The 113,632-nt window shown below is 72.8% G+C and carries 99 protein-coding genes and 2 pseudogenes (1 of these 101 cut by a window edge); 49 read left to right on the top strand and 52 right to left on the bottom strand.

Annotated features, from left to right (window positions below; all coding sequences use genetic code 11):
* From rsgA to ACZ62B_RS12305, 3 genes are all read left to right on the top strand, one after another.
* On the top strand, positions 1–1,071 hold the 3' portion of the coding sequence (rsgA, locus tag ACZ62B_RS12315) for a ribosome small subunit-dependent GTPase A (RefSeq protein ID WP_469690137.1). Its footprint begins 33 nt before the window's first position; 1,071 of the gene's 1,104 nt are visible here — the last part of the coding sequence; its start codon lies beyond the left edge, outside the window; it ends in the stop codon at positions 1,069–1,071.
* Positions 1,072–1,132: 61 nt separating this feature from the next.
* Positions 1,133–2,518, top strand: coding sequence for a DNA-3-methyladenine glycosylase 2 family protein (locus ACZ62B_RS12310; protein ID WP_469690134.1), 1,386 nt, complete (start codon positions 1,133–1,135; stop codon positions 2,516–2,518).
* Positions 2,519–2,520: 2 nt separating this feature from the next.
* On the top strand, positions 2,521–3,024 hold the full coding sequence (locus ACZ62B_RS12305; RefSeq protein WP_344556343.1) for a methylated-DNA--[protein]-cysteine S-methyltransferase: 504 nt from the start codon (positions 2,521–2,523) through the stop codon (positions 3,022–3,024).
* Positions 3,025–3,041: 17 nt separating this feature from the next.
* Here ACZ62B_RS12305 and ACZ62B_RS12300 read toward each other — a convergent pair whose 3' ends face one another.
* The gene (locus ACZ62B_RS12300; protein WP_344556341.1) at positions 3,042–3,524 is read right to left on the bottom strand and encodes a DUF456 domain-containing protein; all 483 of its coding nucleotides are present in this window, start codon (positions 3,522–3,524) and stop codon (positions 3,042–3,044) included.
* Positions 3,525–3,673: 149 nt separating this feature from the next.
* On the opposite strand from ACZ62B_RS12300, the gene ACZ62B_RS12295 reads away from it, so the two are divergent.
* A complete protein-coding gene (locus ACZ62B_RS12295) occupies positions 3,674–5,266 on the top strand; it encodes a protein phosphatase 2C domain-containing protein (RefSeq protein ID WP_469690129.1) in 1,593 nt (530 codons plus the stop codon).
* Positions 5,267–5,332: 66 nt separating this feature from the next.
* Positions 5,333–7,075 carry a pyruvate dehydrogenase gene (locus tag ACZ62B_RS12290; RefSeq protein ID WP_469690127.1) on the top strand — a complete coding sequence of 581 codons (1,743 nt, stop codon included), beginning with the start codon at positions 5,333–5,335 and terminating at the stop codon, positions 7,073–7,075.
* 6 nt (positions 7,076–7,081) lie between these two features.
* Here the strand turns inward: ACZ62B_RS12290 and ACZ62B_RS12285 are convergent, their stop codons facing one another.
* Complete coding sequence (locus ACZ62B_RS12285) at positions 7,082–8,959, bottom strand: helix-turn-helix domain-containing protein (protein WP_469690125.1); 1,878 nt, start codon at positions 8,957–8,959, stop codon at positions 7,082–7,084.
* Between the two features lie 221 nt (positions 8,960–9,180).
* Here ACZ62B_RS12285 and ACZ62B_RS12280 point away from each other — a divergent pair, with 221 nt between their 5' ends.
* Complete coding sequence (locus ACZ62B_RS12280) at positions 9,181–9,801, top strand: hypothetical protein (RefSeq protein ID WP_468879022.1); 621 nt, start codon at positions 9,181–9,183, stop codon at positions 9,799–9,801.
* Between the two features lie 227 nt (positions 9,802–10,028).
* Positions 10,029–10,436, top strand: a complete 408-nt coding sequence (locus ACZ62B_RS12275) for an ATP-binding protein (RefSeq protein WP_344556331.1) — start codon at positions 10,029–10,031, stop codon at positions 10,434–10,436.
* 37 nt (positions 10,437–10,473) lie between these two features.
* Here the strand turns inward: ACZ62B_RS12275 and ACZ62B_RS12270 are convergent, their stop codons facing one another.
* Positions 10,474–11,517 (bottom strand): DUF2637 domain-containing protein, encoded by a 1,044-nt coding sequence (locus ACZ62B_RS12270; protein WP_344556329.1) that lies wholly within the window; start codon positions 11,515–11,517, stop codon positions 10,474–10,476.
* 307 nt (positions 11,518–11,824) lie between these two features.
* Complete coding sequence (locus ACZ62B_RS12265) at positions 11,825–12,685, bottom strand: (2Fe-2S)-binding protein (RefSeq protein WP_344556327.1); 861 nt, start codon at positions 12,683–12,685, stop codon at positions 11,825–11,827.
* Positions 12,686–12,852: 167 nt separating this feature from the next.
* Between ACZ62B_RS12265 and ACZ62B_RS12260 the strand changes: the two genes are divergently transcribed.
* On the top strand, positions 12,853–13,707 hold the full coding sequence (locus ACZ62B_RS12260) for a GntR family transcriptional regulator (protein ID WP_469690120.1): 855 nt from the start codon (positions 12,853–12,855) through the stop codon (positions 13,705–13,707).
* A 147-nt stretch (positions 13,708–13,854) separates the two neighbouring features.
* On the opposite strand, the gene ACZ62B_RS12255 is transcribed toward ACZ62B_RS12260, so the two are convergent.
* Complete coding sequence (locus ACZ62B_RS12255; protein WP_344556649.1) at positions 13,855–14,616, bottom strand: hypothetical protein; 762 nt, start codon at positions 14,614–14,616, stop codon at positions 13,855–13,857.
* Between the two features lie 160 nt (positions 14,617–14,776).
* Positions 14,777–16,465, bottom strand: a complete 1,689-nt coding sequence (locus ACZ62B_RS12250; RefSeq protein ID WP_344556323.1) for a PucR family transcriptional regulator — start codon at positions 16,463–16,465, stop codon at positions 14,777–14,779.
* A gap of 344 nt (positions 16,466–16,809) precedes the next feature.
* On the opposite strand from ACZ62B_RS12250, the gene ACZ62B_RS12245 reads away from it, so the two are divergent.
* The 5 genes from ACZ62B_RS12245 (at position 16,810) to ACZ62B_RS12225 (ending at position 23,724) form a co-directional block, all read left to right on the top strand.
* A complete protein-coding gene (locus ACZ62B_RS12245) occupies positions 16,810–17,700 on the top strand; it encodes an FAD binding domain-containing protein (protein WP_344556321.1) in 891 nt (296 codons plus the stop codon).
* Positions 17,700–18,272 (top strand): (2Fe-2S)-binding protein, encoded by a 573-nt coding sequence (locus ACZ62B_RS12240; RefSeq protein WP_344556319.1) that lies wholly within the window; start codon positions 17,700–17,702, stop codon positions 18,270–18,272. The genes ACZ62B_RS12245 and ACZ62B_RS12240 overlap by 1 nt, the downstream gene beginning before the upstream one ends.
* A 2-nt stretch (positions 18,273–18,274) precedes the next feature.
* Positions 18,275–20,659 carry a xanthine dehydrogenase family protein molybdopterin-binding subunit gene (locus ACZ62B_RS12235; RefSeq protein WP_469690118.1) on the top strand — a complete coding sequence of 795 codons (2,385 nt, stop codon included), beginning with the start codon at positions 18,275–18,277 and terminating at the stop codon, positions 20,657–20,659.
* Between the two features lie 405 nt (positions 20,660–21,064).
* On the top strand, positions 21,065–22,522 hold the full coding sequence (locus tag ACZ62B_RS12230; protein WP_469690116.1) for an NCS2 family permease: 1,458 nt from the start codon (positions 21,065–21,067) through the stop codon (positions 22,520–22,522).
* A gap of 50 nt (positions 22,523–22,572) precedes the next feature.
* Positions 22,573–23,724, top strand: coding sequence for an XdhC family protein (locus ACZ62B_RS12225; RefSeq protein WP_469690115.1), 1,152 nt, complete (start codon positions 22,573–22,575; stop codon positions 23,722–23,724).
* 14 nt (positions 23,725–23,738) lie between these two features.
* Here the strand turns inward: ACZ62B_RS12225 and ACZ62B_RS12220 are convergent, their stop codons facing one another.
* The gene (locus ACZ62B_RS12220; protein ID WP_344556311.1) at positions 23,739–24,179 is read right to left on the bottom strand and encodes an SRPBCC family protein; all 441 of its coding nucleotides are present in this window, start codon (positions 24,177–24,179) and stop codon (positions 23,739–23,741) included.
* 83 nt (positions 24,180–24,262) lie between these two features.
* On the bottom strand, positions 24,263–25,018 hold the full coding sequence (locus ACZ62B_RS12215; RefSeq protein WP_382053195.1) for a polysaccharide deacetylase family protein: 756 nt from the start codon (positions 25,016–25,018) through the stop codon (positions 24,263–24,265).
* A gap of 367 nt (positions 25,019–25,385) precedes the next feature.
* Here ACZ62B_RS12215 and ACZ62B_RS12210 point away from each other — a divergent pair.
* From ACZ62B_RS12210 to ACZ62B_RS12170, 9 genes and pseudogenes are all read left to right on the top strand, one after another.
* Positions 25,386–25,586 (top strand): annotated as a pseudogene (locus ACZ62B_RS12210) (carbamoyltransferase); the annotation flags it as partial.
* Positions 25,587–25,633: 47 nt separating this feature from the next.
* Positions 25,634–26,638 carry a glycosyltransferase family 2 protein gene (locus ACZ62B_RS12205; RefSeq protein WP_468720682.1) on the top strand — a complete coding sequence of 335 codons (1,005 nt, stop codon included), beginning with the start codon at positions 25,634–25,636 and terminating at the stop codon, positions 26,636–26,638.
* Positions 26,635–27,339 (top strand): D-glycero-alpha-D-manno-heptose-1,7-bisphosphate 7-phosphatase, encoded by a 705-nt coding sequence (locus ACZ62B_RS12200; protein ID WP_469690113.1) that lies wholly within the window; start codon positions 26,635–26,637, stop codon positions 27,337–27,339. The genes ACZ62B_RS12205 and ACZ62B_RS12200 overlap by 4 nt, the downstream gene beginning before the upstream one ends.
* Positions 27,336–28,331, top strand: coding sequence for a glycosyltransferase family 9 protein (locus ACZ62B_RS12195; RefSeq protein WP_382053098.1), 996 nt, complete (start codon positions 27,336–27,338; stop codon positions 28,329–28,331). The genes ACZ62B_RS12200 and ACZ62B_RS12195 overlap by 4 nt, the downstream gene beginning before the upstream one ends.
* Positions 28,328–29,278 (top strand): glycosyltransferase, encoded by a 951-nt coding sequence (locus ACZ62B_RS12190; RefSeq protein WP_469690111.1) that lies wholly within the window; start codon positions 28,328–28,330, stop codon positions 29,276–29,278. Before ACZ62B_RS12195 ends, ACZ62B_RS12190 begins: the two co-directional genes overlap by 4 nt.
* Positions 29,275–29,457 carry a hypothetical protein gene (locus tag ACZ62B_RS12185; RefSeq protein ID WP_469690110.1) on the top strand — a complete coding sequence of 61 codons (183 nt, stop codon included), beginning with the start codon at positions 29,275–29,277 and terminating at the stop codon, positions 29,455–29,457. The genes ACZ62B_RS12190 and ACZ62B_RS12185 overlap by 4 nt, the downstream gene beginning before the upstream one ends.
* Positions 29,454–30,452 (top strand): glycosyltransferase family 9 protein, encoded by a 999-nt coding sequence (locus tag ACZ62B_RS12180; protein ID WP_468879005.1) that lies wholly within the window; start codon positions 29,454–29,456, stop codon positions 30,450–30,452. Before ACZ62B_RS12185 ends, ACZ62B_RS12180 begins: the two co-directional genes overlap by 4 nt.
* Before the next feature lie 82 nt (positions 30,453–30,534).
* Complete coding sequence (locus ACZ62B_RS12175) at positions 30,535–31,410, top strand: glycosyltransferase family 2 protein (RefSeq protein WP_344556295.1); 876 nt, start codon at positions 30,535–30,537, stop codon at positions 31,408–31,410.
* Positions 31,407–32,303 (top strand): glycosyltransferase family 2 protein, encoded by an 897-nt coding sequence (locus ACZ62B_RS12170; RefSeq protein WP_344556293.1) that lies wholly within the window; start codon positions 31,407–31,409, stop codon positions 32,301–32,303. Before ACZ62B_RS12175 ends, ACZ62B_RS12170 begins: the two co-directional genes overlap by 4 nt.
* Positions 32,304–32,367: 64 nt before the next feature.
* Here the strand turns inward: ACZ62B_RS12170 and ACZ62B_RS12165 are convergent, their stop codons facing one another.
* Genes ACZ62B_RS12165 through ACZ62B_RS12155 form a run of 3 tightly spaced genes read right to left on the bottom strand, consistent with a single transcriptional unit; the run spans position 32,368 to position 33,930 of the window.
* Positions 32,368–32,568, bottom strand: coding sequence for a hypothetical protein (locus tag ACZ62B_RS12165; RefSeq protein ID WP_201262949.1), 201 nt, complete (start codon positions 32,566–32,568; stop codon positions 32,368–32,370).
* Between the two features lie 52 nt (positions 32,569–32,620).
* Positions 32,621–32,941, bottom strand: a complete 321-nt coding sequence (locus ACZ62B_RS12160; protein WP_344556289.1) for a DUF3040 domain-containing protein — start codon at positions 32,939–32,941, stop codon at positions 32,621–32,623.
* A 59-nt stretch (positions 32,942–33,000) separates the two neighbouring features.
* Positions 33,001–33,930: a polysaccharide pyruvyl transferase family protein gene (locus ACZ62B_RS12155; RefSeq protein ID WP_468720758.1), complete on the bottom strand. Its 930-nt coding sequence runs from the start codon at positions 33,928–33,930 to the stop codon at positions 33,001–33,003.
* A 111-nt stretch (positions 33,931–34,041) separates the two neighbouring features.
* Between ACZ62B_RS12155 and ACZ62B_RS12150 the strand changes: the two genes are divergently transcribed.
* Positions 34,042–35,136 carry a winged helix DNA-binding domain-containing protein gene (locus ACZ62B_RS12150; RefSeq protein ID WP_468720691.1) on the top strand — a complete coding sequence of 365 codons (1,095 nt, stop codon included), beginning with the start codon at positions 34,042–34,044 and terminating at the stop codon, positions 35,134–35,136.
* Positions 35,137–35,555: 419 nt separating this feature from the next.
* Here the strand turns inward: ACZ62B_RS12150 and ACZ62B_RS12145 are convergent, their stop codons facing one another.
* Positions 35,556–38,366 carry a helix-turn-helix transcriptional regulator gene (locus tag ACZ62B_RS12145; protein WP_344556285.1) on the bottom strand — a complete coding sequence of 937 codons (2,811 nt, stop codon included), beginning with the start codon at positions 38,364–38,366 and terminating at the stop codon, positions 35,556–35,558.
* Positions 38,367–38,522: 156 nt separating this feature from the next.
* On the bottom strand, positions 38,523–39,371 hold the full coding sequence (locus ACZ62B_RS12140) for a helix-turn-helix transcriptional regulator (RefSeq protein ID WP_344556645.1): 849 nt from the start codon (positions 39,369–39,371) through the stop codon (positions 38,523–38,525).
* 150 nt (positions 39,372–39,521) lie between these two features.
* Between ACZ62B_RS12140 and ACZ62B_RS12135 the strand changes: the two genes are divergently transcribed.
* From ACZ62B_RS12135 to ACZ62B_RS12125, 3 genes are all read left to right on the top strand, one after another.
* Complete coding sequence (locus tag ACZ62B_RS12135; RefSeq protein ID WP_469690108.1) at positions 39,522–41,195, top strand: AMP-binding protein; 1,674 nt, start codon at positions 39,522–39,524, stop codon at positions 41,193–41,195.
* Positions 41,192–42,802: an AMP-binding protein gene (locus tag ACZ62B_RS12130; RefSeq protein ID WP_344556282.1), complete on the top strand. Its 1,611-nt coding sequence runs from the start codon at positions 41,192–41,194 to the stop codon at positions 42,800–42,802. Before ACZ62B_RS12135 ends, ACZ62B_RS12130 begins: the two co-directional genes overlap by 4 nt.
* Positions 42,803–42,963: 161 nt before the next feature.
* Entirely contained in the window at positions 42,964–43,266 is a 303-nt protein-coding gene (locus tag ACZ62B_RS12125) for a hypothetical protein (RefSeq protein ID WP_344556280.1), read from the top strand.
* A gap of 68 nt (positions 43,267–43,334) precedes the next feature.
* Here ACZ62B_RS12125 and ACZ62B_RS12120 read toward each other — a convergent pair whose 3' ends face one another.
* The 6 genes and pseudogenes from ACZ62B_RS12120 to ACZ62B_RS12095 all read right to left on the bottom strand — a co-directional run bounded on the left by ACZ62B_RS12120 (position 43,335) and on the right by ACZ62B_RS12095 (position 49,687).
* Positions 43,335–44,033, bottom strand: a complete 699-nt coding sequence (locus ACZ62B_RS12120; protein ID WP_469690105.1) for a hypothetical protein — start codon at positions 44,031–44,033, stop codon at positions 43,335–43,337.
* Positions 44,033–46,996 (bottom strand): carbohydrate-binding protein, encoded by a 2,964-nt coding sequence (locus ACZ62B_RS12115; RefSeq protein WP_469690103.1) that lies wholly within the window; start codon positions 46,994–46,996, stop codon positions 44,033–44,035. The genes ACZ62B_RS12120 and ACZ62B_RS12115 overlap by 1 nt, the downstream gene beginning before the upstream one ends.
* Positions 46,997–47,043: 47 nt before the next feature.
* Positions 47,044–47,592, bottom strand: coding sequence for a DUF2690 domain-containing protein (locus ACZ62B_RS12110; RefSeq protein ID WP_468878993.1), 549 nt, complete (start codon positions 47,590–47,592; stop codon positions 47,044–47,046).
* 378 nt (positions 47,593–47,970) lie between these two features.
* A complete protein-coding gene (locus tag ACZ62B_RS12105) occupies positions 47,971–48,435 on the bottom strand; it encodes a GNAT family N-acetyltransferase (RefSeq protein ID WP_468720762.1) in 465 nt (154 codons plus the stop codon).
* A 120-nt stretch (positions 48,436–48,555) separates the two neighbouring features.
* Positions 48,556–48,888: pseudogene (locus tag ACZ62B_RS12100) on the bottom strand (GNAT family N-acetyltransferase); the annotation flags it as partial.
* A gap of 130 nt (positions 48,889–49,018) precedes the next feature.
* On the bottom strand, positions 49,019–49,687 hold the full coding sequence (locus ACZ62B_RS12095) for a hypothetical protein (RefSeq protein WP_469690100.1): 669 nt from the start codon (positions 49,685–49,687) through the stop codon (positions 49,019–49,021).
* 202 nt (positions 49,688–49,889) lie between these two features.
* On the opposite strand from ACZ62B_RS12095, the gene gcl reads away from it, so the two are divergent.
* Positions 49,890–51,674: a glyoxylate carboligase gene (gcl, locus tag ACZ62B_RS12090; RefSeq protein WP_469690098.1), complete on the top strand. Its 1,785-nt coding sequence runs from the start codon at positions 49,890–49,892 to the stop codon at positions 51,672–51,674.
* 56 nt (positions 51,675–51,730) lie between these two features.
* On the opposite strand, the gene ACZ62B_RS12085 is transcribed toward gcl, so the two are convergent.
* The 5 genes from ACZ62B_RS12085 to ACZ62B_RS12065 form a co-directional block, all read right to left on the bottom strand.
* Positions 51,731–52,348 carry an HAD-IA family hydrolase gene (locus ACZ62B_RS12085; protein WP_344556269.1) on the bottom strand — a complete coding sequence of 206 codons (618 nt, stop codon included), beginning with the start codon at positions 52,346–52,348 and terminating at the stop codon, positions 51,731–51,733.
* 63 nt (positions 52,349–52,411) lie between these two features.
* Positions 52,412–53,116 carry a TIGR04222 domain-containing membrane protein gene (locus ACZ62B_RS12080; protein WP_344556267.1) on the bottom strand — a complete coding sequence of 235 codons (705 nt, stop codon included), beginning with the start codon at positions 53,114–53,116 and terminating at the stop codon, positions 52,412–52,414.
* A 161-nt stretch (positions 53,117–53,277) separates the two neighbouring features.
* On the bottom strand, positions 53,278–53,517 hold the full coding sequence (locus tag ACZ62B_RS12075) for a hypothetical protein (RefSeq protein WP_344556265.1): 240 nt from the start codon (positions 53,515–53,517) through the stop codon (positions 53,278–53,280).
* Between the two features lie 420 nt (positions 53,518–53,937).
* On the bottom strand, positions 53,938–54,852 hold the full coding sequence (locus tag ACZ62B_RS12070; protein WP_344556263.1) for a 2-hydroxy-3-oxopropionate reductase: 915 nt from the start codon (positions 54,850–54,852) through the stop codon (positions 53,938–53,940).
* Positions 54,853–54,884: 32 nt separating this feature from the next.
* Positions 54,885–55,706 (bottom strand): TIM barrel protein, encoded by an 822-nt coding sequence (locus tag ACZ62B_RS12065; protein ID WP_468889044.1) that lies wholly within the window; start codon positions 55,704–55,706, stop codon positions 54,885–54,887.
* Positions 55,707–55,902: 196 nt separating this feature from the next.
* Between ACZ62B_RS12065 and ACZ62B_RS12060 the strand changes: the two genes are divergently transcribed.
* Genes ACZ62B_RS12060 through ACZ62B_RS12050 form a run of 3 tightly spaced genes read left to right on the top strand, consistent with a single transcriptional unit; the run spans position 55,903 to position 60,601 of the window.
* A complete protein-coding gene (locus ACZ62B_RS12060; protein ID WP_344556259.1) occupies positions 55,903–56,709 on the top strand; it encodes a hypothetical protein in 807 nt (268 codons plus the stop codon).
* A complete protein-coding gene (locus ACZ62B_RS12055) occupies positions 56,706–58,967 on the top strand; it encodes a hypothetical protein (protein ID WP_468720709.1) in 2,262 nt (753 codons plus the stop codon). The genes ACZ62B_RS12060 and ACZ62B_RS12055 overlap by 4 nt, the downstream gene beginning before the upstream one ends.
* Positions 58,964–60,601 carry a type 1 periplasmic-binding domain-containing protein gene (locus ACZ62B_RS12050; protein WP_344556256.1) on the top strand — a complete coding sequence of 546 codons (1,638 nt, stop codon included), beginning with the start codon at positions 58,964–58,966 and terminating at the stop codon, positions 60,599–60,601. The genes ACZ62B_RS12055 and ACZ62B_RS12050 overlap by 4 nt, the downstream gene beginning before the upstream one ends.
* Positions 60,602–60,614: 13 nt before the next feature.
* Here ACZ62B_RS12050 and ACZ62B_RS12045 read toward each other — a convergent pair whose 3' ends face one another.
* Complete coding sequence (locus ACZ62B_RS12045; protein WP_469690094.1) at positions 60,615–62,576, bottom strand: SpoIIE family protein phosphatase; 1,962 nt, start codon at positions 62,574–62,576, stop codon at positions 60,615–60,617.
* A 309-nt stretch (positions 62,577–62,885) separates the two neighbouring features.
* Between ACZ62B_RS12045 and ACZ62B_RS12040 the strand changes: the two genes are divergently transcribed.
* The 7 genes from ACZ62B_RS12040 (at position 62,886) to ACZ62B_RS12010 (ending at position 68,552) form a co-directional block, all read left to right on the top strand.
* The gene (locus ACZ62B_RS12040) at positions 62,886–63,137 is read left to right on the top strand and encodes a YkoF family thiamine-binding protein (protein ID WP_344556253.1); all 252 of its coding nucleotides are present in this window, start codon (positions 62,886–62,888) and stop codon (positions 63,135–63,137) included.
* Positions 63,134–63,502, top strand: coding sequence for a helix-turn-helix domain-containing protein (locus ACZ62B_RS12035; protein ID WP_344556251.1), 369 nt, complete (start codon positions 63,134–63,136; stop codon positions 63,500–63,502). Before ACZ62B_RS12040 ends, ACZ62B_RS12035 begins: the two co-directional genes overlap by 4 nt.
* A 132-nt stretch (positions 63,503–63,634) precedes the next feature.
* Positions 63,635–64,150, top strand: a complete 516-nt coding sequence (uraD, locus tag ACZ62B_RS12030) for a 2-oxo-4-hydroxy-4-carboxy-5-ureidoimidazoline decarboxylase (protein WP_468889052.1) — start codon at positions 63,635–63,637, stop codon at positions 64,148–64,150.
* A gap of 6 nt (positions 64,151–64,156) precedes the next feature.
* Complete coding sequence (gene uraH / locus ACZ62B_RS12025; RefSeq protein ID WP_344556247.1) at positions 64,157–64,561, top strand: hydroxyisourate hydrolase; 405 nt, start codon at positions 64,157–64,159, stop codon at positions 64,559–64,561.
* 7 nt (positions 64,562–64,568) lie between these two features.
* Positions 64,569–65,465 carry a factor-independent urate hydroxylase gene (pucL, locus tag ACZ62B_RS12020; RefSeq protein WP_344556245.1) on the top strand — a complete coding sequence of 299 codons (897 nt, stop codon included), beginning with the start codon at positions 64,569–64,571 and terminating at the stop codon, positions 65,463–65,465.
* Between the two features lie 111 nt (positions 65,466–65,576).
* A complete protein-coding gene (locus tag ACZ62B_RS12015) occupies positions 65,577–66,959 on the top strand; it encodes an 8-oxoguanine deaminase (RefSeq protein ID WP_344556243.1) in 1,383 nt (460 codons plus the stop codon).
* 207 nt (positions 66,960–67,166) lie between these two features.
* On the top strand, positions 67,167–68,552 hold the full coding sequence (locus ACZ62B_RS12010; RefSeq protein ID WP_344556241.1) for a nucleobase:cation symporter-2 family protein: 1,386 nt from the start codon (positions 67,167–67,169) through the stop codon (positions 68,550–68,552).
* Between the two features lie 661 nt (positions 68,553–69,213).
* On the opposite strand, the gene ACZ62B_RS12005 is transcribed toward ACZ62B_RS12010, so the two are convergent.
* From ACZ62B_RS12005 to ACZ62B_RS11980, 6 genes are all read right to left on the bottom strand, one after another.
* Positions 69,214–69,873: a peptidoglycan recognition protein family protein gene (locus ACZ62B_RS12005; protein ID WP_468878972.1), complete on the bottom strand. Its 660-nt coding sequence runs from the start codon at positions 69,871–69,873 to the stop codon at positions 69,214–69,216.
* Between the two features lie 88 nt (positions 69,874–69,961).
* Complete coding sequence (locus ACZ62B_RS12000; RefSeq protein ID WP_344556238.1) at positions 69,962–70,846, bottom strand: lysozyme; 885 nt, start codon at positions 70,844–70,846, stop codon at positions 69,962–69,964.
* A gap of 228 nt (positions 70,847–71,074) precedes the next feature.
* Complete coding sequence (locus ACZ62B_RS11995) at positions 71,075–71,497, bottom strand: acyl-CoA thioesterase (protein WP_344556237.1); 423 nt, start codon at positions 71,495–71,497, stop codon at positions 71,075–71,077.
* Between the two features lie 67 nt (positions 71,498–71,564).
* Entirely contained in the window at positions 71,565–72,200 is a 636-nt protein-coding gene (locus tag ACZ62B_RS11990) for a hypothetical protein (protein WP_344556235.1), read from the bottom strand.
* Positions 72,197–72,403: a DUF397 domain-containing protein gene (locus tag ACZ62B_RS11985; RefSeq protein ID WP_469690383.1), complete on the bottom strand. Its 207-nt coding sequence runs from the start codon at positions 72,401–72,403 to the stop codon at positions 72,197–72,199. Before ACZ62B_RS11985 ends, ACZ62B_RS11990 begins: the two co-directional genes overlap by 4 nt.
* Entirely contained in the window at positions 72,403–73,230 is an 828-nt protein-coding gene (locus tag ACZ62B_RS11980; protein ID WP_469690088.1) for a helix-turn-helix domain-containing protein, read from the bottom strand. Before ACZ62B_RS11980 ends, ACZ62B_RS11985 begins: the two co-directional genes overlap by 1 nt.
* A gap of 157 nt (positions 73,231–73,387) precedes the next feature.
* Between ACZ62B_RS11980 and ACZ62B_RS11975 the strand changes: the two genes are divergently transcribed.
* Positions 73,388–73,843: an ATP-binding protein gene (locus ACZ62B_RS11975; protein ID WP_468889061.1), complete on the top strand. Its 456-nt coding sequence runs from the start codon at positions 73,388–73,390 to the stop codon at positions 73,841–73,843.
* Positions 73,844–73,852: 9 nt separating this feature from the next.
* On the opposite strand, the gene ACZ62B_RS11970 is transcribed toward ACZ62B_RS11975, so the two are convergent.
* Positions 73,853–74,179: a hypothetical protein gene (locus ACZ62B_RS11970; RefSeq protein ID WP_344556227.1), complete on the bottom strand. Its 327-nt coding sequence runs from the start codon at positions 74,177–74,179 to the stop codon at positions 73,853–73,855.
* Between the two features lie 43 nt (positions 74,180–74,222).
* Positions 74,223–75,431: a pyridoxal phosphate-dependent aminotransferase gene (locus ACZ62B_RS11965; protein WP_344556225.1), complete on the bottom strand. Its 1,209-nt coding sequence runs from the start codon at positions 75,429–75,431 to the stop codon at positions 74,223–74,225.
* Between the two features lie 83 nt (positions 75,432–75,514).
* Between ACZ62B_RS11965 and ACZ62B_RS11960 the strand changes: the two genes are divergently transcribed.
* Entirely contained in the window at positions 75,515–76,141 is a 627-nt protein-coding gene (locus ACZ62B_RS11960; RefSeq protein ID WP_468889063.1) for a winged helix-turn-helix transcriptional regulator, read from the top strand.
* Between the two features lie 59 nt (positions 76,142–76,200).
* Here ACZ62B_RS11960 and ACZ62B_RS11955 read toward each other — a convergent pair whose 3' ends face one another.
* The 3 genes from ACZ62B_RS11955 to ACZ62B_RS11945 form a co-directional block, all read right to left on the bottom strand.
* Positions 76,201–77,001: a hypothetical protein gene (locus ACZ62B_RS11955; RefSeq protein WP_468878960.1), complete on the bottom strand. Its 801-nt coding sequence runs from the start codon at positions 76,999–77,001 to the stop codon at positions 76,201–76,203.
* A complete protein-coding gene (locus ACZ62B_RS11950; RefSeq protein WP_344556219.1) occupies positions 77,001–78,275 on the bottom strand; it encodes a VWA domain-containing protein in 1,275 nt (424 codons plus the stop codon). Before ACZ62B_RS11950 ends, ACZ62B_RS11955 begins: the two co-directional genes overlap by 1 nt.
* Positions 78,276–78,366: 91 nt before the next feature.
* Positions 78,367–79,905, bottom strand: a complete 1,539-nt coding sequence (locus ACZ62B_RS11945; protein WP_344556217.1) for an IucA/IucC family protein — start codon at positions 79,903–79,905, stop codon at positions 78,367–78,369.
* A 111-nt stretch (positions 79,906–80,016) separates the two neighbouring features.
* On the opposite strand from ACZ62B_RS11945, the gene ACZ62B_RS11940 reads away from it, so the two are divergent.
* Positions 80,017–81,504, top strand: a complete 1,488-nt coding sequence (locus ACZ62B_RS11940; protein WP_469690381.1) for an IucA/IucC family protein — start codon at positions 80,017–80,019, stop codon at positions 81,502–81,504.
* Between the two features lie 85 nt (positions 81,505–81,589).
* Here the strand turns inward: ACZ62B_RS11940 and ACZ62B_RS11935 are convergent, their stop codons facing one another.
* The 15 genes from ACZ62B_RS11935 to ACZ62B_RS11865 all read right to left on the bottom strand — a co-directional run bounded on the left by ACZ62B_RS11935 (position 81,590) and on the right by ACZ62B_RS11865 (position 100,258).
* A complete protein-coding gene (locus ACZ62B_RS11935; RefSeq protein ID WP_468720733.1) occupies positions 81,590–81,901 on the bottom strand; it encodes an FAD-dependent oxidoreductase in 312 nt (103 codons plus the stop codon).
* A 79-nt stretch (positions 81,902–81,980) separates the two neighbouring features.
* A complete protein-coding gene (locus ACZ62B_RS11930) occupies positions 81,981–82,904 on the bottom strand; it encodes an SDR family oxidoreductase (protein ID WP_344556213.1) in 924 nt (307 codons plus the stop codon).
* Positions 82,901–84,037 carry an ROK family protein gene (locus ACZ62B_RS11925; protein ID WP_468889071.1) on the bottom strand — a complete coding sequence of 379 codons (1,137 nt, stop codon included), beginning with the start codon at positions 84,035–84,037 and terminating at the stop codon, positions 82,901–82,903. The genes ACZ62B_RS11930 and ACZ62B_RS11925 overlap by 4 nt, the downstream gene beginning before the upstream one ends.
* Positions 84,018–84,392 (bottom strand): cupin domain-containing protein, encoded by a 375-nt coding sequence (locus tag ACZ62B_RS11920; RefSeq protein ID WP_344556209.1) that lies wholly within the window; start codon positions 84,390–84,392, stop codon positions 84,018–84,020. Before ACZ62B_RS11920 ends, ACZ62B_RS11925 begins: the two co-directional genes overlap by 20 nt.
* Positions 84,389–85,555, bottom strand: coding sequence for a sedoheptulose 7-phosphate cyclase (locus ACZ62B_RS11915; protein WP_468878951.1), 1,167 nt, complete (start codon positions 85,553–85,555; stop codon positions 84,389–84,391). Before ACZ62B_RS11915 ends, ACZ62B_RS11920 begins: the two co-directional genes overlap by 4 nt.
* Positions 85,527–87,629, bottom strand: coding sequence for a 4-alpha-glucanotransferase (gene malQ / locus ACZ62B_RS11910; RefSeq protein WP_468720737.1), 2,103 nt, complete (start codon positions 87,627–87,629; stop codon positions 85,527–85,529). Before malQ ends, ACZ62B_RS11915 begins: the two co-directional genes overlap by 29 nt.
* A complete protein-coding gene (locus ACZ62B_RS11905) occupies positions 87,626–90,712 on the bottom strand; it encodes an HAD-IIB family hydrolase (RefSeq protein WP_344556203.1) in 3,087 nt (1,028 codons plus the stop codon). The genes malQ and ACZ62B_RS11905 overlap by 4 nt, the downstream gene beginning before the upstream one ends.
* A 12-nt stretch (positions 90,713–90,724) precedes the next feature.
* Positions 90,725–91,645: a carbohydrate kinase family protein gene (locus ACZ62B_RS11900; protein WP_468878945.1), complete on the bottom strand. Its 921-nt coding sequence runs from the start codon at positions 91,643–91,645 to the stop codon at positions 90,725–90,727.
* Positions 91,642–92,775, bottom strand: a complete 1,134-nt coding sequence (locus ACZ62B_RS11895; RefSeq protein WP_344556199.1) for a sugar phosphate nucleotidyltransferase — start codon at positions 92,773–92,775, stop codon at positions 91,642–91,644. The genes ACZ62B_RS11900 and ACZ62B_RS11895 overlap by 4 nt, the downstream gene beginning before the upstream one ends.
* Positions 92,768–94,861, bottom strand: a complete 2,094-nt coding sequence (locus ACZ62B_RS11890) for a glycosyltransferase (RefSeq protein ID WP_469690080.1) — start codon at positions 94,859–94,861, stop codon at positions 92,768–92,770. The genes ACZ62B_RS11895 and ACZ62B_RS11890 overlap by 8 nt, the downstream gene beginning before the upstream one ends.
* 2 nt (positions 94,862–94,863) lie before the next feature.
* The gene (locus ACZ62B_RS11885; RefSeq protein ID WP_344556195.1) at positions 94,864–96,333 is read right to left on the bottom strand and encodes a hypothetical protein; all 1,470 of its coding nucleotides are present in this window, start codon (positions 96,331–96,333) and stop codon (positions 94,864–94,866) included.
* Between the two features lie 7 nt (positions 96,334–96,340).
* A complete protein-coding gene (locus ACZ62B_RS11880; protein ID WP_344556193.1) occupies positions 96,341–97,141 on the bottom strand; it encodes an ABC transporter permease in 801 nt (266 codons plus the stop codon).
* A complete protein-coding gene (locus ACZ62B_RS11875; RefSeq protein WP_344556191.1) occupies positions 97,138–97,947 on the bottom strand; it encodes an ABC transporter permease in 810 nt (269 codons plus the stop codon). Before ACZ62B_RS11875 ends, ACZ62B_RS11880 begins: the two co-directional genes overlap by 4 nt.
* On the bottom strand, positions 97,944–98,963 hold the full coding sequence (locus ACZ62B_RS11870; protein ID WP_344556189.1) for an ABC transporter ATP-binding protein: 1,020 nt from the start codon (positions 98,961–98,963) through the stop codon (positions 97,944–97,946). The genes ACZ62B_RS11875 and ACZ62B_RS11870 overlap by 4 nt, the downstream gene beginning before the upstream one ends.
* Before the next feature lie 2 nt (positions 98,964–98,965).
* Positions 98,966–100,258, bottom strand: a complete 1,293-nt coding sequence (locus ACZ62B_RS11865; protein ID WP_344556187.1) for an aspartate aminotransferase family protein — start codon at positions 100,256–100,258, stop codon at positions 98,966–98,968.
* A gap of 260 nt (positions 100,259–100,518) precedes the next feature.
* Between ACZ62B_RS11865 and ACZ62B_RS11860 the strand changes: the two genes are divergently transcribed.
* The gene (locus ACZ62B_RS11860) at positions 100,519–101,586 is read left to right on the top strand and encodes a glucose-1-phosphate thymidylyltransferase (RefSeq protein WP_344556185.1); all 1,068 of its coding nucleotides are present in this window, start codon (positions 100,519–100,521) and stop codon (positions 101,584–101,586) included.
* Positions 101,583–102,560 (top strand): dTDP-glucose 4,6-dehydratase, encoded by a 978-nt coding sequence (gene rfbB, locus ACZ62B_RS11855; RefSeq protein ID WP_344556183.1) that lies wholly within the window; start codon positions 101,583–101,585, stop codon positions 102,558–102,560. The genes ACZ62B_RS11860 and rfbB overlap by 4 nt, the downstream gene beginning before the upstream one ends.
* 26 nt (positions 102,561–102,586) lie before the next feature.
* Here the strand turns inward: rfbB and ACZ62B_RS11850 are convergent, their stop codons facing one another.
* Positions 102,587–103,624 (bottom strand): LacI family DNA-binding transcriptional regulator, encoded by a 1,038-nt coding sequence (locus tag ACZ62B_RS11850; protein WP_344556181.1) that lies wholly within the window; start codon positions 103,622–103,624, stop codon positions 102,587–102,589.
* Between the two features lie 221 nt (positions 103,625–103,845).
* On the opposite strand from ACZ62B_RS11850, the gene ACZ62B_RS11845 reads away from it, so the two are divergent.
* The 7 genes from ACZ62B_RS11845 to ACZ62B_RS11815 form a co-directional block, all read left to right on the top strand.
* Complete coding sequence (locus tag ACZ62B_RS11845) at positions 103,846–105,120, top strand: extracellular solute-binding protein (protein WP_344556180.1); 1,275 nt, start codon at positions 103,846–103,848, stop codon at positions 105,118–105,120.
* Positions 105,121–105,143: 23 nt separating this feature from the next.
* Positions 105,144–106,166, top strand: coding sequence for a carbohydrate ABC transporter permease (locus ACZ62B_RS11840; RefSeq protein WP_382053065.1), 1,023 nt, complete (start codon positions 105,144–105,146; stop codon positions 106,164–106,166).
* Positions 106,167–106,219: 53 nt separating this feature from the next.
* Entirely contained in the window at positions 106,220–107,053 is an 834-nt protein-coding gene (locus tag ACZ62B_RS11835) for a sugar ABC transporter permease (protein WP_344556639.1), read from the top strand.
* A gap of 28 nt (positions 107,054–107,081) precedes the next feature.
* A complete protein-coding gene (locus ACZ62B_RS11830; protein WP_468878923.1) occupies positions 107,082–108,767 on the top strand; it encodes a glycoside hydrolase family 13 protein in 1,686 nt (561 codons plus the stop codon).
* On the top strand, positions 108,755–109,813 hold the full coding sequence (locus ACZ62B_RS11825; protein WP_344556175.1) for a LacI family DNA-binding transcriptional regulator: 1,059 nt from the start codon (positions 108,755–108,757) through the stop codon (positions 109,811–109,813). Before ACZ62B_RS11830 ends, ACZ62B_RS11825 begins: the two co-directional genes overlap by 13 nt.
* Positions 109,814–110,224: 411 nt before the next feature.
* Positions 110,225–111,922 (top strand): carbohydrate-binding module family 20 domain-containing protein, encoded by a 1,698-nt coding sequence (locus ACZ62B_RS11820; RefSeq protein WP_344556173.1) that lies wholly within the window; start codon positions 110,225–110,227, stop codon positions 111,920–111,922.
* Positions 111,923–112,082: 160 nt separating this feature from the next.
* Positions 112,083–113,632 (top strand): alpha-amylase family glycosyl hydrolase (locus tag ACZ62B_RS11815; RefSeq protein ID WP_469690078.1); only part of this gene is annotated, 1,550 nt, incomplete at its 3' end.

Here is a 113,632-nt window from a genome sequence, read left to right as displayed (position 1 = left end):
CATCCTCTCGCTCCCCTCGGCTGGGACGACGCCTGGGCGGACGAGTTCGCCCCCTACGACGCGGAAGGGCTGCTGCCCGGCCGTGTGATCCGGGTCGACCGCGGCCAGTGCGACGTCGTCACCGCCGGCGGCACCCTGCGCGCCGACACCGCCTTCGTCACCCCGCACGACCCGCTGCGGGTCGTCTGCACGGGCGACTGGGTCGCCGTCGAACCCGGCGGGAACCCCCGCTACGTACGCGCGTACCTGCCGCGCCGTACCGCCTTCGTGCGCTCCACCTCCTCCAAGCGGTCCGAGGGGCAGATCCTCGCCGCCAACGTCGACCACGCCGTCGTCGCCGTCTCCCTCGCCGCCGAACTCGACCTGGCCCGGATCGAACGCTTCCTCGCGCTCGCCTGGGAGTCCGGGGCGCAGCCGGTGGTCGTCCTCACCAAGGCCGACCTGGTGCCGGACGCGGTGACCCGGGGGCACCTCGTCCAGGACGTGGAGACCAGCGCACCGGGCGTGCCGGTGTTCACCGTCAGCGCCAGGGACGGTGACGGGCTCGACGTCCTCACCGCGATCGTCGCCGGCGGTACGTCGGTGCTGCTCGGGCAGTCCGGCGCCGGCAAGTCCACCCTGGCCAACGCGCTCCTCGGCGAGGACGTGATGGACGTCCAGGCCATCCGGGACGTCGACGGCAAGGGCCGCCACACCACGACCACCCGCAACCTGCTGGCGCTGCCCGGCGGGGGAGTCCTCATCGACACACCGGGACTGCGGGGCGTCGGCCTGTGGGACGCCGGAGCCGGCGTCGGCCAGGTGTTCGCCGAGATCGAGGAGCTCGCCGAGCGCTGCCGGTTCCAGGACTGCGCCCACGAGAGCGAACCCGGCTGCGCCGTCCTCGACGCCATCGAGACCGGTGACCTGCCGCAGCGCCGCCTGGAGAGCTACCGCAAGCTGCTCCGGGAGAACCAGTACATCGTCGCCAAGACCGACGCCAGGCTCCGCGCGGAGATCCGCAAGGACTGGAAGCGCAAGGGCGCCATCGGCAAGGCGGCGATGGAGGCCAAGCGGGGCCGCCTGCGGTAGCGACACCTCCATGTCCGATTTCCGCCAGCCGGGACTCCCCGGCCGGCGGAGACTGGACGGTATGAAGGACGAGGACAGCAGGTACGAGGCGGTGCGCAGCCGGGACGCCCGGTTCGACGGGGCGTTCTTCTTCGCCGTGGAGACGACCGGCATCTACTGCCGGCCCAGCTGCCCCGCCGTCACCCCGAAGCGGCACAACGTGCGGTTCTTCGCGACCGCCGCCGCCGCGCAGGGCTCCGGGTTCCGCGCCTGCCGGCGCTGCCGCCCGGACGCCGTGCCCGGCTCCGCCGAGTGGAACGTACGGGCCGACGTCGTCGGCCGGGCCATGCGGATGATCGCCGACGGCGTCGTCGACCGCGAGGGCGTCGCCGGACTCGCCGCACGGCTCGGCTACAGCGCCCGCCAGGTGCAGCGCCAGCTCACCGGCGAGCTCGGCGCCGGACCCGTCGCGCTCGCCCGCGCCCAGCGGGCGCACGCCGCGCGCGTCCTCCTGCAGACCACCGGGCTGCCGGTCACCGAGATCGCCTTCGCCTCCGGATTCGCCAGCGTGCGGCAGTTCAACGACACCGTACGGGCCGTGTACGCCACCACCCCCAGCGAACTGCGCGCCTCCGCGCCCCACCGGGGCCGGGCGCGCACCGCCACCCCGTCCGCCGGAATCCCCCTGCGGCTCGCCCACCGCGGCCCCTACCGGGCGGAACCCGTCTTCGACCTGCTGGAACGCGAGGCCGTCCCCGGCGTCGAGGACGTGAGCGGCACCCCGGGCACCCGCACCTACCGGCGGACGCTCCGCCTGCCCTACGGCACCGGCATCGCCGCAGTCGACGAACGCCCGCACACCGGTCCCGGCGCCCACCCCGGCGGCTGGCTCGACGCCCGCGTCCACCTCACCGACCCCCGCGATCTGACCACCGCCGTACAACGCCTGCGACGGCTGTTCGACCTGGACGCCGACCCGTACGCCGTCGACGAACGGCTCGGCGCCGACGCCCGGCTCGCCCCGCTGGTCGCCGCCCGGCCCGGACTGCGCTCACCGGGGGCCGCCGACCCGGACGAACTGGCGGTACGGGCGCTGGTGGGCCGCGACGAGGCCGCGGAGCTGGTCCGGCGGTACGGCAAGCGGCTCGACGCCCCCTGCGGCACCCTCACCCACCTGTTCCCCGAAGCCGCCGTCCTCGCCGGGGCCGAACCCGACGGCACCCTGGGCGCGCTCACCGTCGCCCTCGCCGACGGCACCGTACGCCTCGGACCCGGCGCGGACCGGGACGAAGCCGAGGTCGCCCTGGCCGCCGTCCCCGGCCTCGACGCCCGTACGATCGCCGAGATCCGCACCCGCGCGCTCGGCGACCCGGACGTGGCCCCGCCCGGACCCGGCCTTCCCGAAAGCTGGCGCCCCTGGCGCTCGTACGCACTGAACCACCTGCGCGCCGCAGGGGAGTTGGAGTAACCATGACGACCACGACCACGACCACGTACTGGACGCGTGTGGACAGCCCCGTCGGACCGCTGCTGCTCACCGCCGCCCCGACCGGCGAGCTGACCTCGCTGTCCGTGCCCGGACAGAAGGGCGGGCGCACGCCGGCGGACGACTGGCGGCGGGACCCCGGACCGTTCCGCGAGGCCGAGCGGCAGCTCACCGCGTACTTCGCCGGCGACCTCAAGGAGTTCCGGCTGGCCATGAGCGCCACCGGCACGCCGTTCCGGGAGAAGGTGTGGGCCGCGCTCGACGACGTCCCCTACGGGAAGACGGTCTCCTACGGCGAGATCGCGGCCCGGATCGGCGCGCCGAGGGCCGCCGTACGGGCCGTCGGCGGCGCGATCGGCGCGAACCCGCTGCTCATCGTCCGCCCCTGCCACCGGGTGATCGGCGCCGACGGCTCGCTGACCGGATACGCCGGCGGGCTGGAGCGCAAGGTGCGGCTGCTCACCCACGAGGGCGTGCCGCTGCCGTGAGCCGAGGGGGCGGGGGCTCAGCCCCAGAACACCGCGCCCAGCCACGCCGCCGTGATCAACTGGCAGGTGAACAGCTCCGTCAGCACGCTCCACCCGCCCGAGCGCAGCGCCGTGCGCAGCGCCGCGACCGCCTCACCGTGGCGGCCGAGGCGCAGCCGCTCGAAGACGTAGATCCCGGCGAGGAAACCCGGAACCGCGCCGATCACGGGCAGCAGCACGAAACCCAGGAACGAGCCGCAGCCCGCGTACGCCAGCATCCGGCCGTCGTCGCCGCCCGCCCGCAGCCGGCGCGGCGGCAGCGTCCAGCGCACCACCTGGGACAGGAGCAGCACGACGGTCGCCCCCACGCACACCCACCACGCGACGGGCCGCGGGTCCTTCAGCGCCCACCACAGGACCCCGGCCCACACCAGCCACGACCCGGGCACCCCTGGCAGCAGCACTCCGCACAGTCCGAGCAGGAGCACCAGTCCGGCGAGCAGGAGGTCCCACGCTCCCATCCTTCCAGGGTGCGGGAGTCCGGGGAGCGGCGCAGGACGGAAACGGGCCGCGGCGCCCCTGTCGCACAGCCGTCCCGGGTGTGGCGCGGGACGGGGGATTTTCCGGATGCCCCGTTTCCATCCGGCCCGCGCGGTGGACAATCGGTGACATGAGCCAGCAGGGGGGAAGGCCCACCGGTCCGGAGGACGACTGGTGGGGGCAGCTGTACGACGACGTCACCGACGACACGGGCCCCGCACCGGCGCCCGATTCCCTGGACGACCGCTTCGCCTCGGCGTCCGGCACGCTGAACGCGGACGGTCCCGCTCCGGCGGGCGGTCCTGTTCCGGCGGGTGGTTCTGCTCCGGTGGGCGGTCCCGTCTCGGCGTCCGGTCCGCTGAACGCGGGTGGTTCTGCTCCGGCGGGCGGCTCTGCTCCGGCGTCCGGTCCCGCCCCGGCGGACAGCCCCGACCCGGACGGCTTACGTTCCACGCCGACGGTCCCGGACCCCCGCCCGGCCCCCGACGCGCCGGCGGGCTTCCCGCCGCGGCCCGCCGGCGCCCCGCCCCGCGCCCCCTGGGAACCCCCGTCCGCCGCGTCCGCGGGCCCGGTGACCTTCCCTCCGCCCGAGCCGCACCCGTCGCCGCCCCCGGCCTCCCCCACCTCCGGCACGGCCTACGGCCCCTGGACCCCCGCCACCGCGCCCCCGCCGCCCCCCACGGCCCCACCGGCCCCGGAGCCCGCGGACGGCTCCGCCCCCCGCCCCTCCCGCCTCGAACCACTCCCGGACCCGCTCCCGTCCCGCGCCCACGTGGGATCCCGGCCGCCCACCTACGACCCCGAGCCCACCGCCCTCCCGCCGGCCGACCCCGACGAACTGGACGGCCTGGTCCCGGACACCGTGCTGGACGGGGCCCGCTACGGGGCCTGCACCCTGCGCGCCGCCTCCGTGCGCGGGGACTCCGCGCGCTACCGGGGCGAACCCCGCCGCGACGCGCTGCTGACCGCCCGGTTCGGCACGGGGGAGCGGGCCCTCGTCCTCGTGGCGCTGGCGACCGGCGCCCGGAGCGCGCCCGGCGCCCACCGGGCCGCCGCCGAGGCCTGCCGGTGGATCGGCGAGGCGGTGGGCCGCAGCCACGCCCGCCTCGTCGACGACATCAGGGCCGCCCGGCGCGGCGACCTCAAGTCCGGCCTGCACCGCCTCACCGACCGCAGCCTCGGCAGGCTCCGCGCCGCCGCGGCCGAGCAGGGCCTCGAACCCGACGCCTACGCGGCCACCCTGCGCTGCCTCCTCCTGCCCGCCGACCCCGAGTGCCGCACCCGGGTCTTCTTCGGCGTCGGCCCCGGCGGACTGTTCCGGCTGCGGGACGGCGCCTGGCAGGACATCGAACCCGAGACCACCGAGGCCAAGGGCGAACCCGTGGTCGGTTTCGGCTCGCCGCCCGCCGAGACCCCCGACGGCGACCGCCTCACCATGGACCTGGGCATCCCCACACCCCCGAGCCCGTACGAGCCCGACCCCGGGCCACCCCGCGAACCCTTCCGCTTCCGCACCTCCATAGCCCGCCCGGGTGACACCCTGCTGATGTGCGGCACCGGCCTCGCCGACCCCCTGCGCGGCGAGCGGGAACTCCGCGCCCACCTCGCCGACCGGTGGTCCCGCCCCGGACCGCCCGGCCTCGCCGCGTTCCTCGCCGACACCCAGGTACGGGTCAAGGGGTACGCGGACGATCGTACGGCCGTCGCCGTTTGGGAGGCGTGAGCGCGCCCGGTGTGAATTCATGGAACCCGTCAGGCATCTTCGACCCCCGAGGGGCAGACGGAATCCATGGCCAAACAGAACGTCGCGGAACAGTTCGTCGACATCCTCACCCGCGCGGGGGTCAAACGCCTCTACGGCGTCGTCGGCGACAGCCTCAACCCCGTCGTCGACGCCGTGCGCCGCAACTCCGCCATCGACTGGATCCACGTACGGCACGAGGAGACCGCCGCCTTCGCCGCCGGCGCCGAGGCCCAGATCACCGGCAGACTGGCCGCCTGCGCCGGCTCCTGCGGGCCCGGCAACCTCCACCTCATCAACGGCCTCTACGACGCCCACCGTTCCATGGCCCCGGTCCTCGCCCTCGCCTCCCACATCCCGTCCGGCGAGATCGGCCTCGGCTACTTCCAGGAGACCCACCCCGACCAGCTCTTCCGCGAGTGCAGCCACTACAGCGAGATGATCTCCAGCCCGCAGCAGATGCCCCGGCTGCTGCAGACCGCCATCCAGCACGCCGTCGGCCGCTCCGGCGTCAGCGTCGTCACCCTCCCGGGCGACATCGCCGACCACGCCGCCCCCGAGAAGCCCGCCGAGACCGCCCTGGTCACCTCCCGGCCCACGGTCCGCCCCGGCGACGCAGAGATCGACCGCCTCGTCGACATGATCGACGAGGCCGGGAAGGTCACCCTGTTCTGCGGCGCCGGCACCAAGGGCGCGCACGCCGAGGTCATGGAGTTCGCGGGCAAGATCAAGTCCCCGGTCGGGCACGCCCTGCGCGGCAAGGAGTGGATCCAGTACGACAACCCGTACGACGTCGGCATGAGCGGACTGCTCGGCTACGGCGCCGCCTACGAGGCCACCCACGAGTGCGACCTGCTGATCCTGCTCGGCACCGACTTCCCGTACAACGCCTTCCTGCCCGACGACGTGAGGATCGTCCAGGTCGACGTGCGGCCCGAGATCCTCGGCCGGCGCTCGAAACTGGACCTCGCGGTGTGGGGCGACGTGAAGGAGACGCTGCGGTGTCTGACGCCGCGGGTCCGCGCCAAGGACGACCGGAAGTTCCTCGACCGGATGCTCAAGAAGCACGCGGACGCGCTGGAGGGGGTGGTGAAGGCGTACACGCGGAAGGTGGACAAGCACGTGCCGATCCACCCCGAGTACGTGGCGTCCGTACTGGACGAGATGGCCGACGACGACGCCGTGTTCACCGTCGACACCGGCATGTGCAACGTCTGGGCGGCCCGCTACCTCTCGCCCAACGGCCGCCGCAGGGTGATCGGTTCCTTCTCCCACGGCTCGATGGCGAACGCGCTGCCGATGGCGATCGGGGCGCAGTTCACCGACCGGGGCCGGCAGGTCGTGTCGATGTCCGGCGACGGCGGATTCACCATGCTGATGGGGGACTTCCTCACCCTGGTGCAGTACGACCTGCCGGTGAAGGTGGTGCTGTTCAACAACTCCTCGCTGAGCATGGTCGAGTTGGAGATGCTGGTCGCCGGACTGCCCTCGCACGGCACCGCCATGAAGAACCCCGACTTCGCCGCCGTCGCCCGCGCGTGCGGCGCCCACGGGGTGCGGGTGGAGAAGCCGAAGGAGCTCGCCGGGGCGCTGAAGTCCGCGTTCAAGCACAAGGGCCCGGCCCTCGTCGACATCGTCACCGACCCCAACGCGCTGTCCATCCCGCCGAGGATCAGCAAGGAGATGGTGACCGGTTTCGCCCTGTCCGCCTCCAAGATCGTGCTGGACGGAGGGGTCGGCCGGATGGTGCAGATGGCCCGCTCCAACCTGCGCAACGTGCCGCGCCCGTAAGGGGGTTCACTGGGGGCGGGGCTTCCAGCCGCGTGCCGAGGTGTCGTACTCGTAGCGGGGCAGGCCCCCGATGCCGCTGGTGCGGAACGGGCGGCCGTGGTCGTCGACGCGGACCGTGCCGGTGCGGCCCTGCGAGGACCAGTCCAGCTCCAGGTACCAGCGGCAGTCGCAGTCCGTGGTGCGGGCGGTGACCCGCAGCACCTCCGGGTCGGTCGCGGAGACCCGGTAGGGCATGCGCACGGCCGGGATCGGCGTACCGGCGTCGTTCCCGGCGACCGCGCGGGCGATGGGCCGGTCCTTGTCCAGGTCCACGTCGAAGGAGCGCGGGGTGAGCGCGCCGCCGCAGCCCTGGTCCATGGCGTACGCGTTCCCCGGCGCGGGATCGGAGCGGCCGGCCACACGGACCCGCAGCGCGGTGAGGACGACGGCCGTGTCGGAGGTCCCCTGCACCGACAGCTCCACCAGCGTCTCGCCCCCGTGCACGGCCGACTGCGCCGCCGCCCAGGTCCCGGCGTCCTGCGGGGCCGGTGGCGGCGGGACCCGCTCCGGCGGTTCGGCGACGACGTAGTCGTGGCCGCAGCCGTACGCCCAGACGTGGGAGTCGGCGGACCAGGTGAGGGGCGGGGCCCCGACGGGGGCGTCCGGCCCGGCCGGGGCGGAGGGGGCACCGGGCGCGCGCCGCGCCTCGGGGGAGGACGGGCCGCCCCTCGCGGTCGCGGAAGGGGACGAGGAGGGGGACGCGGAGGGGGAAGGCGATGAGGTGCGGCCCCGAGGGGGCTCGGCGGAACCGCGCGGCGCGGAGGTGACGGGCGGCGCGTCGACGGGCTTGCTGCCGGACGCCCGCCGGTCGTCCGGCAGCGCGGACAGGCTTCCCACGGTGGCCAGCAACGCACAGGCGGCGGCCAGCGCGACGGCGACCCGCTCGCGCCGCCGGTACCACGGCCGCCGGACGCGCGCCTCGCCGGCCGAGGGCCCGCTCACCACGTCACTTCCGGCCACCGGGCCGCTCGCGTGCCCGGACTCCCCGGCACCCGCGCCGGCGCCCGGCCCGCTCCGGTCGACGGGGGCCGATCCGGTGCCGGGCCCGCTCGGGCCGTCCTGCACTCCGCCGACGGTGTCCCGTCCGGTGATCGTCCGGCGGTCCGCGCCGGGTCGCCCGGACGGCTCGCTCAGGGGGGTGAGGGCTGTTCCGCGTGCGGTGCCCGGCCCGGCGGTCGGTGGGCTCGCGTCGCCCGGGGACGGCTCGCCGCCGAGGCGTGGTCCGGGGGACGCCCGGTGCTCGGTCGCGGGTCCGGAGCCCGGCACGTCGGCGGCCTCGGGGCCGGTTCCGCGGGCGGGGGCGTCAGGCGTTCGCGGGCTGTCGGTGGCCCTGTGCCCCGGGGGCCGTTCGCCGGGCCCGTCGGCGTGGGCCGTCCGGCGGCTGTCCCGAGGGCCGTCCGGCGCGGCGTCCCCGGCAGCCGTCCGCCCGGCGGTGCCGTGTCCCTCGACCGGGGCGTCGGGGGTCACGCCGTCCACCCGTCCCCGCGCCACGGTGTGCCGGCCGCCGACGCCCGGGGCGGAGCCGGAAGCCGGACCGGTGTCGGGGGCCGGGGGCGTCCCCGGTGCGGCCGGGGCGCCCGGTCCGCGTGGGTGCCGGCGTGTCTCCGCCGCGCGGAGCCAGCGGTGGTGGAGGTCCAGGCGCTCCGCCCTCGACGCGCCGCACAGGGCGGCGAACCGCTCCACCGGCGCGAAGTCGACGGGGACCGCGTCGCCCGCGCAGTAGCGGTGCAGCGTCGAGGTGTTCATGTTCAGCCGGCGGGCGAGCGAGCCGTAACTGCGGTCCGTGCGTTCCTTCAGCTCGCGCAGCAGCGCCGCGAACTCCGCCACATCGTCCTGTGCCGACACCGTCACCCCGTATTCGTCAGGACCCGACCGGGCCCCGGGACGGCATCCCAGGCACCCCATGTACCTGCACGTCGGACGGGCTGGGATGGTTCCATGCCGGCGGATCCGGCGACGACGCTTGCGCCCGCCTCCCGGGGCGGCCGATGCTCTTGGCACCGCGAACCGCCCGACACGGCGTACCGCTCCGCCCTTCCAGCACGCACACCTCACGGGGGACACCCATGCCCATGCGCACCCGCGCCACCACCCTCGCGGCGCTCACCGTCGCCACCCTCGCCGCCGGTACGGCACTCACCGCGCCGGCCGGCGCCGCGCCGGGGACCGCCGCGGAGCCCAGGTTCCTCGCGGCCTCCGAACTGCCCCCGCACCCGTCGTCCGCCTGGACCGCGGGCCCGGTCACCGACGGCTTCCCGGTGGAGCTCGCCCACTGTCTCGGCGAGGGCGTACCGGCGTACGACTACCGGCACCGCGTCTTCCGCACCGATCTGGACACCGGCGCGGTACAGACCACCGTCGTCACCGGCTCCGCCGCCAAGGGCAAGGCGCTGGCGGCCCTGCTGAACAAGGAGATCCGTTCCTGCGCCGACCGGATCGAGCAGTCCTACCCGGACGTCGAGGCCGAGGGCCGGTACTACGGTTCGCTGCCGGTCGAGGAGGGCGCGCGGGTGCACGGGCTGCACACCGAGACCTCCTGGGGTGCCACGGACATCCACCTGCTCTCCGTGGGACGTGACGGGAAGACGGTGACCGTCGTCGGCTGGGGGCAGCTGGGCGACTTCGACGACGCCCCGGTGGGCGCGTTCAGGAAGACGACGAAGAGGGCCGTCGACAAGCTGTACTGAGGCCGCGCGGCCGCCACGACCACCACGGGAAGCCGGGGTCGTCCTCTCGCCACGGGGGTCGGGAGGACGGCCCCGCGCGTTCGTGTGTCCATCTGCGTGGCCATCGCACTTCGGCCAACTACCGTTCGTGACCGTCCGGCATGACTGGCGCGTGGTTGACCGGGCAAGGATTCCCGTGAAGGTGTTCGAGTACAGGGGGAATCGACATCGGCACGCGGGCGGGGGCCATGAAGAGTCAGGCTTCGGCGGATCGGCTGAGGCGCACACTGGGGCGTGCGGATCTGCGGGCGGTGCCCGAGTCCCGCAGGGCACTGCGGGAACTGCTCAGGCACTGGGGGACACCGGAGCGCTCCGAGGTCGCGGAGCTGCTCACCAGCGAGCTCGTCACCAACGCGCTCGTCCACACCGGCTGTGAGGCGGTCCTCACGGTCACCGTCCGGCCCCGTGGATTACGGGTGGAGGTACGGGACTTCGTGGACCGCGCGCCCCGGCCCCGGGCACCGAGCGTCGACGACGGCACGCACGGAAGGGGCCTGGTGCTGGTCGAGTCCCTCGCCGACGGATGGGGCGTCAGGAAGCACCGGGTGGGCAAGTCCGTCTGGTTCGAACTCGACGCGGACGCGAACGCGGCCTGAAGGGTGCGGTCCGCACCCTTCAGGCCGCGTCGGGGCGTCAGCCGAACTGCTGCTCCAGGTCCTTGAGCTTGCGCTCCAGGGAGTCCAGGCGCGGCAGGGCCTGGGTGTCGTCCTCGGCGGTGAGGTCGACGGTCTTCGGGTCAGCGCCGGTGCGCACCGGCTGCAGGGAGGGACGCGCGCGGACGGGCAGGGCCTCCGGCGCCGGTATGGCAGGCTCCGCGGAGACCACGTCGGAGTCGCGCTCCACCGTGGGCGCCTCCAGTTCGCGTCCGCCGCCCCGGCCCACGAAACCGCGGTGGCCGCGGCTGATCGCCTTCAGCCGGGCCCGCTCCATACGCTGCTGGTCCCGCCTGCGCTGCTTCGCCGCCTCCTTGCGGGCCTTGTCCTCGCGCACTTCCTCGACGGCCTCGTCGAGGCTGCGCACGTTCTCCAGCAGCATCAGCGACCAGGCCCCGTACGTCTCCCGGGGGGCGCGCAGCCAGCGGACGATCCGGATCTGCGGCAACGGGCGCGGCACCAGGCCCTGTTCGCGCAGGGCGGCCCGGCGGGTCTGCTTCAGCGCGCGGTCGAACAGGACCGCCGCGGACAGGGACATGCCCGCGAAGAAGTGCGGGGCGCCCGCGTGTCCGAGGCCCCGGGGAGCGTGCACCCAGTTGAACCAGGCCGCGGCGAAGGCGAACGTCCACACCAGTATCCGCGAGCCGAGGGCCGCGTCACCGTGGCTGGCCTCGCGCACGGCGAGCACCGAGCAGAACATCGCCGCGCCGTCCAGGCCGAAGGGGACGAGGTACTGCCAGCCGCCGGACAGGCCGAGGTTCTGTTCGCCGAAGCCGACCAGGCCGTGGAAGGAGAGCGCGGCGGCCACCGCCGCACAGCAGAACAGCAGGACGTAGGAGACGGTGCCGTAGAGGGCCTCCTTGCGCCTGCGGCGTTCCTCACTGCGCTCCCACGAGTCGTCCGCGCTCGTGCTCTTGACCGAGGAGCGCTTCCCGCGCGCCAGCACCGCCACCGCCGTCAGCATGCCCAGGAGCAGCACGGCGCCCGGAAGCAGCCAGTTCAGCGATATGTCGGTCAGTCTCATCTAAGGGGTCCCTTGCATTGGGATAGGGCGTGCAACGCCCGCCATAGTGGCCCAACTCCATTGGCCCTCAGGGGGTTTCGGGGCAAGAGGCCGCCAAGGAGGTGCGAGGGGGGTGCCCAGGGCGGCGTTCTGCTCGAACTGCCGCGCGAAGGGCGGGAGTTGAGTTCGAGTGAAGACTACCCGTACGGGTGGTTCCACGGATAGTTCCCGTGGCGGGTGAGGGAATTGTGAATCCCCTGTGACCTCTGCGACCCGCCGACCGGACGATCTTACGTGCCGGGTGGGGGCTCCGGTGCCCGGCGCGGTGTCAACTCGCCTGCGCGACCAGCTCGGTGGCCCGCTTCCCGGCCCCTCCGGCGGCGCAGGTGCGCGGGCAGGTGGCGCAGATGTCCGCGGGGCGCAGGGTGTAGAACATGCAGCAGCTCACCCGGTCCCGGGTGACGGGCGCCGGCTCCCCGTCGGGCCCGGTCGGCCGGCGGAAGGCCGCCGCGCCGACGTACGGCTTGGTCGCGCCCGGCAGCAGCAGCTCCAGCTCCCGCAGTCCCCGCTCCTCCTCGCCGAGCAGCTGGGAGACGTACCGCAGGCTCTCGACGATCTCGTCGGTCGCCATGCCCCACAGGGCCCGGCCGCGACGCCGCATCCGGGGGCCGAAACCGGCCAGCACGGGTTCGAGGTGCTGGGCGACCGCCTCGCGCACCTCCGCCCGCAGCGCCTCCTCGTCGGGCACCACGCGGGCGCCGGGCAGCGCGGCGGCGGGGTCGCCGGGCAGGCAGGCGAAGCCGTCGGGCCGTACGGCCATGCGGCCGATGGCGAGGCCGGCGGCGGTACGGTCGAACGAGACGTGCGTCACGGGGTAGTACGGCACGCGGCGGTGCAGGAACCACGGCACGGTGATCAGCAGGCAGGCGGGCCAGGCGTAGCGGTGCAGACCGAAGCTGGCGATCACGTCCGGGCGGCCCCGCTGCCCGTAGTCCCGCAGCACCTGGGTGTCGTCCCAGGCGAGGAAACGCTCCTGCTCGGACCCGCCCTCGGCGAGACCGGACGCGGCGACCCAGCCGCCGCCCGTGGGTGCCGCCTCGCCGGTGCCGAGTTCGGTGACGGCCAGGGCGGGGAGGACCTCCGCCAGGCGGGCGTAGGCGTCCGCGACGGCCGAACCGGGCACGGGCATGGGACCACCCCTTCACGTCTCGAGGAGCAGGGCAATAAAGGTAAGGCTCACCTTACCGAACATTGTCGCGATGTGAACCGGCGCCCCTGTGCGCTTAAGGTGCTTGACGGACAGGTGACAACCCGCCGTAATGACCTCAAGTACCGAAACGTCCGCAGGAGGACCTTGTGAAGCAGGGCACGCAGGGGTCCGCCGTGACGGAGGACGCGGTGACCGGGCCGGCCGCCGTGGGGCGGTTCCGGATTCCCGTCCAGCCGGCGGCGCAGGGTGCGGAGCCCGAGTGCGACCGGGGCGACCGGCGTGACCGGCCGGGCTGCGGCGAGGGGGGTGCCGAGGGGGGTGCCGCGCGTGGTGAGCACACGCACGGCGAGACCGCCCTTCCGCGGCCCAGGGCCGCCGTCCAGCGGTCCTCCGTGCGCGGGCAGGTCCTGGACGCCCTGCGCACCGCGCTGGTGACGGGTGACCTGCGGCCCGGTGAGGTGTACTCGGCCCCGGTGCTGGCGGAGCGGTTCGGGGTCTCCGCGACGCCGGTGCGGGAGGCGATGCAGCAGCTCACGCTGGAGGGCGCGGTCGAGGTCGTCCCCAACCGGGGGTTCCGGGTCGTCGAGCGGGGGGCGCGGGAGCTGGCCGAGCTCGCCGAGATCCGGGCGTTGATCGAGGTGCCGGTGATGATGCGGCTGGCGCGGACGGTGTCCGCCGAGCGGTGGGCCGAGCTGCGGCCGCTCGCGGAGGGGACGGTGCGGGCGGCGTCGTCCGGGTGCCGGGCCACGTACGCGGAGGCCGATCGGGCCTTTCACCGGGCGGTGCTCGGGCTCGCGGGCAACGAGCAGTTGGTCCGTATCGCCGAGGATCTGCACCGGCGTGCGCAGTGGCCCCTGGTGGGGGGTGCTCCCGGTGGCCGCGGGCGGGCGGAGCTGGTGGCCGACGCCCATGAGCACACGGCGCTGCTGGACGCGTTGATCGCGGGGGATTTCGATGTGGTGCGCTCGTTGGTGGGGGAGCATTTCAACGGGGCGGGGTGAGGGGGCCGGGTTTTCCGCCCCCGCCGCCCTTTCCCGTCCCATCCCGGGGGCTCCGCCCCCGGACCCCCGCTCCTCAAACGCCGGAGGGGCTGATTCAGCCCGTCCGGGGGCGCAGCCCCCGGGGAAGGGGCGGCGGGGGCGGCATCCCTACGCCGTCGCCGCCCCCGGCGGTGCCAGCTGGTGGGCGAGCCACGTGGGGACGCCTCCCAGGAGACGGAAGAGGCGGCGGGCCTCCTCGCGGAGCCGGCTGGCCTCCGGTTCGGTCTCCGTGTCGGCGAGGGAGACCAGGGCCGGGGCCGTACCGACGAGGTAACCCAACTCCTCGCGGATGCGCAGGGATTCGGCGAAGCCGTGCCGTGCCTCCGCCAACTCGCCCTCACGCAGGGCCAGTCCGGCCAGATGGCGCCAAGTCGCCGACAGCAGCAGCGGATCGGCGTGCGCGGTGGCGCCCGCGTGGGCGCGGCGGTACGCGGCCCGTGCCGCCTGCGGCGACCGGGTGAGGTTCTCGGCGATCAGCCCGCGCCGGAAGTCCAGCAGCGCCCGCCCCACCGCCCCCGGAGCGATCAGCGCCGCCGCCCGGCCGAGCGCGGCCCGCGCCTCGTCCGCCCGGTCGCGCACGGCGAACAGGGTGGCGGCGTAGGCCAAGTACCCGCGTTCACAAGCGGCCGCCCCCCGCTCGTCGTCCGTGTGCGCCAGCGCCTCGGCCGTACGCAGCGCGTCCTCGGCCTCCCCCCACCCCGCCTCGGTGTACAGACACCGCTCCACCAGCAGCGACGCCCGCTGCAGCGCGGTGTCGGGGCCGGCGGGTTCGAGCAGGGCGGCGGCGTCGGCCCAGCAGGCACGGGAGCGCAATCGCCACACCGCCGTCTGGAGGGGATCGTCATCGGCGGTCGTTCCGTCACCGGACATGGCGGTATGCGCCACGTTGCCCTCCCCGAGCACGCCATCGAGCTGTTGAGTGGTGGCCGCATCTCAGCACGAACCACCGGGCCCGGCCAAGAGGGTGGGTGAAGGATTTCACAAAGTCCCGGATCACGGGCCCGAATCGCGGGCCCGGGTCCGGACGGGTTCAGCTCATCCGCAGCGCGAGGAAGAAGTCCAGCTTGTCCTCCAGCCGGGACAGGTCACGGCCCGTCAGCTGTTCGATGCGGCCGACGCGGTAGCGCAGCGTGTTGACGTGCAGATGGAGACGGGAGGCGCAGCGGGTCCAGGAACCGTCGCAGTCGAGGAACGCCTCCAGGGTGGGGATCAGCTCGGCGCGGTGCCGGCGGTCGTAGTCCCGCAGCGGATCGAGGAGACGGGCGGTGAAGGCACGCCGTACGTCGTCGGGGACGAAGGGCAGCAGCAGGACGTGCGAGGCCAGCTCCTGGTGGCCGGCCGCGCAGACCCGGCCCTGGCGGGCCGCGGCCACGCGCCGGGCGTGCCGTGCCTCCTCCAGCGCCCCGCGCAGCCCCTCCGCCGAGTGCACGGCGGCGGAGACGCCGAGGGTGAGCCGGCCGTCGCCGTCGAGCCCGGCCGTGAGCGGGTCGCGCACGGCCGCGAGGAGCGCGTCGGCGAGGACGCCGGTACCGGGGCCGTCGTGCTCGCCGGTCACCGAGGGCAGCGGTACGAGGGCGATCGCCTCGTCGCCGGTGTGGGCCACCGCGATGCGGTCGGAGTGCTCGGGTCCCGTCGCCGCCGGGTCGACCAGGATCTCCTCCAGCAGCGCCTGGGTCACCGGCCCGCCGTCGGCCTCCCCGCCGTCCCAGTCGACGCGGGCCACCACGACCTGCCAGTGCGGCGCGGTCCCCAGACCGGGCAGCAGCACCGGCGCGGCCACCCGCAGCCGTGCCGCGATCTCGGCGGGCGCGGCGCCCGTCTGCACCAGCTCCAGCACCTCCTGCGCGAGCCGCCGCCGCACCGTGCGCGCCGCGTCCCTGCGATCCCGCTCGACGGCGATCAGCTGGGTGACGCCGTGCAGCAGGTCCAGCCGCTCCCCGGCCCAGTCCCCGGCGTCCGCCTCGACCGCCAGCACCCAGTCCGACAGCACCGTCTCGCGCACGTCGCGCGGCGTCGGCGCGGAGCGCCCGCTGCCGCGCACCGGGAAGAGGCTGTACGTCGTCTGGCCCAGCGTGACCCGGTGCGGGCCGGGCCGGCCGGTGCGGGCGGCCGCCAGCTGCTCCGCGGCGAGCCGTGCGCACACGTCGGCGGGCAGCGCCGGTTCCGCCTCCCGCGACCCGGCGGCCTTGGAGCCCGCGATCAGCCGGCCGGTGGGCGACAGCAGCCAGGCCCGCAGGTCCAGGTCGGAACCGAGCAGGTCCAGTACGACATCGGGGCCGCCGCCCGCCGGACCGGAGGTCATCATCCGCCGGTGCCGGTCCACCACGGCCGCCAGGTCCCCGGCGCGCTCGCCGGACACCTGCCGCACGACGTGCTCGGTGATGGTCGCGAACGCCACCGACTCGTGCACCTCGAACAAGGGAAGCCGGTGCCGCGCACAGGCCACGACCAGGTCGTCCGGGACGTAGCCGAACTCCGCCGTACCGGCCGCGACGGCGGCCACCCCGGCCTGCGCCAGGCTCCGTACGAACGGCTCGGAGTCCGCCGCGTCCCGGCGCCAGGCCAGGCCCGTGAGCACCAGTTCCCCGCCGGAGAGATAGCGGCTGGGGTCCCTCAGGTCGGTGGTCATCACCCCGCGCACACCGCGTTCCAGCTCGTCCTCGCCGCCGAGCAGCTTCAGGCCCAGCGCGTCGGTGTCCAGCAGTGCGCGCAGCCGCATTCTCGTCTCCGTCGTTTCTTGTCTCGATAGCTGTGGTGGACCATGGAGGGGTCTTCCGGAGAGGGCCCGTCGGGTGGCCGATCAGCGGTGTCGGCCGTGTCCTGGACCGTGTCCCCTGTTTCCGGAGGAAGGTGGGGAGGCTACAGAGGACCTCCGTTCATACGAATCTACAAGATGCCCTCGCTGGCCAGCCAACTCCTTCATGGTTTCCGTGACTGACCCCCGCGGAGGACCCGGCGGTGTACTGGCCGCACTCCGAGTGAACCGCACGAAGACGAGCCGGGCCCGCCGCACACGGATTGGCTCAATCTGTACGCCCCACGAGACGAAGAAGAGAGCCGGTCATGGACTTCCTTCGCCCCGCCAGCTGGGAGGAGGCGCTCGCCGCGAAGGCCGAGCACCCCGCCGCTGTGCCGATTGCGGGTGGCACCGACGTGATGGTCGAGATCAACTTCGACCACCGCCGGCCCGAGTACCTGATGGACCTGAACCGCGTCGGCGACCTGTACGAGTGGGAGGTCGGCGAGGACAGCGTACGGCTCGGCGCCTCCGTCCCGTACTCGAAGATCATGGAGCACCTGCGCACCGAGCTGCCGGGCCTCGCCCTCGCCTCCCACACGGTCGCCTCCCCGCAGATCCGCAACCGCGGCGGCGTCGGCGGCAACCTCGGCACCGCCTCCCCGGCCGGCGACGCCCACCCGGCGCTGCTCGCCGCCGGCGCCGAGGTCGAGGTGGAGTCGGTGCGCGGGTCGCGCCGCATCCCCATCGACGCGTTCTACACCGGCGTGAAGCGCAACGCGCTGGCGCCCGACGAGCTGATCCGCGCCGTCCACGTCAAGAAGGCCGAAGGACCCCAGCAGTACTCCAAGGTCGGCACCCGCAACGCCATGGTCATCGCCGTGTGCGCCTTCGGCCTCGCCCTGCACCCCGGGACGCGGACGGTGCGTACGGGAATCGGTTCGGCCGCTCCCACCCCCGTCCGGGCGCGGGCCGCCGAGGAGTTCCTGAACGCGGCGCTGGAGGAGGGCGGCTTCTGGGACAACGGGAAGATCATCACCCCCTCCGTCGCCAAGCGGTTCGCCGACCTGTGCGCCGGCGCCTGCAACCCGATCGACGACGTGCGCGGCACCGCGGGCTACCGCCGTCACGCGGTCGGTGTCATGGCCCGCCGCACCCTGACCTGGACCTGGGAGTCGTACCGCGGCGCCCGCCGCATCACGGAGGGAGCCGCGTAATGCGCATCGACTTCACCGTCAACGGACGCCCCCAGGAGGCCGACGACGTCTGGGAGGGCGAGTCCCTGCTGTACGTGCTGCGCGAGCGGCTCGGCCTGCCCGGTTCCAAGAACGCCTGCGAGCAGGGCGAGTGCGGATCGTGCACCGTCCGGCTCGACGGCGTGCCCGTGTGCTCCTGCCTCGTCGCCGCCGGTCAGGTCCAGGGCCGCGAGGTCGTCACCGTGGAGGGCCTGGCGGACTTCGCCGAGCAGCGCTCCTGCGGCACCGGCACCCGCGGCACCTCGCTGGACGAGGCCAAGGGGTGGCAGGCCGAGGGCACCGACTCGCGGACCGGCGAGGGCGGCGGACTCTCCCCGATCCAGCAGGCGTTCATCGACGCCGGCGCCGTCCAGTGCGGCTTCTGCACACCGGGTCTGCTGGTCGCCGCCGACGAGATGCTGGAGCGCAACCCCGACCCGACCGACGCGGACATCCGCGAGGCCCTGTCGGGCAACCTGTGCCGCTGCACCGGCTACGAGAAGATCATGGACGCGGTCCGCCTGGCCGCCGCCCGCCAGTCCGAGGGGGTCTGAGCATGCCGACGAACGGGATTCCCACCAAGATCACGCAGGGCTCGGGCACCAAGGGCGGCATCGGCGAGTCCACCCTCCGCCCGGACGGCACCCTCAAGGTCACCGGCGAGTTCGCGTACTCCTCCGACATGTGGCACGAGGACATGTTGTGGGGCCACATCCTGCGCTCCACCGTCGCCCACGCCGAGATCGTGTCGATCGACACCGGTGAGGCCCTCGCCACCCCCGGTGTTCATGCCGTGATGACGTACGACGACCTGCCGACCGATGTGAGGAACTACGGTCTGGAGATCCAGGACACCCCCGTCCTCGCGCACGGAAAGGTCCGCCACCACGGCGAACCGGTCGCGATCGTCGCCGCCGACCACCCGGAGACCGCCCGCCGCGCCGCCGCCAAGATCAAGGTCGACTACCGCGACCTCCCCGTCATCACCGACGAGGCCTCCGCCACCGCGTCCGACGCGGTCCTCGTCCACGAGAACCGCCACGACCACCACAGCGGCCACGTCCCGCACCCCAACATCGTCCACCGCCAGCCCATCGTGCGCGGCGACGTGGACGCGGCCCGGCGCCGCGCGGACGTGATCGTCGAGGGCGAGTACACCTTCGGCATGCAGGACCAGGCCTTCCTCGGCCCCGAGTCCGGCCTCGCCGTGCCCGAGGAGGACGGCGGCGTCCACCTCTACATCGCCACCCAGTGGCTCCACTCCGACCTGCGCCAGATCGCGCCCGTGCTCGGCCTGCCCGAGGACAAGGTGCGGATGACCCTGGCCGGCGTCGGCGGCGCGTTCGGCGGACGCGAGGACCTGTCCATGCAGATCCACGCCTGCCTGCTCGCCCTGCGCACCGGCAAGCCCGTCAAGATCGTCTACAACCGCTTCGAGTCCTTCTTCGGCCATGTCCACCGCCACCCGGCCAAGCTGTTCTACGAGCACGGCGCCACGGCGGACGGCAGGCTGACCCACGTCAAGTGCCGCATCGTCCTCGACGGCGGCGCGTACGCCTCCGCCTCCCCGGCCGTGGTCGGCAACGCCTCCTCGCTCGGCGTCGGCCCGTACGTCGTCGACGACGTCGACATCGAGGCCATCGCCCTCTACACCAACAACCCGCCCTGCGGCGCCATGCGCGGCTTCGGCGCGGTGCAGGCGTGCTTCGCGTACGAGGCGCAGATGGACAAGCTGGCGGCACGGCTCGGCATCGACCCGGTGGAGCTGCGGCAGCGCAACGCCATGGAGCAGGGCACGCTCATGCCCACCGGGCAGCCCGTCGACTCCCCGGCGCCGGTCGCCGAACTCCTGCGCCGCGTCAAGGCGATGCCCATGCCGCCGGAGCGCCAGTGGGAGTCCAGCGAGGGCGCCGACGTGCGCCAGCTCCCGGGCGGCCTGTCCAACACCACCCACGGCGAAGGCGTCGTACGCGGTGTCGGCTACGCGGTCGGCATCAAGAACGTCGGCTTCTCCGAGGGCTTCGACGACTACTCCACCGCGCGGGTGCGGATGGAGGTGGTCGGCGGGGAGCCGGTCGCCACCGTGCACACCGCGATGGCGGAGGTCGGCCAGGGCGGTGTCACCGTCCACGCGCAGATCGCCCGCACCGAGCTGGGCGTCGGCCAGGTGACCATCCACCCGGCGAACACGCAGGTGGGCTCGGCGGGTTCGACCTCCGCCTCCCGGCAGACGTACGTCACCGGCGGCGCGGTCAAGAACGCCTGCGAGCTGGTCCGCGAGAAGGTGCTGGAACTCGGCCGGCGCAGGTTCGGCTCGTACCACCCGGCCTGGGCCACCGCCGAACTCCTGCTGGAGGGCGGCAAGGTCGTCACCGACGGCGGCGAAGTCCTCGCCGACCTGGTGGACGTCCTCGGCGACGAGGCCGTCGAGGTCGAGGAGGAGTGGCGGCACCGGCCGACCGAGCCCTTCGATCTGCGCACCGGCCAGGGCAACGGCCACGTCCAGTACTCCTTCGCCGCGCACCGCGCCGTCGTCGAGGTCGACACCGAACTCGGCCTGGTGAAGGTCGTCGAACTGGCCTGCGCGCAGGACGTCGGCAAGGCCCTCAACCCGCTGTCCGCCATCGGCCAGATCCAGGGCGGCACCACCCAGGGCCTGGGCGTGGCGGTCATGGAGGAGATCGTCGTCGACCCGAAGACCGCGAAGGTACGCAACCCGTCCTTCACGGACTACCTCATCCCCACCATCCTCGACACCCCGACCATCCCCGTCGACGTCCTGGAACTCGCCGACGACCACGCCCCCTACGGCCTGCGCGGCATCGGCGAGGCCCCCACCCTGTCCTCGACCCCCGCGGTCCTGGCGGCCGTCCGCGACGCCACGGGCCTGGAACTCGACAGGACCCCGGTACGCCCGGAACACCTCACCGGGACCGCGTAGAGGCCGAGGCCCGCCGCAACAGGCGGGCACGTGCCGACACCGCGCGCCGCTGCGGGCAGTGTGCGGCACATCGCAACACCCCCCGCCGCTGCGGGCGGTCGTGCCTCCCCCAGTGCCTTAAGGGCCTGGGGGGGGACCCCCAGCGGCACGGGTGGGCGATGGGGGTCCCCCCGCTCGAGCGAAGCCGAGAGTGGGGGAGGCACCCCACGCCGGGCAGGCGACCCACCCCACGGTCACCCCACCCCGATCACCCTCAGCGCCGGGCAGGCGACCCCACCCCACGGTCACCCCCGGCGCCGTACACCTTGTTCGTCTCGGGCCGTCCCCCGGGTCGTGCACCTCCCCAAATCCCGCGCACTTCGCCGAAGGCACGGGTGCCCCTATGAACCTTGGGAGCAGGCCCACATGACCCAGCAATCAATCGAGCCGGCGACGACCGCCGACGACGCGGGCACGGGAACCCGCGTCCCGGCCGGCCGTTCCTGGCTCGACCGGTACTTCCACATCACCCACAGAGGATCCACCGTCGCCCGTGAAGTACGCGGCGGCGTCACCACCTTCATGGCGATGGCGTACATCCTCCTCCTCAACCCCCTGATCCTCTCCGGCCAGGACGCCGCCGGGAACACCCTCGGCCGCACCGCCCTGATCACGGCGACCGCCTTCGCCGCCGCCCTCACCACGCTCCTGATGGGCTTCTTCGGCAAGGTGCCGCTCGCCCTCGCCGCCGGCCTCTCCGTCTCCGGCGTGCTCGCCTCGCAGGTCGCGCCCGTGATGACCTGGCCGCAGGCCATGGGCATGTGCGTGATGTACGGCGTGGTCATCATGCTGCTGGTGGTCACCGGCCTACGTGAGATGATCATGAACGCGATACCGCTCGCGCTCAAGCACGCGATCACCATGGGCATCGGCCTGTTCGTCGCCCTGATCGGCTTCTACAAGGCCGGCTTCGTGCACCAGGGCGAGGCGACCCCGGTCGTCCTCGGTCCGGCGGGCGAACTGGCCGGCTGGCCGGTGCTCCTGTTCGCCGTCACCCTCCTCGCCGTCTTCATGCTCCAGGCGCGCGGCGTCCCCGGCGCCATCCTGATCGGCATCGTCGGCGGCACCGTACTCGCCGTCGTGCTCAACGCGTTCGGGGTCATCGACCCGGAGCAGTGGGCGAGCGGCGCCCCCGAACTGCACGGCAGCGCGGTCTCGACGCCCGACTTCTCGGTCTTCGGGGACGTCGAGTTCGGCGGCTGGGGCGAGGTCGGCGCGATGACGGTCGGCATGATCGTGTTCACGCTCGTCCTCGCCGGCTTCTTCGACGCGATGGCGACGATCATCGGCGTCGGCACCGAGGCGAAGCTCGCCGACGACAAGGGCCGGATGCCGGGCCTGTCCAAGGCGCTGTTCATCGACGGCGCCGGCGGCGCGATCGGCGGTGTCTCCGGGGCCTCCGGGCAGACGGTGTTCGTCGAGTCGGCGACCGGCGTCGGCGAGGGGGCCCGTACCGGTCTGTCCTCCGTCGTCACCGGGCTCTTCTTCGCCGCCTGCCTGTTCTTCACCCCGCTGACGGCGATCGTGCCGGGCGAGGTCGCCGCCGCCGCGCTGGTGGTGATCGGCGCGATGATGATGATGAACGCCCGCCATGTCGACTGGGCCGACCGCGCCACCGCGATCCCGGTGTTCCTGACGGTGGTGATCATGCCGTTCACCTACTCCATCACGGCGGGTGTCGCGGCCGGGGTCATCTCGTACGTCGCGATCAAGACCGCCCAGGGGAAGGCGCGGGAGACCGGGGCCTTCATGTGGGGCCTGACGCTGATCTTCGTCGTCTACTTCGCCCTCGCCCCGATCGAGAGCTGGCTGGGCGTGCGCTAGCCGCCGTTCGCGGGAACCCGTCACACAACCGCAGTCGAGGAGAGCGAGAGATGCTGGACGTCGCCGAGGAACTGAACCGGTGGGTCGGGCAGGGCCGTGACTTCGTGGTGGCCACCGTGGTGGCGGTCGGCGGCAGCGCGCCCCGCCGGCCCGGAGCCGCGCTCGCGGTGGACGCCGACGGCACGGCGATCGGCTCGGTCTCGGGCGGTTGCGTGGAGGGCGCGGTGTACGAGCTGTGCGAGCGGGCGCTGAGGGACGGCGACACCGTCCTGGAGCGCTTCGGCTACAGCGACGAGGACGCCTTCGCCGTGGGTCTGACCTGCGGCGGGGTCATCGACATCATGGTCACACCGGTGCGGGCGGCGGACCCCGCCCGCCCGGTGCTCGCGTCCGCGCTGGCCGCCGCCGCGCGCGGGGAGGCGGTGGCGGTGGCGCGGATCGTGAGCGGCCCGGCGGAGCTGCTGGGCCGCGCGCTGACGGTCCGCCCGGACGGCTCGTACGAGGGCGGCTTCGGCGACCGTCCGGAACTGGACCGCACGGTGGCCGCCGAGGCGGGCGCCCTCCTGGACGCCGGCCGCACCGGCACCCTGGAGGTGGGAGAGCAGGGCTCGCGTTGCGGAGCACCGCTCACACTTCTGGTCGAGTCCTCCGTCCCCCCGCCCCGGATGATCGTCTTCGGCGCGATCGACTTCGCCGCGGCGCTGGTCCGGGTGGGCAAGTTCCTCGGCCACCACGTCACGGTGTGCGACGCACGCCCCGTCTTCGCCACGAAGGCCCGCTTCCCCGAGGCCGACGAGATCGTCGTCGAGTGGCCGCACACGTACCTGGAGCGCACGCCCGTCGACGCCCGCACGGTGCTGTGCGTCCTGACGCACGACGCGAAGTTCGACGTACCGCTGCTGAAGCTGGCGCTGCGGCTGCCGGTGGCGTACGTCGGCGCCATGGGCTCCCGCCGCACCCACCTGGACCGCAACGCGCGCCTGCGCGAGGTCGGCGTGACCGACCTCGAACTGGCCCGCCTCCGGTCACCGATCGGCCTGGACCTGGGCGCCCGCACCCCGGAGGAGACGGCCCTGTCCATCGCGGCGGAGATCGTCGCCGACCGGCGCGGCGGCAGCGGAGTGTCCCTCACCGGGGCGCACACCCCGATCCACCACGACGGCGCGTCCGGACCGGCGGGCCGGATCGGGTCGGTGGCCTGAGCGTCCCGGAGCCGTCAGGCCTGCCGCAGCAGCCGGTTCACCGCCCGCCCGAACACCCGGCGGCCCGCCCGTGCCAGGACCGCCTCGAAGGCGGAGGGCAGGAAGCGGACGCCGATGTCCTCCCGCCACACCACCCGCGCCCGGCCGCCCGGACCGGGCCGTACCTCGATCTCCGCCCAGCCGGTGACGACCCGGCCGCGCTTCTCCAGGCGGCAGAACCCCGGGGAGCCGTCCCGCGGGGGCCGCCACACCGTCACGTCCATCGGGTCGTCGAAGGAGAGCGGGCCGAGGCCCGTGCGGGCGACGATCCTCGTGCCCTCGCCGGTGGGCGGGGGAGTGGTCACCGTCGTCCGGGTCAGCGGGACCGCCTCCCCGTGGCGGGGCCACGTCGTGAGTCGGCGCCAGGCCTCGTCGGGGGACAGGGGCGCCGTGCGCTGGAGCTGGAAGGTGGCCACGGGGGGATCCTAGGGAATCCGGCCCGCCCGTCGGCGCGTCCGGGTGCGGGTCACCCGCCCGGCCCAGTCCCGGCGCTCCGGTACTACCGGTACACCTCGCCCGGCTCCGCCTTCCCCGGGGCGAGGAGCTGGGGGACCGTGACGAACACATAGCCCCGCTTCTTCAGTTCGGCGATGATGCCGGGGACGGCCGGGACCGTGCCGTCGTAAAGGTCGTGGAGCAGGATGATGCCGTCGCGTGAGGCCTTGGCGAGGACGCGGCGGGTGATGAGGTCGGAGTCGGTCGTCGTGTAGTCCTTCGCGGTGACGCTCCACAGCACCTCCGCCAGGCCCAGCTCGCGGCTGATCTCGTGCACCGTGTCGTCGGTGCGGCCCTGCGGCGGGCGCATGAGGGTGGGACGGCGGCCCGTGAGGCGTTCTATCTCCTGGTCGGTGCGCTCGAGTTCCTCGCGTATCTCGTCCGGTTCCAGCTCCGTCAGACGGCGGTGGGTCCAGGTGTGGTTGGCCACCTCGTGCCCCTCGTCGGCCATCCGCCGGACCAGCTCCGGGTACCGCTCGACGTGCCGCCTGCCCAGCAGGAAGAAGGTCGCCGGGACCTGCTCCTCCTTCAGGATGTCCAGCAGCCGCGCGGAGTGCTCGCTCGGCCCGGCGTCGAAGGTCAGCGCGATGCACTTGACCTCGCGGCAGTCGACGGTGCCGAAACGGGCCTGGACGTCGGTGGCGCGGACGGCGCTGGGGGCGGTCGTCTCCAGTCGCGTACAGCCGGTCAGCGCCGACGCCAGGGCCGTGGCCGCGATCACGGCCGCGGTCGCCCGGAACGCGGTCCCCGGTCTTTTCATCTTCCTGGTCAGAGAAGGCATGGCCGGACTGTACACATCGTCTATACACGGTATGTATAGTCCGTTTCGCGTGCCCTCACGCAGGGACGCGGGGGAGTGTGAGAGTCGTCACCGGGCCACCCGCGCCGACACGGACGACGAGGGCGAGGGCCCCGGACTCGCCGTCGGCCGGTTCTCGCGGCCCGTGGCCGCCTGAGCCGCCTCACCCGTCCCGGCCCGCGCGGTTGCCCGCCACCCGGCGCCGGTGCATACAGGTGTGTACCCGTGCGGAACGGTTCGAGTTGTCTCCATGTGTTTGAGACAACTGCGAGTGCGGCACCCGCACCCCCGCAGTACTCGCTCTTCGCAGGGACGGAGCACCCTCCACATGCGCATCCCCGGTATCGACGCCCTGTTCCACGACCCCGCCGCCGCGCTGCTCGCCGACGGCCGGACGGTGGCGGCGGCCGAGGAGGAGCGCCTCAGCCGGCGCGGGCCCGGCGAACGCCCGCTGCCCTTCTCCGCCTGGGAACCGCCCGGGCGGTCCGCGCGCCGGTGCCCGGAACGGGTGGGGCCGAGCCCCGTCGACCCGCTCGCGACCGGGCCCCACGCGGTGCGCGGGAGGAGGGCGTCCGGATGACGTCGTACGCCGTCGTGGTCCCCACCCTGCTGCGGGACACCCTCGCCGACTGCCTCGCCGCGCTGGCCGCGGCGCGCGGGCCGCGGCCCGACGAGATCGTCCTCGTCGACGACCGGCCCGACCCCGACCCCGCGCCCGACGCGCTCGCCCACGCGCTGACCGTCCTCGGCGACCTGCGCGAACGCACCACCACCGTCGCCACCGGCGGCCGGGGGCCCGCCGCCGCGCGCAACACCGGGCTGCGCGCCGTCACCACGCCCTGGGTCGCCTTCCTCGACGACGACGTCCAGGTGGGGCCGCACTGGTGCGCGCAGCTCGTCCAGGACATCGAGGAGGCGACCCCCGACACCGCCGGCGTCCAGGGCGTCATCACCGTCCCGCTGCCCGGCGAACGCCGCCCCACCGACTGGGAACGCGGCACCGCCGGACTCACCCGGGCCCGCTGGATCACCGCCGACATGGCCTACCGCACCGAGGCCCTCGTGGAGGTCGGCGGCTTCGACGAACGCTTCCCCCGCGCCTTCCGCGAGGACGCCGACCTCGCGCTGCGCCTCCTCGACGCCGGCTGGCGCATCCGCAAGGGCCGCCGCACCACGCTGCACCCGGTGCGCTCCGCCTCCCGCTGGGCGTCGGTGGGGCAGCAGCGCGGCAACGCCGACGACGCCCTGATGCGGCACCTGCACGGCCCCGACTGGTGGGACAAGGCGGTCGCGCCGCGCGGCCGGATCCGCCGGCACGCCGCGATCACCGCCGCCGGTGCCGCCGCCTGCGCCCTCGCCGCCACCGGACACCGCCGGGCGGCCACCGTCTGCGCGCTCGGCTGGGCCGCCGGAACCGCCGAGTTCGCCCGCGCCCGCATCGTGCCGGGGCCGCGCACCCGCGACGAGGTGACGACCATGCTGGCCACCAGCGTCGTCATCCCGCCCGCCGCGACCTGGCACCGGCTGGCCGGGGCCTGGCGCCACCGCAACGCCCCGGCCTGGCAGGAGGTGGCCCGATGAGCCCGGTGAAGGCGGTGCTGTTCGACCGCGACGGCACGCTGGTCCACGACGTCCCCTACAACGCCGACCCCGGCCTGGTACGGCCCGTCGACGGCGCCCGCGCCGCGCTCGACGCGCTGCGCGCACGCGGCATCCGCACCGGCGTCGTCACCAACCAGTCCGGCATCGCGCGCGGACTGCTCACCGAGGCCGACGCCCGCCGCGTCAACCGGCGCGTCGAGGAACTCCTCGGCCCCTTCGACGTCTGGGCCATGTGCCCGCACGGCCCCGACGACGGCTGCCACTGCCGCAAACCCCGGCCGGGCATGATCCTCTGGGCCGCCGGCCGCATCTGCACGGACCCGGCCGACTGCGTCGTCATCGGCGACATCGGCGCCGACGTGGAGGCCGCGCACCGCGCCGGCGCCCACGCCATCCTCGTCCCCACCCCGCGAACCCGCCCCGAGGAAACCTCCGCGGCCCCCCACGTGGCCCCGGACCTCCCGACAGCGGTACACCTGCTCCTGAACACCCCGCCGTGGGACGAACCCGCGGTCTTCCCACCACCCACCCGCCCGGCCGAGCAACCGCCGCCGGGGAGCACGGGCCCGGACGAGGCCGGCACCACAGCCCGCACCCCCGCCGCCGGGGCGGACGCCGAAGGCCGCCCGGCCGGCCCCGCTTCCGGCGCGGAGCGCCCTCTGCGGGGGAGGTCCGTGTGAAAGCCCTCGTCACCCGGCTCGACAGCTTCGGCGACGTGCTGCTCGCCGGGCCCGCCGTGCGGGCCGTCGCCGCCCGGGCCGACACCGTGACCCTGCTGTGCGGGCCGCACGGGGCGCCCGCCGCGCGGCTGCTGCCCGGTGTGGACGAGGTGCTCGTCTGGGACTCGCCGTGGACCGGGTTCCAGCCGCCCGAGGTCAGCCGGGAGGAGATCGACGGCATCGTCGACGCCGTCGACGCCGACAGCGCGCTGATCCTCACCTCCTTCCACCAGTCCCCGCTGCCCACCGCCCTGCTGCTGCGGCTGGCCGGCGTCCGCTTCATCGCCGCCGACAGCGAGGACCACCCCGGCTCCCTCCTCGACGTACGCCACCACCGCGCCCCCCACGCCCACGAGGCCGAGGCCGCGCTCGAACTCGCCGAGGCCGCCGGTTTCCCCCGGGTCGACGACGGACGGCTGCGGGTGCTCCCGCCGCCCCCGGCCGGCGCGCTGACCGGCTTCGGGGAAGGGGAGTACGTCGTCGTCCACCCGGGCGCCAGCGTGCCCGCCCGCGCCTGGAGCCCCGGCCGCTGCGCGCAGGCGGTGCGCGAACTCGCCGCCGCCGGACGCCGGGTGGTCGTCACCGGCGGCGCGGGGGAACGGGACCTGACCGCGTACGTCGCCGGCGGCCGGGCCGTCGACCTCGGCGGCCGTACCGGAGCCGCCGAACTCGCCGGCGTGCTCGCCGGGGCCGCCTGCGTGGTCACCGGCAACACCGGCCCCGCCCATCTCGCCGCCGCCGTCGACACCCCGGTGGTGTCCCTGTTCGCGCCGGTCGTCCCCGCCGAGCGCTGGCGGCCGTACGGGGTGCCGTACGTGCTGCTCGGCGACCAGGACGCGCCCTGCGCCGGGACCCGCGCCCGGCGCTGCCCCGTACCCGGCCATCCCTGCCTGGACACCGTGACCGCGCTCGACGTCGTCGCGGCGGTCGACAAGCTCGTGGAGGTGACATGAGGATCCTGCTGTGGCATGTGCACGGGTCGTGGACCACGGCCTTCGTGCGGGGCCCGCACACCTACGTCGTCCCCGTCACCCCGGACCGCGGGCCCGACGGACTCGGCCGCGCCCGCACCTTCGACTGGCCCGACTCGGTCGTCGAGGTGCCCCCGGAGCGCCTGCGCGAGGAGGACGTCGACGTCGTCGTCCTGCAACGGCCCCACGAACTCGCCCTGGTGGACCAGTGGCTGGGCCGCCGGCCGCCGCTGGTCTACCTCGAACACAACGCCCCGCACGGCGACGTGCCCGACACCCGCCACCCCGCCGCGGACATCCCCGGCGTCACCCTCGTCCACGTCACCCACTTCAACCGCCTGATGTGGGACGCGGGGGACACCCCCGCCACCGTCGTCGAACACGGGATCGTCGACCCCGGACCGCTGTGGACCGGTGAACTCCCGCACGCCGCGGTCGTCGTCAACGAACCGGTGCGGCGCGGCCGTACCACCGGCACCGACCTGCTGCCGGCCTTCGCCGACGCCGCCCCCCTCGACGTCTTCGGCATGCGGACCGAGGGCCTCGCCGGCCACCTCGGCCTGCCCCCCGACCGCTGCCGCTCGTACGAACTGACGCAGGCGGAACTGCACGAGGCGCTGGCCCGCCGCCGGGTCTACGTCCACCCCGTGCGCTGGACCTCCCTCGGCCTGTCCCTGCTGGAGGCGATGCACCTCGGCATGCCCGTCGTCGCCCTCGCCACCACCGAGGTCACCGAGGCCGTACCGCCCGGCGCCGGTGTGGTGTCCAACCGCGTCGACGTACTGACCGACGCCGTACGGGACTTCGTCGCCGACCCGGCGCACGCCCGCCGCACCGGTGAGCGCGCCCGCGCGGCGGCGCTCGCCCGCTACGGGCTGCCCCGCTTCCTGGACGACTGGGAGCGGCTGCTGAAGGAGGCGACCCGATGAGGATCGCCGTGGTGTCCGAACACGCGAGCCCGCTCGCCGCACCCGGCGGCGCCGTCGCCGTCCTCGACGAGGACACCCCCGAACGCCTCCCGTCCGGCCCGCGCCCCGACCTCCGGGGCAAGGGCGGCGACCACGCCGCCACCGGCCTGCCGACCCGCGCCGCGAAGGCCCCGCGATGAAGGGGACGCGCGCGCAGACGCGCGCACAGCGGCCACGGGTCCTGGTCCTGCGGGCCCTCGGGCTCGGCGACCTGCTCGCCGGGGTTCCCGCGCTGCGGGCGCTGCGGCGGGGGTTCCCCGGGCACGAACTCGTGCTGGCCGCGCCCGCCGCACTCGCCCCGGTCGCCGAGGCCACGGGAGCGGTGGACCGGCTGCTGCCCGCCGCCGCGCCCGGACGGGCCGTACCCCGCACCCTCGACTGGACCGGCCCGCCCCCGGACGTCGCCGTGGACCTGCACGGCAACGGACCGCCCAGCCACCGCCTGCTGCAGAACCTGCGCCCCCTGCGGCTGCTGGCGTTCGCGCACCCGCAGACCCCGGAGATCGAGGGCCCACCCTGGTACGCGGACGAACACGAACGGGACCGCTGGTGCCGGCTGCTCCGCTCGTACGGCATCGACGCCGACCCCGCCGACCTGCTGCTGCCCCGCCCGCACGCCGCGTCCCCCGCCCCCGGCGCCGTCGTCCTGCACCCCGGCGCGGGAGCGCCCGCGCGGTGCTGGCCCGTGGAGCGGTACGCGACCGTTGCCGGGGCCCTGCGCGAGCGCGGGCTGCGGGTGGTGGTCACCGGGGGAGCGGACGAGGACGACCTGGTGGCGCGGCTCGCCAAGGAGGCCGGGCTGCCCGACACCGACGTCTTCGCCGGCGGCCCGCCCTTCGACCGGCTCTCCGCGCTCGTCGCCGGCGCCCGCGCCGTCGTCAGCGGCGACACCGGCATCGCCCACCTGGCGGTCGCCCACGCCACCCCGACGGTCACCCTCTTCGGCCCCGTCCCGCCCACCCGGTGGGGCCCACCCGAACACCCCCGCCACCTCCCCCTGTGGCACGGCCCGGAGGGCGACCCCCACGGCCGGCACCCCGACCCGGCCCTCCTCCGCATCACCCCCGCCGAGGTCCTGCACGCCCTCGGCCGACTGCCCGCCGACCGGCCCCCGGCACGGGGGGCCACACCATGACCGTCCCGCCCGCGGACCGCGGACGGGTGCCGCCGGGGACCGTCCCCGGTGCGGGGCCGGCCGGCGGAAGGGAGTACGCACCATGACCGATCACCCGCGGCTCGGCGTCGTCATCGCCACCCGTGACCGCTGCGAGCGGCTCGCCGTCACCCTCCGGCAGCTGCGCTCCCTGCCCGAGCGGCCCGAGATCCTCGTCGCCGACAACGCCTCCACCGACGGCACCCGCGCCATGATCGCCCGGGACTTCCCCGAGGTGCGGGTGCTGGCGCTGCCCGTCAACCACGGCGCTCTCGCCCGCAACCACGGGGCCCGCGCCCTCGACACCCCGTACGTGGCGTTCAGCGACGACGACTCCTGGTGGGCGCCCGGCGCCCTCGGCCGGGCGGCCGAGCTGTTCGACGCCCACCCACGGCTCGGCCTGATCGCCGCCCGCACCCTCGTCGGCCCGGCCGCCGCCCCCGACCCGCTCAACGACGTCCTCGCCGGCTCCCCCCTCGGCCCGGCCTCCGATCTCCCCGGCACCCAGGTGCTCGGCTTCCTCGCCTGCGGTGCCGTCGTCCGCCGGCACGCCTACCTCGACGCGGGCGGCTTCCACCGGCTGCTGTTCTTCGGCGGCGAGGAGACCCTGCTCGCCTACGACCTGGCCGCACGCGGCTGGGGCGTCACCCACTGCCCCGACGTCGTCGCCCACCACCACCCGGCCCCCGCCGCCCGCCCCCGCCGCCCGGCGCTCCAGCGCCGCAACGCGGTCCTGACCGCCTGGCTGCGCCGCCCCGTCCCGTACGCCCTCGCCCGCACCGGGGCCCTCGCGGCCGAGGCGCGCGGCGACGACCAGGCCCGGCGCGCCCTGCGGGAGACCCTCACCCGCCTGCCGGCGGCCCTGCGCGAGCGCAGGCCGCTGCCCCCGCACGTGGAACGGGCCGCCCGCCTGCTGGAGCCGGAGAGGACGACCGTATGACCGACCCCCGTACGACCGTCGTCGTCATCACCCACAACCGGCGCCCCGAACTGCTGCGCACCCTCGCCGAACTCGCCGCCCTCCCCGAGGAACCGCCGGTGACCGTCACCGACAACGGCTCCACCGACGGCACCGCGGAGGCCGTCGCCCGCCGTCACCCGGACGTCCGCCTGCTGCGCCCCGGCCGCAACCTCGGCGCCGTCGGCCGCAATCTCGCCGTACGGGACGTCCGTACGCCGTACGTCGCCTTCTGCGACGACGACTCCTGGTGGTCGCCCGGCTCCCTCGCCGGTGCCGCCGACCTGCTCGACCGGCATCCCGCGCTCGGCTCGGTCACGGCGCGGATCATCGTCGAACCGGACGGCACCGACGACCCGATCGTCCGTGAACTGCGCGAATCGCCCGTCCCCGGCCCGCCCTGGCTGCCCGGCCCGGCCCTCGGCTCCTTCCTGGCCGCCGCGACCGTCCTGCGCACCGACGCCTTCCGCACCGCGGGCGGCTTCAACCCGCGCCTCTGGCTCGGCGGCGAGGAGGAGCTGCTGGCCGCCGACCTGGCGGCCGACGGCTGGTGGCTCACCTACGCCGATCACCTGACGATCCACCACCAGGCGTCGGCCGTGCGGGACGCCACCCTGCGCCGGATGCACGGCATCCGCAACACCCTGTGGTTCACCTGGCTGCGCCGCCCGGCCCGCCCCGCCCTGCGCCGCACCCTGAACCTGGCCCGCACCGTCCCCCGCGACACCGCCTCCCTGCGCGCCTTCGCCGAGGCCGCCGCCGCCCTGCCCTGGGTCCTGCGCGAACGCAGGGTCCTGCCGTACGAGGTCGAGTCCCGCCTACGCCTCCTGGAACCCGCCCAACGCACCTCCACGGCCCGCCGCTACACCGGCTGAGCCGCACCGCACGCACCGGGGCCCGCCCACCACCGAAGGCGGGCGGGCCCCGATGCGCGTGGGCTCAGTCCGTGCTCCCCGGGCGTTCGCCCTTGGGGCCGCGGCCGCGGTCCGTGCGGGGGCCGCGGCTGCGCAGGCCCTCGCCCTCCTGCAGTTCCTCGTTGGCGGCCGTGTTGGCGTCCTGGTCGGAGACTCCGGAGTCCTCGGCGTCCTTGCGGAGCCGGGCCCGGCGGGTGTCGTACTTCTTGCTTCCGGGTTCGGGCACGACCATCACCTCCTGCCGCGCCGGGTCCCCGCCGCCCTCGGAGGGCAAACGCTCAGCCGCCGGACCACCGGCACAGCAGCCGGAACACCGCGAAGAGCGTGGGCGGCCACACCGCCGCGAACGCCCAGATCGCCCACGGCGCCGAGGTGACGACGCCGGTCACCAGCAGCGCGACGGACACCGCGAGCAGGAACGCCACGGTCCGGCCGCGTGGACGGCAGGACGTGATCCGCGCGAGCAGGCGCGTCACGTCGGGTCCCCGGCGGACCCGGAGCGTGCGCAGCCGCCGGGCCAGGCGACGGTCGCGGCTGAGCGCCCGCTCGATCTCGTCGAGGATGTGCTGTTCGTGATCAGGGAGCCGACCGATGGACACCGTCTCTCCTCCGACGACCGCGAGGACAAGGACGTCCGGGTGCCCGGGAGCCGCCCGGCCTAACCGGCGCCGGCGCGCGACGCCAGCACCTCCACCAGCCGGTCCGCCCCGTCCGGCACCCGCCCCTCGCGGAACGCGTCGCGCACCTGCCGGGCGGCCACCCGGCCCGAGGTCAGACACCAGTCCCACCACCGCTCCAGCCGACGCGCGTCCACCTGCTCGGCGGCGAGCAGCGCGGGCCAGCCGCAGGCCCTGGCCTGCGCGGTCACCTTGGCGCCGCCGGCCACCGGGTCCACCGCCAGCACCGGAGTGCCGACCCGCAGCGCCAGCACCAGTCCGTGCAGCCGGTCGGTGACGACCAGGTCGAGCCGGGCCAGCACCGACTGCACCTGCGCCGGCGTCGCGCTCAGATGCCAGTCACGGGTGTCCAGCCGGGTCTCCAGCTCCAGCCGGGCACAGTCCTTCCCGGCCAGCCAGCGCGTCACCTGCTCCGCGACCTGCCCGTGCCGCCGCTGCTCCCCGTACTCCTGCTGCCCGTGGGTGAGGACCACCCCGACCACGGGCCGCGCGGGCACCGCCGGGGCGCGGGCCGCCAGGTCCTCGGACGGCGCGCTGCCGGGGGCGTCCCGCGCCAGCACGCGGTGGAAGCCGGTCACGGCCGCGTCGCCCGGGTCGATCACCGACGTCCCCACGGCGATCCGCACACAGTGCGCGAAGCGCCGGTGCAGCTCCTCCACCTGCGGCCCGTGCAGCGGCCCGCACACGAACACCAGGTGCGAGTAGTCGCCGGGCCGTACGTCGTCGAAGTGCAGCGCCGCCGGCCGGAACCCGGGGCTCCATACGACGTCGTACGCCATCCCGGCGCCCCGCAGCACCTCCTCCACGCGGCGCAGCGCCAGCACGTCCCCGGCGGTCGCCTCCCCGTCGCGGAAGCTGAACCACCCGGTCAGCAGGACCCTTCGCGGTCCTGATCGCTCTCGTCCGTACACAGTGCGCACCGAGTGCCCCGCTCCGGCGGAAGGCAATCAGCACCGCACGCCGGCGGCCATCGCGGACAGAAGCGGACAGGATCTGACCGCGATGACCGCTAGCGTGCGGGTATGACGACGACGAAGCAGGTCCTCGGCACACGGGCGCTGAACCGGGCCACCCTCGCACGGCAACTGCTGCTGCACCGCTCACCGATGTCCGCCGAGGACGCGGTCGGGCATCTCGTCGGTCTCCAGGCGCAGAACGTCAAGCCGCCCTACTACGCGCTCGCCGCCCGCCTCGACGGCTTCACGCCCGAGGCGCTGTCCGGGCCGATGGCCGACCGCGCGGTCGCCCGCATCGTCACCATGCGCTCGACCATCCACACCCACACCGCCCGCGACTGCCTCACCCTGCGGCCCCTGGTGCAGCCCGCCCGCGACCGCGAGCTGAACCAGTTCCGCAAGGGGCTCACGGGCGTCGACCTGGACCGGCTCGCCGTCCTCGCCCGGGAACTCGTCGAGGCCGAACCGCGCACCATGAAGCAGTTGCGCGAGGCCCTGCTGAAGGAGTGGCCCGACGCCGACCCGCAGTCCCTCTCCGTCGCCGCCCGCTGCAAGCTCCCCCTGGTGCAGATCACCCCGCGCGGACTGTGGGGCCGCAGCGGCCAGGTCACGCTCACCACCGCCGAGCACTGGCTGGGCAGGCCCGCCGAGCCGGCGCCGGCGCCGGACGCCACCGTGCTGCGCTACCTCGCCGCCTTCGGACCGGCCTCCGTGAAGGACATGCAGACCTGGGCCGGACTGACCAGGCTGCGCGAGGCCTTCGAACGCCTCCGCCCGGACCTCGTCACCTTCCGCGACGAAGCCGGCGTCGAGCTCTTCGACCTCCCGGACGCGCCCCGCCCCGGTCCGGACACCCCCGCCCCGCCCCGCTTCCTGCCCGAGTTCGACAACCTGCTCCTCTCCCACGCCGACCGCACCCGCGTCGTACCGCCCGAGTACCGGGGCCGCCACTGGCAGGGCAACATCGCCTACCGCACCCTCCTCGTCGACGGGTTCCTGGCGGGGCTGTGGCGACTGGACGAACACGCCCTCGTCGTCGAACCGTTCGGCCGGCTCGACGGGCGGCGGCGGGAGGAGGTCGTCGCGGAGGGGGAGCGGATGCTCCGCGTGATGCACCCGGGGACGGCGTACGACATCCGCTTCGGGACCGTACGGGAGTGAACGCGGGTGTGGAGAGGGGGCGTTGCGGGCTGCTCGTGGAAGCTCGCAACGCCCCCTGGTCTGCCGCCCGAGGGGTACTCAGGAATTCATGGGGTGTCCCGGGCGTCCCTCACCCGTCGGCCCGTGCCGTGGCCGTCCCGGTGGACGGGCGGGAGGACGGGAGGACAGCGGCGCCGACGGCGGCGGCCTTCTTGGCGCGGGTGGGCCCGGACATGGGTCTCCTCACGGGACGGCCGGTGGGGGTCGCACGGGGTGGGGGGTCGAGCACGGGGGCCTCGGGACAGGTCCCCGTGTGCCCGGCGAGCGGCACGCCGTTACGCTACGGCCCGGAGCGCGATCGTTCCAATGAGGGAACCCCCTAGGAGAGTTGGGGCAGGGAAAACCCTCGATCGCCCCAGTGGCGGCCCAGCGGCCCGGCGCTACTTCGTGCGACGGCCCGCCGCCAGCCGGACGATGTCGACCCGTGAGCGGATCCCCAGCTTGCGGTAGACCCGGGTGAGGGTCGCCTCGACGGTCTTGACGCTGATGAACAGGCGCCCGGCGATCTCCCGGTTGGTGGCGCCCTCCATCACCAGCGCGGCGACCTGCCGTTCCATCGCGGCCAGCCCGTCCAGGGCGCCCGGCGTGGCGGCGGGCGCGGTCTCCGCCTCCGCGGGACCGGCGGCCACGGCCCGCTCCACCTGGCGCAGCCACGGCAGCGCACGGCAGCGCCGGAACAGCCGAGCGGTCTCGTCGTACACCGCGGGCGCCGGGCCCCGACCGCGCAGCCGGGCCAGCGCGAAGGCGGCCCGCGCCTCCTCCAGACCGTACCCCAGTCCGGCGAGCCGCTTCTGCGCCGACGCCAACTGCGCCTGCGCCGCCTGGTGTTCACCGCGTGCCGCGCGCACCAGCGCCTCGGCGCGGTCGAGTACCGCGAGGACGCTCGCACGGTTCAGGCGCAGCGCGTGCACCCGGGTGACGTCGATGAGTTCCTGAGCCTCGCCGGGCTCGCCGATCCGCACCAGTGCCTCGGCGAGGTCGCCCTGCCAGCGGCCCCGTGCCGGGTCGCTGACGCCCATGCCGTGCTCCAGCTCCCGCACCCGGCGCAGCGAACGGACCGCGGCCTGCGCGTCCCCCGCCACCAACTGGGCGTACCCGAGGGCGGCCAGGGCGAGGGAGAGGTACAACTGGTCGCCGTCCACCTCGGCGTGGTCCGCCGCCTCGCGGGCCAGTGTCAGCGCCCGCTCCACGTCCCCGCCCGACGCCTCCGCGAGCGAGGCGAGCGTGGCCGAGGCGCTCTCGCCGATCCCGGAGTCCCGGGCCAGCCGCAGGCTCTCGCGGGCCAGGTCCAGGGCCCGGCCGCAGTGCCCGAAACGCAGTTCGGTGTCGGCGAGCAGCCGCGAGAAGTGCACCTCGCTCTCCACCATGCCGCGCCGCCGCGCCTCCCGCAGCAGCGCCGTGACGGCCGTACGGGCCTCCGGAAGCTGGTCGCTCATCAGCAGCCAGCGGAACCTCGCCATCGCGGCGCCGTTGTGGTGGCAGGCCACATCGGGATCCTGGGGCTCCTGGAGCGCCCGCTGGATGGTCGTGGGGGCGTCGGGGTGGCCCATCAGGGTCTCGGTGGACGACTGGAAGGCCAGCGCCATCAGCTCGGTGCGCCGGTCGCCGCCCCGCGCGGCCAGCTCCGCGGCGTGCGCGGCCTCCTGGCGGGACTTGGCGAAGTCGCCGTCCACCAGCACTTCCCGCCAGGCGAGCTGGTAGTGGACCAGGGCCAGCAGCCGGGGGTCGTCACCGGCGTCGGCCAGCATCTGCGGGAACACGGCGTCGACCTCGCCGAGCGCCTGCCCGGCCGCCTCGATGACCACCATCCACGCCCGCACCCGCTCGGCCGGCGCCGTCGCCCGGGTCAGCACCTCGCGCGCTATGTCCCGGGCCAGGTCGGCCTCGCCGGCGGTGATCGCGTCCTCGGCGGCCTGGAGCCGCCGCTCGTCGGGGCCGGGACCGCCGTCGGCCGGGGTGTGCCGGGCGGCGAGCAGCCCGAGCGAGGCCGCGACCGAGGGCGCCCCCCGGTCCCGGGCCAGCGCGGCGGCCTCGGCGAGCCGGGCCGCCACCTCCGGGTCGGGGCCGGTGGCGGCCAGCGCCAGGTGCCGGGCCCGTTCGATGGGGTCGGAGGCCGCCGTGGACAGCGCCGTGTGCACGGCCCGCCGCTCCCGTGCCGGGGCCTCCGCGTACAGGGCGGCCGAGATCAGCGGATGCGCGAACCGCAGCGCCGGCTCCTCGTGGTCCGTCGCCAGCAGGCCCAGCGTGGCGGCCTGCGCCGTCTCCGCCTCGGCGTTCTCCCGGCCGGCCGCGTGCAGCAGCGCCAGGGTGGGGCGGGCGCCCGCGCTGGCCACCAGCAGGGTGCGGCGCGCCTCGTCCGACAGCATCTCCAGGCGGCTCAGCACCAGGGCCCGCAGCGAGGTCGGCACCGGCAGCGGTTCGCCCGGTCTGGGCCGGGTGGGGCTCTCGGCGAGGGCGCGGCCCAGTTCGAGGGCGAACAGCGGGTTGCCGCCGCTGGTGCGGTGGATGTCCCGGGCCGTGGAGCGGGACAGGGCGGTGTAGCCGCGGTGGTCGAGGAGGGCGGACACCTGGGTCCGGGAGAACGGGCCCAGCCGCACCGCGAGCGTGTCCGGCGGGCAGGCGCGCAGATGACGGTCGTACTCCTCGCCGTCCGTGCGCACCGCGCACAGCATCCGCACCGGGCTGTCGCCGAGCCGCCGGGCGGCGAAGCCGAGGAGTTCGGCACTGGCGGAATCCAGCCACTGGAGGTCGTCGGCGACGAGGAGGACCGGCCCCTCGGCGGCCAGCGCCCGCAGCATGGACAGCACCGCGAGACGCAGTGCGAGGCCGTCCCGCTGGAGGGTGGACTCGCCGCGCCCGGTGAGTGCCGACTCCAGGGCGGTGCGCTGGGCGGCGGGCAGCCGGGCGGACACCTTGTCGAGGACCAGACCGAACAGATCGGCCAGCGCCAGGAACGGAAGATGGGATTCGGACTCCGTGGCGGAGCAGCGCAACACCGTCCCCGTCGTACCGGCGTTTTCCGCCGCGAGTGCCCGCAGCACGGTCGATTTTCCTATTCCCGCCGGGCCGTGCAGCAGCACGCTGCCCCCGCGGGCGAGCTGCCCCCGTGCCTCGGAGTACAGCTCCTCCCGGCCTATGACCAGGTCGGGGCGGCTCCTGGCAGGCTCCTTGAAGTCCCGTCGCACGGTCACCGCTCCCCTCCGTGTGGCGTGTCCTGGCCAATATTAGGCAACAGGCTCCTTAATTCCGGACGGACCGTGTAGTGAGGCAAATTACAGCGGACCGTGCGACGGTGAAATCCAAAGCCGTACCACTGGTAATACCCACCTCGGGAAAACACCGCAAACCTACGGCAACCACCCCGCCCGGCGGGCCGCGACCACGGCCTGCCCCCGGGTCCGCACCCCCAGCTTCCGCATCGCCGACCGCAGGTACGCCTTGACGGTCTCGGCCGTCACCCCCAGCCGCTCCGCCGCCGCCCCGTTGGTCGCCCCCGCCGCCACACAGGCGAGCACGTCCACCTCCCGGGGTGCGAGCCGCACCGCCGGGGACGGGGCGGTGCCCGCGGTGAGCAGGGCGCACGCGTCGAGCAGCTCGGCCCGCAGCACGGGATCCGTGATCCGCGGCGCCAGCGCCCGCAGCGCCGCGTGCGCCTCCCGCACCTGCTCCCGGGCCGCCCCGGCCGCCGGATCGGGCCGCCCCGCCCCCGGACCGGCCGTCCCCGGACCGGCCGCCGCCACCAGCGCCGCCGCCTCCTCCCGTACCACCAGCGCCTGCTCCACGTCCCGCGCCGCCTGGACCGCCGCGCCGAGCGTGCGGTCACCGAGCGGGTGCGCCGCGCGCAGGGCGCCGTAGAGCACCGCCCGCACCCGACGCCGTACGACCACGGGCACGGCGACGACGGCGCGCAGGCCCTCGGCGGCGACCGGGAGGTCGTACTCGTGGCTGATCTGCCGCGAGACGGAGTAGTCCGTCACCGCGCACGGCCGGGCCAGCGCCACCGCCTTGCCGCCCAGACCGTTGCCCGAGGTCACCGCGAGCGCGCTCAGCGCGGGCGTCGCGGTGCCGCTCAGCTCGCTGATGCGCACCTGCCGCCGGCCGGGCTCCACCAGTCCGCCGAAGGCGACCGGCAGCCCGGTCGCGCGCCGCAGCCGGGCCAGCGCCCCGCGGATCTCCACCGCGTCGCCCGCCCTCATCGGGTCAGCCGTCACCTGTTCACCCCTTCACCACGCTCTCCGCGCGGCGCACACCCCCGTTCGGGGGTAGTGAGACACGCATCACGGATTACACGATGGGGAAGAGCCGCCCGGCAATGGTCCGGCACGGTCCGGCACGAGGAGGAGCAGATGACGACGGCGACGGAGGCCTTCCGCAGGGCCCGGGACTTCCTGCTGGAACACCGCGAGGACTACGCCACCGCCCACCGGGACTTCGCCTGGCCCCGGCCCGACCGGTTCAACTGGGCGCTCGACTGGTTCGACGTGATCGCGGACGGCAACGACCGCACCGCCCTGCACCTCGTCGAGGAGGACGGGGACGAGACCCGGCTGTCCTTCGCCGACCTGGCCCGCCGCTCCGACCAGGTCGCCAACTGGCTGCGACAGCGGGGCGTGGCCGCCGAGGACCGGGTGCTGGTGATGCTCGGCAACCAGGCCGAGCTGTGGGAGACCGCCCTGGCCGCGATGAAGCTGCGCGCCGTGGTCATCCCGGCCACCCCGCTGCTCGGCCCCGCCGACCTGCGCGACCGCGTCGAGAGGGGCCGCGTCCGCCATGTGATCGCGCGCGCCGCCGACACCGCGAAGTTCGACGAGGTGCCCGGCGGCTACACCCGGATCGCGGTGGGGGAGGGGGCCCGCGAGAACTGGCTGCCGTACGCGGACGCCTACGGCGCCGCCGAGCACTTCGCGCCCGACGGGCCCACCCTCTCCGACGACCCGCTGATGCTGTACTTCACCTCCGGCACCACCGCCCGCCCCAAACTGGTCGAGCACACCCACACCTCGTACCCCGTCGGCCACCTGGCGACCATGTACTGGATCGGCCTGCGCCCCGGCGACGTGCACCTCAACATCTCCTCGCCCGGCTGGGCCAAGCACGCCTGGTCCAACCTGTTCGCCCCGTGGAACGCCGAGGCGACCGTCTTCCTGCACAACTACACCCGTTTCGACGCGCCCCGCCTGATGGCCGAGATGGACAAGGCCGGCGTCACCACGTTCTGCGCCCCGCCGACCGTGTGGCGCATGCTCATCCAGTCCGACCTGGGCCGGCTGCGCACCCCGCCCCGCGAGGTCGTCGCCGCCGGCGAACCGCTCAACCCCGAGGTCATCGAGCAGGTCCGGCGCGCCTGGAACGTCACCATCCGGGACGGCTTCGGCCAGACCGAGACCGCCGTCCAGGTCTCCAACAGTCCCGGCCAGGTCCTCAAGACCGGCTCCATGGGCCGCCCCAGCCCCGGCTACCGCGTCGAACTCCTCGACCCGGTCTCCGGCGCGCCCGGCGCCGCCGAGGGCGAGATCGCGCTGGACCTCTCCGACCGCCCGGTGGGCCTGATGACCGGCTACCACGGCGACCCGGACCGTACGGCCGAGGCGATGGCCGGCGGCTACTACCGGACGGGCGACATCGGCTCCCGCGACGAGGACGGATACATCACCTACGTCGGTCGCGCGGACGACGTCTTCAAGGCGAGCGACTACAAGATCAGCCCCTTCGAACTGGAGAGCGCCCTGCTGGAGCACGAGGCGGTCGCCGAGGCGGCCGTCGTGCCCGCCCCGGACGCGCTGCGGCTGGCCGTGCCCAAGGCGTACATCGTGCTCGCGGAGGGCTGGGAGCCCGGCCCGGACACCGCGAAGGTGCTCTTCGAGCACTCCCGCGAGGCGCTCGCCCCGTACAAGCGCATCCGCCGCCTGGAGTTCGGCGAGCTGCCCAAGACGGTCTCCGGCAAGATCCGCCGCATCGAGCTGCGCGAGGCCACGGCCGCCGGCTCCACCGACGAGTACCGCGAGGAGGACTTCCGGTGACCGCACCCCTGTCGTACAGCCACGGCACCAGTACGACCCCACTGCTCGGCGACACCATCGGCGCCAACCTCGGCCGGGCCGTCACCGCGTGGCCCGACCGCGAGGCCCTCGTCGACGTGCCGTCCGGACGGCGCTGGACCTACGCCGAGTTCGGCGCCGCCGTCGACGAGGTGGCGCGCGGACTGCTGGCGAAGGGCGTCGGGACGGGCGACCGGGTCGGCATCTGGGCCGTCAACTGTCCCGAGTGGGTCCTGGTGCAGTACGCCACCGCCCGCATCGGCGTCATCATGGTGAACATCAACCCGGCCTACCGGGCTCACGAGTTGGAGTACGTGCTCAAGCAGTCCGGGATCTCACTGCTGGTCTCCTCGCTCGCCCACAAGGGCAGCGACTACCGGGCGCTGGTGGACCAAGTGCGCGGAGCCTGCCCCGATCTGCGGGAGACCGTCTACATCGGCGACCCGTCCTGGGACGCGCTGACCGAGGGCGCGTCCGCCGTGCCACCGGAGCGACTCGACGAGATCGCCGCCGGGCTGAGCTGCGACGACCCGGTCAACATCCAGTACACCTCGGGCACGACGGGCTTCCCGAAGGGCGCCACGCTCTCCCACCACAACATCCTCAACAACGGCTACTGGGTGGGCCGCACCGTCGGCTACACCGAACAGGACCGGGTCTGCCTGCCGGTGCCGTTCTACCACTGCTTCGGCATGGTCATGGGCAACCTGGGCGCCACCTCCCACGGCGCCTGCGTCGTCATCCCGGCCCCCTCCTTCGAGCCGAAGGCCACCCTGGAGGCCGTCCAGCGGGAGCGCTGCACCTCGCTCTACGGCGTGCCCACCATGTTCATCGCCGAGCTGAACCTGCCCGGCTTCGCGTCGTACGACCTCACCTCGCTGCGCACCGGCATCATGGCGGGCTCGCCGTGCCCGGTGGAGGTGATGAAGCGGGTGGTCGCCGAGATGCACATGGAGGAGGTCTCCATCTGCTACGGCATGACCGAGACGTCTCCCGTGTCGCTCCAGACCCGCATGGACGACGACCTGGAACACCGCACCGGCACCGTCGGCCGGGTGCTGCCGCACATCGAGGTCAAGGTCGTCGACCCGGCCACCGGGGTGACCCGACCGCGCGGCACCGCGGGGGAGTTGTGCACCCGTGGCTACAGCGTGATGCTCGGCTACTGGAACGAGCCGGAGAAGACCGCCGGGGCCGTCGACGCGGGCCGCTGGATGCACACCGGGGACCTCGCGGTGATGCGCGAGGACGGCTACGTGGAGATCGTCGGCCGCATCAAGGACATGATCATCAGGGGCGGGGAGAACATCTACCCGCGCGAGGTCGAGGAGTTCCTCCACGCCCACCCGAAGATCGCGGACGTCCAGGTCGTCGGGGTCGCGCACGAGCGGTACGGCGAGGAGGTGCTCGCCTGCGTCATCCCGCGCGATCCGGCCGACCCGCTCACCCTGGAGGAACTGCGCGCCTTCTGCGCGGACCGCCTCGCCCACTACAAGATCCCGAGCCGGCTCCAGCTCCTCGACGCCTTCCCGATGACGGTGTCCGGGAAGGTGCGCAAGGTGGAGCTGCGGGAGCGGTACGGCACGTGAGGCCAAGACGGACTCGTATTTCCGAATTACGGGGGTGTTTTCACTTACGAGGCGCCTTGCCGGTCGGTGGATCCAGATGGATACAATGCGCTTCCGGTGATCTGGCAGAAGAGGGCGTTGTGAAGAAAGCGCGTATATGTATCGTGGTGGCGGCCACTCTCATGGCCACTCTCACGGCCGCCTCGTGCAGCGGAAGTGATACGTCCGTCGACACGTCCCGCCTGTCGGACCGGGAAAAGGAATGGGTCGAGTTCTCCTATGCGCACGAGAAGAACGACGAGATCAAACAGGCGTGGGGAGATCTGACCGCCGAAGGCGTCAAATCCTACCTCGATCAGCAGCGTCCCCGTCTGTGCGGCGACACGGCGTCACTGATGCAGAGCCTGAAGGAAGCGGGTTACGAGGCGGGCGAAATGCAGGAGTACAAGCAGAAGACCGAAGAACTCATCTGCTCGCCCCTGTAGAGCGGATTGTTCGACAGGAGCGAAGGTCCCCGCCGGGGACGGCGGGGACCTTCGCGTCCGAAAGCCGGTCACTCGCTCCGCGCCACCGCGCCCCCGAGGACCCTCAGCGAGTACTTGTCATACGCCCGGTGCAGAACCATCGTCACCGGCCCCGAGGTGAACACCCCGCTGACGACGTACTCCTTCTTGTTCCCCGTCTCGGCGACCCTTTTCGCATACAGCGAGTCGGTTTCCTTCTTCGCCTGCTCGAGCCACGAGGACGCCTTGCTGTGGTCGACTCCCGCCACATCGAGTCCCGTACAGGCGGCGAGGAAGCCGAAACCGTCGGACCGGTCCGCGCCGACTCTGCACAGGAGGGACGACAAGTTCTCGTGATCGGCGTATCCGGCCGAAACCGTCATCCCCTTCCCGTCGCGTCCGTGGACGTAGGTTCTTTCCTTCCCGTCGGGCATCTCCTGTTCGACGGGTGCGTCCAGCTTCAGCTTCCAGTCCTTCGAGAGCCCGGTGAGGAAGTCCTTCCCGGTGTATCCGGTGGCCATCGTGTCCGCCGCGCCGAAGCTGGGCTGCTTGTCGCTGGTCACCGCGTGCTTCGGCAGATCGGCGGCACGTGGTGCGGTCCGCGTCCCGGATGCCTCGGGACGGGGCGCCGCGGCCTTCGAGCGGTCGGACGCTGTCGTCGTGGAGTCGCCCCGGCCGCAGGAGACGGCTCCCGCCGCGCCGATGACGACGGTCATCAGCACGGCGGGAACACGGAGGGCGGCGCGCATCACAGGCCACCGTCGACAAGGGCGCACGGGCCGGGATCCGCGTAGTTGAACGGAACGAAGGCGATCGCGTCGAACACCACGTTGTCGTCTCCGGTGCCGCCCTTGTGGATGTTGTCCATCTCGATCCGGCCACCCTTCCAGAAGGTGAAGGTGCCCATCTCGAACCAGGTGTCCTTCCCCGCGCTGCGCGTTCCCTGGTTGACGTTGCAGTAGTCGGGTTTGGCGCCCGCCGTGTTGTCACCCGGGATGAAGTCGTACCGGACGACCGCTTCCGCTCCGTGGGCGGGCAGGTGGACAAAGACCTTGTAGCGCTGGCCGGGCTGGTCTCCGGAGGGGAGCTTGGCCTGGTTGACCTGCCACCGGCCGGTGACCCTGTGGAAGGGCTCGGTGTATTCGTAGCTGTGCGTGAAGTAGACGTGGTGGTCGTACCCGGCGCCGAGCTGGTGGAGGTCGATGCCGGCGATGTAGGGGGTCGCGCGGAACGATCCGTCTTCCCTCTGCATGGTGAAGTTGTCGCCGACCTGGAGGGTGAACTTGCCGTCGTCGGCCGCCTCGAAGTCCCCGCACCCGTAGGTGTCCTCGTGCTCTCCGAGGTTGTCGACGATGATGGCACCGGTGTAGACGCTCGGGTGGTCGATGCACGGGCCGTGACCGTACTTGCTCTGGAGCGCGGGCTCTCCCGAGCCGAGCGAGTAGCTGAGCTTCTCGGTGCTGGAGTTACCGCTGCTCTGCGAGCCGCCCATCCAGTTCACCGAGGCGTCCCAGCGGCACTGCTCGTCCCAGCTCGGGCACGGGTCGGCCGCGCCCGGGTCGCACGCGTTGACGCCGGGGTCGCAGAACAGGTCGTGGGGGGCGTCCGTGATGCGGCCGAGCGGCATGTTCGGCTCGGCGTACGACTCTTCTCCGTTCCAGGTCAGCTGTGGGGTCTCGGCCCAGCCGAGGACCTTCTCCTGGTAGCTCCATTCGCTGGGGGTGGAGGCGTCCTCGTAGCTGTCGCGCAGGAACAGGTGCCGGTCGGCGGGGTAGCTCGGGTTGATCGGGTTGTTGAAGAAGCCCAGACCGACGGAGCCGGAGGTGTAGACGCCGGAGTTGTAGCCCCACAGCGCCGTGTACCAGTTCTCGATGTAGGCCGGGTTGCCGTTGTTGGTGTTCATGCCCAGCGCCTTGAGCTGGTTCCACTTCTCGGCCAGGATCTCCAGACCGGCGGCGATGTTCGCCGCGTAGTCGGTGGTGATGGCGCCGGCGCGCAGGGCGTCGTACTGCGTGGAGTGCTCCCAGGACATGCCGGTCGTCACCTGGGCGATGCCGTAGCCGCAGTCGGCCTTGGACCGGTCGGGGTAGTAGTGGATGCCGTTCTCGTTGCCGAACCAGTCCGACCTGGTGACGTTGCCCGAGTCACCGTTCATGGAGTGCCAGGAGGCCTGCTTGAAGTTGGACTCCTGGGCGAGGATGCCCAGCATGACCTGTGCGGGGATATCGCCTCCGCCGGTCAGTCCCGGCTTGGGGAACAGGCCCTGCGGGGTGTAGGCGGCAAGCCCGGTGTCGTGCCAGTTCTGCGGGCGGGTGATCGTCAGGGTGCCGTGAACGGCCTGGTCGACCGCCCACTCGACCTGGTTCGCGCTGGCCTGGAGAGCCTGGCGCTTGGGGTCGTTGCGCTTGACGATGCAGGGGGTTTCCATCTGCCCGATCAAGCCGTAGTGGTCCGCACCGGACCCGGACAGGCACTGTGATTCCGGCCCGCCCTCGCCGCAGGTGGGAGGATCGTCGTCATCGGCCGTGACGAACGCGGCCGGGTCCATCGGCAGCGAGGTGTCCGGCTTCGGCCGCCTGCGGTCGGCGTCCACGAGCGTGGTGGCCTTCGCACCGGTCTTGAGCGCGGTCGCCTTGACGGTCAGCGTTCCGGCGCCCTGCTTCGAGGCGGAGCCGATGCGGGTGGTGAGGCCCTTCATCTGCTCGGAGAACACCGAGTGGGTCACCAGGTGACGGTGGCGGGAGATCCCGGTCACGCGTCCGTCCACGGCGTGCTTGAAGAGCCCCGGGGCGTCGCTGGTGACGATCTCCTTCACCTGCCCGACGACCGCGGCGCCGTCGGCCACCGGGAGGAGTTTGACCTTCCCCTTGGGGGCTCGGCCCAGTTCGGTGAAGTCCTCGCCGTCGAAGCGGGAGATGACGCTGCTCTTGCCGTCGACCGTGCCGATGTCCACGGTCCCGTTCTTCGAGGCGGTCAGCGCGAACATCGGGCCGGGCACCGCGGCGAGCTTGCGGGCGGACAGCTTCTTGCCGTTGCCCTTGAGGTCGACGAGGTTGCCGTCGAGCACGCCGAACGTGCCCTTCCGCGTGGGCGTGACATGGGTCAGGAAACCCTTGACCGTGCGGCGGGAGGACACCGCTCCGGTGGCCGCGTCGACCGATATGACCGTCGTCGAGCCGGCGGACTTGTCGGTGGCCGAACTGGAGGTGAACGCCACTTCGTCGCCCGCTCCGCAGCCCGGCGCGAAGTACGCCAGCTGCACCCGGCCGGGAACCTCGGTGACCTTGCCGTCGGAGAGACGGATCACCGCGGCGAACGCGCCCCTCGCGTACGCGCCGGGCTCGTTGGACCACATCGACGGGGCGTACACCGCCGCCGCGTAGTCCCCTGACCCCGTGGTGCAGACGTAGCCCGTCCACGGGCCGACGTCCGACAGTTCCTTGCGGTTGAGGCGGGCGATCTCATAGAAGGAGAACGCGTCGCTCTCCCTCGCCGCGAGGATGTGCAGCCCCTCGGCGTCGCCGGTGGCCTGCACGATGGCGTCCGACGAAGAGGCGTAACCGGATCCCAGCTCCTTGCCGGGTGTGGAGAACAGACCGGGCGCCGTGTCGTCCGCGGCGGCAGGGGCCGTCTGCACCGTGGTGTCCGAGGAAACCAGCGGGACCACGACCGCGGACGCCGCCACCAGGCTCAGAGCCATCAGCGGGTTCATGGAGAAATATCTCCTGAGACCTCTTCCACTTCTGCGCATCGTCTTCCTCACAGCCAATCCGTACAGCTGCCGTGGGTGGTCGGGAGGCTCGCGTCGACCGGTTTGTCCGATGTGGCGGTGGGGTTGTTGATGATGTACTTCAGTGGCTCGGGGTCGTATCGCGTGTGGACGTCGTTCCAGCACGCCTTCGCCGTCGTGGTCTTCCAGTTCTCCATCACGGTGTAGTCGCCCGCCACGCCGTCGGGCAGCGGGCCCGACGCGGTGGACCGCTGAATGCCGCCGTCGGGATCACGTGTCGACCACAGCGTCAGGTACACGTAGTCGGGCGACGTGTCGAGATCGCGTGAGACCTTCGCCCATACGCCCTGACACTGCGGTGACCACATCAGCCGCACCACGACCGACGCGTCCGGCTCGGCCACCTGCTGCAGGATCTCGGCGTCGTCGTCACACCCCATCTGAACGGGGTCCTTGCCCGAACAGGTGGCCCGCCAGCAGTCGGCGGCGGCTGCCGGGGACGCCTGGATTCCCTGGAAGGCTCCGGCCAGCAGCGTCAGGGCCGCCGCGGGCGGCCCCCATCTGCGTATGCCTTGCACGCATATCACCTCGGATTTTCCTTTTCCGTGCCGCGTCGAGCGCGGCACGTCCTGCCGTTTGTGCATGGATGTGACGCCGAGTCGGTCGATGCATGGTGCACTCGACCGCACGCCGCCCACAGGTTGCCCATCAAGATCCCGTAAGAAAACCCAAGCCGGTAAAGGGTTGATCAAGTTGTTCGCGGCCGGCGAGAGGTTGTCGCATTTCCCGACGTGATGGCTCTGTTTCCCGTGAGCGGGGTGATTTCAGTGGTCCTGCGGCAGGGGTGGCGCGTTGAGCCTTTTGCCCTTTCGCGCCGAATCGGGGCGAAGGGCGAGGGCCGACGGCCTCTCCGGTATTTCCCGTATTTCCCGGAGAGGGCGTCTCGTGACGTCGTGTCAGGCGACGGTCCGCCGGAAGACCTGCCGGGAGCCGCCCTCCGGACCCGGAGCGGCGGCCTCGGCGGGGGTGAAGCCGAGCCGCTCGTAGAAGACGCGGGCGCCGCTGACGACGGCACCGGGGTGGTCGGCCCCGAAGGTGACCACCTCGATGTCACCCGGCCCGCGCACCCACCGGCGCGTCGCCTCCGCCATCAGCGCGCCGCCGACGCCCTTCCCCCGCGCCCGGTGCGAGACGACGAGCCAGTGCACGTGATACGTCGGCGCCTCGCCCCCGAACAGCAGTCCGCCGAGGAGGTCCGGCCCCGAGGACTCGGCGACGAGCGCCAGGGAGCCGGCGATGTGCTCCCGCACCGCGTCGTGGAAGCCCGGCTCCTCGACCATCGGGCCGAACCACTGCTCGACCTGGGCGGCCAGGCCGAGGAAACCGGGGAGGTCCCGCTCACGCGCCGGCCTGATCGTCATCCGGGCGGTCCGGCTCTCCTGCCGCGGGTGCGGGGGAAGGTCCCGGCGCATGCACACGCGCGGCCACCGGTCGAGTCCGTGCCCGGCCTCCTCGGCGCGGATCCGCCGCAGGCCCGGCGTGAGTTCGGGCTCGCTCAGCGCGCGGAAGCCGAGGCGCGCGTAGTACGGGGCGTTCCACGGGACATCGGCGAACGTGGTCAGCGTCAGCGCGGTCAGGCCCTGTTCGCGGGCGTGGGCGGCGGCGTGGTCGAGCAGCGCCCGGCCCACGCCCCGGCGGGCGGCGTCCGGGTGGACGGAGACCTGCTCCACGTGGAGGGCGTCGTCCACGGGTTCGGCGGTCAAGTACGCCACGGGCCGGTCTCGTTCGTCGGCCGCCACCCAGCAGCGGCCCGCCCGGCGGTAACGCTCCAGCACGTCCGGTGCGGGCGGGTCGTCGTCGGCGATCTCCGGCATGCCGAGGTCGCGGAACGGGGTGCCGGCGGCCCGTTCGATGTCCTGGAGGGCGGGCAGTTCACCGGGTTCGGTGGGACGGATGCGCATCCGCCGAGTATCGGATGCCGGTGGCGGGTTCGTCGCCGGGATTTCAGGACCCGTCGGTGTCCAGCGCCTCGGCGGGTCCGTTCACCGGCCGCGGGGTGCCGGTGGGGCCGAGCAGGAACAGGGGGACGTCCAGCGCGTCGGCGCGGGCGCGCGCCTCCTCGGTGTAACCGGCGACGGTGAGGTACAGGCAGACGGCGGACTCGGTCATCGCCGTCAGCCACAGGCACTCCACGTCCCGCGGGGTCGCCGGGCGTGCCGACGGGCCGACCTGGGCGAGGACGCCGCGGCCCGCCAGTTCGACACCGGACGGGGAGCGCCGGCCGGTGCGGCGGACGTCCTCGTGGCCGAGCCGGCGCAGATGCAGCACGGCGGCCGTGACCGCGTCCCGGTCCGCGTCCCGCGCGGGACGGGCGGCGGAGGCCTCGGGGCGCACCGCCGGGGCGGGCGCCCGGGGCCCGGCCACCGGGATCAGCAGCACCGTCCCGCACGGGCACCCCAGTTCCGGCCGCGGCCACTCGCCACGGCGCCCGCAGCGCCCGCACCGCACGGCGACCCACTCCTCGTCCCAGGAGCGGTGCCCGGCCGGGCCGGCCACCCCGTCCAGGTCCAGCGGCGGTGTGACGGGCGCGCCGCACGCGCAGGGGTACGACGGTGCCGTGTAGCGGTGCGAGCGCCGACAGGCGGGGCAGCGCACCGGCACGCTCTCGGGCATGGTCCCACTCCCGTGTTCTCGAGGCGGTGCCCATCGTCCTCCACCGGTCCGCCGTGTGTCCGGCACTTGCCCCTCTCTTGACGGCTTCGGCCACCCACCCTACATTCATTCCAGATAGTAGAAATTATTTTCCACCATGCGGAAGTGCTCACCGCGGGGCGCGACGGGAGTACGCATCCGACAGCCGAAGCAGGAGTACTCGATGGCTCGAATGACCGCTGCCCGCGCGGCAGTTGAGATTCTCAGGCGTGAGGGCGTCACCGACGCGTTCGGTGTCCCGGGCGCGGCGATCAACCCCTTCTACGCGGCGCTCAAAGCCTCCGGCGGCATCACCCACACCCTCGCCCGCCACGTCGAGGGCGCCTCGCACATGGCCGAGGGCTACACCCGCACCCACCCCGGCAACATCGGCGTGTGCATCGGCACCTCCGGACCGGCCGGCACCGACATGATCACCGGCCTGTACTCCGCGACCGGCGACTCCGTCCCGATCCTGTGCATCACCGGCCAGGCCCCGACCGCCGTGATCCACAAGGAGGACTTCCAGGCCGTCGACATCGCCTCCATAGCCAAGCCGGTCACCAAGATGGCGGTGACCGTCCTGGAGGCCGCGCAGGTCCCCGGCGTCTTCCAGCAGGCCTTCCACCTGATGCGCTCCGGGCGGCCCGGCCCCGTCCTGATCGACCTGCCGATCGACGTGCAGCTGACGGAGATCGAGTTCGACCCGGACACCTACGAGCCGCTCCCGGTCTACAAGCCCGCCGCGTCCCGCGCCCAGATCGAGAAGGCGATCGGCATGCTGAACGCCGCCGAACGCCCGCTGATCGTCGCGGGCGGCGGTGTCATCAACGCCGACGCGGCCGAACTGCTCGTCCAGTTCGCCGAGTTGACCGGCACCCCGGTGGTGCCGACCCTGATGGGCTGGGGCGTCATCCCCGACGACCACGAGCTCAACGCCGGCATGGTCGGCCTGCAGACCTCGCACCGCTACGGCAACGCGACCTTCCTGGAGTCCGACTTCGTCCTCGGCATCGGCAACCGCTGGGCCAACCGCCACACCGGGAGACTCGACGTCTACACGGCCGGCCGCACCTTCGTGCACGTCGACGTCGAACCCACCCAGATCGGCCGGATCTTCGCCCCCGACTACGGCATCGCCTCCGACGCGCGCGCCGCGCTGGAGCTGTTCGTCGAGGTGGCGAAGGAGCTGAGGGCCGAGGGCCGGCTGCCCGACCGCTCCGCCTGGGCGGCCGCCGCGCAGGAGAAGCGCACCACCCTCCAGCGCCGTACGCACTTCGACGACGTCCCGATCAAACCGCAGCGCGTCTACGAGGAGATGAACAAGGCCTTCGGCCCCGAGACGCGGTACGTCTCCACCATCGGCCTCTCGCAGATCGCCGGCGCGCAGATGCTGCACGTCTACCGGCCCCGGCACTGGATCAACTGCGGCCAGGCGGGCCCGCTCGGCTGGACCGTCCCGGCCGCGCTCGGCGTGGCGAAGGCCGACCCCGAGGCGCAGGTCGTCGCCCTGTCCGGCGACTACGACTTCCAGTTCATGATCGAGGAACTGGCGGTCGGGGCGCAGCACAGGATCCCGTACGTCCACGTCCTGGTGAACAACGCCTACCTGGGCCTGATCCGCCAGGCGCAGCGGGCGTTCGACATCGACTTCCAGGTCAAGCTGGAGTTCGAGAACGTCAACGCCCCGGAGCTGGGCGTCTACGGCGTCGACCACGTCAAGGTCGCCGAGGGCCTGGGCTGCAAGGCGATCCGGGTGACCGACCCGAACGAACTGGGCGCGGCCCTGGAGCAGGCCAAGAAGCTCGCGGCGGAGTTCCGGGTCCCGGTCGTCGTCGAGGCGATCCTGGAACGCGTCACCAACATCTCCATGTCGACGACCAACGACATAGGAGACGTCACCGAGTTCGAGGAACTCGCGACCGAACCGGCCCACGCCCCGACGTCGATCAGGCCCCTGAAGAGCTGACCACCCGCACCCGCCCGGGGGCGGCCCGTCCCGGTGGCGGGCCGCCCCTCCCGCCGTCAGGCGTCGGGCAGGAAGCTCAGCGCCCTCCGGAGGTCGGCGGGCGTGCGGTAGTGCACACCGGTCATCCCGAGGGCGACGGCGGCCTCGACGTTCTCCAGCCGGTCGTCCACGAACAGGCACCGGTGGGCGGCCGCCCCTGCCCGCTCGGCCGCGATCTCGTAGATCGCCCGGTCGGGCTTGGCCACTCCCACCCGAGCGCTGCTGACCACGTGGTCCGCGAGATCCGCCAGCCCCATCGACGCGAGGTCGCGCTCCAGTTCCGAGGTCGCGTTCGTCACCAGGACCAAGGGCATGTGTCCCCGCACCCGACGCAGCAGGTCCACCACCACGTCATCGGCGCGGAACGGGGCGTCGGCGAGCGCCTTCCCCAGCTCGCGGGCGCGCGCCGGCGGCACCCGGCCGGAGAGCGCCGACGCGATGGAGTCCACCCACTCCTCCGTGGTGATCCTGCCGAGGAGGAGCGGCAGGTCCACTTCAGGGGCGTAGGCCGCTTCCGCCGTGGTGCCCTCGGCCAGTCCCGAGGCACGCTCCAGCTCGGCCACCGGAGCGGTGTCGTAGAAGCGGATCACGTTGTCGAGGTCGCACAGCACCGCGTCGAAGGGTCTGCTGGACATGCCGGTGATCGTCACCGCCCTTGAATAGCACAGCGCCGGACCGCCGTCGGAGGGAAGGCGGGCTCAGTTCGAGCCGCCTCCGCAGCCGCCCCCGCCTCCGCAGCCACCTCCCCCGCCGCAGTAGGTGTGGCCGCCGCCGCCCCCGTAGGTGCCGCCGCCCGGGGAGTGGCGGAGGCCCTTCTCCCTGAGGTCGATCCGCTCGGTCAGGCCCGCCCGGAGGGCGAAGCGCGGAACGAGGACGGTCAGGGCGTCCTTGCCGTGCAGGGCTATGGCGAGCAGTTTCTCGTGGTCCGGCCGGCCGTGCCGGCTCGTCGGCAGCGGATACGCCTTCCGCAGGACCTTCAGCCGCCGGCGGGCGGCCCTGGTCGGTCCGAGCAGCAGCGGGTACCGCAGCATCCCCGCCTCGGCCAGCCCCACCCGCAATTCGGCCACCGCCCAGCGGACATCCGGGTGCCGGACCAGCTCCCGTGGCTCGGAGGGCTCGGCCAGACAGTGGTGGACCGCGCTCTCCAGGTACGACGCCCGCATCTCGCCCGTGACGGCCTCCGTCCGCCCCTGGACGTCCTCCAGCGGGACCCCGGGCGGCGGCAGCGGGGGCAGGGCCCGCCCCGCCTCCCCGTCGACCGCCCGTACCGTACCCGGCGCGCCCGCCTCGACCGCGCCCCGCAGATGCAGGGCGACGACGGCCACCGTGACCGCGGCGAGCGGGCCGCCGGCCAGCAGGGCGAGCTCGTGCGGCGTCCCCCGGACGCCTCCGGTGCCGGTCATGGCATGACACCCCCTCGGCAGGGGCCCGCCGCCCCCGTGCCGGCGGGCCCCGTGTGCCAGGAGTGTGCCCGCCCGCGGTGGCGGTCCAAGCGTTTCGGGCCGTCTTCAGAGGTTCATTTGAGGGTGGCGTACCCGGCGTACAGCCGATGCCGTAGCGGCGCTCAGGTCGTCTCGTGGTGCTCCGACAGTCCCGGCCAGTCGTCGGGGCCGCCGCCCTGCCACTCGATCAGGTCCGTCCCCTCGACGTCGGTGACGTACAGATCGGCCAGCCGCAGGATCTCGCCCACGTCGTCGACGTGCGTGGCGATGCCCAGCGTGTCGTCGCCGGAGGTGACCCGCCGGGAGCCGTCCAGGGCCGGGGAGTGCACCACGATGTGCGGATGCTCCGTTGGATGTGCCATGCCCCCAGGCTGCTGCGCACCGGACGGATCCGCACCCCGGACGCCGGGAAGCGCCCGGACGCGGGACCGTCCGCATCCGGGCGCTGCAAGGGGGACGGGCCAGGGACCGCGGCGGCCGCGACGGCTTCGGGACCCCTCCCCTCAGGTCGAAGAAGGAGTCCCGCGGCCTTCACCACCGCACTGGCTCGCACGCCGCCGCGGTGCCCTCGCCCCGCCCGCGGTGTCCCGTACGGTCACCCCTCATCCGGGCCGTACGAGCTCTCCGCGGGCCGCGCGTACGGCCCCGACCTCCCGTCAGGGGCCGTACGCGAGTCGCTGTGCCTCATCGTGCTGGGTTCCGGGCGGCGCCGACGCCTTGGGTGCGACAGGACAGGTGTCGGCGCCGGCGCCGCCCGGAGGTCTGTGAGTGGCGCGGACCGGTCAGACCCGCGCGCCGGACAGCCGCTCGACCGCCCGCAGCAGCGCGGAGTGGTCCAGTCCGCCGTCGCCCTGCGCGCGCAGGCTCGCCACCAGCTGGGCGACCACGGCACCGACGGGCAGTGCCGCGCCGACGGCGCGGGCGGCGTCGGTGACGATGCCCATGTCCTTGTGGTGCAGGTCGATACGGAAGCCCGGCGCGAAGTCCCGGTTCAGGAAGTTGTCCTTCTTGCGGGTCAGCACGGTCGAGCCGGCCAGTCCGCCGTTCAGGACGTCGAGCGCCGCCGTCAGGTCCACGCCCGACTTCTCCAGGAAGACCACGGCCTCGGCGCACGCCTGGATGTTGACGGCGACGATGAGCTGGTTGGCGGCCTTCACGGTCTGCCCGGACCCGTGCGGACCGCACAGCACGATGGTCTTTCCGAGCGCCTCGAAGATCGGCTTCGCCTCCTCGAAGTCGGCCCGGTCGCCGCCGACCATGATGGACAGCACCGCCTCGACGGCGCCCGCCTCACCGCCCGACACGGGTGCGTCCAGCACCCGGATGCCTTTGTCCTTCGCGGCGGCGGCCAGGTCGACGGAGGTCCCCGGGGTGATCGAGGACATGTCGATCAGCAGGGCGCCGGGCCGGGCGTTCTCCAGGATGCCGTCGGGGCCGTACGCGATGGCCTCGACCTGCGGGGACGCGGGAACCATCGTGATGATCACGTCGGCGTCCCGCACCGCCTCGGCGACGGAGGAGGCGGCGGTGCCGCCGGCGGCGGCCAGCCGGTCCAGCTTCGCCTGCTCCAGCGTGTGGCCGGTGACGTCGTAGCCCGCCTTGATCAGGTTCTCGGACATGGGGGAGCCCATGATGCCGAGGCCGATCCAGGTGACCGCCGGGCGGGTCGGGCGGGAGGAAGGGGGAAGACCGTTCATGTGAGGGTGCCTCTCGGTGCAAGGGGATGTGGTCAGCGGGACAGCCAGCCGAAGGCCTCCGCGCTGGGACGCTCGCCGGGCTTGTACTCCAGGCCGACCCAGCCGTCGTAACCGGCCTCGCGCAGCCGGTCCAGCAGGTCCTCCAGCGGGAGCGAGCCGGTGCCGGGGGCGCCGCGGCCGGGGTTGTCGGCGATCTGCACATGACCGGTCCTCCCGGCGTACCGGTCGATCACCGCCGGCAGGTCCTCGCCGTTCATCGCCAGGTGGTACAGGTCCATCAGGAAGCGGGCGTTGCCCAGTCCCGTGGCCGCGTCGACCTTGTCGACGACCTCCACGGCGGCCGGCGCCGACACCAGCGGGTACAGCGGCGACTCGGGCTTGTTCAGCGCCTCGATCAGCAGGACCGCGCCGATCCGGTCGGCGGCCCGGGCCGCCAGGACGAGGTTCTCCAGGGCGAGCGCGTCCTGCTCGGCCGGGTCCACGCCGGCGACCCGGTTGCCGTACAGCGCGTTCAGGGCCGTACAGCCCAGGGACCCGGCGAAATCGGCGGCCACGTCGACGTTGGCGCGGAACCGCTCCGACTCCTCGCCGGGGACGGACAGCGCGCCCCGGTCGGGTCCGGGCAGTCGCCCGGCGTAGAAGTTCAGGCCCGTGAGCCGTACGCCCGCGTCCTGGACCGCCTTCCGCAGCGCGTCCAGCTCGGACCGCTCGGGGACGGGGGAGTCGACCCAGGGCCACCACAGCTCGACCGCGGTGAAGCCGGCCGCGGCGGCGGCCGCCGGGCGCTCCAGGAGCGGGAGTTCCGTGAAGAGGATCGACAGGTTGACGTTGAAGCGCTGCTCTGCGAATCCCATCGGGGTCGCGCTCCTTCCTGATGGACTTCCCAAGAATTTCGTATCGCGGAAGTTCATTTCTGCGTACTGGAAGATTGCCTGTGGCGGGGAAGGGCTGTCAAGGGGACGGCGGCCCGACGTCACATCCGACGTGTTTGACGTCACCGTTCTGGGAAGGCGAACGCCCATGGCTGGTCACGGGAGTTGGGGGACGGCGATGATCAGATCCAGGGCGGTGCCCACGAACGGGCTGTCACCGGTCTACGACGAGACGGGCGCCGCGTCCGCGAGGTTCCTGCTGTGGCTCCGCGAGGAGACGCGGGGAGCCGAGGGGCGCCGCGTGGCCGGCTCCGGCTACGCCCACCACGAGCGCTGCACCCTGGAACTGGTCGAGGACGTCGTGGAACGCCTGGCCGCGCTCGGCTGGATCACCGTCCACAACGACTCCGGCGCCGTGCCGCCCCTGGTCAGCCCGACCCCCGCGGGACTCGCCGAGGCACGCGTCTGGGACGAGGCGTACGCCGACCGCGAGACCCGGCGCCGCTACGCCAAGGCGGCCCTGTTCGCCTGGTGGGACCGGGCCGGGCAGTACCACGACGGGGGGTCCGGCGCGGAGGACTTCCTCTGGGCGCGGGAGGCCTTCTACTGCGGCCGGCAGCTCGCGCTCGAGGACCTGGAGCACGCCAGGGACCACCTCGGCCTGCCCGCCCCCGTGCACGTCGGCGTCATGGAACAGGGCGCCGGGGTGTTCCTCTCCTTCGAACAACTGGCCGCGCTGGTACGGGCGTCCCGCCCCGACCTGAGTGAGAGCGACAGCGAGGTACGGCAGGTGCGCGAACTCGCCGCCGCGCTGACGGACGCCTCGCGCGCCGGCACCGCACCCGACGCGGGCACCGTGGAACGTTTCCTGCGCACCAGCCGGGACCTCGTACAGGCCGGCTCCAGGTCCGTGGGCTCCATGAGCCGTGACATGGCCTCCGGCATCGTGACGGACATCATCGGCTCCATGCTGAGGCTCGGATGACCGGGCCCTTCGGTCCCGCCCCGACGGCGGACAACCAGATCCCGGAGGTGTACGCGCGCCAGCCCGTGCTGCGCCGGCTGGTGCCGCGACTGGTCGGCCTCGACCGCGACCACCACCGCAGACTGCCGCACCACGAGTTCGCCGACGACCTGCCGGTGGTGCTGCTCGGCGGACGGCACGGCACCGGCAAGAGCGCCATGCTCGACGACCTCCAGCAGGCCTACGCGCCCGGGACCGGCCCCTGGCCGGGGCCGCGCGTGCCGTTCGCGCGGATCAACTGCGCCGAACTGCAGGAGCGGGCCAGCGTCGGACCGGAGCTGTCCAACAACTCGTACGCGGTGGAGACGCTGGTCGAACTCGTCGCCCAGCTGTCCCGTCCGGTCGCCGGGTTCGGACGGCTGCGCTTCCCCCGTACCACAGCCGGCCTGCTCGCCGTGGTCTCCGCCCGGCGGCCGGGCAACGACGGCGAACTGCGGGTGGCCGACCGGCACGCGGCCACCCTGCTGGGCGTCCCCGCCGACGAGCGCCCCCGCCCCACCTGGGACACGCTCTTCCGCCCGGCGCTGCCCGCGCCTCCCGACGGCGCCTCCCCCGACCCCGCCGGATTCCCCGAGGCGGCCGTGCGGACCTTCCTCGGCGGTCAGCGCCGCCCCCTCACCGCCCGCCGGCTGGTGGCCTGGTACGAGACCCACCGCAGCGAGGCCGACAACCGGCTGCGCGGTCTGCCGCCGGGGGCGTCCGGACAGCCCCGCCCGGTGCCGGCCGCCGAGCGCGCCCCGTTCGTGGCCCGGCTGTGCCAGGAGTTCCACCAGGGCCGCGGCTTCCGGCGCGGTGTCGAGCGCATGCTGGTGGCCGCCTTCCTCGAAGACGCGCGCTACGGGCCCTTCCGCCGCGCCAACCGTGCCCCGCGCCCGCTGGTGCTCCTCGACAACGCGCACACCGACGCCGGCCGCGACTTCCTCGAACTGCTCCTGGAACAGCGGGCACGGTCCGGCCGGGGCGCCCGCGACCGGATCGTCGTCATCGCCACCGAACTGCACGGCGACGACAGCCCGGCCGGCCACGGCGACGCCCCCGACGGCGGGGACGTCCCCTACCCGGAGGCGGCGCGCCGCTCACTGCACGACATCGGTACCGACGCGATATGGACCCGCCAGAGCACCGCCCCCTCGGCCGGAGTGCTCCTCCTGCCGCTGCCGCCGCTGGAGTGCGAGCACCTGGAGCGGATGCTGCGCCGGGACGACCACGCCTCCTTCGACCCGTACATCGCCAACGCCCTGCACGATTTGACCCGGGGACACCCCATGGGCGCGCGCCGGCTGTGCGAGGCGGTGGTGGACCGGGCCCGCACCGAGGAGTGGGTGGCGGCCGGGGAACTGCTCGACCTGGTCCACCCCGGAGGGGCCGGCGAGTCCGTCGTCTGGCGGCTGCTCGACACCCTCGTCGGCAGCGAGAACCACGACGAGCTGTGCCTGTTCTCCCTGGCCTGGGACCGGGAGGCCGCCGAGCGACTGGCCGAGCGGTGGGTGCCGCGCCGGATCGACGGACTGCCCGCGGCCGACGGTGCCGCCGACCGGCTGGAACGGGAACGCTGGTCACGCGGACCGGGCAGCCGGCCCTTCATCACGGACCGTTTCCTGCGCGCCCTGCTGGTGCACCAGATGCGCAGCGGCCGGGGCGGCCGGGGCGTGGACTGGTCCGGCGCGCACGGGCTGCTCGCCGAGCACCACCGGCGGCGCGCCGAGGGCCGCTCGGGCCGCGCGGCGCGCGACGAGTGGTCCCGCTTCCTGTGGCACCGGCTGGCCGCCGGAGAGACACGGGAGGTCGTCGACCGGCTGCACGCCGAGTTCCTGCGGCAGGACGGCGACGCGCTCGACTGGCTGCACACCCTGCGCACCGTCGCCCACGCGCCACGCCCCCCGGGAGACGACTGGTTCGAGCGGTGCCAGGAGGTCGCCCGGGGACACCGGGACCTGCTCCAGCTCCGGGCCGACCCCGGCGCGGGCCTGGAGAAGCAGGCCGTCAACCGGCTGCTGCACGCCCTGTGGTACGCGGCGGACGAACTGGCCGAGGCGGACCGGCCCCTGGCCGACCGGATCGGCCAGGACCTGTCCTTCCTGTCCGCCCAGCACCTGACCGGCCGCGCGGTCCTCGCCCAGGCCGCCATCCACTGGCCCCGCTCGGTCAGGGACGGCGGGGACTGGCCCCTGGACGGCCGCCGGCAGGACGACCGGACGAGCGGGAGAGGGGCGCGATGAGGCTTTGGGACCGGCGGACCTGGAGCTGGCTGCCGGGGCGGCTCCGCTTCCGGGTGCTCGGCCTGGTCGACGCGGTGGCCCTGTGGACGCTGGTCGCCGCCCTGACCACGGCCGGGGCCTGGTGGGGACTGGACAGCTACCGGCAGCACCGCGACTACTGCGCCGGCGACCGGGAGCTGCGCAGGACCGGCCCCGACCGGGAGTGCGTCGGCGTCACGGCGGAGGCGTACCCCTTCGCCCCGGACCTCGCGGACGTACTCGGCCGGATCGAGGCGGAGAACGAGGCCGCGCGCGGATCGGGCAAGCCGGTGGTGAGCGTCGCCGTCGTCATGCCGTACACCTCGCGCGACCCCGGCGCGGCCATGTCGAAGGAGCTGATCCGGCACTCCCTCCAGGGCGCCCACGTCGCCCAGCGCGCCCACAACCACGGCCCCACCACCGGTGACACCGCCGTACAGCTGCTCTTCGCCAACGTCGGCGAGGACCTGAGCCACTGGCGTCCGGTGACCGACGCACTGGCCGCACGGCGCGGCGGCGAGGCCCCGGTCGTCGCCGCCATCGGCTTCCCCAACAGCGACGACGCCACGCTCGCCGCCGTCCGCGAGGGCCTCGGACCCGCGCGGATCCCGGCGGTCAGCGCCGTGCTCAGCTCCCGCGACATGGAGCACCCGTATCTGTTCAAGGTCTCCCCCTCCACCGACCAGTTCGTCGACGCGCTCCAGCGCTATGTGAGCGCGAACGAGGTGGACCGGAAGAACACCTTCATGATCGCCGACGACCGGAACGACAACTACGTCGCCAACCTGCGCCGCGTCTTCCGCCGGGAGTTCGGCGCACGGTACGGCATCACCCCCGACGAGGTGGAGCGGCGGACCGAGACCTACCAGGGCATCAAGGGGCCGGCGCGGGGCACCCCGCAGATCTTCCGGCGGGCGGTGTCCGCGATGTGCGCGGTCGACGCCCGCACCGTGTTCCTGGCCGGCCGCGACGCGGATCTGCCGCCCTTCCTGGAGACCATCGACCGCACCAGTTCCTGCGACCGCGGCCCGGACGACGAACCGCTGCGCATCCTGCGCGTCAGCACCGGCCGCGACCCCGTCACCGAGACCGCGGAGATGCGCCGGATCGCCGAACGGAACGACATCGAGATCGTCACCGCCGCCGCCGTGGACGCGCCACTCTGGCGGACCGGCGCCGACGGGCGGGCCCCCAGGGCCTTCGCGCGCTTCGTCGCGTCCTACGACCGGTACTTCCCCCAAGAGGGCCCGGACGCCCTCAACGACGGCTACGCCGTGATGTACCACGACGCGCTCACCGCCGTGGGCACCGCCGTGGCGGCGGCCCGGGACAGCGGCATCGACGCCGTGACCCACAACGACGTCTACGACGAACTGCGCCGCGGCAGCCCTCTGGAGCACTGCGCCGCCGGCTGCGTACCGGGCGCGAGCGGCGTCTTCACGTTCGCCGACGAGAGCTTCGGCGCGGACGAGGGCGGCGCGGCGGAGCGCGCGGCGGGCCTGTGGCCGGTCTGCAAGCCGGTCCCCGTGGTGACCTTCCCGAAGGAACGCCGCGACAGGTCACCGCTCTACCGCACCTACCAGGAACCGGGGGAGAGCACCTGCCCACGGCCCTGAACGGCCGGCCGCCTCACCCTCCCGCACCGTCGGCCGGCGTCGGCGGGTCGGGAAGCCGTACGGTCCCGGGGCCGGCCGCGTGATCGCGGACGAGGTCCTCGGGCGGGTCCGTGGGGGAGTCGTCCTGGAACTCCTTCCGGACGCCGGACGTGGGGTCCCGCACCGGGGGGTTCAACTGGACCGACCCGGGGGCGGCCCGGTTCGGGGCGGCGGGACTGTACGGGGACTGCGGGGGCGGTGGCGGCCCGCTGTCCCCGGGGGCACCCGCGCCGGCCGGGGGCAGCCGCAGGGCGAGCAGGGCGACGTCGTCGCCGCTCGGGTCGATGCGGGCCAGCAGATCGTCGCAGAAGCGGTCCACGGTGCGCCCGGTCAGCATGGACGCGTGGTGCCGGAGCTTGGCCATGCCGAGGTCGATCGGGCGACCACGGCTCTCCACGAGGCCGTCGGTGTAGAGCAGCAGGGTGGACTCGGGGGGAAGGTCCACGTGCGCGTCCGGCCACTCCAGCTCCAGGTGCAGGGCGGCGTTCAGACCGATCAGCGGGCCGCGGCTGGTCAGGAAGCGGGTGTCTCCCGCATCGGTGACCAGGAGCGGGGGCGGATGCCCGGCGTTGGCCCAGTGCAGCCGCCAGGGGCCGCCCTCCGGTCCTTCGACACGGGCGAGGACGAGCGTGGCCATGGGGGCGTCACTGGTGTTCGTCACCGCCTCGTCCAGACAGTGCATGATCAGGCTGGGGGGCTTCTGGTGGTCCCAGGCCAGGGCACGCAGCATGTTGCGCACCTCGGCCATGTGGGAGGCCGCCTCGAGGTCGTGGCCGACCACGTCCCCGATCACCAGCGCCATGACGCCGTCGGCGAGCAGGAAGGCGTCGTACCAGTCGCCGCCGATCTCCATGGCGCGCTGCGCCGGCAGATAGCGGGCGGCCATGCGCAGGTGGTCGACCTGGGGCAGTGGGGCGAGCAGTTGGCGCTGCATGGTCTCGGCGACGTTCCGCTGCTCGTGGTAGAGGCGGGTGTTGTCCAGGACCAGGGCCAGGCGCCGGCCGATGTCGGTGAGCAGCACGATCTCGCTGTCCATGAGGGCGGGGGAGTCACCGGCGCGGGCCACGGTCAGCATCCCGTAGTGGCGCCGCCGGGCGCGGAGCGGCACCACGACGGCCGAGTGGCCCCCGAGCCGCTCGAACAGCGGTCCGTGGGTGGCGGCGAGCGGGGCGTCCGGGGCGCCGAGCAACTCGGCGGCGTCCAGCCGCACGGGATCGTCGCCGCCGGTGGTGCGCGCCACCGGCGGGCGGGACCTGGAAGGAAGGGGCGGCAGCGGGCCCTCCAGCCGTCGCGTCCGCCGGGGATGGGCGTGACTGCGCACGGCGACCCGCTCCAGCGCCCCGCCGGCTCCGTCCCGCTCGGAGCGCAGGTCCACCGCGGCCCAGTCGCCGAGGGCGGGAACCAGCAACCGCAGCAACTGGGGGATCCGGCCGGAGGTGGCCACGGTGGACATCAGCACCGACGAGACGTCCGCCACCAGGTTCAGCCTGGTGGTCATGGCTTCCAGGGCCGCGGTGTACGCGGCCATCCGCTCCTCCGCGTCGCGGTGCAGACTGAAGTCGTTGAAGACGATCACCAGCCCGGCCGGGCGGCCCGCCAGCACCAGAGGAGTGGCCGCCCAGATGATCGGCACGGTCGTGCCGTCGGCCCGCAGGAAGTACTCCTCGCTGCCCTCCACGGCGGACCGGCCCTTGCCCAGGGCCGACACGATCGAGCACTGGTCACGCGGTACCGGGCCGCCGTCGGGACGGCGGTGCAGCAGGTCGTGCGCGTCCTCGCCGATCAGCCGGGCCGCGGACAGGCCCAGCAGCCGCTCGGTGTACGGGTTGGCGGAGGTGATGCGCCCCGAGGTGTCGACGGTGAGGACGCCGGTGCCCAGGTCCCGCAGGACCGCCTGCGGGAAATCCGGCTCCAGGGCCTCGTCGGGCGTGCTCATGGCCTCTCCCTGGTCGTGCGGACGGTCGTCCGATGGGCGTCCACGGCGATCACCGGTCCTCCGAAGCTGTTCCGCACCGGGTACCCAGCCGTCGTGAACCGTTCGGCCCGGGCGCGGCCGATGTGCTTGTCCGCGAGGGGTGTCCCGCGGTGCGGGCGGCGGCCCGCGGTACCCGCGCATCTCCGCCGATCGCCGCGGGGGAGTCCGTTAAAGTCGTGCCGGAGTGACGGGGGAGTGTGCCCCGGATGTGCCCTCTCGGTCGGAGGACTGAGAGAACGCGCAGGTCAGAGCCGATGCCATGGGGGCACAATGCGATTGAGAGTGGAGTTCACGACCGAGCCCTTCGACCTCGACGAGGCGCCCGCGCACGCGGTGGTCGCGCGGGAGGTCGTCGAGGCGGCCGAGCTGGACGCGGTGGACGTCGGACCGTTCGGCAACACCGCCGAGGGCGGCGCCGACGCGGTGCTCGGCGCCGTGGACGCGATGCTGCGCGGGGCGCTGACGGCCGGCGCCACCCGGATCTCGCTCCAGGTCAACGTCGTCGAGGAGGACGGCCGGTGACCGGCACCGGTGACGAGGCCTTCATCGCGGCGGTGAAACCGCTGGTCGACGCCATGGGCGGCGAGATGGTCCCGCCGGACGAGGCCGGAACCGACGACGTGGTGCTCTCCTGGGAGAACGCCGCCGTCGTCGCCGTACGGCTGCCGCAGCTCGCGGACTCCCTCGACCACATCCTCGCGGCGCTGGAGCGCGGGAAGGGCAGGCCGCTCGCGGACCTGGACCGCAGGACGAAGCAGGAGATCGTGCGCGGTCTGGAGGCGCGCGGGGCCTTCGCCGTGCGGCACGGCGTGGAGACCGTGGCGAGCGCGCTGGGGGTCAGCCGCTTCACCGTCTACAACTACCTCAACCGCGAGAAGGGCACCTGAACCTCCCGGACGACGGGCACTCCTCTTTCTGACGCCGAATTTTCAACAAACTGTTGACGTGTTGTTCGTGACGGCGTTCACTGTCGGCACGCCCGTTCGACACGAAGGCCGCTCGCGGCCACGGAGGCTTCCGTGACGTCGACTTTCCCACCTCCGGGCCTGGCCCGTTTCAACGCCCTGGAGGAGCACGCGGCCCTCGCCGTACTCCACGAGGCCTGTGCCTCCACGGCATGGGCCCGGCGACTGCTCGCCGCCCGCCCGTACCCCGCCGCCGACGACCTGTACACCGCCAGTGACGCCGCCACGGCCGGCCTGACCACGGCCGACCTGGAAGAGGCGATGGCCGGGCACCCGCCGATCGGCCGCCCGAAACCGGGGGACCCGACCTCCACCCGGGAACAGAGCGGCATGGCCGGCGCCCCGGAGGCGCTGAAGGCCGAGATGCTCGAACTGAACCTGGCCTACCAGGAGAGGTTCGGCCATGTCTTCCTCATCTGCGCCACCGGCCGGACCGGCGAGCAGATGCGCGACGCCCTCCGGGAACGCCTCGGCAACGCGCCGGAGCGGGAACGCGAGATCGTCCGCACCGAACTGGGGAAGATCAACCGCATCCGGCTGGCCCGTCTCGTCGAAGCCGAAGAGGACTGAACCCACATGAGCACCGACACCACCGCCTCCGTGTCCACGCACATCCTGGACACCAGCGCCGGCCGCCCCGCCGAGGGCGTCGCCGTCCGTCTCGCCGCCCGCTCGGGACGGGACGCGGACTGGCGGGCGCTCGGCGGCTCCGCGACCGACGCGGACGGGCGGTGCAAGGACCTGCCGGCCCTGCCGGAGGGAACCACCCACGTACGGCTCGACTTCGAGGTCGAGGCGTACTTCGAACCATCAGCGAGGAACCCAGCCGAGGCACAGCAGGACGCCCCCGCGCACCGGGACAGCGGCACCGGAGTGTTCTTCCCGGAGGTGGCGATCACGTTCGCCGTCGTACCGGGCGAGCACTACCACGTACCGCTGCTGCTCAACCCGTTCGGCTACTCCGTTTACCGAGGGAGCTAGCAGACACATGCCTACGATTCTTGGCCAGAACCAGTACGGCAAAGCAGAGAACCGAGTCGTCAGGATCACGCGGGACGGCACCACCCACCACATCAAGGACCTGAACGTCTCCGTCGCCCTGTCCGGCGACATGGACGAGGTCCACTACTCCGGCTCCAACGCCAACGTCCTGCCGACCGACACCACCAAGAACACGGTGTACGCGTTCGCCAAGGAGCACGGCATCGAGTCCGCCGAGCAGTTCGGCATCCACCTCGCCCGCCACTTCGTCACCTCGCAGGAGCCCATACACCGGGCGCGCATCCGCATCGAGGAGTACTCCTGGGAGCGGATCGAGGCGGCGGGCGAGGGCAGGCACTCCTTCGTCCGCGAGGGCCGGGAGACCAGGCTCGCCCAGATCACCTTCGACGGGGAGAGGTGGGAGGTCGTCTCCGGCCTGAAGGACCTGACGGTGCTCAACTCCACCGCCTCCGAGTTCTGGGGCTACGTCAAGGACAGGTACACGACGCTCAAGGAGGCCTACGACCGTATCCTCGCCACCTCGGTCTCCGGCCGCTGGCGGTTCAACTGGACCGACGACGCGCAGGAGATGCCCGACTGGGAGACGTCGTACGAGGAGACCAGGAAGCACATGCTCCAGGCCTTCGCCGAGACCTACTCCCTGTCCCTGCAGCAGACGATGTACCAGATGGGCACGCGGATCATCGACCACCGCGGCGAGATCGACGAGGTCCGCTTCTCCCTCCCCAACAGCCACCACTTCCTGGTGGACATGGAGCCGTTCGGCCTCAAGAACGACAACGAGGTGTACTTCGCCGCCGACCGCCCCTACGGCCTGATCGAGGCCACCGTCCTGCGGGACGGCTGCGAGGCGCGGATACCGGTGGACCTCACCAACCTGTAAGCCCGCAACCCCCTTTCGGCACCCGCGGCCGGACGGTCCGCCGACCGGCCGCGGCACTCAAACCTCCAGGGTCCTGCCGTGCCCTCTCCACGTACGCGAAAAGGACGAACCATGGCAGCAGACCACCGGCGTACCGTCATCGAGAACTGCGCGATCGCGACCGTCGACGCGAAGGACACGGAGTACGCCTCCGGTCACCTCGTCCTCGCCGGCAACCGTATCGAGTCGCTCGGCACGGGCACGGCCCCCGAGGGCCTGGAGAACGTCGTACGGCGGATCGACGCCACCGGGCACCTCGCGACTCCCGGCCTGGTCAACACCCACCACCACTTCTACCAGTGGATCACCCGGGGCCTGGCCACCGACCACAACCTCTTCGACTGGCTGGTCGCCCTCTACCCGACCTGGGCGCGCATCGACGAGCCGATGGTGCGTGCGGCGGCCCGGGGCTCGCTCGCGATGATGGCCCGCGGCGGCGTCACCACCGCCATGGACCACCACTACGTCTTCCCGCGGGGCACCGGCGACCTGTCGGGCGCCATCATCGGGGCCGCCCGTGACATGGGCGTGCGCTTCACCCTCGCCCGCGGCTCGATGGACCGCGGCGAGAAGGACGGCGGACTGCCCCCGGACTTCGCCGTCGAGACCCTCGACGACGCGCTCGCCGCCACCGAGGAGACGGTACGACGGCACCACGACGCCTCCTCCGACGCGATGACGCAGGTCGCCGTCGCCCCCTGCTCCCCCTTCTCCGTCTCCACCGAACTGCTGCGGGAAGGGGCCGAGTTGGCCCGGCGGCTCGGCGTACGCCTGCACACGCACGGCTCGGAGACCGTCGAGGAGGAGAAGTTCTGCCACGAGCTGTTCGGCATGGGCCCGACCGACTACTTCGAGTCGACCGGCTGGCTCGGCGAGGACGTCTGGATGGCGCACTGCGTCCACATGAACGACTCCGACATCGCCGCCTTCGCCCGTACGGGGACGGGCGTCGCCCACTGCCCCTCCTCCAACGCCCGTCTCGCGGCCGGCATCGCCCGCGTCCCCGACATGCTCGCGGCCGGCGTCCCGGTCGGCCTGGGCGTGGACGGCACCGCCTCCAACGAGTCCGGCGAACTCCACACCGAACTGCGCAACGCCCTCCTCGTCAACCGCCTCGGCGCCCACCGCGAGGCCGCCCTGAACGCCCGGCAGGCGCTGCGCCTCGGCACGTACGGCGGAGCCCGAGTGCTGGGCCGCGCGGGGGAGACCGGCTCCCTGGAGCCGGGCAAGCTCGCCGACCTGGTGCTGTGGCGGATGGACACCCTCGCGCACGCCTCCATCGCCGACCCGGTGACCGCGCTGGTCCTCGGCGCGGCGGCCCCGGTCACCGCGTCCTTCGTGAACGGCCGGCAGATCGTGGAGAACGGCCGTCTGCTCACGGCCGACGAGGACGAGATCGCCCGCTCCACCCGTACGGAGGCGCAGCGGCTGGCGCGGATCGCCGCGCAGGGCTGAGCCCCGTCGAAGTCTCCGGCCGGGAGGGACGGCTCCCGGCCGGTGTCCGCGGACGCCCATCGGGGTCCGCGGCGGCCGTCTCCGGGGCGTGTACGTCCCGGAGACGGCCACCCACCTCCCCCCGTCCCCGGTCCCGCACGACCACCCGCACCACCTCCTTGACACCCGCGTCAGAGCCGACGTGTACCCGACCGGAGGAGAGCCGCAGTGGCCGACCACCCCGTTGACGAGAAACTCCCCGCACTCAAGATGGCGACGACCGGCCTGCAGCACGTGGCCGCCATGTACGCGGGAGTCGTCGCCCCACCCCTGATCGTCGGCGCGGCCATCGGTCTCACCGGCACCGAACTCACCTTCCTCACCGGCGCCTGCCTGTTCACCGCGGGCCTCGCCACCCTCCTGCAGACCCTCGGCGTCTGGAAGATCGGCGCCCGGCTGCCCTTCGTCAACGGCGTCACCTTCGCCGGTGTCGCCCCGATGACCGCGATCGTCGTCTCCACCGACGACAAGAACGACGCCCTGCCGGTCATCTTCGGCGCGGTGATCGTCGCCGGCCTCCTCGGCTTCCTCGCGGCACCGTTCTTCAGCAAGGCGGTCCGCTTCTTCCCGCCGGTCGTCACCGGCACGGTCATCACGCTCATAGGTGTCTCGCTGCTGCCCGTGGCCTTCGGCTGGGCCCAGGGACCCAGCCCCTCGGCCGACGACTTCGGTTCGGCGACCAACCTGGGCCTGGCCGCCGCAACCCTCGTGATCGTCCTCCTCCTGCGCCGCTTCACCAGCGGCTTCGTCAAGCAGATCGCCGTGCTCCTCGGCCTGGTGGCCGGCACCCTTCTCGCGATCCCGTTCGGGGTCACCGACTTCTCCCCGGTGGCGGACGCGGACGTCGTCGGTTTCCCGACCCCGTTCCACTTCGGCGCACCGCAGTTCCAGCTCGCCGCGATCGTCTCGCTGTGCGTGGTGATGGTGGTGTCGATGACCGAGTCGACCGCCGACATGCTGGCGCTGGGCGAGATCGTCGACCGCCCGGCCGACGAGAAGACCATCGCGGCCGGCCTGCGCGCCGACACCCTCGGCTCCGCCCTCAGCCCGCTGTTCAACGGCTTCATGTGCAGCGCCTTCGCCCAGAACATCGGCCTGGTCGCGATGACGAGGATCCGCAGCCGGTACGTCGTCGCCACCGGCGGAGGCTTCCTCATCCTGATGGGGCTGTGCCCGGTGGCCGCCTCGCTGATCGCCGTCGTACCGCGCCCGGTGCTCGGCGGCGCGGGCGTGGTCCTGTTCGGCTCGGTCGCGGCGAGCGGCATCCAGACCCTGGTCCGGGCCGGCCTGGAGAAGGACAACAACGTCCTGATCGTGGCCGTCTCGCTGGCCGTGGGCATCATCCCGATCAGCGCGCCGGAGTTCTACCACTCCGCCCCGGAGACGGCCCGGATCATCCTGGACTCCGGCATCTCCACGGGCTGCGTGGTGGCGGTCCTCCTGAACTTCGTCTTCAACCACCTCGGCAACGGCCGCCGCGAGGCCACCGACGTCACCCATCCGATGGAGCCGGGCGAGGAGCTCACGGGAGTGAAGGCCCCGGCCACTCCATGAGGTTGGCGAACAGCTCGGCCTGCTCGATCGCGTCGTCGAGGGCGATGGGGGTGCCCCCGGTTCGAGCGGAGCCGAGAACTGGGGGAGGGTGTGCCGGCGCCGGGACAGCAGCTCGCGCGGCATGGTGCCCTTCGCCACCGCCCGCAGCGGCAGCCCCGCCTTGGTGGCGTACAGGGTCTTCATGTCCAGACAGCCCGAGTGCCCGAAGGGACTGGAACCGGTGAAGCGGATCAGGTACCAGTACAGGAACGTCCAGTCGTACGACGCCGGGTAACCGCACATCACCGGCTGGGCGCCCGCCCCCACTTCACGCACCCAGTCGGTGAACTCCCGCATCGCCCGGACCGGTTCGGCGCCCTCGGCACCGAGCCGGTCCCGGTCGAGACCGCTCACCGCCAGCGCCTCGGGCACGAACTCCTCGCTGATCGGCCGCAGTTCCCGGTAGAACGTCCGCTCCTCGGGGTCGGCCGCCCGGAATCCCCCGGCGTCCTGCGTCCCGGCCACCGAGGCGCCCAGGCTCAGCATGGAGTACGGCCCGGGGATGGGCCCGTCGGCCTCGATGTCGACGGAGACGTAGAGGCTGGGTCTGACGCGTCGTGGAGCCATGGGACGCAAGGATCGCAGGCCGGGGCGCGCTCCCGCATCCGAAATCCGCCGCCGGTCAGGCCGCCCGCGCCGCCGCCACCTCCTCCCGCAGCCGGGGCAGCATGTCGTGGTACACCCCCGGGCACAGCGTCTCGCCGTAGTCCTTGTGGCCGTAGAGCCGCGCGGAGGGGATGCCGTACCGCTCACACACGTACGCGCACAGGACCACCAGGACCTCCCACTGCGCGTCGGGCGGTACCGCGCCCGCGTGGTACGCGCCCTCGCACGCGATGCCGATGGCCTGGTTGTTCTGCCCGGAGGTGTGGGAGCCGAGCACGAAGTTCCGGCCTCCGGTGAGCGCCTGGAGGCTGCCGTGCCGGCCCTCGGTGATCCAGCCGCCCCGGCTGACCAGGAAGTGGTAGCCGGTGTCGACCCAGCCGTTCTTGTCCAGGTGCAGGTCCTGCACCCAGTGGGCGTGCGCGTGCGCCTGGGCGCGGGAGAAGTCGGAGGTGTTGGCGCTCACCGTGTGGTGGACGACGATCCTGCTCGGCCGGTACTGCAGGACGCTGATGTTCCCCTGCGGGGAACGGGCGTCCCAGGCCGCTGTGGAGTCGATGTCCGGCTCGACGGCCCCGGCGTCGCGCGCCCGCGCGGTGCCCGGTACGGCGGTGGCGGCGGCCAGTCCGGCCGCACCGGCGAGCAGGAGACGGCGCCGGAGGGCGTTCTCGGGATGCACGATCACTCCTCGGGGACGGAGGCGGGGTGGGGGGGAGGTGCAGGAGCCGGCGGCGGACGGCCCGCCGGCTCCACCGCGTGATCGCGCGTCAGGTGTTGTTGGCGAGCGCCAGCAGCCGGTCGCGGGAGCCGTTGAACTGGTTGCGGTCCACGTTGCCGGAGACACCGCTGACCGAACCGGTGCTGGTGTACTGCCACACCGTCCAGGTGGGGAATCCGCTCGGGATGGTCGGCGACGACGCCGAGGTCCAGTGCGCCACCCACAGCGGGCTCTTGCTGTACATGCCGGTCCAGTTGCCGGTGCAGGTGTTCCACCAGCTCGCCGTCGTGTAGATGACGACGTCACGGCTCGTGCGCGACTTGTACGTGTTGTAGAAGTCGTTGATCCAGCTGCGCATCTGCGTGGTGGACAGGCCGTAGCACATCGCCCCGTACGGGTTGTGCTCGATGTCCAGGACGCCGGGCAGGGTCAGGTTGTCGCGCGACCAGCCGCCGCCGTTGTTGACGAAGTAGTTCGCCTGGGTGGCGCCGCTGGAGACATTGGGACGCGCGAAGTGGTACGCGCCCCGGATCACGCCGGCGCGGTAGGCGGCGGGATAGTTGGTGTTGAAGCTCGGGTCCTTGTAGGTGGTGCCCTCGGTCGCCTTCATCCAGGCGAACTGGATGCCGGCGCCCCGTACCGAGGTCCAGTTGATGGAGCCCTGCCAGTGCGAGACGTCGATGCCCTGGACGCCGCCGGTCGGGGCGAGGGCGCCCAGCGACGGGGCGCCGGCCGGGCCGCCCTGGTGGACGCGGGTGCCCACGCCCATGTACGCCTCGCCGGGTTCCACGTGGACACGGTCCCGGTCGGGCTGGGGTGCGGCGGTGGCGCCGCCCGCGGTGGTGGCCGTCAGCGCGAGTGCGGCGCCGAGGACGCCGAGCGCCGTGGCGATCCGTCTGCGGGGACCGGCTAAGGGACGGGGGACAGAGAACATGGGGACTGCCTCCTGACACATGTGGGGATGAGCGAAGGAGGTGACGTCGGCCGCTGCCACCTGGGCAGATCTGTTCCGTTTGGCGTGCGCGCGTCATTAGTTACGCACGTAGATTCCGGGCCTGTAAAGAGCGTCCGTTCCTCTCTGGTGGTCTGGTCCACTGTAGGAGCGAATGGCCTGGAAACTTGGTAACCGGGCGGCGGAAACTTTCAGAACGTGAAACCCCGGCTACAGTCCGAACAGGGCCGGGTCCTTCGCCAGGTCCCGGAAGACGTCCTGCGGATTCGGCACGAGCTTGCGCCGCTTGAGGTCCATCAGCCCGCCGACCGCCGTGATCTCGGCCGCCACGGTGCCGTCGGCCTTGGTGATCGTCTGCTCGATGGTGAAGACCTTGCCGCCGCTCCAGGTGAAGGCGCAGCTCACGTCGGCCTCGTCACCGGCGAGCAGTTCACGCTTGTAGCGGATGGTGGTCTCCAGCGCGACCGGTCCCACACCCTGGGAGATGAGCCCGGACTGGCTGATCCCCGCCTCCTGGAGCAGCGACCAGCGCGCGTGCTCCGCGTAGTTGAGGTAGACGGCCTGGTTGAGGTGGCCCTGGACGTCGGTCTCGTATCCGCGCACGGTCACCCGTACGGAGAACGGCTCGCTCACGGTGTCTGTCCCCTTCACGCCTGCTCGGCCGAGTTCGTTGCCCGACCCACCGATCTTGGCACGCCCCTCACACCCGGCGCGGGGAGGCCAGCAGATAGCGCGCCCGCGTCCTCGGCTCCGTGTACTCCCCGACCTGCCAGCCGGCCCCCTCCAGCGTGGCCGCGCAGGCCCGCAGCGCCGCGCCGTCCGGCTCGTACACGGCGACCGCCTCCGGCTGCGGGGTCTCCCGCACGCGGTAACCGCCCTCACCGTCGGTGGCCGGCCGGTGCCCGGCGGCCTCCAGGGCCAGCGCGGCGGCCTGCACCAGATGCGAACGCTCCCAGCCGCACGGCCGGTCGGTCGCCCCGTCGGGATTGGTCATCCGGCGCAGCTCCAGCATCCCCTGCCAGGCACCGCGCACCTCCCGGAGCCGGGCGGGACCCGACTCCGGCGCGGGATGCTCGCCACCGACCCGCGCGGCGAACACCCCGGTCGCGGCCGGTGCCTCCACCGGCTCGGGCGCAGCCTCCGTCTCCGTCTCCGCCTCACGTGCCCGATGCCCCGCCGGGGTCAGGAAGTGATCGTGCGGCGGCCTCGGATGCCGGAAGGCGAGCCCGCGCTTCACCAGCGCGGCGAGCTGTGCCGGCGTACCCCTCAGTCGTCCCGTGTCGGGATCGGCGGCGTCGACGACGCGGCGCTGCGCGGCGGTGAGCGGTCGGGTCATCGGCGTCCGGAGGCGTACGGGAGGAAGGCGGCCCACTGCTGCGGGGCGAAGGTGAGGCGGGGGCCCTGTATGTGCTTCGAGTCGCGGACGTGGATGGTTTCGGGGGTGAGGGCGACCTCGACGCACTCGGGGCCGTCAGCGGTGCTGTAGCTGCTCTTGAACCACTCCAGTGGGCGGCCGTGCTCCGTGGAGGGGTTGGTCATCATGTCTCTCCCAACACTTTCTCGATGAAGGCGAGCGACTCACGAGGGGTGAGAGCCTGGGCTCGGATGGCGCCGTAGCGGACCTCGCAGATCTGGATCTCCTTGACGTGCGAGATCAGCCGACTCGTGAGCTGCACTTCGTTGTGAGCCACCGTAACCCCCTCCTTGAGCCGCAGGAGTTGGAATGATCCGTCGATACCGGCGTGGTCCTCGCGGTCGGTGGGCATCACCTGGATCTCCACGTTCCGCCGGTGACCGACCTCCAACAGGTGTTCGAGCTGCTTGCGCATCACCATTCTGCCCCCGAGCGGACGGCGCAACGTCACCTCTTCCTGGACGAAGTTGAAGACCGGCGCGGGCTGCTGATCGAAGATCTTCTGGCGTGCCAGGCGTCCCTCGACGAGCTCGTCCACCTGTTCTTCGGAGAAAGGAGGACGTCTCATGACGTAGAGATTTCTCGCGTACTCCTCGGTCTGGAGCAGGCCGTGTACGACTGAGTTGGCGTAGGCGCACAGCTCGACCGCCTCCGACTCCAGTTTCGCGTGGTCCCGTACCTTCTTGGGGAACCGGGCCTTCGCCACATCGTTCTTCAGTCCCGAGATCAACCCGCCCGCTTCGAGTACCCGGTCCGCCGCCTCCAGGAACTCCTCCGCCGGAGCCCTGCGTCCGCGCTCGACGGACGACACCTGCTCCTCGCTGTACCTGATGGCCGTGGCGAGACCGGCCTGGGTCATGCCTTCCCGCTCCCGGCACATCTTGATCACCCTGCCGACGGTCCGCAGGACGGCCGCCGACTCCTCGTCCGCGCCGTAAGGTTCCACACTCATGTCCCCGCACCTCCATGTGCCACCCGTGCCCAACTCGCCGCCGGTGCGGGGTGTCACGCGTCGCGACCCGGACAGACCCGGACAGCATCCGCACGGTGACCCTGCGTACCGGCATCATCACTGTGCAGAGTAGAGTCGACCGGCCACGCTGAGTGACATGAACGTCGATATCGCCCCGACCACCGGACACACGGGTCCCGCCCGCCACTTCAGCATCCGGCTCTCGGCCACCGCCCGGGGCGCACGCCTGGCCCGCCACCTGTCGGCCGAGCAGATCGCCTCCTGGGGCTGGCCGTACGACAGTGAGGCCAACCGCACGGCGTCCCTGCTGGTGGCCGAACTCGCCGCGAACGCGGCGGTGCACGGGCGGGTGACGGGCCGTGACTTCAGGCTCCGCCTGACGCTCCACCCGGAGGACGCCACGCTCCGCATCGAACTCACCGACGCCCGCCCGGACCGCCGCCCACCGGCACCCGGCACACTGCGACCCGCCGTATCCGACACGGAGTCCGGCCGCGGCCTCCTCCTCGTCGAGGCACTGGCGTCCCACTGGGGAACGACCGGCGGGGACCCGTACACCAAGACGGTGTGGTGCGAGGTCGCCCTGCGCTGAGCGGTGCCGCTAGCCCATGAACTCCGGCTGCTGATAGGGCGTCCACCAGCTCAGCAGCCCCCAGATGCCGAGCCCGAGCGCGCCCACGGCGAACGCGGCCGCGAGCCACGGGCGGCGCGATGTGCGCAGGACGAGCAGCCAGGCGGCGAGCGGGACGAGCGCGCCGCCCGCGGCGATGAGGGGGAGGTCGACGTAGAGGACGCTCAGGTCCCGGTGCATGCCCTCGAAGCCGCCGTGGATGCTGACCCGCGCCTTCGGCGCCCAGGCGAGCACCGCCGCGACGGCCCCCACGGCCGCCAGGAGGATGCCCGCACAGCCCTGTTTCTCTTCTTGCATACCTTGATCGGACGCGATCGTTCCGTCGGTGGTTCCTGGTCCCTTACTGCCGGTATCCGCTCAGGAAGCGCCCGATCCGGCCGATCGCCGCCTCCAGATCCTCCGCGTGGGGGAGGGTGAGGATGCGGAAGTGGTCGGGGGAGGGCCAGTTGAAGCCGGTGCCCTGGACGACCTGGATCTTCTCCCGCAGGAGCAGGTCGAGGACGAACTTCTCGTCGTCGTGGATCTTGTGCACGGACGGGTCGATGCGCGGGAACGCGTACAGCGCGCCCTTCGGCTTCACGCAGCTCACACCGGGGATCTCGTTCAGCTTCTCCCAGGCCACGTCCCGCTGTTCGCGCAGCCGGCCGCCCGGTGCGGTCAGTTCGCGGATGGACTGCCGGCCGCCGAGCGCGGCCTGGATGGCGTACTGGGCGGGCGCGTTGGCGCACAAACGCATGGAGGCCAGCATGGTCAGGCCCTCCAGGTAGTCCTTCGCGTGCTGCTTGGGGCCGGTGACCACCAGCCAGCCGGAGCGGAAGCCCGCCACGCGGTAGGTCTTGGACAGGCCGCAGAAGGTGAGGACGACCAGGTCGGGGGCGAGCGCGGCGGCCGAGTGGTGCACGGCGTCGTCGTAGAGGATCTGGTCGTAGATCTCGTCGGCGAGGACCATCAGGCCGTGGCGGCGGGCCAGGTCGAGGATGCCCTCGACGATCTCCTTCGGGTAGACCGCGCCCGTGGGGTTGTTGGGGTTGATGACGACCACGGCCTTGGTGCGGTCCGTGATCTTCGCCGCCATGTCGTCCAGGTCCGGGTACCAGTCGGCCTGTTCGTCGCACAGGTAGTGGACCGCCTTGCCGCCCGCGAGGTTCGTCACCGCGGTCCACAGGGGGAAGTCCGGCGCCGGGATGAGGACTTCGTCGCCGTCCTCCAGCAGGGCCTGTACGGCCATCGAGATCAGCTCGGAGACGCCGTTGCCGAGGAAGACGTCGTCGACGTCGACCTCCAGGCCCAGGGTCTGGTAGCGCTGGGCCACCGCGCGGCGGGCGGAGAGGATGCCCCGTGAGTCGGTGTAGCCGTGTGCCCGGGGGAGCATCCGGATCATGTCCTGGACGATCTCCTCCGGCGCCTCGAAACCGAACAGGGCCGGGTTGCCGGTGTTCAGGCGCAGCACGCTGTGCCCCGCCTCCTCCAGCGCGTTGGCGTGCTCGATCACCGGACCGCGGATCTCGTAACAGACCTCGCTGAGCTTGCTCGACTGCCGGAACTCCATGCGCCGCTTCCCCTCACGTGGTGTTGCTTGGTTTTACCAAGTTGGAGCTTGGAAAGTCCAACAACATGTCTAGACTGCGTCGCATGTCACCTCGCCGAAGCTACGACCAGTACTGTTCCGCCGCCCGCGCGCTCGACGTCGTCGGCGACCGCTGGACCCTGCTGATCGTCCGGGAGCTCCTCGCAGGGCCGCGCCGCTACACCGACCTGCACGCGGACCTGCCCGGCGTCAGCACGGACGTACTGGCCTCCCGGCTCAAGGACATGGAGCGCGACGGCCTGACCACCCGCCGCCGGCTGCCCCCGCCCGGAGCGGCGTACGTGTACGAACTCACCCCGCGCGGGGGCGCGTTGCTGCCCGTGCTCCAGTCCCTCGGCGCCTGGGGCGAGGCCGAACTGGGCGAGCGGCGCCCCACGGACGCGGTCCGCGCCCACTGGTTCGCGCTGCCCCTGCTGCGCGCCCTGGAGGGCGAGGGCCTCGTCGAGGTCCGCCTGGACGAGGGCAGGTTCCACCTGCACGTCGGCGCCGAGGACGGTCCCGTGTACGGCGACGGCCCCGCCCCCGGGGAACCCGACGCCCTGCTCTCCCTGGACACCGCCACCTGTACGGCGATCAGCCGCGGCGAACTGGCCCTGGCCGACGCGGTCCGCGCGGGACGGGTCGGGGTGACGGGCGAGGGCACGCTCGCCAAGGCCCTGCGGGAGACGTGAAACGCGCGACGAAAGGCGGAAGGCCCGCACGGGGGCGGGCCTTCCGGAAGGACGTCACGTCACGCGGTCGGTGGCACTCCGGGCGGACGCCCGGACCCCCGCGTCAGCCGGTAGCCGGCGACACCCGCCAGGGCGGCCAGCACACCGCCCGCCGCCGTCCATGCCCAGCGGTCGGACCACCAGCCGGAGGTCCAGCCGTCCTCGGGCTCCAGATCGGCCAGCACCGCCGGGTCGTCGTCCTCCTCCTTCGACCCGTCGCGCGTCGCGATGCCCGGCACCAGCGGTTCGGACAGCGCGCCGTCCACGGCCGCCGCGCCGCCCATGTCCTTGGACCCGACCCGCAGTTCGGCGTTCACCGGCTGGCCCAGGTCGGCCGTGGACAGCCGCAGCGCCGTGAGGCGGACGTAGTACGTGCCCGGCAGCGGGTCGTTCGCCCACGGCTCCGACCAGGCGCGGACCGTGCGCAGCACGCACTCCAGCTCCACGGAGGGCGTGTCCGTCCCGGCGGTGCGGGTCTGCGCGCCGTACTGGCAGGCCTGGCGGCGGCGCAGACCGTCGTACACGTCGATCTGCCAGGTCTCGGCCGCGTGGCTCTCCGGCAGCTTCACCGTCGCGTGGACGGTGGGGCGCTGACCGGCGTCCGCCGGGAACGACCAGTACAGGTAGTCGCCCGTGGAGGCGCGCGCGGTGGCGGTCTGCCCCTGCTCGACCTCCGTCGCCGTACGGAACGAGGTGCCCGCGCGGGTGGGCGCCCCGTCGTCGTCGGACGCGCCGGGGGAGGGGGAGGAGTCGGCCGCGGCGGGGGCGGCGGCCAGTCCGAGGGTCAGGAGGGCGGCACTCAGTACCCGTACGGCGCGCATCAGTTGGTCCTCCAGACGGCGACCCGCCAGCGTGACAGCCAGCCCCAGACGAGACCGGCGAGGAAACCGGTGAGGATCAGCGCGCCGAGCAGCCACCAGCCCCGGCCGAGACCGAAGGAGGCCACGTCGTCCGACCCGTCCGGGCCGTCCACGACGTCGACCGTCAGCTCCAGCGGGAGACCGGGCGTGGTCTTCACCCCGGAGTCCGCCGAGAAGGAGTTGGTCACCACCAGGCACACGACCTCGGCCGCGGGCTTGTCGCTGTCGTCGTCGTCCCGCTCGGGCTTCGGGTAGCGCAGCCCGGTGGACAGCACGTCCGTACGGCCGTTGCCGGTCGCCTCGCCGCGCACGATCTCCCGGTCGTGCACCGTGACGGCCCGCAGCAGCACGCCGTGGTCCGGGCGCACGGCGCGGTCCGCCGCCACGCTCACCGAGGCGCGCAGCTCCTGGCCGGCGAGCAGTTCCACGCGGTACCAGCGCTGCCGGCCGAACTCCTCACGGTCGGTGTAGAGGCCGGACTCGAGCGTCGGAGCCTTGGCGCACGAGCCGGCGCCCTCGGTGGCCACCGGCGTCACCACCGGCTCGGCCGCGCGGTCCACCAGCTCGTTCACCCGGTCGGTGAGCTCGTCCTGGTGCTCGACCGAGGTGTACGTCCCGCCGGTCGCCTCGGCGATGCAGCTGAGCTGCCTGCTCAGCTTGGCGTTCGGCACCAGGCCCAGCGTGTCGATGGTCAGACCGATGCCCCTGGCCGCGATCTCCCGGGCCACCTCGCACGGGTCGAGCGGGGCGCAGGTGTCCTCGCCGTCGCTGATCAGCACGATCCGCTTGGAGCCGGTGCCGCCCTCGAGGTCGTCGGCCGCCTTCAGCAGGGCGGGGCCGATCGGGGTCCAGCCGGTCGGGGCGAGGGTGGCCACCGCCGTCTTCGCCTCGGTGCGGTCCAGCGGGCCGACCGGGTAGAGCTGCGCGGTGTCCTTGCAGCCCTCCTTGCGGTCGTCGCCGGGGTAGTTCGCGCCGAGCGTGCGGATGCCCAGCTCCACCTCCTCCGGCGTGGCGTCCAGCACCTCGTTGAACGCCTGCTTCGCCGCCGCCATCCGGGACTGGCCGTCGATGTCCTTGGCCCGCATCGAGCCGCTCACATCGAGGACCAGGTTGACCTTGGGGGCGTCCTGACCCGTGGGTTCACCGGCGGCCGCCCCGGCCGGGAAGGCGAGCCCGGCCGTCAGTGCGGCGAGCAGGGCACAGGCGCCTGCCACCGGCCGTTTTCTTCTGATCATCGGCGGATCCTATTGATCAGGAGCGCCGCGCTCCAAAACGAGGTGCCACAGGGGTCCGTAACGGGGCGTCACAGGGACTCGTACCGGAGTGTCACAAGGACTCGTACCGGAGCGGATTGGGCAGTTTTGCCCATTGGTCCCCCGGCGTCCGCGGTGACAGCCGCATCAGCGTCAGCGCCTTCGCCGGCAGCGGCTCGTCGAGCAGGGCGGTCAGGTCCGGGGTGCGCGGCAGATCCCGTACGGCACCCTCCAGGGCCGCCCGCAGCGCCGGTCCCGACCCCGCCGTCCCCGCCAGCGCGCCGGCCACCAGCGAGCCGAACAGCTTGCGCCGCAGGGTGCGTTCGTCGTCCGTGACCATGCGCGCGGGCAGCTCCTCGGGGAGCGGGACGCCGTGCCGGGCGAGGCGGGCGGGACCGATCCGCAGATCGGCCAGATCGCGGTAGACCAGCCGGACCGGATCCCCGTCCGGCGACAGCACCACGAGCAGGTTCTGGCCGTGCGCCTCAAGGGCCACCCCCAGCTCCAGCAGCCGCAGCCCGACCGTGAGCGCGAGCCGCGCGAACCGGACCGACCAGGCGGGGGAGTGCGGCAGTTCGGTGGTCGCCAGCGCCGCCACCGGGACGACCCGCTCCCCGGGCGCCGCGTACACCTCCGGCGACTCGCGCAGCACCGCCGCCAGATCGGGCGACCCGGCCGCCACCGCGCCCAGCGTGCGGGTGGTGTGCAGCAGCCCGTCCGTGCGCGCCGCCACCGCCTCCCCGAAGTCCGACAACGCCGCCGACGCGGCCACCGAGCCCAGCGAGATGTCCCGCACCGAGGACGTCAGCCGGGCGCTCAGCGCCGTCTTGACGTGCGGCCCGTCCGGCAGCGCGAGGGTGCGCAGCGCCATCAGCGGATGCGCCATCAGCGGATGGGCCCGCAGCGGATGCGCCGCCGGCCGCCGCTCACCCGTCCGCTTCAGCACATGCGCCGCCTGCCACGGGTGCACCGGGACCACCACCCGCCCCGCCTCCCGCAGCCACCCCGGCCACACCCCCGACACCAGGCACTCGGCCTCCGGCACGGGCAGCAGCCCCAGCTCCACCACCGGCCCGTGCTCGGGGCCGTAGGCGAGCTGCTCGGCCACCGAGAAACCGGGCCGGGACCGGCAGTTGGGGTGGAACGGATGCCCGTCGACGACCCGCCGCTCCCACTCCCAGTCCCGCTCGGGCCACTGCCGCGGGTGGTTCCACCGCCCTGCCCGCGACAGCGCCAACGACGCCACGCTGTGCGCGAGTTCGGCGGCGAACACCTCCGAGTGCGGTACGGCCAGCTCCGTCATCAGCCGCGCCGGATCGTCGTGCACCACCTCGCCCAGCCGTACGGCCGTGACGTACGCGGCGGTCGCATACGGATCCGCCCGCGGGCCGTACAGCCACCGCCCGTCCGCGAGCCGCAGGCCGAGCCCGTCGCGCCGCGTCTCCCGCCGCACGATCCACGGCAGCGGATCGTGCGCGAGGCCACGCCACAGCCGGGTCAGCACGGCCGCGCGGGCGCCGGGCAGCGCGTCGGTGTACCGGGGCACGAGAGAGGGCCGTACGACGGCCAACTCGTCGGCGGCCTCGGCCTCGGCGGTGGAGGGACGGTGCACGGGCGGGCTCCTCGGGTACGCACGGAGTGGGACGTATGGCTGACGCTGACAGACATACTGATCGTCTCCGCCCGGTCAGACCGTAAGGAACCAGAGGAACGCGTGGATCTCATGCCCCCGCCCGCGGACGACGACGCCGACGCGTACGCGGCGGTGCCGCTGCTGAACTGCCTGCTGCGCGAAGTGGCCCACCCCGTACCGGGAACGGGGACGGGATCCGAGACGGGGACGCACTCGACGTACCGCCTGCCCGGTACGGGCCGCCTGCTGCGGGTGCGCGGCACCCGGCGCCCCGCCGCACCCGAGGTCCACACGGCGGGCACCTGGCACCGCCTCGGCTATACGGAGCTGGTGAAACTCGTCGCCGAGGAGCTGCGCCGACACACCGGCCTGCCCAACCACGAACTGCCCGCCGAGATGCTCGACAGCCGGGAGGCGGTGGCCGCGCTGCTCGCCGCCCGCGCCCGGACCACCCCGCCCGACGACCCGTATCTGCGCTCCGAGCAGGCCCTCGTCACCGGCCACACCCACCACCCCGCCCCCAAGGCACGCGGTGGCGGCCCCGCGGCGGCCTGGCTGCCGTACGCGCCCGAGGCGCACGCCCGCTTCCCGCTGACGCTGCTGGGACTGCGCGAGGACACGGTCGTGGACGAGGGCGACACCGCGGCCCTCGACCACCTGGGCACCGCACCGCCCGGCTACCGCCTGCTGCCCGCCCACCCCTGGCAACTGGACCTCGCGGCCCGTGACCTCGCCCCCGCCTTCGCCGACGGCCGCCTGATCCGGCTGGGCACGACCCCCTTCCCGGTGTGGCCCACGGCGGCGATCCGCACCGTGTACGCGCCCGAGCGCGACCTGTTCCTGAAGTTCAGCCTGGACGTGCGCATCACCAACGACATCCGCCGGCTGTGGCGCCACGACCTGCTGAGACTCCGTACGACCGACACGGCCGTACGCGACGCCTTCGCCGGGTCCGACGCGGTCTGGCAGAGCGACCGGGGCCACCGCACCGCGGACTTCGCCCACGAACAACTGGCCGTGGTCGTACGCGACGGCCTGCGCGCCCACCTCCCGCCCGACGCGACCCCCTACCTGGCCGCCGCCCTGGTGGAGGGCTTCGACGGCAACCCCCTGGCCACCACCCCCGATCCGGCGGCCTGGTGGGAGGCCTACCTGTCGCGGGTGGTCCCCCCGGCCCTGACGGCCTTCGGCGGACACGGCGTCGTCCTGGAGGCCCACCTGCAGAACACGCTCGTCGCCATGGACCCCGGCGGCATGCCGGTACGGGCCCTGTACCGGGACGCGGAAGGCGTGAAACTGCTGTCCTCGGTCTCCAGGGAGGCGGGCTGGGAGCGCCTGGTGTACTGCCTGTTCGTCAACCACCTCTCCGAGATCGCCGCCGCCCTCGCCGACCACCACCCCGGCCTCGACCCCTGGCCGGCGGTCCGCCGCGAACTGGCCCGCCACGACCTCCCCGAGATCCCCGCCCTGCTCACCGCCCCGACCCTCCCGGCCAAGACCAACCTCCTGCTCCGCTGGACCGGCGCGGACGGCGCCGACGCCCGCTACCGGCCGCTGCCCAACCCACTGGCCGGATGACGGCACGCCGACTCCGCCGCGCGTGGGCCTCAGGGCAGCGGTGCGCCACGCGCGGCGACCCACAGTCCGTACCACTCCTCATGGGTCAGAGCGGGTGCGCGGTGCACCGCGCCCAGGTGTTCCAGCAGCCGTTGACGCACGAGGAACCGCCGATGACCCGGGCCCGGATGCGGTGCGCCGCCGTATGCCGCTCCCACACGTGGTCGCGCGGCAGAGCGCGCGCGTCGAGCACCGTGCGCGGCCAGCCACCGGCCCCGGGCCCGTAGTCCCGGCCGGCCTCGACCAGACAGACCGACCGGTCCGGGTCCTCGCTGAGCCGGGCCGCCAGCACGCACCCCGCGACGCCTCCGCCGAGTACGACCACGTCGTAGCCGTTCGCCGCTCCTGCATGTGTCATACGTCCGCTCCACGGTCTCACCGCCGGACGGCGGCGGTCGGACGGGCCGGGCGGACGGTCGCGCCGCCCGGACGGGGCTTCAGCGTGCGGCCGTGAACGCCGGGGCCAGCGCCCGGGCACCCTCCCGCACACCGCGGATCCTGATCGCCCGGGTGGCCGGCAGCCGGCCGAGCAGGGAGCCGGTCAGGCACGCGTTCTCCGGGCGGGAGGCGTACCGGGTGGCCGCCCGTGGCACCGGCACGACCAGATGCGGCGGGGCCCCCAGGGCACCGGCGACGACCGAGGCCCACGCGGCACGGCTCACGCGGTCGGGTCCGCCCAGGTGGAGGACCGGCGGGAGCGGCGCCTCGGCGCCCAGCACGGCCGCCGTCACCTCCGCGACGTCGTCGACCAGCACGGGTGTCGTCCACTGGTCCCGCGGCACCGTGACCGGCTCGCCGCGCAGCAGCCGGTACGCGCAGGAGGCGAAGAAGTTGAGCCACTTGCCGGCGTCCGCCGGTTCGTGGCCGTAGACGAGGCTGACCCGCAGCACCACCGCGTCCGCCGCCGCGTCGAGCACGGTCCGTTCCGCCCGCAGCTTCGCACGGCCGTAGGCGTTGGCCGGGGAGACCGGGGTGTCCTCGGCGTTGTCCGGGCGGGACCCGTCGAAGACGTTGTCGGTGGAGATCAGCAGCAGTCTCGCGTCCCGGGCCGCCGCGGCGAAGTTGGCGGCCCCGGCGGTGTGCGCCGAGACGGCCCCGGCCGGGTGCTCCTCGCACCAGGTGACGTCGGACGGGCCGTGCACGAGGACGATGCGCCGCGGCCCCAGCCGGGCCACGAGCCGGTCGCACGCCACGGGATCGGTGGCGTCCAGGGCGTGCCACCGTACCCCCCGTACGTCCGGGAGGTGTTCCGGGCGGTGGCGCGAGGTGACGGTGACGGACTCGCCCGCCGCGGCCAGCCGCCGCGCGATGCCCGTGCCCACGAAACCGCTGCCGACGACGAGGGTGCCCCCGGCGCTCATCGCGCACCCGTCCGGGGCGGCAGGGAGATCCGGTCGGCCAGCAGTCTGCCGACGCCGATCAGGCCGTGGTCGTCGTCGGGTTCGCCGAGCGACACCATGGCGTCGACCGCGTCCGCGTCGAGGCCGAAGCACCCCAGCCGCACCAGCTCGTCCACCAGCAGCTTGCGGTAGGTCTCACCGACCGCCAGGGCGAAGCCGCCCATCAGGACGTACCGGCACACACCGATGGAGGCGAAGACGGCCCCGATCGCCTGCGCGAGACGGGTGAGCGTGCCGCGCAGCACCTCCGTGGTGAACGCGTCGCCCTCCCGCACCGCGGCCGCGATCGCCGGGTTGTCGACGCCGGGAACGCGGCCACCGCAGTGCGCGGCCAGCCGGGACCGGGCGAAGCCGGCCGGGTCGGCGTCCGCCGCACGGCGGACCGCGGCGAGCACGCCCCGGCCGGAGGCGACGGCACCGAGGTGGCCGCGCGCGCCGCAGTCGCACAGCGGTGCCTCGGGGGAGGGGTCGCACACCCAGTGGCCGAGCTCGCCCCCGTGCCCGTCCGCGTCCAGCAGCACCTCGCCGCCGCGGAAGACCTTGTTCCCGATGCCGGAACTGACGGTGATCAGGCAGAACGGCTCGGTCTCCGTCGCCGCGCGGCGCCAGGCGGCGGCGGTCAGGTCGTTGACGACCACGACCGGCACGCCGATCCGCTCCGTCAGGAGCTCCCCCAACGGCAGCGGGGCACCGCGCCGCCCCCACACCGTGGGGGCGGCCAGGACGAGGCCGCCGGCCGATATCGGCCCGGCGAAGGCCACGCCGACGGCGCGCGGCGCCGAACCCGCGGTGTGCCGGCCGATCTCGTCGGCGATCTGGTCCACGACGCGGCGCTGCAGTCCGGCCACGGAGTCCCCCGGATGACGGGCCAGCCCTTCGACCGGTACCCGGCGCACGCGGGAGACGGCCGCCGTCGCCGGGTCGTAACTTCCGGTCCGCAGCGTCGTGCCGCCCACGTCCAGCACGGTGAAGACGTCGCCGGACCGGCCGGGGCCCGCGCGGTGCGCGGCAGGCGCGGCATCGGCCGGGTGGTCCGTCAAAGGGCCGTCCGCCGTGGTGACGGCGGCGAGGCGGTCAGACCGCGGGATCGTCACTGAGCTCCTCCTCGAAGACCAGAAGCCACAGGTCGGTGGCCGAGTCGTTGACGAGGCCGTGCTCGCCGTGCGGACGGTTGACGACGACGTCCCCGGTGCCGACGCGGAACTCGGCCCCGTCCCGGTACATCACGCCGGTGCCGTCGAGCACCACGTACGTCTCACGGTCGCGGCCGTGCCGGTGGCGCCCGATGGAGGTACCGGGCGGCAGTACGGCGATGTCGACGAACTCCGCTCCGGTACTCCCCCCGGCGCGGGAGAACAGGCGGTGGGCGCGGATGGTGCCCAGCCCGCCGTGATCGTGTTCCTTGCTCCGCAGGAGCGTGTCGAGGTTCACCACGTCCTCGGCGGTCATGACGTCCTCCCGTCGCGCGCCAGCGCTTCCAGAGCGGCCCCCAGCACTTCGGCGGGCACGTCCTCCAGCCGCCGGACGAAGTCCGCCTTGCCGATGCCGGTCGGCACCACCAGGTTCAGCTCACGTCCCCGCCGCTGCCAGGACGAGTGCAGGGCCTGCGTCATCAGCTCCGGCGTGCAGGTGGCGGGGTCGAACACGGGAAGGCCGATGCGGTGCAGCAGTCTCACCACGCGCTCGCAGCTCTCCGGGTCGACGAGCCCCAGCAGCCGGGCCAGGTGCGCCGACAGGGCCATGTCGACGGCGACCGCCTCGCCGTGTTCCAGGCGGTGGCCGCCGGCCGTCTCGATCACCGGGCTGAACGTGTGCCCGAAGTCCACGAGCCGAGCGAGGTCGTGCTCGCGGAGGTTGGGGCACAGCTCCTCCATCATCAGCCGCATGGAGGTACGGAGCACGTACGTCTCCAGCTCGCCGCCCCCCGGGCGCAGGAAGGTGTCCGGGTGCTCCTCCAGCGTCCGGAAGAGGTCGGCGTCGAGGATCACGGCCATCTTCACGATCTCCGCGAGACCGCAGCGGATCTCCCGGGCCGGCAGGGTGGCCAGCAGGGCGGGGTCGTTGAGCGAGGCGTGTGCGGGGTGGTAGGCGCCGAACATGTTCTTCGTGTCCAGGGCGTTGACGCCGGTCTTGACCCCCACGCCCACGTCCACCTGCCCCACCAGGGTGGTGTTGACCTTGATGTAGCGGATGCCGCGGGAGTACATCGAGGCCGCGAAGCCCACCACGTCCGCGACGATCCCGCCGCCCACGGCGAGCATCACCCCGTGGCGGTCCAGACCGGACGCCTTGGCGACGGAGCACACCCGTTCCACCGCCGTGAGCGTCTTGTTCCGTTCACCGCCGTCGATGGTGTGCACGCTCCAACTGCCCGGCTCCAGGCGGGCGTCGAGGTAGGCGCGCAGCCGGTCGCCGTAGATGCGGTCCACCGTGGGATCCATGAAGGCCACCACGCGGCGTCCCGCCACATAGCCGGCGAGGAGCGGGTTGTGGGCATCGAACACTCCGTCGGTGACGTCCACGCGGTACCGCGTGCCGTCCGGCGCCAGCAGGTCGAAGCCTCCGGAGTCCTCACGGACTCCCTCAAGCTGAGCAAGGGCCTGGCCTGACATCTCTCTCCTCGGTCCTCGTTCCGTGCGGTTCACCGTCGCCGAACACGCGGCCGACGGCCTGTACATGGGGGTGGTCGGGCAGGTCCTCCAGCGGCACCGGCCGGCCGTGCCGGTCCGCCACGGGCAGCCTCCAGTTGGGGTGCACCTCGGCGGTGCCGGGCAGGTTCTGGGGCCTGCGGTCGCCGGTGGCGTCCGGAAGCCAGACGCCGAGCAGGGCCGAGGGCGTACGGGTCAGGAAGCGGTGCAGGGCGACGACCTCGCCGTCGGCGTCGGGCAGCAGGTCCAGCCGGCGCAGTTCCTCCAGCCAGCCGTCCCGTTCGGCCACCGCCTGCGCCTTCTCCTCCGCTTCCGGACGGGTCAGCAGCCCCAGCCGGGCCCGCAGGTCGACGTGTTCCCCGCTCAGCCAGGCCGCGGTCGTCGGCAGGTCGTGCGTGGTCAGCGTGGCCAGGCAGTTCCTGCGCCACTGCCGTGCCGGCAGCGGACCGTGCCGCCCCTCGGACCCGCCCAGGTACTCGAAGCGCTGCACCGAGGTGCCGAGCACACCGCGCGCGGCCAGCTCCTCGCGGACTCCGCGCTCCACCGTGCCGAGGTCCTCGCCGATCACCGCCGCCCCGGCCCGGTGGGCCTCCAGGAGCAGCACACCGAGCATCGCCTCGGCGTCGTAGCGGACGTAGGTTCCCTCGGCCGGGGGCCGGCCCTCGGGCACCCACCACAGCCGGAACAGACCCATCACGTGGTCCACCCGCAAGGCCCCCGCGTGCCGCATGCCGGCGCGCAGCAGCCCGGCCAGCGGCCGGTACCCCTCGGCGGCCAGCGCGTCGGGCCGCCAGGGCGGCTGGCCCCAGTCCTGTCCGAGGGGATTGAAGTCGTCCGGCGGAGCACCGACGCTCATCCCCGCGGCCAGGCAGTGCTGGAGCGTCCAGGCGTCGGCCCCCTCGGGGGCGACGCCCACCGCGAGGTCGTGCACCAGGCCGATGCCCATGCCCGCGCTCTTCGCCGCGTGCTGGGCGGCGGCGAGCTGCTCGTCCGTGACCCACGCCAGCCAGCGGTGGAACGCGACGGCTTCCGCCAGTTCCCCGCGCGCCTCGGCCACCCGCGACGACCGCGGGTCGCGCAGCCCGCCGGGCCAGGACCGCCAGGCGCCACCGTGCACCTCGGCCAGCGCGCACCAGGTGGCGAAATCCGTCAGGTCCCCGCCCTCGCGGGCGACGAACGCCTCCAGAGCCGCACGACGGCCCGGGGACCGCGGCACCTCGTACACCCGGCGCAGCGCCTCGTACTTGAGAGCGCGTACCGCCTGCCGGTCGATCAGCGCCCCGCCGCTCAGCACGCGCTCGTTGAGGGCCCGGGCCCGGGCGGCGCAGGAGTCCACCGCGCGGCGGGCCTCCCCGTCCAGGTACCGGTACTCCGGCACGTCCTCCACCCGTACGTGCATGGGGTCGGCGAACCGCCGTGAGCTCGGCCGGTACGGTGACGGATCGGGCAGCGGCCCGGGCTCCATCGCGTGCAGCGGTCCCAGCTGGACGAAGCCGGCGCCCAGCGCGCGGGCCGACCAGGAGGCCAGGTCGGCCAGGTCGGCGAGATCACCCATGCCCCAGGACCTGCGGGAGAGCACCGAGTACAGCTGGACCAGGAAGCCCCAGTCGCGCCGCTCGGGCACCGGGACGCGTTCCGGCACGGCCAGCAGCGGGGCACACGCCCGCCGCCGGCCGGCGACGGCGTGCAGGACGTGCGCGCCGGGCGGCAGCGGCGCCGACGGACCGCTCTCCCCGCCGCCCTCGAGTGCCACGCGGGCCTCGGCGCCGGGCGGCAGCCGCAGCCGTACGGCCGAGCCGGCCCGGACGACCGCACAGGCCGGAAGCAGGCGGTCCGCGTCCGCCGCGCGCCGGGCGCCGAGGGCCCGCCGGGCGGCGTCCGGGGTGCTCGCGTCCACGCCGCACGAGGCCAGGACCGCGACCAGGGTGTCCGCGGCGACGGTGACCCGGTCGCCGCGGTCGGTGACGTACTCGGTGCTCACGCCGTGCGCGCGGGCCAGTTCCCGCAGGGACGCGTCGGGTGCGTCGCGGTGGGTCACGGACGGACCTCCACCGGGGGGAAGAGGCGTTCGAGGACGGCGGCGACCCCGTCCTCGTCGTTGCCGGGCGCGACCTCGTCGGCCATGGCCCGCAGGTCGTGGTGGGCGCCTGCGACCGCCACGCCGTGGGCGGCCCAGGCCAGCAGCGGCACGTCGTTGGGCATGTCGCCGAAGGCGACGGTGTCGGCACCGGTGAAGCCCAGCAGTTCGGCGGCCCGGGCCGCACCGGTGCCCTTGTCGGTGCCCGGGGGCAGAACCTCCACCATGCCCTTGACCGAGTGCACGACGGTCACCGCACCGCCCGTCAGCCGCCGGGCGACGGCGGCCAGCCGGTCCTCGTCGACGCCCGGGTGGTGCAGGATCAGCTTGTCGATGGGCGCCGCCCACAGCAGGTCCGGATCGGTGGTCACGTCCCAGCCGTGACGGACCCGTTCCCCGAAGCCGGGGGTGACCTTGAACCGGCTCTCCGGGGGCGAGGTGACGACGCCGAGCTCGACCCGGCCCAGTTCGGCCTCGACCTTCTCGACGACGTCGCGGGCGAGATCGCGGTCCAGTGGGGTCGAGGACAGCAGACGGTCGGCGCCGGCGTCGTACAGCTGCGCGCCCTGGCCGCAGACGGCCAGCCCCCGGTAGCCGAGCGCGTTCAGCAGCTCCCGGCAGGCCACCGCCGGACGGCCGGTGACCACCAGGTGGTGGGCGCCGGACGCGGCGACCCGCTCCAGCGCCCGGCGGGTACGGGCGGACACCGTCAGGTCGTCGCGCAGCAACGTGCCGTCCAGGTCGGTCGCCACCAGCCGGAACGCGGGCGTGCGGGTCGGCACGGTGTCCCAGACGACCCGACCGGTGCGCAGGGTCACCATGGCCACGGCGTGGCTCCCGACGGGCGGCCCGGCCAGCGTCGTCGTGAACACTCCGTCCCCCTCGGCGGTGAGCGGCCGCAGCACGGAGCCGCCGGGTGCGGGCGCCGGTTCGTCGGAGGCGAAGGCTTCGGTGACCGGCTCCGGCGTGCCGCCCGCGCCGGCCGTGACGCCCGTGGGCGCGGAGGTGGTGGCCTGCGTGTCCGGGGCGTGGCCCGCGCCCGCCGGGGACGCCTCGACCACCAGCTCGACCCGGTCCGCTCCGGGATGCGCGTACCGCACGCGCCAGGTGCCGTCCGGACCGTCGGTGAGGCGGAAGCGGTCCGCCAGCCGGGACTGCAGGTCCGGCCGGGCCGCCCACCGGGCCAGTTCGGCGCAGCGGGCGAAGTCCCCCCTGCGGTGGGCCGACGCGAACAGCCGCTCCCAGGTGTCCGCTTCGAGCTCGTCGAGGCCGCACCCGAGAACCCGGGCGAGCGCGACGGCGTCACCGCGTTCCGTCGCCGCCCGCGCGATCAGGTCCCGGTGCCGGTCATGGGCGGCGGGGGGCAGCGCCTCCAGCCAGCCGTGCCTCACCAGTTCGTCGACCGGGGGCCGTGCGTGCTCGCCGCGCAGCAGACGCTCGTAGGCCGCCAGACGCACCTCCGCGCTGCGGGCCCAGGTGAACGAGCGGCCCAGGCGGCGGGCGTTGCCCGAGAGCCGGGCGTAGGTGTCCGGTGCCGTGCGGAAGACCGTCACGGCCTCGCGTATTCGCTCGGTGAGGGCGCGGGCGAGCCCCGGATCGTCGTCGCGGAAGGAACCGGGCACCGAGAATCCGGTCGAGGCCGGGTCCTCCGGGGGCCGGTGGTGTTCGAAGTGGGAGGTCACCCGCTGGGCTGTGGCGACCGGCACCGCGCCGCAGGCCATGGCCTCGGCCTGGGCGATGAGGAAGCCGTCCAGTTCGAACTTGGAGGGGAACACGCAGAAGTCGGCGCTCGCCGCGTGCGCGAACAGCGTCTCCTCGTCGGCGAGCCGCCAGTCCAGGTGGAGCCGGCCCGGATACCGGTCGGCGAGCTCCTGGAACGCGGCGTTGGCGACCGTCGCCGGAGCGTCACCACCGCCCCCGGTCGAGCAGCGGATCACGAAGCCGACCTCCGGATCGTCGGCCAGCACCTCCGCCACGGCCCGCATCAGCTCCAACTGCCCCTTGTGGTGCACCGCGTAGCGGGCGGCGTGGTAGAAGACCGGACCGGCACCCGTCAGGCCGAGCGACCGGCGCACCGCGGCCCGGTCCACCGCCTCCGGGTCGCGGGCCAGCCAGCTGTCCGCGATGCCGCAGCCCCCCGCCAGCAGCCGCTCCGGCCGCTCCCGCAGCCGCCGGGCCACGGGCAGCGACTGGAACAGGGCTTCGAACGGCGTGTCCTGCCAGGTGACGTAGTGGTCGCGCTGTCCGGGGGACACGAAGTCGATCAGATCCGCGCTGTCGACGATCAGCGGGAACACCCCCACGTGGCCCGGTCCGTACTCGGCGTGCATCCGGGTGCCGGCCAGCACCCGGGCCATGGTGGCCAGGGGGGAGTCCTCGGCGGGCGCCGGCCCGTCGAGGGCGTCGAGGTCCGGGCCTCGTACCCCGAACAGTTCCAGCAGCCGTTCCAGTTGCGGCCGGTACACCTTCTGGGTGACGGGGGAGTTCGCGGCGACCGTGCTCACCGTCCGGTACCGGTCGTCGTCGGCGAGCACCGCGGGCAGCAGGTAGTGGTAGTAGGGCTCGAAGCCGTGCACGAGAGCCGGGCCGTCCCCCAGGTACCGCTGGATGAACCGCAGGCCGCCGACCTGGAAGACCAGCGGCTTGACGTACGCCAGGTCCCGGCCCTCGAAGGCCGGGGGCGGGTAGAGCCGGTCCGGCAGCAGGTCCAGGAAGGCGTCGGACAGCAGGTACACGTCCACGCCGTCCAGGCGCAGCAGGTGGGCACGGGTGTCGAGGCGGAGGCCGGTCCCGGTGGGCTGGTCCGGCCACACCTTGGGGTCGAGCACCAGCGGCACCGTGTGCGCGTCGTGGTAGTCGAGTTCCCGTACGTCGAACCGCTCCCGCAAGGCCGCCAGATGACCGTGCGCGGGGGTGACCAGAGAGACGCGGTGGCCGCGGGCGGCGTACTCGCGGGAGAGGTTCCACACGAGCGGGGACAGCCCGCCGCGCATCAGCCGGTTGTCGAAGCCACCGCACTCGAAGGAGAAGGTGATGATGTGCACCCGGGTGCTCCCTCACTCGGCCGCGCCGGCGCGGGCGCAGGCCGCGCGCAGGCCGGGCAGGTCGATGAACTCGGTGTGGGTGCCGGCGGCACCGCAGGCGAAGGCCCCGGACACCGATCCGGCCAGAACGCACTCCTCCAGCGGGCGGCCCTCGAGGTGAGCGTGGAGGAAGGCGGTGACGAAGGCGTCGCCCGCGCCGTTGGTGTCGACGACCGGCCGTTCCGGCCGCACCGCCGGGAAGCGGCGGACCTCCGCCTCGCCCCGGACCAGCACGTGGCAGCCGTCGGCCCCGTCGGTGGCCACGACGAAGCGGGCCCGGCCCTCGTCGACGATGCCGTGCAGCACCTCGTCGATCCGGTCGTGGACGGCCGCGGCGCTCATGAAGACGTAGTCGGAGGCGAGCGCGTAGGTGCGGTGGTGGGGGTTGACGCCGTCCCAGTCGTGCAGGTCGGTGGAGCTGGTCACCCCCAGCCGGCGGATGTCCGCGTACAGGTCGCGGTTGTGCCCGACGATGGAGAGGTGGACGTGGCGCGCCCGCTCCAGATGGGGCAGGTGGAAGGCGCGGGGCAGCCGCAGGTCCTCCGGGTGCCGGGAGTCGTAGAAGGAGAAGCGGCGGCCCTGCGCGTCGACCAGGTTGACGCCGCGCGGGGTGCCGTGCGGGGACACCACGTGGCTGAAGTCGAGGCCGCGCTCGGCGTACGCGGCGAGCACCGCGTGACCCTGGGGATCGTCCCCGAGGAAGTCGATGAACTTCGTGGCGAGGCCGAGGGCGTGCCAGCCGAGTGCCACGCCGTTGCCGGTGTGCGCGACGTAGTCGTACACCGGGGGCACGTGCAGCGAGTCGCCGGGCGGGATGCGAAGGGTCTCGACGCGGACGACGGTGTCCACGCCGGCCCCGCCGACCACCAGGACGTCGTAGGGGGACAGGCTCATGTACGGGTTCCTTCCGTGACGGCCGCGGTGTCCTCGACCCGCTGCACGTGTCCGTTCTCCAGGACCACCGCCGAGTCGACGACCTGACCGGGGCGGACCGTGGCGCCCGGCAACAGCACGCTGCGCCGGACCCGCGCGTCCGCCCCGACGGTGACACCGGGGAAGAGCACGCTGTGCTCCACCCGGCCTTCGTTGACGAGGTCCGCGGGGATCAACGAGGCGACCACGCCCGGGGAGTCGGCCACCCAGCCGCGGTCCACCCCGGGCCGCACGGTCCTGGGCATCCGCTCGACCGGGAGCCCGGCCCGCGGCCCCGCGGCCGCGAGCATCAGGTGCGCCCGGTGGTAGCGCTCGACGGTGCCGATGTCCTCCCAGTGGCCGACGACCTCGTGGCCGCGGATGTCCTCGCCGCCCGCGAGCATCGCCGGGATGACGTCCCGGCTGATGTCGTGCTGCCAGTCGGTGCCGTCCAGCTTCTCCAGGTAGCGGTGCAGCACCGCGGCGTCGAAGACGCAGAACGCGGCGAAGACCAGGTCGCTGGTCGGTTCGGCGGGCTTCTCCACGAACGCGGTGAGCCGGCCGGCGCGGTCGAAGTCGACCATCCCGAACAGGTGGACCCAGCGCCGCTCGATGCGCTGGTAGGCGATGGTGAGGGCGGCGCCACCGGCCCGGTGCTCCGCGATCAGCGGCCCGTAGTCGAAACGGTAGACGTGGTCGGAGTGGAGGACCAGGACCTGCTCGGGGTCACCGCCGAAGACGTGCCCGGCCTTGCGGATCAGGGCGTCCGCGGTGCCGCGCTCGGCCGGCCAGGTGCGTTCGGGCAGCTCGCGGGGGAGCGCGTCGCCCGCGGCCCGGTAGACGTCGTCGTACGGTCCGAAGTGGACCCGGAAGCCGGCGTCCCGGTTCCACACCCGGTGCAGGTCGTCCATCAGCAGGCGTTCCTCGTACTGGGACAGCAGCAGTACCTCCGCGAGACCCGAGGCGCGTGCGTTGGCGAGGCTGAAGTCGATCAGCCGGCAGGCGCCGCCGTACGGGACGAGCGGCTTCAGGCGCCCCGTCCCCAGCGGACCCATGCGTCGTCCCTCGCCGCCCGCCAGCAGGACCGCGCGTACCCCCGACCGCTCAGCCATGACGGGCCTCGTCCCAGGTGACCCGGCCGGAGGACAGCGTCAGCAGCAGCCGCGCTCCCGGTGCCGGCGGCGGCCCCTCGAACACGCCGGCCCCGGTGCGGCGCAGCTCCCGCACCTCGGGCAGCGCCCGGACCGCGGAGCCGCGGTCCGGGGTCACCAGCTCCACCCGTTCGGCGTGCGGCAGCCGGTACACCAGCGCGCCGTCGTCGGTGACCGAGCACCGTTCGCGCAGGCTCCGTTCCTCCTCGTCGGTCACGGCGGTGGGGAAACGGTCCACGATCCGCTCGCACGTCGTGAAGTCGGCCCGTTCCCACGCCGCGTGGAAGAACCGCCGGGCGGCCGGGGTGTCGACGGGGGCGCGGCGCGCGTACGCCGTCAGGTCGCCGTGGGCGAGCGCCGCCTCCTCGGTGATCTCCTCGTCCTTCAGCAGGTCGAACCAGCCGTGCCGCAAGGCGCGTTCGACGGGCAGCTCGGCCGGCTCACCCCGCCACAGGCGGCCGAACGCGGCGAGGTGCAGCTGCGCGCAGTGCTCCCAGGTGAACTGCCGGGCGACCGCGGCCGACCGGGCCGACAGTTCCCGGTGGCGGGCCGGGTCCTCGGACCACAGGGCCACCGCCTCCCGGATGCGCAGGACGAGCGCGTCGGTGAGCAGCGGGTCGTCCTCGGCGAAGGAGCGGTTGACGGCGAGGCCGGTGGTCTCCGGCTCGGGACGGGCGTGCAGGAAGTGCGCCATGCCCTCCTGCGCCGTCGCGATCGGCACCGTCCCGCAGGCCATCGCCTCGCCCTGGGCGATGAGGAAGGTGTCCATCTCGAACTTGGAGGGGAAGAGGCAGAACTCGGCGGCCGCCGCATACTCGAACACCCGCCGCTCGTCCACCCGTTCCGACTCCAGGTGCAGCCGGCCCCGGTGCCGTTCGGCCACCTCGCGGAAGTAGGGGTCCTCCAGCGGCGCACCGGAGATGCAGCGCACCACGAAGTTCGCGGCGAGGCCGTCGCCCAGCACCCGGTCGACGGCGCGCATCAGCTCCAGTTGGCCCTTGTGGTGCAGGGCGTAGCGCGCGTTGTGGAAGAACGTCGGCAGCGCGGGGTCCAGCCCCAGGCCCTCCAGGACCGCCGCCCGGTCCACCTCACCCGGGTCCCAGCCGAGCCACCGGTCGGATATCGCGCAGCCTCCGACGAACATCTTGTGCGCGTTCTCCTTCACGGCCGCGGCCAGGGGGAGCCGCGTGAAGAGGGACTCGAAGGGGGTGTCCCGGAAGGAGGCGTAGAAGTCGAGCTGGCCGGGCGAGAGGAAGTCGATCAGATCGGCGTTCTCGAGGACCAGCCGGTAGAGGGCCACGTGGTCCGGCGGGTACTCGTAGTGCAGATGCGTCAGCTGCTGGTACTGGCGGACCGCTTCGAGGTCCGGGCCGGCCGGCGGACGCTCCTCCTGCGGGAACGAGGCCTCGGCGCCCAGGAGTCCGAGGAGGCGGCGTACCTCGGGCGCGTAGACCTTCTTGGTGATCGGCATGTTGCTCTGTACCGTGCTGACGACGTGTTTCGTCGGATCGTCGCGCAGCGCGGCCGGCAGCAGGTAGTGGTAGAAGGGCTCGTGGGCGTGGACGATCGCCCGCTCCCCGCCGAACCAGTGGCGCAGGAAGCGCACGCTGTCCACCTGGAAGACCAGTGGCTTGAAGAAGACCAGGTCCCGTCCCTTGGCGGAGTAGGGCGGGTAGAAGGTGTCCGGGAGCCGGTCGAGGTGTTCGTTGGAGAGGAAGTACAGGTCCACGCCGTCGAGGCGGATGCGGTGCGCGGTGGTGCGCACGGGCAGCTCGACCTCGGCGGGGAAGCCGTCCCACACGTCCGGGTCGAGGACCAGGGGCAGCCGGTACTCGTCGGTGTAGCCGAGGTCCTCCACCTCGTACCTGCCGCGCAGGTCGTCGAGTCTGCCGTGCGCGGGGGTGACGAGGGAGACGCGGTGGCCGCGCGCGGCGAACTCCCGGGACAGGTTCCACAGGTAGACCGAGGTGCCGCCCTGCAGGAAGGTGTGGTCGAAGCCGCAGCATTCGAAGTAGGTCTCGATGATGTGCATACGGGGCTCGGTCACGTTCACGTCCTTGCTGGAAGAGTCGGGGCCGGGGTGCGGGCGCCGAGCACGAGGGCGTGGCGCAGGTCGATCGCGGCGTGGTAGGGGCGGGCGTGGTCGATGTTGTAGGCGAGTTCGTGCAGCAGCCGGCCCAGGTACAGCAGTCGGCGCAGGGGGTCGTCCGCCGTTCCTCCGAGGAGCAGCCGCAGCACGTGCGCCCGCCAGACGTCGGCGGCGTGGAAGACCAGGCTCAGCACGGCGCGTGGCCCGGGCGGCCAGTCGCCGGCGCCGTCCAGCGCGCCCCGCATCGTCTCGTCGGAGTCGACGCCGAGGCGCCGCGCGCTCTCGAAGGCCGCCTCGTCGGCGGTGAAGTACTCCAGTGCGCGCTGGACGGCGACGAGGTCCTGCAGGGGGGACTGCGCGGACCATCCCGCTTCGCCGGGGCCCAGGGCGGGGGTGGACATGTCGATCACGTTCATCGACCAGCCTCCGTCGTCCCGGGGCCGGCACAGCAGGTGGGACAGGTGCAGGTCGCCGTGGCACGGCCCGGAGAAGAACCCCGCAGGGGAGGCGTCGAAGGCGCTCCGCAGCGCGGCGGTCTCCTGCCCGAGGGCCGTGAAGGCGGCGGTGCGCGGGGCCGCGGGCAGGGCGATGTCCGCCGTGGCCAGTTCGGTTGTGCGCGTGGCGGCCCGGGACAGCATCTCCCGTACCGGGTAGGGCGGTGGGGTGCCTCCGCCGAGGCGGTCGGCCAGGTCGCGGTGGAAGCCGGTCAGGAAGCGTCCGGCGTCGCGCAGATTCCCCGCCAGCGGACGCAGATGCGCCCGCACGAGGCCGTCGAGGTCCTCCGGGGCCTGTTCGCCGGTCACCTTCGGCCACAGCGACCGCATGCTCCGCCTCAGCGGCAGGTCGATCCCGTCTCCCGGCGCGTACCGGTAGAACACGCCCAACGGGTGGTGGGTGCCGTCCGCGGGGTCGAGGTAGGTGTAGTCGCCGGCCCAGTCGGGGGTGCGGCCGGTCCGGTTCATCAGCCGCAGGAGCTCCGGTTCGCGCACGGTCTCGTCCAGTTGCCGGTAGGTCTTGTGGACATGGGCCGTGCCGTCGTTCTCCACCAGGGACAGTACGTTGGACGACCAGCCCCGCTCGAACGGCAGCCGGCGCACCGAGCGTGCCGTGAGTCCCGCGCCGCGGAAGCGCACCTGTCCGCCGCGGGCGGTGGGCAGCCGGCGTTCGGCACAGACCGCGTCCAGCGCGGCGGACTCGAACTCGGCGCTGCCGTGCGCGTCTTCGGCGCCGCCGCCCGCCCGTGTGGGCCGCGCCGGCACGAAGTAGCGCCGGCCCGACGCCGGTCCGCCGACGGCGGCCACGACCAGCAGCTGGATGCCGGCCCCGAGTTCCGCGTGGTCGACGCGCTCGAAGCGCTCGGCCCGCCGGCCGTCCTCGGGCATCCACGGGGCCGTGCGCAATAAGGTGCCGAGATCGTCGTTTCGTATCATGCCCGACTCAACTTCCGGTCATCTCGTATCGGTTGACGCCGCGGCGCCAGACGGTCAGGGCGATTGCCAGGGCGCCGGCGGTCACCAGGGGCAGCCAGCCGAGCAGGCCCCCCTCGCCGGTCAGCAGGTAGACGCTCGGCACGTAGGCGGTGAAGGCGAAGGGCAGGATCCAGGTGAGCAGGGTCCGCAGCGAGGGGTGGTAGATGTCCAGGGGGTAGGAGGAGAACTCCGAGACCTGGTTGGCCGCGTACATCGCGGGCATGCTCGTCACGGTCCAGAAGGACAGCGAGGCGAAGAACAGCTTCACCGAGGTGTGCAGCAGTGCCCCGCACAGCACCAGACAGGGCGCCAGCAGCCACTGCACCGGGGTGAGCGACAGGCCCAGCTCGCTGCCCGCGTACCCCACCAGCACGGCGCCGACCACGAGTTCGCCGAGCCCGTCGGGGTGGAAGAAGCGCTCCGACAGCAGGGAGAACAACGGGTCGACCGGCCTGACGAGGTAGCGGTAGAACTCCCCGCGCTGGATCAGTTTGCGGCCCAGTTCCCACAGTTGGTCGGTGAAGAGGTGGTCGAGCCCGCGCGGCAGCAGGGAGAACCCCAGCAGGAACAGCACCTCGTGGTACGACCAGCCGCCCACGGCGGGAACCTGCCGGAAGACCAGGCCGACGACCGCCGTCTGGACGCCGACCCGTACCAGGAAGGCGCCCGCGCCGAGCACGAAGTCCGTGCGGTAGGCCGCCAGCCGGTGCAGGCCCACCCCGCCCAGGAACCAGGACAGCCGCAGGTACCGCGTCAGCGTGCGCGTCATCCGCCGAGCACCTCCAGCCGGCCGATGGCGGCACGCCAGAGCGCGGCGCACAGCAGCGACAGCCCGGCCGCCCAGGCCAGCTGCTGGGCGAGGAGACCGGCGGCGTCCGTCCAGCCGTCGTAGCGGCCGAGCAGCAGGGTCAGCGGGCCGTCGACCATTCCGCGGAAGGGCAGGGCCTTCGCGAGCGCGGCCAGCGGGCCGGGCATCAGCGCGATGGGCACGAGCTGACCGGCGAAGAAGGCGACGACGCTCTGCTTGACCATCCGCACGCCCCAGGTGTTGGTGGTGAGGAAGCCGGTCATGCCGGTCAGCAGGTTCACGCAGAACGCCAGCAGCACCGACAGGGCGGTGGAGACGGCGAACAGCGACAGGTCCGCCGGCCGGGGCGCGGTGAGCGGGACGAGCAGGGCGAACAGGCCGAGGACCGGCAGGCCGACCAGGACGGCGTTGGCCCCCACCACCGGCAGACAGGCGAAGAACCGCATCAACGGATAGCTCACCGGGCGTACGAGCATGACCGCGACGTCGCCCCGGTACACCTCGGCCGCGACCTCGTCGTCGACCCGGTTGGTGTGCAGCACCTGAAGGATCTGGGCCACCAGCAGATAGGTGGTGATGTCCTCCACGGTGAACCCGCCGGGGCCGCGGCCGGGGGTGCCCGCGTACACGGCACGCCACAGGAACACGGTCACCGCCGCGCCGGCGGCGGCGGTCACCGCGGTCATCACGAACATCGAACGGTACTGCAGCAGGGACTGCAGCCCACTGGTGGCGAACGGCGCGTAGCGGCGCAGGCGGGCGGTCATACGGCCTCGTCGTGCGCGTGGCCGGGGACGCGCGCGTGTCCGTAGATCTCGCGGAGCACGTCCTCGAGGCCGGGTTCGGGGGCGTACCAGTCGGCGAGGTCGAAGTGGTCCAGGAGGAAGGTGAGGACCTGCCGGGAGGTGTAGCGGCCGGTCGGGTAGTCGACACGGACGCGGCCGCCGTCGTCCGGCGTGGCGCGCACGCCCGGCAGGCCGGCTTCGACGCGGTCCCGGACGGTCTCGGCCGCGGTGCCGTCCCGGTGGTCGAAGACGACCGTGCGGTGGTCGGCCGTGCGCAGCAGGTCCTGCAGGGTCCCCTGGTGGACGACCCGGCCGTGGTCGACGACCAGGGCGCTGTCGCAGATCGCGGCGATGTCGGCGATGTCGTGGCTGGTGAGGACCACGGTGGTGCCCAGCTCCCGGTGGGCGCGGTTGACCAGGTGGCGGACGGCGTCCTTGAGCACCATGTCGAGGCCGATGGTGGGCTCGTCCCAGAACAGCACGGCGGGGTCGTGCAGCAGGCTCGCGGCGATCTCGGCCCGCATGCGCTGTCCGAGGCTCAGCTGCCGTACGGGGGTGGAGCCCAGCGCGTCGATGTCCAGGAGCTCCCGGAACAGGCCGAGGTTGCGCCGGTAGACCGGTTCGGGGATGTCGTAGATCCGGCGCAGGATGCGGAAGGAGTCGGGCACCGACAGGTCCCACCAGAGCTGGCTGCGCTGACCGAAGACGACGCCGATGGTGCGGGCGTTGCGCTGCCGGTTCCGGTACGGCTCGAGACCGGCGACCGTGCAACGGCCGGAGGTGGGTGTCATGATGCCGGTCAGCATCTTGATCGTGGTCGATTTGCCGGCTCCGTTGGCGCCGATGTAGGCGGTCTTGGTGCCGGCCGGTATCTCGAAGGAGACGTCGTCGACGGCGCGCACGACGCGGTACCGGCGGGTGAGGAGGGTGGAGAGGCTGCCGAGCAGGCCGGGTTTGCGTTCGGCGAGCCGGAACTCCTTGACGAGATGCTGCGCCACGATCACGCGATCACCCGCTCGAGGGCCTTCTCCAGCAGGCGCAGGCCCTCGTCGAGCAGTGTCTCGTCGAGCGTGAAGGGCGGGGCCAGGCGCAGGATGTTTCCCCCCAGGGCGGTGCGCAGTCCCAGGTCGAGGGCCTCGGTGTAGACGGCCCGTGCCGTGTGGGGCGCGGGTGTGCGGCTGGTGGGGTCGGTGACGAACTCCAGGCCCCACAGCAGTCCGAGTCCGCGTACCTGGCCCAGCCGGGGGAAGCGGGACTCCAGGGTGCGCAGCCGGTCCTCCATGACGTCGCCGAGCACGCGTACACGGTCGATCAGCCGGTCGCGCTCGATGACCTCGAGCGTGGCGCGGGCGGCGGCGATGCCCAGCGGGTTGCTCGCGTACGTCGAGGCGTACGCCCCCGGAGTGGCCGCCTCCGGCCTGCGCAGCAGTTCCCCGCGGCCGGCCAGCACGGCGAACGGGAACCCGTTCGCCGTGCCCTTGGACAGCATCGCCAGGTCCGGTTCGACGCCGAGGAGTTCACTGGCGAGGAAGGCGCCCGTGCGGCCGCCGCCGGTGAGGACCTCGTCCGCGACGAGCAGGACGCCACCGTCGCGGCAGGCGTCCGCGACGCGCTCCCAGTAGCCCGGGGGAGGCACGATCACGCCCGCCGCACCGAGGACGGGTTCGAAGACCAGCGCGGAGACGTTGGGCTTCTCGGCGATGTGCCGGCGCACGAGCGTCGCGCAGCGCACGTCGCACGACGGGTACTCCAGCCCCAGGGGACAGCGGTAGCAGTAGGGGCTGTACCCCAGCACGCTGTTCCCGCTGAAGGCCTGGTGACCGATGTCCCAGTGCACGAGCATCCGGGCGCCCATGGTCTTGCCGTGGAAGCCGTGGCGCAGGGCGCCGATCCGGTTGCGGCCCGGCGGCGCGGTCGCCTGGACGACCCGCAGGGCGGCCTCGACCACCTCCGCCCCGGTGGAGAAGAACGCGTAGGTGTCGAGCCGCTCGGGCAGTGACCGGGCGAGCAGCTCCAGGAGTTCGGCGCGTTCCGGTGTGGCGCTGTCGTGGACGTTCCACAGACGGCCGGCCTGGGCGGTGAGCGCTTCGACGACCTCGGGGTGCCCGTGGCCGAGGGACTGGGTGAGGGTGCCGGCGGCGAAGTCGAGGTACTGGTTGCCGTCGAGGTCGGTCAGTACGGGACCGCGTCCTTCGACGAACACCCGGCGTCCGTGGACCGCTTCCTCGGAGGCGCCTGGTGCCAGGTGCCGGGCCTCCCGGGCCAGCTGCTGTGTCTGCCGTGGGCCTGTCATCGCTGCCTCTGCTCGTCGGATCGGCTGCACGCGATTCGCCAACGAACTGCGTTGTGGCGCACCACTGTTGGCGGTTCGGCCTTGAGTCAAACACTTGAACGCACACCGCTGCAAGAGCTTGCTGATTGTTTCAGAAACTTGTTGCGGAGGGGCGTGCCCTCTGATTGAGTCGATGTGCTTACGGAGACACCACACCTCATCCTCGAGGAGGGACCTGTGAGAACACGCCCCCGGACCGCCCCGCCCCCGTGGAGGCCGAGGTGAAAGCCCTGGTCCTGGCAGGTGGCACCGGCAGCAGGCTGAGGCCCTTCACCCACACCGGCGCCAAGCAGCTGCTTCCCGTCGCCAACAAGCCCGTGCTGTTCTACGCGCTGGAGTCCCTTGCCGCCGCCGGCATCCGCGAGGTCGGTGTCGTCGTGGGCACGTACGGCCGGGAGATCCGCGAACTGGCCGGTGAAGGTGGTGCGTTCGGATTACGCATCACCTACCTGCGCCAGTCCCGCCCCCGCGGCCTCGCGCACGCGGTGAGTATCGCCCGCGACTTCCTGGGCGACGACGACTTCCTGCTGTACCTCGGCGACAACTACCTCCCGCAGGGCGTCACCGACTTCGTCCGGCTCTCGGCCGCCGAGCCGGCGGCGGCCCGGTTGCTGCTCACCCCGGTCGCGGACCCCTCCGCCTTCGGTGTCGCGGAGGTCGACCCCGACGGGAACGTGCTGCGCCTGGAGGAGAAGCCGGAGAACCCCCGCAGCACGCTCGCGCTCATCGGCGTGTACGCCTTCGGACCGGCCGTGCACGAGGCGGTGCGGGCCATCACCCCCTCCGCGCGCGGCGAGCTGGAGATCACCCATGCCGTGCAGTGGATGATCGACCAGGGGCTGCGGGTACGCGCCGAGACCACCACCCTGCCCTGGCGCGACACCGGCAGCGCGGAGGACATGCTGGAGGTCAACCGCCATGTCCTGGACGGGCTGGAGGGCCGGATCGAGGGGAAGGTCGACGCGCGGAGCACGCTGGTCGGCCGGGTCCGGGTGGCCGAGGGCGCGGTCGTGCGCGGATCACGCGTCGTGGGCCCGGTCGTCATCGGCGCGGGCGCCGTCGTCAGCAACTCCAGCATCGGCCCGTACACCTCCATCGGGGAGGACTGCCGGGTCGAGGACAGTGCCGTCGAGTACTCCGTCCTGCTGCGCGGCGCCCAGATCGAAGGGGCGTCCCGCATCGAGTCCTCCCTCATCGGCCGCGGCGCCTTCGTGGGCCCGGCCCCCCGTCTTCCGCAGGCTCACCGGCTGGTGATCGGCGACCACAGCAAGGTGTATCTCACCCCATGAACTCGGCGATCCTCGTCACCGGCGGAGCGGGCTTCATCGGATCCGCCTACGTCCGCCACCTCCTGTCGTCCCCGGCGGCCGAAGGCGCCGCGGTGACCGTCCTCGACAACCTCACCTACGCCGGCGACCTCGCCCGCCTCCACGCGGTGCGCGACCGTCCCGGCCTGACCTTCGTCCAGGGCGACGTGTGCGACGCGCCGCTGGTGAACACCCTGGCCGAACGCCACGACCAGATCGTGCACTTCGCGGCCGAATCGCACGTCGACCGCTCCATCGCCGACAGCGGCGCCTTCACCCGCACCAATGTGCTGGGCACCCAGGTCCTGCTCGACGCCGCGCTCCGCCACGGCGTGCGCACCTTCGTGCACGTCTCCACCGACGAGGTGTACGGCTCCCTCCCGCAGGGGGCGGCCAAGGAGGGCGACCCCCTCCGCCCGACCTCGCCGTACGCGGCGTCCAAGGCGGCCTCCGACCTGATCGCCCTCGCCCACCACCACACCCACGGGCTGGACGTCCGGGTGACCCGCTGCTCGAACAACTTCGGCCCCTGGCAGCACCCGGAGAAGCTCGTTCCGCGGTTCCTGGCCCGCCTCCTGTCCGGCGGGACCGTCCCCCTCTACGGCGACGGACGGTACGAGCGGGACTGGCTCCACGTCGACGACCACGTCCGGGCCGTCGAACTCGTCCGGGTGTCGGGCCGGCCGGGAGAGATCTACAACATCGGGGGCGGGACCCCGATGTCCAACCTGGAACTCACCCACCGGTTGCTCGCCCTGTGCGGCGCGGGCCCGGAACGGATCGCGCACGTCGAGAACCGGAAGGGGCACGACCGGCGCTACGCGGTCGACCACGGCAAGATCACCGGCGAGCTCGGATACCGGCCGCGCACCGACTTCACGGCCGCGCTCGGTGACACCGCCGAGTGGTACAGGCGCCACGCGGACTGGTGGCGTCCGCTGCTCGCCCCCGGGTGACGGCGGACCGGGCGGCGTGGGACGGGTCAGCGCCCTTCCGCCGGGCGCCGGCCGCCCCGCGGGCCGGCGGCGGTGGACCCCCTCACCACCAGCTCCGGCATGAAGACGAACTCGGTGCGGGGCGGAGGTGTTCCGCCCAGCTCCTCCAGCAGCGCGTCCACGGCGACCTGCCCCATCGCCTTGACGGGCTGCCTGACGGTGGTCAGGGGAGGATCGGTGAAGGCGATGAGCGGAGAGTCGTCGAAGCCGACGACCGAGAGGTCACCGGGAACCGTGAGACCCCGCTCCCGCGCGGCCCGGACGGCACCGAGGGCCATCATGTCGCTGGCGCACACGACGGCCGTACAGCCCCGGTCGATCAGTGCGGACGCCGCGGCCTGGCCGCCCTCCAGGGAGAAGAGGGAGTGCTGGATCAGCTCCCCGGACTCCTGTGCCGACAGGCCCAGGTGCTCGTGGACGCCGGCGAGGAAACCCTCGATCTTGCGCTGCACCGGCACGAAGCGCTCCGGCCCGACCGCGAGCCCGATGCGCTCGTGGCCCAGTTCGGCCAGGTGCGCCACGGCCAGACGCATGGCGGCCCGGTCGTCCGGGGAGACGAACGGCGCTTCGATCCGGGGGGAGAACCCGTTGACGAGGACGAAGGGCACGTGCTGCGCGTGCAGTCGGTCGTACCGTCCGGTGTCGGCGGTGGTGTCGGCGTGCAGCCCGGAGACGAAGATGATGCCGGCCACGCCGCGGCTCACGAGCATGTCGGTGAGTTCGTCCTCGCTCGAACCCCCCGGCGTCTGCGTGGCCAGTACGGGTGTGTATCCCCGGCGCGTCAGTGCCCGCCCCATCACCTCGGCCAGCGCGGGGAAGACGGGGTTGTCCAGCTCGGGCGTGATCAGGCCGACCAGCTCGGTGCGGCGCTGCCGCGACGGGGCCACGTAGCCCAGCGTGTCGAGTGCGGCGAGCACGGAGTCGCGGGTGTCGGCGGCCACGTTGTGCGCACCGTTGAGCACGCGGCTGACCGTGGCCTTGCTGACGCCCGCCTGGGCTGCGATGTCGGCGAGCCGCGTGGTCATGGCAGCGCACTTTACCCGCCGGCCGTCACCGTGCCCACCGTGTGGTGAGCCCGGGCACCGCCCGCACAATGGCTGAAACTGTTTGCGGAAAATTGCTGCAACACCTTTCAGAGGTCTTCCGACCCTGTTACGTTCCTGGCAACCCCGGCGCCGCACCGAAGCGGTTGGCGTGAGGCGTCGACGCCTCCGCTCAATTCCGGGAAATCACAGGGGAGTTCACAATGCGGCGTGGCATTGCTGCCATCGCGCTGGCAGCGGCTGTGGCCATGACGGCCTCGGCGTGCGGCGGGGGCGACGGAGGCGGGACCGATGCCGACGGGGGCAGCGGCGAGCTGTCGGGGACCGTCACCTTCTGGGACACCTCCAACGAGGCGGAGAAGGCGACGTACCAGGCCCTCGCGGAAGGATTCGAGAAGGAACACCCGAAGGTCGACGTCAAGTACGTCAACGTCCCGTTCGGTGAGGCGAACGCCAAGTTCAAGAACGCGGCGGGCGGCAACTCCGGTGCCCCGGACGTGATGCGTACGGAGGTCGCCTGGGTCGCGGACTTCGCCAGCATCGGCTACCTCGCCCCGCTCGACGGCACGGCCGCCCTCGACGACGAGTCGGACCACCTTCCCCAGGCCGCCGCCAGCACCCGGTACGAGGGGAAGACCTACGCCGTCCCGCAGGTGATCGACACCCTGGCGCTCTTCTACAACAAGGAGCTGCTGAAGAAGGCCGGCGTCCCGGTGCCGGCCTCCGTCGACGAACTGAAGACGGCCGCCGCCAGGATCACCGAGAAGACCGGCGCGACGGGCCTCTACCTGCGGGGCGACGACCCGTACTGGTTCCTGCCCTACCTCTACGGAGAGGGCGGCGACCTGGTCGACGAGAAGAACAAGACCGTCACCATCGACGACGAACCCGGTGTGAAGGCGTACCGGACCCTCAAGGACCTCGTCGACAGCAAGGCGGCCATCACGGACGCGTCCGACGGCTGGAACAACATGCAGAACGCCTTCAAGTCGGGCAAGGTCGCCATGATGCTCAACGGCCCCTGGGCCATCGAGGACGTCAAGGCCGGAGCCGAGTTCAAGGACGCGGCCAACCTCGGGGTCGCCCCCGTCCCGGCCGGCAGCACCGCCCAGGGGTCGCCCCAGGGCGGATGGAACCTCTCGGTGTACGCCGGTTCGAAGAACCTCGACGCCTCCTACGCCTTCGTGAAGTACATGAGCTCCGCCGAGGTGCAGCGGAAGACCACCGAGGAGCTGAGCCTGCTCCCCACGCGCGCCTCCGTCTACGAGGTGCCCGCCGTCGCGCGGAACGAGATGGTGAGGTTCTTCAAGCCGGCGGTCGACAAGGCCGTGGAACGGCCGTGGATCGCCCAGGGCAACGCCCTCTTCGAGCCGATCCGGCTGCAGATGGCCAACGTGCTCTCCGGCAAGACCAGCCCGGAAGAGGCCGCGGAGAGCACCGGAGACGCCTACCGCAAGCTGCTCAAGGACTACAAGTAGGCGACGGGAAGGCTGACCGACCCATGGCTGTCGAGACGAGCCGGTCGGTGCCGAAGGCCGCGGGCACGCAGCGTGCCCGCGGCCGGGGCCACCGCTCCGGACACAGCAACCGCAGGACCCCGGGACGGCTGCGCAGGGCCCTGGCCACCCACTGGTACGCCTGGAGCATGGTCGCCCCCGTGGTGATCGTGATCGGCGTGATCATCGGATACCCCCTCGCGCGCGGCGCCTGGCTGTCCCTCACGGACGCCAACGAGGCCAACGTCGAGCGCACCATCGGCGTCAACCACATACCCGCGACCTACGAACAGGTCGGTCTGGCGAACTACCGGGCCATCCTCGACGACGGCGTCTTCTGGGACCGGCTCGGCTGGACCGTGGTGTGGACGGTCTCCTGCGTGGCGCTCTCCTTCGCACTCGGTCTGGCGCTGGCCGTGATGCTCAACCGGACCTTCAGGGGCCGCTCCCTGTACCGCACGGCACTGATCCTGCCCTGGGCGGTACCGGCGTTCGTCTCCGTGTTCACCTGGCGCCTGCTGTTCAACGAACGCAGCGGCCTGTTCAACGCCCTGCTCACCGGCGCCGGTTTCGACCGGATCTCCTGGCTCAACGACCCGACCTGGGCGAAGGTCTCGGTCATCGCCGTGAACGTCTGGCTGGGCGTGCCGTTCATGCTCATCGCCCTCCTCGGCGGCCTCCAGTCCATCCCCGGCGACCTCTACGAGGCGGCCGAGATGGACGGGGCGAGTCCCTGGCAGCGCTTCCGCCACATCACCCTGCCGGGGCTGCGGTCCGTCTCCAGCACGGTCGTCCTGCTCAGCGCCATCTGGACCTTCAACATGTTCCCGGTCATCTTCCTGCTCACCCGCGGCGGGCCGGGCGACGCCACCGAGATCCTGGTGACGTACGCGTACCGCCTGTCCTTCGTCATCAGCCCGCGCGACTACTCCACGTCCGCCGCCTGGGGCGTGCTGATCCTGCTCCTCCTGGCCCTCTTCGCGGTGGCCTACCGCCGCGCGCTGCGCAAGCAGGGAGACACCTGGTGACCGACACGAAGACACCCGTCCCCGAAGCGGCCGGCGCGGGCCCGGGCTCCTCCGTGCGCCGGCGCGGCGACCGCGGCCCGCTGGCCGCACTCGGGCTGCACCTGACGCTGCTGACCGCGTCCGTGGTCGCCGTGTTCCCGCCGCTGTGGCTGCTGGTCACCTCCTTCAAGCCCAAGACGGACGCGTTCGACACCTCGCTCGTGAAGGACTTCACCCTCGGCAACTACAGCCACGTCGTACGCGACACCGACTTCCTGTCCTGGCTGCAGAACTCGCTGCTCGTCGTGGGCCTGACCACGGTGATCGGCGTCTTCGTCTCCGCCACCACCGGCTACGCGGTGAGCCGGTTCCGCTTCCCCGGCATGCGTCCCCTGATGTGGATGCTCCTGCTCACCCAGATGTTCCCCGTCGCCGTGCTCATCGTGCCGCTGTACAACCTCCTCGCCGACCTCGGACTGCTCAACCAGCCGGTCGGCCTGGTCGTCACCTACCTCACCGTCGCCGTGCCGTTCTGCGCCTGGATGATGAAGGGCTACTTCGACGGCATCCCCGTCGAGATCGACGAAGCGGGCCGGGTCGACGGACTGACCCCGTTCGGTACGTTCTGGCGGCTGGTACTGCCCCTGGCCAAGCCGGGGCTCGCCGTCACCGCCTTCTACACCTTCATCACCGGCTGGGCCGAAGTGGCCTACGCGTCCGCCTTCATGACCGGCGAGGAGAACCTCACGCTCGCCGGCGGCCTCCAGACGTTCGTCAACCAGTACACGAGCGACTGGGGTTCGCTGACGGCGGCCGCCGTGATCATCGCGGTTCCCGCCGCGATCGTCTTCGGACTCGTCCAGCGGCATCTCGTCTCCGGTCTGACCGCAGGCGCCACCAAGTCCTGACCGCCCCCTCCTCGCAGGCAGGAGAGCCATGACCCAGTACCTTGCCGAACCCGGCACCCACGCCCGACCCTCCCACTCCGGCGAGCGCCCGGGCTGGTGGCGGGAGGCCGTGATCTACCAGGTCTACCCCCGCAGCTTCGCCGACGCCGACGGCGACGGGGTGGGCGACCTCCAGGGCATCCGCTCCCGGCTGCCGTACCTGAAGGAACTCGGCGTCGACGCCGTATGGCTCAGCCCCTTCTACGTCTCGCCCCAGGCCGACGGCGGTTACGACGTCGCCGACTACCGGGCCGTCGACCCCGTGTTCGGCACGCTGCTCGACGCGGACGACCTGATCCGGGACGCGCACGCCCTGGGGCTGCGCGTGATCGTCGACGTGGTCCCCAACCACTGTTCGGACCAGCACGACTGGTTCCGGCGCGCGCTGCGCGAGGGCCCGGGGTCCCCGCTGCGCGAGCGCTTCCACTTCCGGCCGGGACGCGGCCCCTCGGGGGCGGAGCCCCCCAACGACTGGGAGTCCGTCTTCGGCGGCCCCGCCTGGACACGTACCGAGAACCCGGACGGGACGCCGGGGGAGTGGTACCTCCACCTCTTCGCTCCCGAGCAGCCCGACTTCAACTGGGACAACCCGGCCGTGCGGGACGAGTTCCGCTCCGTGCTGCGGTACTGGCTCGACATGGGCGTCGACGGATTCCGGATCGACGTCGCCCACGGCCTGGTCAAGGCCGAAGGACTGCCCGACGCGGGCCGCACCGGCCAACTGCGTCTGCTGGGCACCCAGTCGCTGCCCTTCTTCGACCAGGACGGTGTGCACGAGATCTACCGGTCGTGGCGCGGGATCCTCGACGAGTACCCGGGCGAGCGCATCGGTGTCGCCGAGGCGTGGACGCCCAGTCCCGCACGCACGGCCAACTACTTACGCGCGGACGAACTGCACCAGGCGTTCAACTTCCATTATCTGGGCGCCGGCTGGGACGCCGGCGCGCTGCGCCGGGCGATCGACGACTGTCTGGACGCCATGCGCCCGGTGGACGCGCCCAGTACATGGGTGCTGTCCAACCACGATGTGGTCCGGCACGCCACGCGCCTCGCCGCGGACAGCCCCGGACAAGGGCTGCGCCGGGCCCGCGCGGCGACGCTGCTGATGCTGGCCCTGCCCGGGTCCGCCTACCTCTACCAGGGGGAGGAGCTGGGCCTGCCGGAGGTGACGGACCTGCCGGACGAGGTACGACAGGACCCCTCGTTCTTCCGGGACAACGGGCAGGACGGGCTGCGTGACGGCTGCCGGGTACCGATCCCGTGGTCGGGGACCGGGCCGACGTACGGCTTCGGGCCGGCCGGGGGCGGACCGAGCTGGCTGCCGCAGCCGGAGGGCTGGGGGCACCTGTCGGTCGAGGCCCAGTCCGGTGACCCCGGCTCGACGTTGGAGCTCTACCGCGCCGCCCTGGCCCTGCGCCGGGAGCACCCCGCACTCGGGGCCGGCGACAGTGTCGAGTGGCTGGAGTCTCCCGAAGGAGTACTCGCCTTCCGCCGCACCGCGCCCGGTCCGGGCGACGGCCGCGGGGACGGCGACCTGGTCTGCACCGTGAACCTGACCGGTGCGCCGGTGCGCTGGAGCCTGCCGGGACGGCCGCTGATCAGCAGCTGCGATCCGGTACCCGAGGGCGACGCGGCCGAGCTCCCCCCGGACAGCACCGTCTGGTGGGCGGTGTGACCCTCTCCTTGACGCGGGGTGCCGAGCAGGGCACCCCGCGGCTCGCCGACATCGCGTCCCAGGCCGGGGTCAGCGAAGCCACGGTGAGCCGGGTGCTCAACGGCAGGCCCGGCGTCGCCACCGCCACCCGGCGACGGGTGGTGGCCGCACTCGATGTGCTCGGCCACGAACGGCCCGTACGCCTGCGGCAGAGCAGCGTCGGCCTGGTCGGGCTGGTGATTCCGGAGCTGACGAACCCGATCTTCCCGGCCTTCGCCCAGGTGGTCGAGCAGGTGCTGGCCGGGTACGGATACACGCCCGTGCTGTGCACACAGATGCCCGGCGGGTCGACCGAGGACGAACTGGTGGAGCAACTGGAGGACCGGGGTGTCACGGGCATCGTCTTCCTGTCCGGACTGCACGCGGACCTGACGGCCGATCCCGTCAGGTATCACAAACTGGCCTCCCGGCGCGTGCCCTTCGTCCTGGTGAACGGCTACAACGAGCGCATCACGGCGTCCTTCGTCTCCTCCGACGACCGGTCCGCGGTCCGGATGGCGGTGCGTCACCTGGCCGATCTGGGCCATGCGCGGATCGGTCTCGCCGTCGGTCCCACCCGTTTCGTGCCGTCGCGGCGCAAGGTCGAGGGCTTTGTCGCGGCCCTGCACTCCTTCCGCCGGACACGGGCCGAGGAGGCCGAGGAATACGTCGAGCGGACTCTGTTCACGGTGGAGGGAGGCCACGCGGCCGGTGCGGCGCTGCTGGACAAGGGGTGTACGGGGATCGTCTGCGGCAGCGATCTGATGGCCCTGGGAGTGATCCGCGCGGCGCGCGAGCGTGGTCTTTCGGTCCCGCACGACGTCTCGGTGATCGGCTTCGACGACTCGCCGCTGATCGCTTTCACCGACCCCCCGCTCACCACCGTGCGCCAGCCGGTGCAGGCCATGGCGACCGCCGCGGTGGACGCGCTGTTGGAGGAGGCCGGCGGGACACCCGTGCAGCGGACCGAGTTCGTCTTCCAGCCGGAGCTGGTCGTGCGTGGTTCCACGGCCCGGCGGAGCGGATGACCGCACCGGCCGGGAGAGGCTCCGCGGTCGGCCCTGATCGGGCAGCGGGGCGGCATGAAGACCGTGAAACCTCTCCCGGTGACCCGGTCCGGCGGGCCGGGCGCGTGGGCCCGGACAGGTTCTCCGGGCCTCCGGGCCGCCGGACCGGGCGGTGCTTGAACGTAACATCTCTGAAACGCTTGCGAAAGTGTTTGCGTGGCCTCAATTCGTCGACGGAGCAGCACTGTTGGGGGTTTCTGTGTCGAAACCATGAGTCCTCGCCGGAAGGGTTGACCCGGAGCGGAGCAGCTCGTACGGTCTCGTCCGCAAGTATTGATGATGCGTTTCAGCAAGAAACGTCAAAGGCCTGTCGTGCACGGCGCGTTGCCGCGGTAAGGCCTCTCATCCGCATCACGTGGATCAGGAGGAACGATGGCCAACAAAACCGTGGCCACTGCACTCGCCCTTGTGGCGGGAGCCGCTGTGGTCGTCACGGCGCCCGGAACCGCGCAGGCGGCCCCGCCCGGCGACAAGGACGTCACCGCCGTGATGTTCGAGTGGAACTTCGACTCGGTCGCCAAGGCCTGCACGGACGACCTCGGGCCGGCCGGGTACGGGTACGTGCAGGTGTCACCGCCGAACGAGCGGGTCCAGGGCCCTCAGTGGTGGACCGCGTACCAGCCCGTCGGCTACAAGATCGCCACCAGACTGGGTGACCGCACCGACCTGAAGAACATGATCGACACCTGTCACGCCGCCGGCGTCAAGGTCGTCGTCGACACGGTCATCAACCACATGGCCAACAGTGCCGGCACCGGCACCGGCGGCTCCCCCTACAGCAAGTACGACTACCCCGGCCTCTACTCGTCGTCCGACATGAACGACTGCACGAGGGACATCGACAACTACGGGGAAGCCTGGAACGTCCAGCACTGCGAACTGGCCGGCCTGCCCGACCTGGACACCGGCGAGGAGTACGTCCGCAAGACCATCGCCGGGTACATGAACGGCCTGCTCTCCCTCGGCGTGGACGGCTTCCGCATCGACGCCGCCAAGCACATTCCGCCGGGCGACCTCGCCGACATCAAGAGCCGGCTCACCGATCCGGGGGTCTACTGGAAGCAGGAGACCATCGGGGCGGCGGGCGAGGCCGTCCAGCCCAGCCAGTTCACCGGCACCGGCGACGTCCAGGAGTTCGGCTTCGGCAGGGACCTGAAGCGGGTCTTCTCCGGTGAGAAACTGGCGTACCTGAAGAACTTCGGCGAAGCCTGGGGATACGTCTCCGGCGCCAAGGCCGCCACGTTCGTGACCAACCACGACACCGAGCGCCACAACACGACGCTGACCTACAAGGACGGGGCCGACTACACGCTCGCCCATGTCCTCATGCTGGCCTGGCCCTACGGCTCACCCGACGTCCACTCCGGTTACGAGTTCAGCGGTGAGGAGGGCGGTCCCAACAACGGCCAGGTCAACGCCTGCTACACCGACGGCTGGAAGTGCCAGCACGCCTGGCGCGAGATCGCGAGCATGGTCGGGTTCCGCAACACCGCGGGCGACACGGCGGTGACCGACTGGTGGGACAACGGCAACAACGCCATCGCCTTCGGCCGCGGCAGCAAGGCCTACGTCGTGATCAACCACGAGTCCGGCTCACTGAACCGCACCTTCCAGACATCGCTGCCCGCCGGCACCTACTGCGACGTGCAGAGCGGCAACCCCGTCACCGTGAACGGCTCCGGGCGGTTCACCGCGACCCTCGGCGCCGACACGGCGCTCGCCCTGCACACCGGGGCGACCAGCTGCACCGACCCGGGCGACGGTGGCTCCGGCGTCACCACCGGCGCCTCGTTCAGCGTCGACGCCACCACCGTCTGGGGCGAGAACGTCTACGTGACCGGCGACAAGTCCGCGCTCGGCGACTGGAACCCGGCCGACGCGCTCAAGCTCGACCCGGCGGCCTACCCCGTCTGGAAGCTCGACGTCGACCTCCCGGCCGGCACCTCCTTCGCGTACAAGTACATCCGGAAGGACGCCTCCGGCAACGTCACCTGGGAGAGCGGCGCCAACCGCACCGCCACCGTCCCGTCCGACGGCAAGACACTCCTGAGCGACACCTGGCGCAGCTGAACCAGGCAAGCGTTCCGTCTCGCCGACCGAAGGGCCGCCCGGTTTCGCCCCGTGAAGGCGAAACCGGGCGGCCCGCCTTGCCCGCGTCGGTCTCCGCCGCCGTGCGCGAGACGGCCCGTCCCGTTCGACCCGTTCGACCGGTGAAGAGAAGAAAGGCCCCATGACCGTTTTAACGTCCCGGCGCGGAACCGCCCGGGCTTCGGCCATCGCCCTGCTCCTGTCGGTGCTGCCGGCCCTGCCGTCCGCCGCCCAGCCCGCGGACGCCGCGGTCCCGCGGCCACCGTCCGACCACGCGCTCGCCCGCACACCGGCGCGGCCCGCCCCCTCACGCGAGCAGTTCTACCTGCTGCTGCCCGACCGCTTCGCCAACGGAACCACATCCAACGACCAGGGCGGCCTGACCGGCGGTCGCTCGCGGACCGGCCACGACCCGACCGACAAGAACTTCTACCAGGGCGGTGACCTGAAGGGCCTGACCAAGAAGCTGGACTACATCAAGGGGCTCGGCACCACCGCCATCTGGATGGCACCGGTCTTCAAGAACAAGCCCGTGCAGACCATGGGCGGTACCGAGATCGCGAGCTACCACGGCTACTCCATCACCGACTTCACCCAGGTCGACCCGCACTTCGGCACCAACGCCGAGCTCGCGGAGCTCATCGACAAGGCACACGCCAAGGGGATGAAGGTCTTCTTCGACGTCATCACCAACCACACCGCCGACACCGTCGACTACGCGGAGAAGCGGTACGGCTACCGCTCCAAGGGCGCCCACCCCTACCTCGACACCCAGGGCCGCCCCTTCGACGACAGCTCCGGCATGCGCGAGGTCGACGAGGACGGCTTCCCGTACACCCCCGTGGTGAACGAGGACGAGGCCGGCGTGAAAGTCCCGGCGTGGCTGAACGATCCCACGATGTACCACAACCGTGGCGACTCCACCTTCGCCGGTGAAAGCGCCCTGTACGGCGACTTCAAGGGCAACGACGACCTGTGGACCGAACGGCCCGAGGTCGTCGAGGGAATGAAGAAGATCTACCAGCGGTGGGTCAGGGACTTCGACGTGGACGGCTTCCGCGTCGACACGGCGAAGAACGTCGACATGGCCTTCTGGACCGAGTGGGCCACGGCACTGGACTCCTACGCGGCCCGGCAGGGCAAGCGCGACTTCTTCGTCTTCGCGGAGGCGTTCTCCGCCGACCCCGTCGTGCTGGCGCCCTACCTGACCGAGGGCCGGCTCGACGGCACCCTGGACTTCCCGCTCCAGGCCGCGTTCCGCAACTACGCGTCCCGGGGCGGCCCCGTGCGCGACCTTTCCCACGTCCTCGCCCAGGACTACCGCTACACCACCGACAAGGCCAACGCCTACAGCGAGGTGACCTTCCTCGGCAGCCACGACATGGGCCGCATCGGGAGTTTCGTCAGCCAGGACAACCCGGGTGCGAGCGACGCCGAGTTGCTGCGGCGTGACCGGTTCGCGCACGAGCTGATGTTCCTGTCCCGGGGCAATCCGGTGATCTACGCCGGTGACGAACAGGGCTTCACCGGACCGGCAGGCGATGTGTACGGACGGCAGCCCATGTTCGGGTCCGAGGTGCCGGACTACCTGGACGACGATCAGATCGGTACGGAGCGTACGCATGCCTCGGACGCGTATGACCGGGGGCATCCGCTGTACCGGGCCATTGCTTCCCTTTCGGAGTTGACGAA

The sequence above is a fragment of the Streptomyces sp. NPDC053426 genome (assembly GCF_055585405.1).
The sequence above is the reverse complement of the archived record's forward strand: the minus strand, read 5'-3'. Positions and strand labels throughout refer to the sequence as shown.

Bases quoted from the DNA above. Each gene is read 5' to 3' on its own strand.
- ACZ62B_RS12310 (WP_469690134.1), top strand. From the start codon at position 1,133: ATGAAGGACGAGGACAGCAGGTACGAGGCGGTGCGCAGCCGGGACGCC.
- ACZ62B_RS12305 (WP_344556343.1), top strand. From the start codon at position 2,521: ATGACGACCACGACCACGACCACGTACTGGACGCGTGTGGACAGCCCC.
- ACZ62B_RS12300 (WP_344556341.1), bottom strand. From the start codon at position 3,524: ATGGGAGCGTGGGACCTCCTGCTCGCCGGACTGGTGCTCCTGCTCGGA.
- ACZ62B_RS12295 (WP_469690129.1), top strand. From the start codon at position 3,674: ATGAGCCAGCAGGGGGGAAGGCCCACCGGTCCGGAGGACGACTGGTGG.
- ACZ62B_RS12290 (WP_469690127.1), top strand. From the start codon at position 5,333: ATGGCCAAACAGAACGTCGCGGAACAGTTCGTCGACATCCTCACCCGC.
- ACZ62B_RS12280 (WP_468879022.1), top strand. From the start codon at position 9,181: ATGCCCATGCGCACCCGCGCCACCACCCTCGCGGCGCTCACCGTCGCC.
- ACZ62B_RS12275 (WP_344556331.1), top strand. From the start codon at position 10,029: ATGAAGAGTCAGGCTTCGGCGGATCGGCTGAGGCGCACACTGGGGCGT.
- ACZ62B_RS12270 (WP_344556329.1), bottom strand. From the start codon at position 11,517: ATGAGACTGACCGACATATCGCTGAACTGGCTGCTTCCGGGCGCCGTG.
- ACZ62B_RS12265 (WP_344556327.1), bottom strand. From the start codon at position 12,685: ATGCCCGTGCCCGGTTCGGCCGTCGCGGACGCCTACGCCCGCCTGGCG.
- ACZ62B_RS12255 (WP_344556649.1), bottom strand. From the start codon at position 14,616: ATGTCCGGTGACGGAACGACCGCCGATGACGATCCCCTCCAGACGGCG.
- ACZ62B_RS12250 (WP_344556323.1), bottom strand. From the start codon at position 16,465: ATGCGGCTGCGCGCACTGCTGGACACCGACGCGCTGGGCCTGAAGCTG.
- ACZ62B_RS12245 (WP_344556321.1), top strand. From the start codon at position 16,810: ATGGACTTCCTTCGCCCCGCCAGCTGGGAGGAGGCGCTCGCCGCGAAG.
- ACZ62B_RS12240 (WP_344556319.1), top strand. From the start codon at position 17,700: ATGCGCATCGACTTCACCGTCAACGGACGCCCCCAGGAGGCCGACGAC.
- ACZ62B_RS12235 (WP_469690118.1), top strand. From the start codon at position 18,275: ATGCCGACGAACGGGATTCCCACCAAGATCACGCAGGGCTCGGGCACC.
- ACZ62B_RS12230 (WP_469690116.1), top strand. From the start codon at position 21,065: ATGACCCAGCAATCAATCGAGCCGGCGACGACCGCCGACGACGCGGGC.
- ACZ62B_RS12225 (WP_469690115.1), top strand. From the start codon at position 22,573: ATGCTGGACGTCGCCGAGGAACTGAACCGGTGGGTCGGGCAGGGCCGT.
- ACZ62B_RS12215 (WP_382053195.1), bottom strand. From the start codon at position 25,018: ATGAAAAGACCGGGGACCGCGTTCCGGGCGACCGCGGCCGTGATCGCG.
- ACZ62B_RS12205 (WP_468720682.1), top strand. From the start codon at position 25,634: ATGACGTCGTACGCCGTCGTGGTCCCCACCCTGCTGCGGGACACCCTC.
- ACZ62B_RS12200 (WP_469690113.1), top strand. From the start codon at position 26,635: ATGAGCCCGGTGAAGGCGGTGCTGTTCGACCGCGACGGCACGCTGGTC.
- ACZ62B_RS12190 (WP_469690111.1), top strand. From the start codon at position 28,328: ATGAGGATCCTGCTGTGGCATGTGCACGGGTCGTGGACCACGGCCTTC.
- ACZ62B_RS12185 (WP_469690110.1), top strand. From the start codon at position 29,275: ATGAGGATCGCCGTGGTGTCCGAACACGCGAGCCCGCTCGCCGCACCC.
- ACZ62B_RS12180 (WP_468879005.1), top strand. From the start codon at position 29,454: ATGAAGGGGACGCGCGCGCAGACGCGCGCACAGCGGCCACGGGTCCTG.
- ACZ62B_RS12175 (WP_344556295.1), top strand. From the start codon at position 30,535: ATGACCGATCACCCGCGGCTCGGCGTCGTCATCGCCACCCGTGACCGC.
- ACZ62B_RS12170 (WP_344556293.1), top strand. From the start codon at position 31,407: ATGACCGACCCCCGTACGACCGTCGTCGTCATCACCCACAACCGGCGC.
- ACZ62B_RS12150 (WP_468720691.1), top strand. From the start codon at position 34,042: ATGACGACGACGAAGCAGGTCCTCGGCACACGGGCGCTGAACCGGGCC.
- ACZ62B_RS12140 (WP_344556645.1), bottom strand. From the start codon at position 39,371: ATGAGGGCGGGCGACGCGGTGGAGATCCGCGGGGCGCTGGCCCGGCTG.
- ACZ62B_RS12135 (WP_469690108.1), top strand. From the start codon at position 39,522: ATGACGACGGCGACGGAGGCCTTCCGCAGGGCCCGGGACTTCCTGCTG.
- ACZ62B_RS12125 (WP_344556280.1), top strand. From the start codon at position 42,964: ATGGCCACTCTCACGGCCGCCTCGTGCAGCGGAAGTGATACGTCCGTC.
- ACZ62B_RS12120 (WP_469690105.1), bottom strand. From the start codon at position 44,033: ATGCGCGCCGCCCTCCGTGTTCCCGCCGTGCTGATGACCGTCGTCATC.
- ACZ62B_RS12115 (WP_469690103.1), bottom strand. From the start codon at position 46,996: ATGAACCCGCTGATGGCTCTGAGCCTGGTGGCGGCGTCCGCGGTCGTG.
- ACZ62B_RS12105 (WP_468720762.1), bottom strand. From the start codon at position 48,435: ATGACGATCAGGCCGGCGCGTGAGCGGGACCTCCCCGGTTTCCTCGGC.
- ACZ62B_RS12095 (WP_469690100.1), bottom strand. From the start codon at position 49,687: ATGCCCGAGAGCGTGCCGGTGCGCTGCCCCGCCTGTCGGCGCTCGCAC.
- gcl (WP_469690098.1), top strand. From the start codon at position 49,890: ATGGCTCGAATGACCGCTGCCCGCGCGGCAGTTGAGATTCTCAGGCGT.
- ACZ62B_RS12085 (WP_344556269.1), bottom strand. From the start codon at position 52,348: ATGTCCAGCAGACCCTTCGACGCGGTGCTGTGCGACCTCGACAACGTG.
- ACZ62B_RS12080 (WP_344556267.1), bottom strand. From the start codon at position 53,116: ATGACCGGCACCGGAGGCGTCCGGGGGACGCCGCACGAGCTCGCCCTG.
- ACZ62B_RS12075 (WP_344556265.1), bottom strand. From the start codon at position 53,517: ATGGCACATCCAACGGAGCATCCGCACATCGTGGTGCACTCCCCGGCC.
- ACZ62B_RS12070 (WP_344556263.1), bottom strand. From the start codon at position 54,852: ATGAACGGTCTTCCCCCTTCCTCCCGCCCGACCCGCCCGGCGGTCACC.
- ACZ62B_RS12065 (WP_468889044.1), bottom strand. From the start codon at position 55,706: ATGGGATTCGCAGAGCAGCGCTTCAACGTCAACCTGTCGATCCTCTTC.
- ACZ62B_RS12060 (WP_344556259.1), top strand. From the start codon at position 55,903: ATGATCAGATCCAGGGCGGTGCCCACGAACGGGCTGTCACCGGTCTAC.
- ACZ62B_RS12055 (WP_468720709.1), top strand. From the start codon at position 56,706: ATGACCGGGCCCTTCGGTCCCGCCCCGACGGCGGACAACCAGATCCCG.
- ACZ62B_RS12050 (WP_344556256.1), top strand. From the start codon at position 58,964: ATGAGGCTTTGGGACCGGCGGACCTGGAGCTGGCTGCCGGGGCGGCTC.
- ACZ62B_RS12045 (WP_469690094.1), bottom strand. From the start codon at position 62,576: ATGAGCACGCCCGACGAGGCCCTGGAGCCGGATTTCCCGCAGGCGGTC.
- ACZ62B_RS12040 (WP_344556253.1), top strand. From the start codon at position 62,886: ATGCGATTGAGAGTGGAGTTCACGACCGAGCCCTTCGACCTCGACGAG.
- uraH (WP_344556247.1), top strand. From the start codon at position 64,157: ATGAGCACCGACACCACCGCCTCCGTGTCCACGCACATCCTGGACACC.
- pucL (WP_344556245.1), top strand. From the start codon at position 64,569: ATGCCTACGATTCTTGGCCAGAACCAGTACGGCAAAGCAGAGAACCGA.
- ACZ62B_RS12015 (WP_344556243.1), top strand. From the start codon at position 65,577: ATGGCAGCAGACCACCGGCGTACCGTCATCGAGAACTGCGCGATCGCG.
- ACZ62B_RS12000 (WP_344556238.1), bottom strand. From the start codon at position 70,846: ATGTTCTCTGTCCCCCGTCCCTTAGCCGGTCCCCGCAGACGGATCGCC.
- ACZ62B_RS11990 (WP_344556235.1), bottom strand. From the start codon at position 72,200: ATGACCCGACCGCTCACCGCCGCGCAGCGCCGCGTCGTCGACGCCGCC.
- ACZ62B_RS11985 (WP_469690383.1), bottom strand. From the start codon at position 72,403: ATGACCAACCCCTCCACGGAGCACGGCCGCCCACTGGAGTGGTTCAAG.
- ACZ62B_RS11980 (WP_469690088.1), bottom strand. From the start codon at position 73,230: ATGAGTGTGGAACCTTACGGCGCGGACGAGGAGTCGGCGGCCGTCCTG.
- ACZ62B_RS11975 (WP_468889061.1), top strand. From the start codon at position 73,388: ATGAACGTCGATATCGCCCCGACCACCGGACACACGGGTCCCGCCCGC.
- ACZ62B_RS11970 (WP_344556227.1), bottom strand. From the start codon at position 74,179: ATGCAAGAAGAGAAACAGGGCTGTGCGGGCATCCTCCTGGCGGCCGTG.
- ACZ62B_RS11965 (WP_344556225.1), bottom strand. From the start codon at position 75,431: ATGGAGTTCCGGCAGTCGAGCAAGCTCAGCGAGGTCTGTTACGAGATC.
- ACZ62B_RS11960 (WP_468889063.1), top strand. From the start codon at position 75,515: ATGTCACCTCGCCGAAGCTACGACCAGTACTGTTCCGCCGCCCGCGCG.
- ACZ62B_RS11955 (WP_468878960.1), bottom strand. From the start codon at position 77,001: ATGCGCGCCGTACGGGTACTGAGTGCCGCCCTCCTGACCCTCGGACTG.
- ACZ62B_RS11950 (WP_344556219.1), bottom strand. From the start codon at position 78,275: ATGATCAGAAGAAAACGGCCGGTGGCAGGCGCCTGTGCCCTGCTCGCC.
- ACZ62B_RS11940 (WP_469690381.1), top strand. From the start codon at position 80,017: ATGCCCCCGCCCGCGGACGACGACGCCGACGCGTACGCGGCGGTGCCG.
- ACZ62B_RS11935 (WP_468720733.1), bottom strand. From the start codon at position 81,901: ATGACACATGCAGGAGCGGCGAACGGCTACGACGTGGTCGTACTCGGC.
- ACZ62B_RS11930 (WP_344556213.1), bottom strand. From the start codon at position 82,904: ATGAGCGCCGGGGGCACCCTCGTCGTCGGCAGCGGTTTCGTGGGCACG.
- ACZ62B_RS11920 (WP_344556209.1), bottom strand. From the start codon at position 84,392: ATGACCGCCGAGGACGTGGTGAACCTCGACACGCTCCTGCGGAGCAAG.
- ACZ62B_RS11915 (WP_468878951.1), bottom strand. From the start codon at position 85,555: ATGTCAGGCCAGGCCCTTGCTCAGCTTGAGGGAGTCCGTGAGGACTCC.
- ACZ62B_RS11900 (WP_468878945.1), bottom strand. From the start codon at position 91,645: ATGAGCCTGTCCCCCTACGACGTCCTGGTGGTCGGCGGGGCCGGCGTG.
- ACZ62B_RS11895 (WP_344556199.1), bottom strand. From the start codon at position 92,775: ATGGCTGAGCGGTCGGGGGTACGCGCGGTCCTGCTGGCGGGCGGCGAG.
- ACZ62B_RS11885 (WP_344556195.1), bottom strand. From the start codon at position 96,333: ATGATACGAAACGACGATCTCGGCACCTTATTGCGCACGGCCCCGTGG.
- ACZ62B_RS11880 (WP_344556193.1), bottom strand. From the start codon at position 97,141: ATGACGCGCACGCTGACGCGGTACCTGCGGCTGTCCTGGTTCCTGGGC.
- ACZ62B_RS11875 (WP_344556191.1), bottom strand. From the start codon at position 97,947: ATGACCGCCCGCCTGCGCCGCTACGCGCCGTTCGCCACCAGTGGGCTG.
- ACZ62B_RS11865 (WP_344556187.1), bottom strand. From the start codon at position 100,258: ATGACAGGCCCACGGCAGACACAGCAGCTGGCCCGGGAGGCCCGGCAC.
- rfbB (WP_344556183.1), top strand. From the start codon at position 101,583: ATGAACTCGGCGATCCTCGTCACCGGCGGAGCGGGCTTCATCGGATCC.
- ACZ62B_RS11850 (WP_344556181.1), bottom strand. From the start codon at position 103,624: ATGACCACGCGGCTCGCCGACATCGCAGCCCAGGCGGGCGTCAGCAAG.
- ACZ62B_RS11845 (WP_344556180.1), top strand. From the start codon at position 103,846: ATGCGGCGTGGCATTGCTGCCATCGCGCTGGCAGCGGCTGTGGCCATG.
- ACZ62B_RS11840 (WP_382053065.1), top strand. From the start codon at position 105,144: ATGGCTGTCGAGACGAGCCGGTCGGTGCCGAAGGCCGCGGGCACGCAG.
- ACZ62B_RS11830 (WP_468878923.1), top strand. From the start codon at position 107,082: ATGACCCAGTACCTTGCCGAACCCGGCACCCACGCCCGACCCTCCCAC.
- ACZ62B_RS11820 (WP_344556173.1), top strand. From the start codon at position 110,225: ATGGCCAACAAAACCGTGGCCACTGCACTCGCCCTTGTGGCGGGAGCC.